105 protein-coding genes (2 of these 105 running past the window's edge) are annotated in these 115,000 nt (G+C 68.2%); 71 read left to right on the plus strand and 34 right to left on the minus strand.

Annotated features, from left to right (window positions below; translation table 11 throughout):
• Nucleotides 1-921, plus strand: the 3' portion of a protein-coding gene (gene metK / locus AC5Y3P_RS02555) for a methionine adenosyltransferase (RefSeq protein ID WP_500044332.1). The gene continues 291 nt to the left of window position 1, outside the view; only the last 921 of its 1,212 coding nucleotides appear in the window; its start codon lies beyond the left edge, outside the window; its stop codon occupies nt 919-921.
• Between the two features lies 1 nt (nt 922).
• On the opposite strand, the gene AC5Y3P_RS02560 is transcribed toward metK, so the two are convergent.
• The 3 genes from AC5Y3P_RS02560 to AC5Y3P_RS02570 form a co-directional block, all read right to left on the minus strand.
• Nucleotides 923-2,434, minus strand: coding sequence for a flavin-containing monooxygenase (locus AC5Y3P_RS02560; protein ID WP_500044333.1), 1,512 nt, complete (start codon nt 2,432-2,434; stop codon nt 923-925).
• A 147-nt stretch (nt 2,435-2,581) separates the two neighbouring features.
• Entirely contained in the window at nt 2,582-2,923 is a 342-nt protein-coding gene (locus tag AC5Y3P_RS02565) for a cupin domain-containing protein (protein WP_500044334.1), read from the minus strand.
• Nucleotides 2,920-3,900 carry an alpha/beta hydrolase gene (locus AC5Y3P_RS02570; protein ID WP_500044335.1) on the minus strand — a complete coding sequence of 327 codons (981 nt, stop codon included), beginning with the start codon at nt 3,898-3,900 and terminating at the stop codon, nt 2,920-2,922. The genes AC5Y3P_RS02565 and AC5Y3P_RS02570 overlap by 4 nt, the downstream gene beginning before the upstream one ends.
• A gap of 55 nt (nt 3,901-3,955) precedes the next feature.
• Here AC5Y3P_RS02570 and AC5Y3P_RS02575 point away from each other — a divergent pair, with 55 nt between their 5' ends.
• The 10 genes from AC5Y3P_RS02575 to AC5Y3P_RS02620 all read left to right on the plus strand — a co-directional run bounded on the left by AC5Y3P_RS02575 (nt 3,956) and on the right by AC5Y3P_RS02620 (nt 15,597).
• Nucleotides 3,956-4,687, plus strand: a complete 732-nt coding sequence (locus AC5Y3P_RS02575; protein ID WP_500044336.1) for a lysoplasmalogenase — start codon at nt 3,956-3,958, stop codon at nt 4,685-4,687.
• A 147-nt stretch (nt 4,688-4,834) separates the two neighbouring features.
• A complete protein-coding gene (locus AC5Y3P_RS02580) occupies nt 4,835-6,787 on the plus strand; it encodes a primosomal protein N' (RefSeq protein WP_500044548.1) in 1,953 nt (650 codons plus the stop codon).
• Nucleotides 6,788-6,833: 46 nt separating this feature from the next.
• Nucleotides 6,834-8,624 carry a DUF2207 domain-containing protein gene (locus AC5Y3P_RS02585; protein WP_500044337.1) on the plus strand — a complete coding sequence of 597 codons (1,791 nt, stop codon included), beginning with the start codon at nt 6,834-6,836 and terminating at the stop codon, nt 8,622-8,624.
• Entirely contained in the window at nt 8,618-9,154 is a 537-nt protein-coding gene (locus tag AC5Y3P_RS02590) for a LemA family protein (RefSeq protein WP_500044338.1), read from the plus strand. Before AC5Y3P_RS02585 ends, AC5Y3P_RS02590 begins: the two co-directional genes overlap by 7 nt.
• Before the next feature lie 42 nt (nt 9,155-9,196).
• Nucleotides 9,197-10,132: a methionyl-tRNA formyltransferase gene (fmt, locus tag AC5Y3P_RS02595; protein WP_500044339.1), complete on the plus strand. Its 936-nt coding sequence runs from the start codon at nt 9,197-9,199 to the stop codon at nt 10,130-10,132.
• Nucleotides 10,129-11,652 (plus strand): RsmB/NOP family class I SAM-dependent RNA methyltransferase, encoded by a 1,524-nt coding sequence (locus AC5Y3P_RS02600; RefSeq protein WP_500044340.1) that lies wholly within the window; start codon nt 10,129-10,131, stop codon nt 11,650-11,652. The genes fmt and AC5Y3P_RS02600 overlap by 4 nt, the downstream gene beginning before the upstream one ends.
• 29 nt (nt 11,653-11,681) lie before the next feature.
• Entirely contained in the window at nt 11,682-12,368 is a 687-nt protein-coding gene (gene rpe, locus AC5Y3P_RS02605; protein ID WP_500044341.1) for a ribulose-phosphate 3-epimerase, read from the plus strand.
• The gene (gene ribD, locus AC5Y3P_RS02610) at nt 12,365-13,369 is read left to right on the plus strand and encodes a bifunctional diaminohydroxyphosphoribosylaminopyrimidine deaminase/5-amino-6-(5-phosphoribosylamino)uracil reductase RibD (RefSeq protein ID WP_500044342.1); all 1,005 of its coding nucleotides are present in this window, start codon (nt 12,365-12,367) and stop codon (nt 13,367-13,369) included. The genes rpe and ribD overlap by 4 nt, the downstream gene beginning before the upstream one ends.
• Complete coding sequence (locus tag AC5Y3P_RS02615) at nt 13,366-14,340, plus strand: endonuclease/exonuclease/phosphatase family protein (RefSeq protein WP_500044343.1); 975 nt, start codon at nt 13,366-13,368, stop codon at nt 14,338-14,340. The genes ribD and AC5Y3P_RS02615 overlap by 4 nt, the downstream gene beginning before the upstream one ends.
• 114 nt (nt 14,341-14,454) lie before the next feature.
• Nucleotides 14,455-15,597: an alpha/beta hydrolase fold domain-containing protein gene (locus tag AC5Y3P_RS02620; protein ID WP_500044344.1), complete on the plus strand. Its 1,143-nt coding sequence runs from the start codon at nt 14,455-14,457 to the stop codon at nt 15,595-15,597.
• Between the two features lie 19 nt (nt 15,598-15,616).
• On the opposite strand, the gene AC5Y3P_RS02625 is transcribed toward AC5Y3P_RS02620, so the two are convergent.
• The 8 genes from AC5Y3P_RS02625 to AC5Y3P_RS02660 form a co-directional block, all read right to left on the minus strand.
• Complete coding sequence (locus tag AC5Y3P_RS02625; protein WP_500044345.1) at nt 15,617-19,498, minus strand: lipopolysaccharide biosynthesis protein; 3,882 nt, start codon at nt 19,496-19,498, stop codon at nt 15,617-15,619.
• Nucleotides 19,485-20,657 (minus strand): 3-dehydroquinate synthase II family protein, encoded by a 1,173-nt coding sequence (locus AC5Y3P_RS02630; RefSeq protein WP_500044346.1) that lies wholly within the window; start codon nt 20,655-20,657, stop codon nt 19,485-19,487. The genes AC5Y3P_RS02625 and AC5Y3P_RS02630 overlap by 14 nt, the downstream gene beginning before the upstream one ends.
• A gap of 56 nt (nt 20,658-20,713) precedes the next feature.
• Nucleotides 20,714-22,936: a hypothetical protein gene (locus AC5Y3P_RS02635; protein ID WP_500044347.1), complete on the minus strand. Its 2,223-nt coding sequence runs from the start codon at nt 22,934-22,936 to the stop codon at nt 20,714-20,716.
• 11 nt (nt 22,937-22,947) lie between these two features.
• Nucleotides 22,948-24,273 (minus strand): glycosyltransferase family 2 protein, encoded by a 1,326-nt coding sequence (locus tag AC5Y3P_RS02640; RefSeq protein WP_500044348.1) that lies wholly within the window; start codon nt 24,271-24,273, stop codon nt 22,948-22,950.
• Nucleotides 24,270-24,953, minus strand: coding sequence for a hypothetical protein (locus AC5Y3P_RS02645; RefSeq protein ID WP_500044349.1), 684 nt, complete (start codon nt 24,951-24,953; stop codon nt 24,270-24,272). Before AC5Y3P_RS02645 ends, AC5Y3P_RS02640 begins: the two co-directional genes overlap by 4 nt.
• Complete coding sequence (locus AC5Y3P_RS02650; RefSeq protein WP_500044350.1) at nt 24,950-25,957, minus strand: glycosyltransferase family 2 protein; 1,008 nt, start codon at nt 25,955-25,957, stop codon at nt 24,950-24,952. Before AC5Y3P_RS02650 ends, AC5Y3P_RS02645 begins: the two co-directional genes overlap by 4 nt.
• 33 nt (nt 25,958-25,990) lie before the next feature.
• The gene (locus AC5Y3P_RS02655) at nt 25,991-26,830 is read right to left on the minus strand and encodes a 2-amino-3,7-dideoxy-D-threo-hept-6-ulosonate synthase (RefSeq protein WP_500044351.1); all 840 of its coding nucleotides are present in this window, start codon (nt 26,828-26,830) and stop codon (nt 25,991-25,993) included.
• Between the two features lie 93 nt (nt 26,831-26,923).
• Nucleotides 26,924-28,111, minus strand: coding sequence for a 4-hydroxybenzoate 3-monooxygenase (locus AC5Y3P_RS02660; RefSeq protein ID WP_500044352.1), 1,188 nt, complete (start codon nt 28,109-28,111; stop codon nt 26,924-26,926).
• 346 nt (nt 28,112-28,457) lie between these two features.
• Between AC5Y3P_RS02660 and AC5Y3P_RS02665 the strand changes: the two genes are divergently transcribed.
• From AC5Y3P_RS02665 to AC5Y3P_RS02680, 4 genes are all read left to right on the plus strand, one after another.
• A complete protein-coding gene (locus AC5Y3P_RS02665) occupies nt 28,458-29,234 on the plus strand; it encodes a glycosyltransferase family 2 protein (RefSeq protein ID WP_500044549.1) in 777 nt (258 codons plus the stop codon).
• Between the two features lie 627 nt (nt 29,235-29,861).
• A complete protein-coding gene (locus AC5Y3P_RS02670) occupies nt 29,862-31,547 on the plus strand; it encodes a hypothetical protein (RefSeq protein WP_500044353.1) in 1,686 nt (561 codons plus the stop codon).
• A gap of 471 nt (nt 31,548-32,018) precedes the next feature.
• Nucleotides 32,019-32,981, plus strand: coding sequence for a hypothetical protein (locus AC5Y3P_RS02675; protein ID WP_500044354.1), 963 nt, complete (start codon nt 32,019-32,021; stop codon nt 32,979-32,981).
• A gap of 164 nt (nt 32,982-33,145) precedes the next feature.
• The gene (locus tag AC5Y3P_RS02680) at nt 33,146-33,976 is read left to right on the plus strand and encodes a glycoside hydrolase family 16 protein (RefSeq protein ID WP_500044355.1); all 831 of its coding nucleotides are present in this window, start codon (nt 33,146-33,148) and stop codon (nt 33,974-33,976) included.
• Nucleotides 33,977-33,990: 14 nt separating this feature from the next.
• Here the strand turns inward: AC5Y3P_RS02680 and AC5Y3P_RS02685 are convergent, their stop codons facing one another.
• From AC5Y3P_RS02685 to AC5Y3P_RS02705, 5 genes are all read right to left on the minus strand, one after another.
• Entirely contained in the window at nt 33,991-34,548 is a 558-nt protein-coding gene (locus AC5Y3P_RS02685) for a type 1 glutamine amidotransferase domain-containing protein (RefSeq protein ID WP_500044356.1), read from the minus strand.
• A 45-nt stretch (nt 34,549-34,593) separates the two neighbouring features.
• Nucleotides 34,594-35,556 carry an LppX_LprAFG lipoprotein gene (locus tag AC5Y3P_RS02690; protein WP_500044357.1) on the minus strand — a complete coding sequence of 321 codons (963 nt, stop codon included), beginning with the start codon at nt 35,554-35,556 and terminating at the stop codon, nt 34,594-34,596.
• 176 nt (nt 35,557-35,732) lie between these two features.
• Nucleotides 35,733-36,263: a serine/threonine-protein kinase gene (locus tag AC5Y3P_RS02695; protein ID WP_500044358.1), complete on the minus strand. Its 531-nt coding sequence runs from the start codon at nt 36,261-36,263 to the stop codon at nt 35,733-35,735.
• Between the two features lie 63 nt (nt 36,264-36,326).
• Nucleotides 36,327-37,889, minus strand: a complete 1,563-nt coding sequence (locus tag AC5Y3P_RS02700; protein WP_500044359.1) for an MFS transporter — start codon at nt 37,887-37,889, stop codon at nt 36,327-36,329.
• Complete coding sequence (locus AC5Y3P_RS02705) at nt 37,886-38,611, minus strand: LppX_LprAFG lipoprotein (protein WP_500044360.1); 726 nt, start codon at nt 38,609-38,611, stop codon at nt 37,886-37,888. The genes AC5Y3P_RS02700 and AC5Y3P_RS02705 overlap by 4 nt, the downstream gene beginning before the upstream one ends.
• 93 nt (nt 38,612-38,704) lie before the next feature.
• On the opposite strand from AC5Y3P_RS02705, the gene AC5Y3P_RS02710 reads away from it, so the two are divergent.
• From AC5Y3P_RS02710 to AC5Y3P_RS02805, 20 genes are all read left to right on the plus strand, one after another.
• Nucleotides 38,705-39,316 carry a riboflavin synthase gene (locus AC5Y3P_RS02710; RefSeq protein ID WP_500044361.1) on the plus strand — a complete coding sequence of 204 codons (612 nt, stop codon included), beginning with the start codon at nt 38,705-38,707 and terminating at the stop codon, nt 39,314-39,316.
• A 177-nt stretch (nt 39,317-39,493) separates the two neighbouring features.
• Nucleotides 39,494-40,306, plus strand: coding sequence for an FkbM family methyltransferase (locus AC5Y3P_RS02715; protein ID WP_500044362.1), 813 nt, complete (start codon nt 39,494-39,496; stop codon nt 40,304-40,306).
• 180 nt (nt 40,307-40,486) lie between these two features.
• Nucleotides 40,487-41,818, plus strand: a complete 1,332-nt coding sequence (locus tag AC5Y3P_RS02720; RefSeq protein WP_500044363.1) for a bifunctional 3,4-dihydroxy-2-butanone-4-phosphate synthase/GTP cyclohydrolase II — start codon at nt 40,487-40,489, stop codon at nt 41,816-41,818.
• A complete protein-coding gene (ribH, locus tag AC5Y3P_RS02725; protein ID WP_500044364.1) occupies nt 41,815-42,300 on the plus strand; it encodes a 6,7-dimethyl-8-ribityllumazine synthase in 486 nt (161 codons plus the stop codon). Before AC5Y3P_RS02720 ends, ribH begins: the two co-directional genes overlap by 4 nt.
• On the plus strand, nt 42,293-42,739 hold the full coding sequence (locus AC5Y3P_RS02730; RefSeq protein ID WP_500044365.1) for a PH domain-containing protein: 447 nt from the start codon (nt 42,293-42,295) through the stop codon (nt 42,737-42,739). The genes ribH and AC5Y3P_RS02730 overlap by 8 nt, the downstream gene beginning before the upstream one ends.
• A 48-nt stretch (nt 42,740-42,787) precedes the next feature.
• Nucleotides 42,788-44,827: an excinuclease ABC subunit UvrC gene (uvrC, locus tag AC5Y3P_RS02735; RefSeq protein ID WP_500044366.1), complete on the plus strand. Its 2,040-nt coding sequence runs from the start codon at nt 42,788-42,790 to the stop codon at nt 44,825-44,827.
• Complete coding sequence (rapZ, locus tag AC5Y3P_RS02740) at nt 44,824-45,747, plus strand: RNase adapter RapZ (RefSeq protein ID WP_500044367.1); 924 nt, start codon at nt 44,824-44,826, stop codon at nt 45,745-45,747. The genes uvrC and rapZ overlap by 4 nt, the downstream gene beginning before the upstream one ends.
• Nucleotides 45,744-46,772: a uridine diphosphate-N-acetylglucosamine-binding protein YvcK gene (gene yvcK / locus AC5Y3P_RS02745; protein ID WP_500044368.1), complete on the plus strand. Its 1,029-nt coding sequence runs from the start codon at nt 45,744-45,746 to the stop codon at nt 46,770-46,772. Before rapZ ends, yvcK begins: the two co-directional genes overlap by 4 nt.
• Nucleotides 46,769-47,746 (plus strand): DNA-binding protein WhiA, encoded by a 978-nt coding sequence (gene whiA / locus AC5Y3P_RS02750; RefSeq protein ID WP_500044369.1) that lies wholly within the window; start codon nt 46,769-46,771, stop codon nt 47,744-47,746. The genes yvcK and whiA overlap by 4 nt, the downstream gene beginning before the upstream one ends.
• 49 nt (nt 47,747-47,795) lie before the next feature.
• Nucleotides 47,796-49,235, plus strand: a complete 1,440-nt coding sequence (locus AC5Y3P_RS02755; RefSeq protein ID WP_500044370.1) for a glycosyltransferase family 2 protein — start codon at nt 47,796-47,798, stop codon at nt 49,233-49,235.
• 124 nt (nt 49,236-49,359) lie between these two features.
• Nucleotides 49,360-50,382 carry a type I glyceraldehyde-3-phosphate dehydrogenase gene (gene gap, locus AC5Y3P_RS02760; protein WP_500044371.1) on the plus strand — a complete coding sequence of 341 codons (1,023 nt, stop codon included), beginning with the start codon at nt 49,360-49,362 and terminating at the stop codon, nt 50,380-50,382.
• A gap of 13 nt (nt 50,383-50,395) precedes the next feature.
• Nucleotides 50,396-51,622 (plus strand): phosphoglycerate kinase, encoded by a 1,227-nt coding sequence (locus AC5Y3P_RS02765; protein WP_500044372.1) that lies wholly within the window; start codon nt 50,396-50,398, stop codon nt 51,620-51,622.
• An 8-nt stretch (nt 51,623-51,630) separates the two neighbouring features.
• Entirely contained in the window at nt 51,631-52,416 is a 786-nt protein-coding gene (tpiA, locus tag AC5Y3P_RS02770; protein ID WP_500044373.1) for a triose-phosphate isomerase, read from the plus strand.
• A 63-nt stretch (nt 52,417-52,479) separates the two neighbouring features.
• Nucleotides 52,480-53,859 carry an outer membrane protein assembly factor BamB family protein gene (locus AC5Y3P_RS02775; RefSeq protein ID WP_500044374.1) on the plus strand — a complete coding sequence of 460 codons (1,380 nt, stop codon included), beginning with the start codon at nt 52,480-52,482 and terminating at the stop codon, nt 53,857-53,859.
• A gap of 67 nt (nt 53,860-53,926) precedes the next feature.
• On the plus strand, nt 53,927-54,160 hold the full coding sequence (gene secG / locus AC5Y3P_RS02780; protein WP_500044375.1) for a preprotein translocase subunit SecG: 234 nt from the start codon (nt 53,927-53,929) through the stop codon (nt 54,158-54,160).
• Nucleotides 54,161-54,292: 132 nt separating this feature from the next.
• Nucleotides 54,293-55,282, plus strand: coding sequence for a DUF4129 domain-containing protein (locus tag AC5Y3P_RS02785; RefSeq protein WP_500044376.1), 990 nt, complete (start codon nt 54,293-54,295; stop codon nt 55,280-55,282).
• Nucleotides 55,282-55,767 carry a hypothetical protein gene (locus AC5Y3P_RS02790; protein WP_500044377.1) on the plus strand — a complete coding sequence of 162 codons (486 nt, stop codon included), beginning with the start codon at nt 55,282-55,284 and terminating at the stop codon, nt 55,765-55,767. The genes AC5Y3P_RS02785 and AC5Y3P_RS02790 overlap by 1 nt, the downstream gene beginning before the upstream one ends.
• The gene (locus AC5Y3P_RS02795; protein WP_500044378.1) at nt 55,764-56,729 is read left to right on the plus strand and encodes an AAA family ATPase; all 966 of its coding nucleotides are present in this window, start codon (nt 55,764-55,766) and stop codon (nt 56,727-56,729) included. The genes AC5Y3P_RS02790 and AC5Y3P_RS02795 overlap by 4 nt, the downstream gene beginning before the upstream one ends.
• A 4-nt stretch (nt 56,730-56,733) precedes the next feature.
• Complete coding sequence (locus AC5Y3P_RS02800) at nt 56,734-58,008, plus strand: DUF58 domain-containing protein (RefSeq protein WP_500044379.1); 1,275 nt, start codon at nt 56,734-56,736, stop codon at nt 58,006-58,008.
• On the plus strand, nt 58,005-58,445 hold the full coding sequence (locus AC5Y3P_RS02805; RefSeq protein ID WP_500044380.1) for a hypothetical protein: 441 nt from the start codon (nt 58,005-58,007) through the stop codon (nt 58,443-58,445). The genes AC5Y3P_RS02800 and AC5Y3P_RS02805 overlap by 4 nt, the downstream gene beginning before the upstream one ends.
• Nucleotides 58,446-58,453: 8 nt before the next feature.
• Here AC5Y3P_RS02805 and AC5Y3P_RS02810 read toward each other — a convergent pair whose 3' ends face one another.
• Nucleotides 58,454-59,602 carry a DUF1214 domain-containing protein gene (locus AC5Y3P_RS02810; RefSeq protein ID WP_500044381.1) on the minus strand — a complete coding sequence of 383 codons (1,149 nt, stop codon included), beginning with the start codon at nt 59,600-59,602 and terminating at the stop codon, nt 58,454-58,456.
• Nucleotides 59,603-59,682: 80 nt separating this feature from the next.
• On the opposite strand from AC5Y3P_RS02810, the gene AC5Y3P_RS02815 reads away from it, so the two are divergent.
• A complete protein-coding gene (locus tag AC5Y3P_RS02815; RefSeq protein ID WP_500044382.1) occupies nt 59,683-60,933 on the plus strand; it encodes a sulfotransferase family protein in 1,251 nt (416 codons plus the stop codon).
• On the opposite strand, the gene AC5Y3P_RS02820 is transcribed toward AC5Y3P_RS02815, so the two are convergent.
• Entirely contained in the window at nt 60,930-61,313 is a 384-nt protein-coding gene (locus AC5Y3P_RS02820; RefSeq protein WP_500044383.1) for an ATPase, read from the minus strand. The genes AC5Y3P_RS02815 and AC5Y3P_RS02820 overlap by 4 nt on opposite strands.
• A 164-nt stretch (nt 61,314-61,477) precedes the next feature.
• Here AC5Y3P_RS02820 and AC5Y3P_RS02825 point away from each other — a divergent pair, with 164 nt between their 5' ends.
• Genes AC5Y3P_RS02825 through AC5Y3P_RS02840 form a run of 4 tightly spaced genes read left to right on the plus strand, consistent with a single transcriptional unit; the run spans nt 61,478 to nt 66,064 of the window.
• On the plus strand, nt 61,478-63,172 hold the full coding sequence (locus tag AC5Y3P_RS02825; protein ID WP_500044384.1) for an L-lactate permease: 1,695 nt from the start codon (nt 61,478-61,480) through the stop codon (nt 63,170-63,172).
• Nucleotides 63,169-63,936, plus strand: coding sequence for a (Fe-S)-binding protein (locus AC5Y3P_RS02830; protein ID WP_500044385.1), 768 nt, complete (start codon nt 63,169-63,171; stop codon nt 63,934-63,936). Before AC5Y3P_RS02825 ends, AC5Y3P_RS02830 begins: the two co-directional genes overlap by 4 nt.
• A gap of 44 nt (nt 63,937-63,980) precedes the next feature.
• A complete protein-coding gene (locus AC5Y3P_RS02835; RefSeq protein WP_500044550.1) occupies nt 63,981-65,438 on the plus strand; it encodes a lactate utilization protein B in 1,458 nt (485 codons plus the stop codon).
• Entirely contained in the window at nt 65,435-66,064 is a 630-nt protein-coding gene (locus AC5Y3P_RS02840) for a LutC/YkgG family protein (RefSeq protein ID WP_500044386.1), read from the plus strand. The genes AC5Y3P_RS02835 and AC5Y3P_RS02840 overlap by 4 nt, the downstream gene beginning before the upstream one ends.
• Before the next feature lie 67 nt (nt 66,065-66,131).
• Here AC5Y3P_RS02840 and pgl read toward each other — a convergent pair whose 3' ends face one another.
• The 5 genes from pgl to tkt form a co-directional block, all read right to left on the minus strand.
• Entirely contained in the window at nt 66,132-66,881 is a 750-nt protein-coding gene (pgl, locus tag AC5Y3P_RS02845) for a 6-phosphogluconolactonase (protein ID WP_500044387.1), read from the minus strand.
• Nucleotides 66,878-67,789 (minus strand): glucose-6-phosphate dehydrogenase assembly protein OpcA, encoded by a 912-nt coding sequence (opcA, locus tag AC5Y3P_RS02850; RefSeq protein ID WP_500044388.1) that lies wholly within the window; start codon nt 67,787-67,789, stop codon nt 66,878-66,880. Before opcA ends, pgl begins: the two co-directional genes overlap by 4 nt.
• Entirely contained in the window at nt 67,786-69,327 is a 1,542-nt protein-coding gene (gene zwf / locus AC5Y3P_RS02855) for a glucose-6-phosphate dehydrogenase (RefSeq protein ID WP_500044389.1), read from the minus strand. The genes opcA and zwf overlap by 4 nt, the downstream gene beginning before the upstream one ends.
• Nucleotides 69,324-70,445, minus strand: a complete 1,122-nt coding sequence (tal, locus tag AC5Y3P_RS02860) for a transaldolase (protein ID WP_500044551.1) — start codon at nt 70,443-70,445, stop codon at nt 69,324-69,326. Before tal ends, zwf begins: the two co-directional genes overlap by 4 nt.
• A gap of 92 nt (nt 70,446-70,537) precedes the next feature.
• Complete coding sequence (tkt, locus tag AC5Y3P_RS02865; RefSeq protein WP_500044390.1) at nt 70,538-72,628, minus strand: transketolase; 2,091 nt, start codon at nt 72,626-72,628, stop codon at nt 70,538-70,540.
• A 270-nt stretch (nt 72,629-72,898) separates the two neighbouring features.
• On the opposite strand from tkt, the gene AC5Y3P_RS02870 reads away from it, so the two are divergent.
• Entirely contained in the window at nt 72,899-73,819 is a 921-nt protein-coding gene (locus tag AC5Y3P_RS02870; protein ID WP_500044552.1) for a heme o synthase, read from the plus strand.
• Between the two features lie 31 nt (nt 73,820-73,850).
• On the opposite strand, the gene AC5Y3P_RS02875 is transcribed toward AC5Y3P_RS02870, so the two are convergent.
• On the minus strand, nt 73,851-74,825 hold the full coding sequence (locus AC5Y3P_RS02875) for a quinone oxidoreductase family protein (protein WP_500044391.1): 975 nt from the start codon (nt 74,823-74,825) through the stop codon (nt 73,851-73,853).
• A 47-nt stretch (nt 74,826-74,872) separates the two neighbouring features.
• On the opposite strand from AC5Y3P_RS02875, the gene AC5Y3P_RS02880 reads away from it, so the two are divergent.
• A complete protein-coding gene (locus AC5Y3P_RS02880; RefSeq protein WP_500044553.1) occupies nt 74,873-75,811 on the plus strand; it encodes a DcsG N-terminal domain-containing protein in 939 nt (312 codons plus the stop codon).
• Here the strand turns inward: AC5Y3P_RS02880 and AC5Y3P_RS02885 are convergent.
• The 4 genes from AC5Y3P_RS02885 to mptB all read right to left on the minus strand — a co-directional run bounded on the left by AC5Y3P_RS02885 (nt 75,761) and on the right by mptB (nt 80,183).
• Nucleotides 75,761-76,690: a COX15/CtaA family protein gene (locus AC5Y3P_RS02885; protein WP_500044554.1), complete on the minus strand. Its 930-nt coding sequence runs from the start codon at nt 76,688-76,690 to the stop codon at nt 75,761-75,763. The two genes, AC5Y3P_RS02880 and AC5Y3P_RS02885, sit on opposite strands and share 51 nt — an antisense overlap.
• Nucleotides 76,691-76,760: 70 nt before the next feature.
• Nucleotides 76,761-77,534, minus strand: a complete 774-nt coding sequence (locus AC5Y3P_RS02890; protein ID WP_500044392.1) for an ABC transporter permease — start codon at nt 77,532-77,534, stop codon at nt 76,761-76,763.
• 28 nt (nt 77,535-77,562) lie between these two features.
• Nucleotides 77,563-78,492 carry an ABC transporter ATP-binding protein gene (locus tag AC5Y3P_RS02895; RefSeq protein ID WP_500044393.1) on the minus strand — a complete coding sequence of 310 codons (930 nt, stop codon included), beginning with the start codon at nt 78,490-78,492 and terminating at the stop codon, nt 77,563-77,565.
• Complete coding sequence (gene mptB / locus AC5Y3P_RS02900) at nt 78,489-80,183, minus strand: polyprenol phosphomannose-dependent alpha 1,6 mannosyltransferase MptB (RefSeq protein ID WP_500044394.1); 1,695 nt, start codon at nt 80,181-80,183, stop codon at nt 78,489-78,491. The genes AC5Y3P_RS02895 and mptB overlap by 4 nt, the downstream gene beginning before the upstream one ends.
• A gap of 36 nt (nt 80,184-80,219) precedes the next feature.
• Between mptB and AC5Y3P_RS02905 the strand changes: the two genes are divergently transcribed.
• The 7 genes from AC5Y3P_RS02905 (at nt 80,220) to AC5Y3P_RS02935 (ending at nt 86,543) form a co-directional block, all read left to right on the plus strand.
• Nucleotides 80,220-81,005 carry a helix-turn-helix transcriptional regulator gene (locus tag AC5Y3P_RS02905; RefSeq protein ID WP_500044395.1) on the plus strand — a complete coding sequence of 262 codons (786 nt, stop codon included), beginning with the start codon at nt 80,220-80,222 and terminating at the stop codon, nt 81,003-81,005.
• A gap of 73 nt (nt 81,006-81,078) precedes the next feature.
• Nucleotides 81,079-82,509, plus strand: coding sequence for a Fe-S cluster assembly protein SufB (sufB, locus tag AC5Y3P_RS02910; protein WP_500044396.1), 1,431 nt, complete (start codon nt 81,079-81,081; stop codon nt 82,507-82,509).
• Nucleotides 82,510-83,715: a Fe-S cluster assembly protein SufD gene (gene sufD / locus AC5Y3P_RS02915; protein ID WP_500044397.1), complete on the plus strand. Its 1,206-nt coding sequence runs from the start codon at nt 82,510-82,512 to the stop codon at nt 83,713-83,715.
• A gap of 1 nt (nt 83,716) precedes the next feature.
• Complete coding sequence (gene sufC / locus AC5Y3P_RS02920) at nt 83,717-84,484, plus strand: Fe-S cluster assembly ATPase SufC (protein WP_500044398.1); 768 nt, start codon at nt 83,717-83,719, stop codon at nt 84,482-84,484.
• A 24-nt stretch (nt 84,485-84,508) separates the two neighbouring features.
• The gene (locus AC5Y3P_RS02925) at nt 84,509-85,759 is read left to right on the plus strand and encodes a cysteine desulfurase (protein WP_500044399.1); all 1,251 of its coding nucleotides are present in this window, start codon (nt 84,509-84,511) and stop codon (nt 85,757-85,759) included.
• A gap of 2 nt (nt 85,760-85,761) precedes the next feature.
• Nucleotides 85,762-86,202, plus strand: a complete 441-nt coding sequence (sufU, locus tag AC5Y3P_RS02930; protein ID WP_500044555.1) for a Fe-S cluster assembly sulfur transfer protein SufU — start codon at nt 85,762-85,764, stop codon at nt 86,200-86,202.
• Complete coding sequence (locus AC5Y3P_RS02935) at nt 86,199-86,543, plus strand: metal-sulfur cluster assembly factor (protein ID WP_500044400.1); 345 nt, start codon at nt 86,199-86,201, stop codon at nt 86,541-86,543. The genes sufU and AC5Y3P_RS02935 overlap by 4 nt, the downstream gene beginning before the upstream one ends.
• On the opposite strand, the gene AC5Y3P_RS02940 is transcribed toward AC5Y3P_RS02935, so the two are convergent.
• Together AC5Y3P_RS02940 and AC5Y3P_RS02945 are read right to left on the minus strand one after the other, a co-directional pair.
• On the minus strand, nt 86,533-87,090 hold the full coding sequence (locus tag AC5Y3P_RS02940; protein WP_500044401.1) for a TetR/AcrR family transcriptional regulator: 558 nt from the start codon (nt 87,088-87,090) through the stop codon (nt 86,533-86,535). The genes AC5Y3P_RS02935 and AC5Y3P_RS02940 overlap by 11 nt on opposite strands.
• 94 nt (nt 87,091-87,184) lie before the next feature.
• Entirely contained in the window at nt 87,185-88,426 is a 1,242-nt protein-coding gene (locus AC5Y3P_RS02945) for a cytochrome P450 (protein WP_500044402.1), read from the minus strand.
• 169 nt (nt 88,427-88,595) lie between these two features.
• On the opposite strand from AC5Y3P_RS02945, the gene AC5Y3P_RS02950 reads away from it, so the two are divergent.
• The 9 genes from AC5Y3P_RS02950 to AC5Y3P_RS02990 all read left to right on the plus strand — a co-directional run bounded on the left by AC5Y3P_RS02950 (nt 88,596) and on the right by AC5Y3P_RS02990 (nt 98,145).
• The gene (locus AC5Y3P_RS02950) at nt 88,596-90,059 is read left to right on the plus strand and encodes an aldehyde dehydrogenase (protein WP_500044403.1); all 1,464 of its coding nucleotides are present in this window, start codon (nt 88,596-88,598) and stop codon (nt 90,057-90,059) included.
• Nucleotides 90,056-91,153 (plus strand): NAD(P)-dependent alcohol dehydrogenase, encoded by a 1,098-nt coding sequence (locus AC5Y3P_RS02955; RefSeq protein ID WP_500044404.1) that lies wholly within the window; start codon nt 90,056-90,058, stop codon nt 91,151-91,153. Before AC5Y3P_RS02950 ends, AC5Y3P_RS02955 begins: the two co-directional genes overlap by 4 nt.
• A gap of 10 nt (nt 91,154-91,163) precedes the next feature.
• A complete protein-coding gene (locus AC5Y3P_RS02960; protein WP_500044405.1) occupies nt 91,164-92,696 on the plus strand; it encodes an acyl-CoA synthetase in 1,533 nt (510 codons plus the stop codon).
• Nucleotides 92,697-92,761: 65 nt separating this feature from the next.
• Nucleotides 92,762-92,950: a hypothetical protein gene (locus tag AC5Y3P_RS02965; RefSeq protein ID WP_500044406.1), complete on the plus strand. Its 189-nt coding sequence runs from the start codon at nt 92,762-92,764 to the stop codon at nt 92,948-92,950.
• A gap of 117 nt (nt 92,951-93,067) precedes the next feature.
• Nucleotides 93,068-94,873 (plus strand): glycoside hydrolase family 16 protein, encoded by a 1,806-nt coding sequence (locus AC5Y3P_RS02970; RefSeq protein WP_500044407.1) that lies wholly within the window; start codon nt 93,068-93,070, stop codon nt 94,871-94,873.
• A gap of 45 nt (nt 94,874-94,918) precedes the next feature.
• Nucleotides 94,919-95,278, plus strand: a complete 360-nt coding sequence (gene trxA / locus AC5Y3P_RS02975; protein WP_500044408.1) for a thioredoxin — start codon at nt 94,919-94,921, stop codon at nt 95,276-95,278.
• 26 nt (nt 95,279-95,304) lie between these two features.
• Nucleotides 95,305-96,120 (plus strand): enoyl-CoA hydratase, encoded by an 816-nt coding sequence (locus AC5Y3P_RS02980; RefSeq protein WP_500044409.1) that lies wholly within the window; start codon nt 95,305-95,307, stop codon nt 96,118-96,120.
• A gap of 93 nt (nt 96,121-96,213) precedes the next feature.
• On the plus strand, nt 96,214-97,842 hold the full coding sequence (locus AC5Y3P_RS02985) for an ABC-F family ATP-binding cassette domain-containing protein (protein WP_500044410.1): 1,629 nt from the start codon (nt 96,214-96,216) through the stop codon (nt 97,840-97,842).
• A 105-nt stretch (nt 97,843-97,947) separates the two neighbouring features.
• A complete protein-coding gene (locus AC5Y3P_RS02990) occupies nt 97,948-98,145 on the plus strand; it encodes a helix-turn-helix domain-containing protein (protein ID WP_500044411.1) in 198 nt (65 codons plus the stop codon).
• Between the two features lie 16 nt (nt 98,146-98,161).
• Here the strand turns inward: AC5Y3P_RS02990 and AC5Y3P_RS02995 are convergent, their stop codons facing one another.
• On the minus strand, nt 98,162-98,728 hold the full coding sequence (locus tag AC5Y3P_RS02995) for a TetR/AcrR family transcriptional regulator (protein WP_500044412.1): 567 nt from the start codon (nt 98,726-98,728) through the stop codon (nt 98,162-98,164).
• A 36-nt stretch (nt 98,729-98,764) separates the two neighbouring features.
• On the minus strand, nt 98,765-101,563 hold the full coding sequence (locus tag AC5Y3P_RS03000) for an aconitate hydratase (protein WP_500044413.1): 2,799 nt from the start codon (nt 101,561-101,563) through the stop codon (nt 98,765-98,767).
• A 224-nt stretch (nt 101,564-101,787) separates the two neighbouring features.
• Between AC5Y3P_RS03000 and AC5Y3P_RS03005 the strand changes: the two genes are divergently transcribed.
• The 9 genes from AC5Y3P_RS03005 to AC5Y3P_RS03045 all read left to right on the plus strand — a co-directional run bounded on the left by AC5Y3P_RS03005 (nt 101,788) and on the right by AC5Y3P_RS03045 (nt 110,938).
• Entirely contained in the window at nt 101,788-102,441 is a 654-nt protein-coding gene (locus AC5Y3P_RS03005) for an Rv1476 family membrane protein (protein WP_500044414.1), read from the plus strand.
• A 240-nt stretch (nt 102,442-102,681) separates the two neighbouring features.
• Complete coding sequence (gene ripA / locus AC5Y3P_RS03010) at nt 102,682-104,121, plus strand: NlpC/P60 family peptidoglycan endopeptidase RipA (protein WP_500044556.1); 1,440 nt, start codon at nt 102,682-102,684, stop codon at nt 104,119-104,121.
• A gap of 19 nt (nt 104,122-104,140) precedes the next feature.
• On the plus strand, nt 104,141-104,839 hold the full coding sequence (gene ripB, locus AC5Y3P_RS03015) for an NlpC/P60 family peptidoglycan endopeptidase RipB (protein ID WP_500044415.1): 699 nt from the start codon (nt 104,141-104,143) through the stop codon (nt 104,837-104,839).
• A 191-nt stretch (nt 104,840-105,030) separates the two neighbouring features.
• A complete protein-coding gene (moxR1, locus tag AC5Y3P_RS03020) occupies nt 105,031-106,170 on the plus strand; it encodes a chaperone MoxR1 (RefSeq protein WP_500044416.1) in 1,140 nt (379 codons plus the stop codon).
• Entirely contained in the window at nt 106,167-107,111 is a 945-nt protein-coding gene (locus AC5Y3P_RS03025) for a DUF58 domain-containing protein (protein WP_500044417.1), read from the plus strand. Before moxR1 ends, AC5Y3P_RS03025 begins: the two co-directional genes overlap by 4 nt.
• Nucleotides 107,112-107,159: 48 nt before the next feature.
• Entirely contained in the window at nt 107,160-108,167 is a 1,008-nt protein-coding gene (locus tag AC5Y3P_RS03030) for a VWA domain-containing protein (protein ID WP_500044418.1), read from the plus strand.
• Between the two features lie 53 nt (nt 108,168-108,220).
• Nucleotides 108,221-108,982, plus strand: a complete 762-nt coding sequence (gene fabG1, locus AC5Y3P_RS03035) for a 3-oxoacyl-ACP reductase FabG1 (protein ID WP_500044419.1) — start codon at nt 108,221-108,223, stop codon at nt 108,980-108,982.
• A gap of 51 nt (nt 108,983-109,033) precedes the next feature.
• Complete coding sequence (gene inhA / locus AC5Y3P_RS03040; protein ID WP_500044420.1) at nt 109,034-109,843, plus strand: NADH-dependent enoyl-ACP reductase InhA; 810 nt, start codon at nt 109,034-109,036, stop codon at nt 109,841-109,843.
• Nucleotides 109,844-109,927: 84 nt separating this feature from the next.
• Nucleotides 109,928-110,938, plus strand: coding sequence for a ferrochelatase (locus AC5Y3P_RS03045; protein ID WP_500044421.1), 1,011 nt, complete (start codon nt 109,928-109,930; stop codon nt 110,936-110,938).
• Here the strand turns inward: AC5Y3P_RS03045 and AC5Y3P_RS03050 are convergent.
• Entirely contained in the window at nt 110,935-111,789 is an 855-nt protein-coding gene (locus AC5Y3P_RS03050; protein WP_500044422.1) for an Rv1486c family protein, read from the minus strand. The genes AC5Y3P_RS03045 and AC5Y3P_RS03050 overlap by 4 nt on opposite strands.
• Nucleotides 111,790-111,875: 86 nt before the next feature.
• Between AC5Y3P_RS03050 and AC5Y3P_RS03055 the strand changes: the two genes are divergently transcribed.
• From AC5Y3P_RS03055 to AC5Y3P_RS03065, 3 genes are read left to right on the plus strand one after another with little or no spacing between them, the layout of a single operon-like run.
• Nucleotides 111,876-112,310, plus strand: coding sequence for an NfeD family protein (locus AC5Y3P_RS03055; protein WP_500044423.1), 435 nt, complete (start codon nt 111,876-111,878; stop codon nt 112,308-112,310).
• Between the two features lie 57 nt (nt 112,311-112,367).
• On the plus strand, nt 112,368-113,579 hold the full coding sequence (locus AC5Y3P_RS03060) for an SPFH domain-containing protein (RefSeq protein WP_500044424.1): 1,212 nt from the start codon (nt 112,368-112,370) through the stop codon (nt 113,577-113,579).
• On the plus strand, nt 113,576-113,929 hold the full coding sequence (locus AC5Y3P_RS03065; protein ID WP_500044425.1) for a DoxX family protein: 354 nt from the start codon (nt 113,576-113,578) through the stop codon (nt 113,927-113,929). Before AC5Y3P_RS03060 ends, AC5Y3P_RS03065 begins: the two co-directional genes overlap by 4 nt.
• A gap of 8 nt (nt 113,930-113,937) precedes the next feature.
• Here AC5Y3P_RS03065 and AC5Y3P_RS03070 read toward each other — a convergent pair whose 3' ends face one another.
• Nucleotides 113,938-114,699, minus strand: a complete 762-nt coding sequence (locus AC5Y3P_RS03070) for a TVP38/TMEM64 family protein (protein ID WP_500044426.1) — start codon at nt 114,697-114,699, stop codon at nt 113,938-113,940.
• Between the two features lie 145 nt (nt 114,700-114,844).
• Between AC5Y3P_RS03070 and mutA the strand changes: the two genes are divergently transcribed.
• A protein-coding gene (mutA, locus tag AC5Y3P_RS03075) for a methylmalonyl-CoA mutase small subunit (RefSeq protein WP_500044427.1) crosses the window boundary here: on the plus strand, nt 114,845-115,000 show its 5' portion. Its footprint extends 1,737 nt past the window's final position; 156 of the gene's 1,893 nt are visible here — the first part of the coding sequence; it begins with the start codon at nt 114,845-114,847; its stop codon lies off the right edge, out of view.

Here is a 115,000-nt window from a genome sequence, read left to right on the forward strand (position 1 = left end):
AATATCGGCATCGGCGCGCAGTCACCCGACATCGCCCAGGGCGTGGATACCGCTCACGAGACCCGGGTCGGCGGTGCCGCCGATCCGCTGGATCTGCAGGGCGCCGGTGACCAGGGCCTGATGTTCGGCTACGCGATCAAGGACACCCCGGAGCTGATGCCGCTGCCGATCGCGCTGGCGCACCGGCTGGCCCGTCAGCTGACCCGGGTGCGCAAGGACGGCGTGCTCGACTACCTGCGTCCGGACGGCAAGACCCAGGTCACCATTCAGTACGACGGCACCACGCCGGTGCGGTTGGACACCGTGGTGCTGTCCACCCAGCACGCCGAGGGCATCGACCTGGACGCGACCCTGGCCCCCGACATCCGGGAGAAGGTGATCAACACCGTGCTGGCCGAGCTGGGCCACGAAACGCTGGACACCTCGGATTTCCGGCTGTTGATCAACCCGACCGGGAAGTTCGTGGTCGGCGGCCCGATGGGCGACGCCGGTCTGACCGGACGCAAGATCATCGTCGACACCTATGGCGGCTGGGCCCGGCACGGCGGCGGCGCATTCTCCGGCAAGGACCCGTCCAAGGTGGACCGCTCGGCGGCCTACGCGATGCGCTGGGTGGCCAAGAACGTGGTGGCGGCCGAGCTGGCCGAGCGGGTCGAGGTGCAGGTCGCCTATGCGATCGGCAAGGCCGCCCCGGTGGGTCTGTTCGTCGAGACGTTTGGCACCGAGACCGTCGACCCGGCCCGGATCGAGAAGGCCATCACCAGCGTGTTCGACCTGCGGCCCGGCGCCATCGTGTGGGATCTGGATCTGCTGCGCCCGATCTACGCGCAGACCGCGGCCTACGGGCACTTCGGGCGCACCGACGTCGATCTGCCGTGGGAGCGGCTGGACAAGGTCGAGGACCTCAAGGCCTCGGTCTGATTCAGGCGCTGAACTGGTAGTCGTCGAGATCGAACCGGCGGCTGCGCCAGTCGGCGGCCAGCGTGCTGGTCGGACGCAGCGGAACGTCACCGTTCTTGTCGAAGTAGTAGCTTCTGGCCTGATCGCAGCTGTCCTGCCAGAAGATCTGCCGATGCCGTTTGCGCATCATCTCGGCGAAGTAGCGGTCGTTGGCTTCTTGGCGCACCTCGACCCGGGTTGCACCCTCGCGGTGCGCCCGCGACAGGCAGCGCACGATGTGTCGGGTCTGGGTTTCGATCAGCGCGAAGAACGATGAGCCGACGTAGGCGTACGGACCGCACACGCAGAAGAAGTTCGGGAAGCCGGGCACGCTGACGCCCTCGTAGGCCTGCATCCGTCGGGTGCTCCAGAACTCGGCCAGCGACACCCCGCCGGAGCCGTGCAGGGCGAAGGTGCCGGAGTCGATGTCCATCACCTTGAACCCGGTGGCCAGGATCAGCACGTCGACGTCGTGGTCGATGCCGTCGGTGGTGGACAGGCCGGAGCCGGTGATCTTGTCGATCGGCTCGGTGACCAGCGTGACGTTGTCCCGGTTGTAGGTGGCCAGATAGGTGTTGTGGAAGCCGGGCCGCTTGCATCCGACGGCATAGCGCGGGGTGAGCTTGTCGCGCACCACGGGATCGCGAACCTGCTTGCGCAGGAATGCCTTTCCGGCTTCGGCGGCGCGCTCGGTGAGTCCGCTGAACGGAAACACGGTGTGATACTGGGCCGGCAGGGTGAAGGTGGACTCGACATAGGCCTGGGCAAGCAGTCGCTGCAGCGCCATCCCGCCGGGCAGCCGCATGGCCAACCGCGCGGCCCGCGGCAACGGCACGTCGGCCTTGGGGAAGCACCAGATCGGGGTGCGTTGGAAGACCGTGAGGTGTTCGACCAGCGGAGCGATCTCCGGGATCACCTGCACGGCCGAGGCGCCGGTGCCGATGATCGCCACCCGCTTGCCGGTCAGGTCCTGGTCGTGATCCCAGCGCGCGGTGTGCATCGTGGTCCCGGCGAAGTCCTCGACGCCGGGGATGTCGGGCAGCTTGGGTTCGTTGAGCACACCCGCGGCGTTGATCAAATACCGTGCGGTGATCTCGCCGGTGTCGGTGCCGATCCGCCACATCTGGGCGTCGTCATCGAAATCCGCGCGGGTCACCGTGGTGCGGAACCGGATGCGGTCCCGCACGCCGTATTTGTCCGCGCAGAGCTCGGCGTAGCGCGCCAACTCATGGCCGGGCGCGTAGCTGCGGGTCCAGTCCGGGTTCTGTTCGAAGGAGAACTGATAGGAGAACGACGGGATGTCCACGGCGATGCCGGGGTAGCGGTTCCAGTACCAGGTGCCGCCGACGTCATCGGCCGCATCGACGATCAGGTAGTCGCGCAATCCGGCGCGGTCCAACGCGATGGCCGCACCGATCCCGGAGAAGCCGGCGCCGACGATCACGGTGTGATGGTCTGGCCGTACACCTTGCCTCACGGGAACTGCTCCGCCCATGACTACCACAGTGGGGGCAGGTCGGCCGCGCCGTCAACTACCGCCTCGCCTCGAGCCGATAAACGATCTGCTGCATCGGTGCCGCACGCGGCCGACCTGCGCCCACGTTAACACAACCGATGAACATCTGAACAGGTAGACAGATGATCAATCTTTGGCGCGCCGGCTGTCCAACATGGTCAGCAGCAGTCGCGACGGCTCGACCGCCTGCACCGCGTGCGGCACCCGGGTGTCCAGATGCATCAACCCGCCGGGAACCAACTCCTCGGTGCGGCCGTCGGCGGTGATCTTCAGCCGCCCGTCGAGCACCTGCAGCAACACCGGCATCGCGGCCGTGTGCTCGGTCAGTTCCTGGCCGGCGTCGAACGCGAACAGCACCACCCGCACCCCGGGGCTGCGAAACACGGTCCGGGACACGGTGGCCTCGGTCTGTACGGTCACCAGTTCGGTCAGATCCGGGATCGTGGTGAAGGCCTCGACGTCGGTCATGATTGCGCCTTTCCGGGATGTAGGGCCGCCCGCAGTGCGGTCAGCCCGCGGTCGGTGGCCGCTGCGGCCACCGGCGATACCAGTGCCAGTGAGGCGTAGCCGTGCACCAGTGTGGGTTCATTCACCAGCTGCACCGAAACGCCGGAGGCGGAAAGCAATTCGGCGTACTTGGCGCCGTCGTCGCGCAGCGGATCGTGGTCGGCGATACCGATGTAGGCCGGCGGCAGACCGGCCAGCGATTCGGCGTTGGCCGGTGCCAGCGTGGTGGGCAGCGTCGTCGGATCGGAAAAGTCCAGCCCGGGCACGTACCAGGCCAGGAATGCGGCGATCACGTCGCTGTTGAGCAGCGGCGCATGGGCGTTCTCGGTGAACGACGGCAGCGAAATGTCGCCAACCGCGCTCGGGTACCACAGCAGTTGGAAGCTCAGCGCCGGGCCGCCGTGGTCGCGGGCCAGCAACGCCACCACCGCCGAGAGGTTGCCGCCGGCCGAATCACCGGCCACCGCAATGCGTTCCGGGTCACCGCCCAACTCGGCGGCGTTTTCGCCCACCCAGCGCAGCGCAGCCCAGGCATCCTCGACCCCTGCCGGGAAGGGATGCTCGGGAGCCAACCGGTAGTCCACCGAGACCACGATCGCCTCGGCACCGACCGCGTGTGCGCGCGCGACGTGGTCGTGGGTGTCCAGGTCACCGACCGACCAGCCGCCACCGTGGTAGAAGACCACCACCGGCAGGTGATCGTGCTGGGCGACCGGCGGCCAGTAGATCCGCACCGGGATGTCGGTGTCGCCGTCGTAGCTGATGGCGCGTTCCTCGATGCGCATCTGCGGCAGCATCTCGGGCGGCGGTTTGATCGAGCGCAGCTTGTCGCGGGCCACTTCGATGCCGTCGTCGAGGGTGAACTCCAGCGGGACCGCCTCGAGCAGCGCTTTGACTTCCGGGTCGATGGGTTGCCGGTCGGTGGCGTCGGTGGTCATGGCCTCACCTTAAGCGGGTGCTGCGGTGTGACCGGCCGCGGTACGTTCATCTGCGATGACGTCCATTCCGAAGAGTTTGCAGGCCCGGTGGTGGCTGGCCGCGGTCCTGGTCGGCGCCGGCTACGGCGTGTTTTTGCTGATCACCGCGCTCCGGCTGCCCGCCGGGACGCCGCTGACCGGGCAGTTCACCGGCCAGCCGGTGGTCAAGGCGCTGATGGCGGTGTTGTTGGCGGTGGCCGCGCTGCAGCATCCGATTGTCCGGGAGCGCTGGTGGCTGTTCGCCGCGTTGCTGTTCTCCGCGGGCGGTGACTTCCTGTTGGCGATGCCGTGGTGGCCGCCGTCGTTCGTCGGTGGCCTCGGTTCGTTCCTGATCGCGCACCTGTGTTTCTTGGCCGCCCTGCTGCCGCTGGTGGTGCTGCGGCGCGGCCGGTTGGCCGGCGCGGCCGTGCTGGTCGCCGCGTGTGTGGTGCTGCTGGTCTGGTTCTGGCCGCAGCTGCGCGACGACGGATTGACCGTTCCGGTGACCGCCTACATCGCGGTGCTGGGTGCCATGGCGTGCGCGGCGCTGCTGGCGGCGCTGCCGACGCCGTGGACCGCGCTGGGCGCGGTCTGCTTTGCGGTGTCGGATTCGATGATCGGGATCAGCGAGTTCATCCGGCACGATCAACTACTCGCGGTGCCGATCTGGTGGTTCTACGGCGCCTCGCTGGCGTTGATCACGGCCGGCTTCTTCTTCGGCCGCCACACCGAACCGCAGCTCGGGGCATCCGGACCCGGCCGAAGGTAGCGTCGGCTGCGCGGCTGACCGGCCGGGTCGAGGTGTCGGTCCGGTCGGCTATTTTCACTGGATGTCACCGACTCCGCGGTCCGGAGGCACCGGGTGAGCACCACCCGCACCGCCGCAGCACACGAGCCGATCGCCCGGGTGCTGCCGATGCTGACCGTGCCGCACCTGGATCGGGAGTTCGACTACCTGGTCAGCGAAGCGCTGTCCGACGACGCGCAGCCCGGCGTGCGGGTGCGGGTGCGGTTCCACGGCCGCCTTGTCGACGGGTTCATCCTGGAACGCCGCTCGGACACCGACCATGGCGGCAAGCTGGGTTGGCTGGACCGGGTGGTGTCGGCCGAAGCGGTGCTCACCCCCGAGGTGCGGCGATTGACCGACGCGGTGGCCGCCCGCTACGCCGGCACCCGCGCCGACGTGCTGCGCCTGGCGATCCCGCCCCGGCACGCGCGTTCGGAGCGCGAAACCGACACCACGGCAATTCCTTTGGTGGAACCGCCGGACCCGGCGGCATGGGCCGCCTACACCGGCGGGGAGCGGTTCGTGACCGCGCTCGGCGAGGGCCGCGCGGTGCGCGCGGTGTGGCAGGCGCTGCCCGGAGAGTCCTGGACCGAACGCTTTGCCGAGCTGGCTGCGGTGGCGATTCGCGCCGGTCGCGGCGTACTCGCGGTGGTGCCGGATCAACGCGACATCGACGCGTTGACCAGCAGCGCCGAAACCCGTCTCGGCAAGGACATCGTGGTGGCGCTGTCGGCCGGGCTGGGACCCGCCGCCCGATACCGGCGCTGGCTGGCCGCGCTGCGCGGGCACGCCCGGTTGGTCATCGGCACCCGCAGCGCGGTGTTCGCCCCGGTCGCCGATCTTTCGCTGGTGTTGGTCTGGGACGACGGCGACGACACCCTGGCCGAGCCGCGCGCCCCCTATCCGCACGCCCGCGAGGTCGCCATGCTGCGCACTCACCAGTTGCGCTGCGCTGCGGTGATCGGCGGCTACGCCCGCACGGCCGAGGCGCATGCGTTGGTGCGTACCGGTTGGGCGCACGACCTGGTGGCGCCGCGCGCCACCGTGCGCACCCGGTCAGCGCGGGTGGTGGCCCTCGACGACGACGGGTTCGACCAGGAACGTGACCCGGCCGCCCGCACCGCGCGACTGCCGTCGGTCGCGCTGCGGGCGGCCCGCACCGCACTGGGGCAGGACCGGCCGGTGCTGGTCCAGGTGCCGCGCCGGGGCTATATCCCGTCGTTGGCGTGCGGCCGGTGTCGCGCCGTGGCGCGTTGTCGGCACTGCACCGGCCCACTGTCGTTGACCGACCGCGGGGTCACCGCGGTGTGTCGCTGGTGCGGCCGCGGTGATCCCGGATTGCGGTGTGCACGTTGCGGTTCGGATGCCGTGCGGGCCGTGGTGGTGGGGGCCCGGCGGACCGCCGAGGAACTGGGCCGGGCCTTTGCCGGCACCCCCGTGATCACGTCCTCGGGTGAGTCCATGCTCGCCGAGATCAGGTCGGGCGCAGCGCTGGTGGTGGCCACGCCGGGCGCCGAACCGCAGGCACCCGGCGGTTATGGCGCCGCGTTGCTGCTGGACAGCTGGGCGCTGCTGGGCCGGCAGGACCTGCGCGCGGCCGAGGACACCCTGCGCCGCTGGCTCGGTGCCGCTGCCCTGGTACGCCCGCGCGGCGACGGCGGCGTGGTGGTGGCGGTGGCCGAGGCTGCGCTGCCCACCGTGCAGGCACTGATCCGCTGGGATCCGGTGGGCCACGCCGAAACCGAACTCGACGCCCGGACTGCGGTGGGTCTGCCACCCAGCGTGCACATGGCCGCCCTGGACGGCAGCGCGGTCGCGGTCGACGCGCTGCTGTCCGAAGCTCAGCTGCCCGACGCGGTGACCGGACCGGTCGAGGTGCTCGGGCCCGTCGAGCTACCTGCCGGGGCGCGTCGACCCGCCGGACTGGAGCCCGAGGTGGAAGTCACCCGGATGCTGGTCCGGGTGGGTCGTGATCAAGGGCTGGCACTGGCCGCCGCGTTGCGCCGCGCCACCGGCGTGCTCAGCACCCGGCGCAGTGCTGACCCGGTGCGGATACAAATCGACCCGCTGCACATAGGCTGAGAGCCGTCCGTCGGCGGCATAAGGCACACGCGGAAACGGGGTGGACATGAAGTGGCTCGGCCGCAGCCTGGCGCTGCTGATTCCGGTGGCCGTGTTGGGAATCGGCTTGCTGTGGCCGCTGATCAACACCGGCGGCGGTACCCCGCCATGGGATCCGGTGAAGTTCAGCTCCTATCGGGCCGACTACCGCGTGCACCAGGACGGCACCCTGGAGGCCACCGAGACCATTGCCGCCGAGTTCGGATCCGGCCGGCACGGCATCTTCCGGTTCTGGGACCTGGCCAACCCGAACGATCCAGGGGTGCGCCAAGAACCGACGATCACCTCGATCTCGATGGACGGGCAACCGGTGCCGCACGAGCTGCTCTGGGAGTCCCAGGGCCGGATCCGGGTGGCCAAGATCGGCGACCCGGATCGCGAAGTCAGCCCCGGTACCCACACCTACCGGATCCAATACCGCATCCACGGCGTGCTGGATCCGGGCCGCACCGGCGCCGACCGGCAGTTCGCCACCGAGACCGGTCAGCCCGACGCGGAGTCGACGTTCTTCTGGAACGTCCTCGCCCAGGGCTGGAACAACTTCATCCGGCGGGCCGACATCACCGTGATGATGCCCGCACCGGTGACCGGCGCGCAGTGCTCGATCGGAGATAGTGTCGGGGAGCCGTGCCGGCAGTTGGCGGTCGACGGGGCCACGGTCACCGTTTCGGCCACCGAACTGCCGGCCCGCACACCGGTGACCATGCGGGTCGGCGTCGACGTGCCCACCCCGCCGCGCGCCGAACTGCCCTGGTCTGCGCGCTGGGATCCGATCCTGGGCCGGTCGCCGGCCGCGCTGCTGTGGGTATTCGGGTTGTCGATCGCGGCCGGCGTCGCGGGCGTGGCAGCACACCGGCTCACCGTGGAGAAGCCGCCGCCGATGCCGCTGCAATACGCCCCGCCGGACCGGATCGGCCCGGTGCAAGCCGAATTCATCCGCACCGAGGACACCAGTTCAGCGGCCCTGACCGCGACGCTGTTCCATCTCGCCGAACACGGCGCGGTCGAACTGCGGCAGACCGGCGCCGACAAGTGGCGGGTGACCGGCAAGCTGCGCCGTCGGGACTGGGAGCAGTTGGACCCGGTGGCCCGGGCGGTCGGCGCAGCACTGGGCGTCGATCAGCTGGGCAACACCTTCTCGGCGGCCGGCACGGTGTCGGCGGGCCAGAAGCTGACCACCGCCAAGACCGAACTGAGCAAGATGGTCCGCACCTGGGCCCTGCACGAAGGTCTGCTGGTGCACCGCCGGTCGGAATGGTGGGTGCGGGTGGCAAACCTGGTCGCGTTGGCCGCGGCGGTGCTGGCCGCCTTCCGGCTGATCGCGCCGGCCACCGTGTGGATGTTGCCATTCGTGGTGCTGTTCTTTGCCACGCTGCCGGCCTGGCGGCCCGGCGTGGGTACCAGGCGCACCCCGGCTGGGCGTGAGCTGTGGTCGCGGGCCGGCGGATTTCACCGGATGTTGGTCACCGACTCCGCCGAGGCCCGATTCGACTTCGCGGCGCGCAAGGACCTCTACACCGCGTACCTGCCGTTCGCGGTGGCCGCCGGGGCTGCTGCACTGTGGGCCAAGAAGTACCGGGACACCGTCGGCGCGGCCGCGCCGCAACCGGGGTGGTACCACGCCTCATCGAGCTCGTCGAGCTCGGATACGGGCGCCGCCGACTTCGACAGCTTCGATGCCGCCCTGTCATCGTCGATCGGCGCATACAGTGCGTCGCAGTCCTCGTCGTCGTCCGGCGGTGGCGGCGGTGGTGGCGGCGGGGGCGGGGGCGGCGGAGGAGGAGGCGGATCATGGTGAGAGTCCTGCTGGTGCTGATCCTGCTGATCGCGGTCGCGGTGCTGATCGGTTTCGTGGTGGGCTACAACAAGATTCGCGCCGCCGATGTCCGGGTCGAGGAGGCCCTCGGCGGTATCGACGTGGAGTTGACCCGGCGCGCGGCCCTGATCCCGGCGCTGATCGCGGCGGTCAGTACGTTCGCCGCGCACGAGCAGGCGGTGCTGTCGCGGATCACTGCGGCCCAGACCGCGCTGAATTCGGCGACCGGCAGCACTTCGGTACAGGCGCGCAGCGCGGCCGAGCGCCAACTCGACACCGCGGTGGGGCAGGTGCTGGCGCTGGGCGCGGCCCACCCACAACTCAGTTCGTCGCAGAATTTCTTGCACCTGCAGCAGAACCTGTCGGACACCGAGGACAAGCTGGCCTTCGCGCGGCAGTACTACAACGACACGGTGGCCACTCTGAACCGGCTGGTGAGTTCGATTCCCTGGATGTACGTGGCGCCGATCGCCGGAATCGGTGAGCGCGAGTACTACCAGACGCCGCGCTGACCGGGCGGGCCTGCCGAGTTCGCCGCTCTCTAAACTGGTCAGATGCGTTTGGTGTTCGCTGGTACCCCTGCGCCGGCGTTGCCGTCGTTGCGCGCGTTGCTCGACTCTCCCCGGCACGACGTGGTCGCGGTGCTGACCCGACCCGATGCGGTGTCCGGTCGGCGCGGTCGACCGACGCCGTCGCCGGTGGCCGAACTTGCTGCCGCACACGATATCCCGGTACTCAAGCCGGCCCGGCCGAACACCGCGGAGTTCGTCGCCGAACTGGCGGCGTTCGAACCGGACTGCTGCCCGGTGGTGGCCTACGGCGCCCTGCTGGGTGCCGAACTGCTGGCCACCCCGAAGCACGGCTGGGTGAACCTGCACTTCTCGGTGCTGCCGGCCTGGCGGGGTGCCGCCCCGGTGCAGGCCGCGATCGCGGCCGGGGACACCGTGACCGGAGCCACCACCTTCTTGATCGAACCCGAGCTCGACAGCGGCCCGATCTACGGCGTGACCACCGAGGTGATCAAGCCCACCGACACTGCCGGTGATCTGCTCGAACGGCTGTCGATCTCCGGGGCCGGTTTGCTGACCGCGACGCTGGACGGAATCGAGTCCGGCCAATTGCGCCCGCAACCGCAGCCGGCCGAGGGCATCAGCCTGGCCCCGAAGATCACCGTCGAATCCGCGCAGGTGCGGTGGGACCTGCCCGCGCACGTGATCGACCGTCGGCTCCGCGCGGTGACCCCGAACCCGGGCGCCTGGACCATGATCGGCGATCAGCGCATCAAACTCGGTCCGGTGCAGGCCGTGCCGACCGAACCGGCCGACCGGCCGCCGGCCGGTGCCATCCGGGTCGAACGCAAACGCGTCCTGATCGGCACCGCCACCGATCCGGTGCAACTCGGCGACGTGCAGCCGCCCGGCAAGAAACCGATGAACGCCGCGGACTGGGCGCGCGGAGCCCGCCTGGACGACGGAGCCCGGGCATCATGAACGACCGCACACCCCGCCGACACGACGGCCCGCGACCCGAGCGCGGGGAGCGCCAGGGCCGGCCCCGCGGGCAGCGGCCGGCCGCACCCCGCGGCCAACGCCAGGGTGGCCAGCCACGGGACCGGCAGGGGAGCGGCCCGCAGCGCCCGGGCGCCCGGCGCCGGCCCGGCCGCAGCCCGCTGGACCCGGCCCGCCAAGCCGCCTTCGACGTGCTGCGCGCGGTGTCCGAACGCGACGCCTATGCCAACCTGGTGCTGCCGGCGCTGCTGCGCGACCGCGGGATCATCGGCCGTGACGCCGCGTTCGCGACCGAACTGGCCTACGGTGCCTGCCGCACCCGCGGTCTGCTCGACGCCGTCATCGCCGCCGCCGCAGGCCGCCCGGTCGACAAGATCGACTCGGTGCTGCTGGACCTGCTGCGGCTGGGCGCCTACCAGTTGCTGCGCACCCGGGTCGAGCAGCACGCCGCGGTGGCCACCACCGTCGAGCAGGCCGGCATCGAATTCGACTCGGCACGTGCAGGTTTCGTCAACGCGGTGCTGCGCACGATAGCCGGCCGCGATGAGCAGAGCTGGGTCGCCGAGTTGGCGCCGTCGGGCAGTACCGACCCGGTCGGCAACCTGGCCTTCACGCACGCCCATCCGCGTTGGATCGCCCAGGCGTTCGCCGACGCGCTCGGCGCCCGGGCCGGCGAGCTGGCGCAGCTGTTGGCCGCCGACGACGAACGCCCGGGTGTGCATCTGGCCGCCCGCCCCGGCGCGTTGACCGCCGCGGAGCTGGCCGACGCGGTCGGCGGCGAACCGGGACGTTACTCGCCGTACGCGGTGTACCTGCCCAGCGGGGACCCGGCTCGGTTGCTGCCGGTGCGCGACGGGCTGGCCCTGGTCCAGGACGAAGGCAGCCAGCTGGTGGCGCGCGCGCTCACCGAAGCCGAACTGGTCGGTCCCGACGGTGGACGCTGGTTGGACCTGTGCGCCGGTCCGGGCGGCAAGACCGCGCTGCTGGCCGGGATTGCGGCCCAGCGCGGTTTCGCGGTGACCGCGGTCGAACCGGCCGCCAAACGCGCAGATCTCGTGGAACAGAACACCGCCGGGTTGCCGGTGACCGTGCACCGGGTCGACGGCCGCGACAGTGGACTGCCCGGTGGGTTCGACCGGGTACTGGTCGACGCGCCGTGCACCGGACTGGGTGCGCTGCGGCGCCGGCCCGAGGCGCGCTGGCGCCGATCTCCGCAGGACGTCGCCGAACTGACCAAACTGCAACGCGAACTGCTGGCTGCGGCGATCGAGCTGACCCGTCCCGGCGGCGTGGTGCTGTACGCCACCTGCTCACCGCATCTGGCCGAGACCGCCGGTGTGGTGGCCGACGCGGTGCGCCGGCACCCGGTCACCACATTGGACACCCGGCCGCTGTTCGATCCCACCGGCGATCTCGGCGACGGCCCCCATGTGCAGCTGTGGCCGCATCGACACGGCACCGACGCGATGTTCGCGGCCGCGCTGCGCAAGGACGGTCCCTGAGCACCGCGGGCGACCCTTAAGGTAGGCGCATGTCGTCATCGCAGGGGCCGCTGATCGCGCCGTCCATCCTGTCCGCGGACTTTGCCCGACTGGCCGACGAAGTGGCCGCGGTGGCCGGCGCGGACTGGGTGCACGTCGACGTGATGGACAACCACTTCGTGCCCAACCTGACCCTCGGGTTGCCCGTGGTAGAAAGCCTGCTGAAGGTCACCGACATCCCGCTGGACTGCCATCTGATGATCGCGGACCCGGACCGGTGGGCGCCGCCGTATGCCGAAGCGGGTGCGCACAACGTGACCTTTCACGCCGAGGCCACCGAGAACCCGATCGCGGTTGCCCGCGACATCCGCGCCGCCGGCGCCAAGGCCGGTTTTGCGATCAAGCCCGGCACACCGCTCGAGCCCTATCTGGAGATCCTGCGCGACTTCGACACGCTGCTGGTGATGTCGGTCGAGCCCGGGTTCGGCGGCCAGAAGTTCATCCCCGATGTGCTGTCCAAGGTCCGCACTGCGCGCCGATTGGTCGATTCCGGTGAGTTGACGATCCTGGTCGAGATCGACGGCGGCATCAACGCCGACACCATCGAGGCCGCCGCCGAGGCCGGGGTGGACTGTTTCGTGGCCGGTTCGGCGGTCTACGGCGCCGAGGACCCGGCCAGGGCGGTCGCGGCGCTGCGCCGGCAGGCTGCCGACGCCTCGCCGCATCTGACTTCATGACCCGGTCTGCGGCCATGCGGCTGGCCGTCGAACAGGGAAACCTGGTCAAGGGCGCCACCTACCCGAACCCACCGGTCGGCGCGGTGATCCTGGACGCCGACGGCGCGGTGGTCGGGGTCGGCGGCACCGAACCGACCGGCGGTGCGCACGCCGAGGTGGTGGCGCTCCGCGCCGCCGGTGACAAGGCCGCCGGCGGCACCGCCGTCGTCACGCTGGAACCGTGCAACCATCACGGCCGCACGCCGCCGTGCACCGAGGCGCTGCTGGCCGCCGGGGTCGCCTCGGTGGTCTATGCGGTGGCCGACCCCAACCCGGTGGCCGCCGGCGGAGCGCACCGGCTGGCCGCCGCCGGTGTGGACGTGCTGGGCGGGGTTGAGGCCGATCTGGTCAGCGCGGGCCCGCTGCGCGAGTGGTTGCACAAACAACGCACCGGGCGACCGCACGTCACCTGGAAGTACGCCACCAGTATCGACGGCCGCAGCGCCGCGGCCGACGGTTCCAGCCAATGGATCACCAGTCCGGCGGCGCGGGCCGATCTGCATCGGCGACGTGCGGCCGCCGATGCCATCGTGGTCGGCACCGGAACGGTGATCGCCGACAATCCCACGCTGACCGCCCGGCTGCCGGACGGCACGCCCGCCGAGCGACAGCCGCTGCGGGTGGTGGTGGGCAACCGCGACGTGCCGCCGGAAGCCAATGTGCGCAACGGTGATTCACCCACCGTGCTGATCCGCAGCCACGATCCGGTCGAGGTGATCGCGGCGCTGGCCGACCGCACCGACGTGCTGATCGAAGGCGGCCCGACCTTGGCCGGCGCGTTCCTGCGGGCCGGGGTGATCGACCGGATCCTGGCCTACGTGGCGCCGATCCTGTTGGGTGGGCCGATCGTCGCGGTCGACGACGTCGGCGTCGCCAGCATCGCGCATGCGTTGCGCTGGCGCTTCGACGCGGTCGAGTCCGTCGGTCCGGACCTGTTGTGCAGTCTGGTTCCGGAGGCGTGACGCGGTTGCGTCGACTGTGCTGGGTTGCGGGTGCATTGGCTGCGGTGTTGGCTGCGGCCGGTATCGGTGCGCACTTCGTCGGTTTGGTCAGCACCACGGCCACCCTGATCGCTTCGTTCACACCGTTGTTCGTGCTGTTGGCGGGCGTGGCGGTGGTGCTGGCGCTGGTGGCCCGCGCCTGGGTGTTGACCGTGTTGACCGTGCTGATCGCCGCCGTCGGGGTGTGGTCGCAGCTACCGCTGTTCTCCGGGTCGGCCGGCGCGGAGCCTGCCGGTGGGGTGTCGGTCCGGTTGCTGCAGGCCAATATTCGACTCGGCGAGGCCGATGCCGCTGCGCTGACCCGGCTGGTGGTCGATGAGCAGGTCGACATCCTGACCGTCATCGAGCTGACTGACCAGGCGGTGCACCGATTGCAGGACGCCGGAATCGATGCGGCGCTTCCGTATTCGGTGCTGTATCCACGCCGTGGTGGTGGCGGAGCGGGGATCTTCTCGCGGTTCCCACTGCGCGACGGCGAGGTGCTCGAGGGCTTCACCCTCAACAATGTCAAAGCGGTGGCCGAGATTGGGGACCTCGATCCCACCGTGGTGTATGCGCTGCACCCGTTGCCGCCCTATCCGGAGCCGTCCTGGAAGTGGGCCTACGAACTACGCAGACTGCGTGGGGAATTCGCCGATGAGACGCGTCCCATTCTGATCGGTGCGGATTTCAACTCCACCTACGACCATCGTCAGTTCCGGGACTTGCTGCGCAATGTGGACGTGGACGGCTCGGACCCGCTGCTGGACGCGGCCGAGTATCTCGGGTCCGGGATCGTCGCGACCTACCCGGCCGACCGCCGGTACCCACCGGTGCTGGCCATCGACAAGATCCTCACCCGCGGCGGGGTCCCGGTCGCGTTCGGCCGGGTCGACCTGCCCGGTTCCGACCACCACGGAGTGATCGGCGACATCCGCTTCGATCCGGCCTGAGCTGTCCGGTTCGGATCCCCGGCCGGGCCGACCTGAACGCCCCTGTCCCGCACGTCTTTGTATAGGCTTGCCTAACATTAGGCGGGACGATGCCCGCATCGGGAAGGTGGTGCAGTGGCCGATCAGATGAGCCGGCGGTTCTTCCTGGGGACCGGCTTGGCGCTGGTGGCCGGGGCGGGTGCGGTGACGTCTGGTTGCGCCGCCCGGAAACCGGAGTTCAGCCCGGCCCCGTTACCCGAACCGGTGCTGGGCCCCGATTACGCGGTCTACCGGGATCTCGCGTACGCCGAACCCGTGGGCCGGGGGCACCTGCTGGATCTGTACCTGCCCCGCGACCAGAAATGGGTCGTTCCGGTCGTGATACATCACCTCGGTTCGGCGTTCCGCGGTGACGACTCCAAGGGGGAGGCGCTGCCCGCGGAGACGGATCCGTCGGCGGAACTACCGACCCAGCTGCCGGCGCCGGACCGTCCGGTGAATCCCGCCGCGCTGACCGGGATGGTCGGTGCCCGGGAACTGGCGCGCAGGTGGGTCCGGCATGGCTATGCGGTGGTCGGACTGAACGTGCGCAACAGCAGCCAGGCCAAGTTCCCCGGGCAGTTGCACGACGTCCACGCCGCGATCCGGTTCTTGCGGGCCAACGCCATTGACCTCGGACTGGATCCGACCCGATTCGCCATCATGGGCAGCAGCAGCGGTGGGTGGGTTGCGACGATGGCGGCCCTGACCGCCGGGATCCCGGAGTACGAAGGTGATCTGGGCAATCCGGGATGGTCGAGCGCGGTACGCGCTGTCATCGATCTCTACGGCCCCACCGACTTCCTGGCGATGGACGACCACGCCCTGCCCGGGCAGGCCACCCACGACGCGGCGGACTCCCCGGAATCCGAGCTGATGGGATTCCCGATCCAGTCCGACCCGGTAGCGGTGGCCGCTGCCAACCCGGCCCGCTATGTTCGCGCAGACAGTCCACCGGCCTACATCGTGCATGGCTCCGCGGACCCGTACGTGCCGTTGAATCAGTCCGAGATCCTGTTCGACGCATATCAGCGGGCCGGTGGCACGGCGACGCTGACGGTGCTGCCCGGTGTCGGACACACCGACGCCTACCTGGCGAGCCCGGAACTCTCGGCGGGACGCACGGTCCGCAACACGCGCAACGGTGTCACGACGACCGCCGACGAGCCGGCACCCACCTTCGACAGCCTCCTGGAGTTTCTCAACTCCCAGCTGCGGGTCGATCGTCTCGGAGGTTGACCCGGCTGCAGTGCTGCAGCTACCCGACGCCCTGGCTCTCGACCAGATCCTCACCTGCGGCGGCATCGTGGTCGGCCATGAACTCGGCCACCGCGGACACATACGGTTCCCGCAGGATCGAATTGTGGTCGCAGGACAGGGTTTCGGTGTGCAGCTCGCCGGTCAGGATCCGACGCCACAGTTCCGGCTTCGCGGGGTTCAGGTAGCTCAGGACCAGCAGGACACGGCCGGACCACGGCTGCGGGTGATGCATCTTGCCGACCCGGACGCCTACCTCCTCCAGAGCCTGCGACTGCCGCTGGCCGCGGTACTGAACCAGCCCGGCGGTGGGTAACAGGATCCGGCGTCGCCACAGGTCCCGGCGGGTCGTCGGCGTGGCGTTCACCGGCGCACCGGTGCGCGCACCGATCGTCGGATCCTCCCGGCGGGCGGCACGGATCACCGCGGGCGGCAGGAAGGGATCCAGCAGCGTCACCAATTCGACGGTCTCGCCGTCGCTTTCGAGTCGTCGGGCGACGTCGAGGGCGATGTAGCAGCCCAACGAGTGACCCAGCAGCCGATAGGGTCCGGTGGGCTGCAGTCGGCGCAGATCGGTCAGGTGCCTGCGGGCCGCGCGGGCCACGGTCCAATCCGGCACGCCGCGATTCTCCAGCCCGTGCGGAATGAACGCATGCACCGCGGTCGCGGAGCTCATCTGGTCGGCCAGCGGAACGAACGACAACGCCGAGGCGCCCGCGCCGGTGAAGCAGAACAGCACCGGACCGGCACGTCGATCGGGCTCGACCGCGCGGATCGGCACCGTGGTGGGTGCCAGCGTCTGCCGGTGCTCGGGAACCCGGGCCGAGGTTCGGGCGGTCACGGTACTGGCGAACTGGGCGACAGTGGGGGCACTGGCCAGATCCGCATGCGACAGCCGGACACCGTGGGCGCCTCCGACCCGGTTGAGCATGTCGGTGACCGCCAGCGAGTCGCCACCGAGGGCGTAGAAACTCTCGGTGCGTCCGACTTCGGCGAGCCGGAGCACCTCGCACCAGATCGCCGCGATCGTCGACTCCAGCTTGCCGCGCGGTGGCTCCGAGGCTGCCCGGGTCGGCACCGGCAACGCCTGACGGTCGACCTTCCCCCGTTCGGTACGGGGCAGCTCCGGCAGGATGACCAGATCCGTCGGCACCATCCAGGCCGGCAGGTCGCGGTGCAACCGGCTGCGGATCGCGGCGATGGAGGGGGTTCGGACGTCCGGCTGGGGCGCCAGGTAACCCGCCAGCCGCGGCTCGGTGTCGTCTCCGGCACCCAGCCGGGGGCCGACCACCACGATGGCTTCGCGCACCTCCGGGTAGCGCAACAGCGCCGCTTCGATCTCGGCCGGCTCCACCAGATATCCGCGCACCTTGACGGCGGTGTCCGCGCGGCCGAGCAGGATCAGATTGCCGCCGCCGTCTCGGCGGCCGAGGTCGCCTCCGAGGAACGATCGGGTGCCGTCGGCGTTGAACACGAAGCGGCTCGAGGCCGCGAACGGATCCAGGTAGCCCAGCGCCAGATAGCGGGAGCTCACCGTGATCACGCCGGCGTCGTCGATGTCGATCTGCTTGTGCGGCGAGGGGATTCCAGCTGGGATGGCACCGTCGGGGATGTCGGCACCGGGGGCGACGTCGTAGGTCGCGATGGAACTGGCTTCCGAGGAACCCACCCAGTTGGTGAACACCGCGCGGGGCGCCAGTGCGCGGGAGTACTCCACGTGTCGGGTGTAGGCGGCTTCGCCGGTGGTGACCACGCGTGCCAGATTGGGCAGTTGGTCTCCGCGCGCAGCGGAGGCCAGCGCGTCCAGAAACGCCGGCGTCGCCACCAGGACTTCGGCCCCGCTGTCACCGATGCGTTCGAAGGCGGCCCGGGTGTGTTCGGAACGGGGGTCGACCGCGATCACCTCGGCGCCGTTGAGCAGTGAACCGACCAGCACATTGAGGCCGGCGCCAAAGCTGATCGGCATGCACAGCGCCACCCGTCGGCCCGCACTGATACCGAACCGGCTGGCCATCACCTCGGCGTCGCACAACCACATCCCATTGCCGTGCAGTACCGCCTTCGGCGCGCCGGACGAGCCCGACGTGAACTGGATGCTGGTCAGATCGTCCCAGCCGGCCACCGGAGCCGGGGCGCCGGCAGCGTCGGGCGGCGTGATCGAGACGTTCTGGACATCACAGGCGGGGGTCAGCGCGGCGGCGAGTTCGCCGTGCGGATCGTCGGTCAGCAGGGTGTCGGCGCGCCGGCCGTTCGCGGTGAGGATGCCGATGATGTTCTGCACCCGCTGCACCGGCAGTCCGGGGTCGACGGCGACCAGGACGGCGGTCGAGTTGAACACTCCGAGCACCGCGCTCACGGTCGCCGGCGACAGGCCGGCCGACAGCAGGACCGCGTGCTCGTCGCCGGACTCCGATATCTTCGCGGCCCAGCGGCGGCTGGCGGTCTCGAGGGCGCCGTAGCTGATCGCTTCGTCGGCGGTGCGTACCGCGATGCGCTCTGGCTGCTCCCGGGCGATTGCGGCGAACTGCGTTGCCACCGAGTCGAATCGAAGTGGGCTTTCGGTGTACTGCGGTTGATCCGCCGCCGCCGGTGCGGCGGATGGCTGCGGTGCGGAACTGCGCAGCGCGCGACGGACGTGCCGGATGGTCGGCACCACAACGATGCCGGCGGCGACCAACTCGGCGCCCAGATAGGCGTATCCGACGGCGTCGATGCCCCAGATCGGGGTGGTGTAGCTGACCCCGACGACAATCAGGACGGCGGCCAGGAACTGCACGGCGACCGCGCCTCTGAGTCGGCGTCGAAGCCGGGCCATTGCGGTATAGATGTTCAGCACCCCCAACATCGGGAGGGTCAGCGCCATCACCCTGATCAGGCGGCCCCCCTCCTCGGCGTAATCCGGCCCCATTATGGACAGCACCGTAGGGCCGGCCAGTAACAGCCCCCCGGCGCCGAGTAACGCAGCAGCCGTACACATTACGGTGAATCGCAGGGTGCAGGCGCGCAGGTCGGCACCGGGTGCCGATGCGGTGGCGACGAACGGAGCGGCGGTGGCGCCGATCAGCACACCGATGGTGCTGACCAGCAACCAGCACATCGAGTAGTAGGCGTTCATCTCGGTGCCGAGCCGCGCCACGATGATCAGCGGCACCACCAGCGGGACCATCACCAAGACTGCGTTGATGGCACACGAACTGGCGAAGAACTGCACCAGCGACCGGGTGGGTGGCAGATCGGGAACGCCATCGTGACGGCGGCTGACCGGCGTGATCACGCGAAGAGCCACCACCGCCGCGATCACCGCTGCCGGCAGCATCCACGACCACACGATCGCCGAACCGGTGGCCAGCGGGATGAGTGCCGCGACGGCAATCAGTTTGATGATCGACTGGCTGACGTTCTTGGTGAGGATGACTCGGGTCCGGCCCAGCCCGATCAGGATCTGATCCTGGACCGCGAAGATGGCCAGGATCGCCACGAACCCGGGAAACAGCAGCATCTCGGTGAGATCAGGAAAGAGTTGGGAGCGTGGACCGACGACGATGAACACCGCGCCGAACAGCAGGGCGGCGCTCACCACCACGGCCAGCCCGGAGCGGACGTGCCGTCGCGAATCCCGGCCCGCCACCGGGAGGAAGCGTTCGTACAGGCTGCCCAGACTCAGGGTGGCCAGGGTGGCCGTCGTGGCCGCCGAGGAGATGATGGCCGATGCCCGGCCGACCTCGGCGGTGCTGTAGCCCCGCGCGGCCACCGTCCAGAAGATGAATCCGAGGACTCCGGTCGCGGCGCTGGAAGCGATGACCGCCAAGATGTCGACCTCCAGCGCCCGACCGCGCAGCCAGGATTGCCGCGCCGCTGCGGACCTGGGTTCAGCGTTCGTCACAGAACTCAGTGATGGGCAGGCCGACGTGCCGCGATTCGGAGGGAACGCAACCGAGCAGCCGGTCGCCGGCTTTCAGTTCGGTGACGTTGTTGACGGTGCCACCCGGGCCGAGCAGCCGAACATGCCAGTCGTCCTGGGTGATCACGTTGACCGTCGCGCCGTCAGGTGAGGTGGCGGTGATGGACAGCAGCGGGCGACGTTCGATCTTCACCCGACCGATCCGCACCTCGCGTGCGGTGCCGTCGCTGCGAATGGCCAGGATCGGTTGGCCGGCGCGCAGTTCGGAAACGTAACGGGTGCGGTTGTCGGGCACCAGCACGTAGGAGTGCACCGCCCCGGCGTTCCACCGGAAGGGCCGGGTGGGCATGTAGGGCAGCGGGTGGGTTTCGCTGCAGGACAGGAACATACCGCTGGCGAAGGAACCGATCAGGCAACCCTCGTCGGTCTCCAGCAGCGAGCAGGTGTCGATGCAGGCGCGATCACCCATGCCGATGTGTTCCACACCGGTGACCACGAGTTCGACCAGGGGAATGCTGTCGTGTCGAAGCGACACCACCCGGGCCAGGGTGGCCACGTCGTCGGGGCCGGTGGGGGTCAGCAGCAGTCCGTCGGATCCGTGTTCCAGGACGAGCTTGACGATCTCTGCGTCGGTGATGTCGTTGACGACCGTGACGGTGCGTCCGTCGGAGTTCTCGGCAGCGGCGATCACGATCTCCAGCGGGATCTTGGTCGGATCGGTGAACGTGAGGATGGTCCACGGCACCACACGTACTGCCTCGCATGCCTTTTGCAGGGTGCGGGCATCGGAGACGACGAGTTCGGATCCCCACTCGGCCTGGCCGATCTGGGCCGAGACGGCCTGGTCGGCGCGGTCGGACAGCACCACATCGACGGTGAACTCCGCCAACTCGTCGGGCTCGTTGCCTGCGGTGAGCGCCAGCACGCGACGGATGGTCGGTGGCAGGTCGCTGAGCAACACCAGGTCGTCGGACACGATCCCGTCGACCCGATGGTGAATGGCCGCCTGCACCACGGCATCTCGCAGCTGTTCCGGGACCCCGCGCAGATCGATCCAGGCGAAGTGCTCTTCGCGTCGGCCCTCGCCCTCGCCCACGGCGGGGGTGATGCTGTCGGTAACGATGTCGGATACGTCGCTCATATTCTGTGTCCTCGTAGATGATGAATGTGATTCGAAATGCTTGCCGTACACGCCTTTTACTGTTTCGGGGTCCAGCCCCCGATGTCCAGCGTGTCCTTGTTCTCCGGTGCAACCCACTGCGCGGCGTTCTTGCCGGATCCGGTATGCCGGAAGATGACGGTTTCACCGTTGCGGTATATGGCCTCCCACATGGGCGAGGCGTTGAGATACTGCTGGAATTCGACCGCCCCTTCGGGTCGGATCCGGCGGTAGTACTCGATGGCCCGGCGGGACTGCTCGCTGAAGATGATGTAGGTATCGAAGGGATGCTGTTCGACATTCCATTCCAGGTTGCCCAGCTGCTCTTTGGTTGGGAATATCGCTCGCTGTACACCCACGTCCATACTGATCGGTTTGTCGAAGTTCGAAAATCGCAAGGTCTGTTCGGCGTACGCGGCACCGACCCGGGTCGGCATACCGGTGGGATGCAACATCATGATGCGAGTGCCCGGTTGTATACCCGCGGTGAACTTCTGCATCAACTCAACCTGTGACTTGGTTTCGTACACGAATGGCCACAGCGCCACATACGAATTCAGACTGGCCAGCGAGATGACGGCCAGCCAGCAGGTCGCGGCGACTGCGGGCAGACCGAGGGCCCGGCCGGGTGGCCGGGTGAGTGCCCGAACCAAGGGCGGGGCGATGATGAATCCCAGGCCGAGCAGGCTGTACAGGTAGACGCGGAAGATGGCTTCGCCGCCGTAGTCCATACCCAAGAGCAGCGCCAGGGGGCAGAACGCCAGGATGGCCCCAACCAGCACCGCTCGGCGGTGTTTGCGCAGCCAGCACGCGGCCCCGAACGCGGATAGATACACCGTGGCCGAAAACCCGCGACACACCGCGGAGGTGAACCAGCTGGCTGGGGTGCCCACCGCGTCGGCCAGATTGTTCTCTGCGTTCTTCACCGGGCTGGAGGTGGAGAACAACCCGTAGGGGGCCACCGCATCCAGATTCCTCAGCAGGTATCCGCCGGCAATCAGGGCCATCGCCAGCACGATCCACCAGGGCCGGACCCGCTTGGTGACCACCAGCACGGTGATGATCATCAAGAGCCAGTACGGCGTCAACTGATGACTGGGCACGATCGCGAGAAAGGGGAGCAGCGCGAGGATGCCGGCCACTCGATGCTTGCGGGATTCGATCAGCAGCGTCAGCAGCCCGATGGCCATGACCAGAGCCCAGGACTGCGGTGAAAAGTAGTCCTGTCCAACCCAATTCACGATCTCGATGACGAAGGCCACGGTGATTGCGACTCTGGGGGTGAAACCGAATGCTCGTGCTGCGCTGTAGGCGGCAACCGCGATGAGGATGTGGATGACCGGGGCCCACACGTGGGCCAGGGCCACCGGCGTCAGGCCGGTGATCTCGCAGAACCACGCCATGGCGACGAAGAATGCCGGCCAGTTGCCGTAGATGTCGGTGTCCGGCGGCATGATCTGGCCGTGCTGCTGGATGTAGTCCACGACCGCGATGTGTTTGTAGGTCCAGTCGTAGAGCGGTACTTCGGTGGCAACGAACGTGGTGCCACGGGAGACCGCGATCGCGGCGCTGAGGGCCAGCAATGCGGCGGGCAACTGGCCGGCGCGGATCGCCAAGGCGAATGCAACCGTTGTCAGCATGATGGCCACGCCGAGGATCGGTCCGGTTCCGGAGAACAGCAGGCCGTAGAGGCTCGCGTCGGCCCCGGGAAGTCCGGGCACACTGGCCGCCCACATCACCAGCGCAGCGATGCTCAGTATGACCGAGGGATTGGGCCGGCCCACAGCGACTTTCGCCGGCCTCGGGATCAGCGCCACCGCGGCTTTGTCGGGCCAGCCGTTTCGGCGATACCACGCGGTGCTGCTACCGAGCACCGCGACGATACAGACCACCAGGATTCCCTCGGGATTCCACCGATAGGACCACATGGCACCGACGGTCACGATGGTCACCGTCGCCATTCCGAGCGCCAAGGTCACCCCGGCGCGCCCGCGGGTGGGAATGTCGATCCAACTCAGGATCGCAGCACCGGGTGCGACGGCAATGAACCCGGCCAGGAAGAGCGCACCGAGCCACGGCGGCAGCGGGATCAGCGCGATCAGTCCCAGTAGCGCGCCGCCGACAGCCAGGTCTGCCGGTCGGGCCGGGACCAGTCGGCGGCTCTGTTGGGAGCCAGTCGGGGTGCTCAGCAGATCGGTGTCAGGTTCGACCGGGGAGTCGAACGCCGGCACGGTCTCGGCTGGACTGATGACGGTGCTCAATCGTGCTCGTCTCACGCCCCGGTGCGGGGAAGATCAGGTGTGCCGGCGGTGATTCCGGCGAGCGGCCTGGCGCGTCGTCCTTCGCGTCGCCCGCGCCAGAGCGCCCACGGGCCGCCCAGTACGGACAGCACCTCGGTGCTGCCCACGCGGCGGGGCACCAGGCCGGTGAAATCGCGTTGCGGCGCGGCGATGGCTCCGTAGGCGAGGCTGCGGTCCACGGTGTCGCGGAAGCGGTTCCGGGCGACGCTGAAGACCAATCGGCGACCGCCACGGTCGAGCATGACCTTGGCGCCCCACGCGCCGAGTCCCACACCGTAGCCCTTGGCCTGCTGCAACAGCGTCGATGCCTCGGCACGATGCCGGTGCCAGACGATCGAGGCGGGATCATTGACCAACACGTCGCCGGCTTTGACCAGTTGGTAGAACATGTCGATGTCCTCGCCGCCCAGGGTCGGTGAACCGGCGCCCAACGCCTCGTCGAATCCACCCATCTCGATGGCCCGGGTCCGTTTGATGGCGAAGTTGGCGCCGGTGCCGTAGCGGCCCACCTGGAACGGGAACAGCGGAACGTCGACCGGCGGCTCGTCCATCGAGAAACGGCAGGGCTCGAGTGAGTCTGCCCAGGACACCCGCTGGTCGAAGTAGGCCTGTGCAGCGGTGCGCAGCTCACCGCTGGGCACCATGCCGCAGATGCACGAAGCATCCGGATGCCGGGTGAACGCCCTGGCCAGCGCACGCAACCAATGCGGGTCGACCACCACGTCGTCGTCGGTGAAGGCCACGATTTCGTGCCGGGCAGCGCGCAGGCCGGTATTGCGGGCATTGGACAAGCCGGGCACCGGTTCGACGACGCGGCGCACGCGCGGATCGGCAAGCGTGCTGATCACCTGCGCGGTGCCGTCGTCGGGTGGCGCATTGTCAACCACCACCACCTCGAACTCCGGGTAGTCCAGGGCTGTGATCGAGGCAAGCGCATCGGCCAGGTCGCGCGGTCGGTCCCGGGTGCAGACGACCACCGAAATGGGCAGCGGCGCTGTGTCATCGGCCGCCGGGGCGGCCGAGCGCTGCGGGATCGGCAGTGTGACGGTGCCGTCGACGATGTCCGCTTCGGCGAACTCGAGCGGATCCAGGTCGTCGCGCAGCAGGATCCGCGCCTTCCGGTACTGATCGGCACCGATCGGGCGCACCACCGCCTGGCCGCGAGCGCGGTCGTCGGCCGTGATCTGCAGCCAGCCCACCCAGCGTGAGTGTGGGCTGCCGTCGGGCACACCGTTGGTCGGCATCGCGGGGGAAAGGTCGCGGATCATCAGGGATTCCTCATTCGTGGTGCCAGTCATCGGGCCTCGGCGTCCTGCAGTTCGGGTACTGCGGCCCCGGGCGGGGGATCGGCAACGGTCTGCCTGCGTCGGCCCGAGACAGCCAGCACGATCACCGCCAGGATGATCGAGTACACCGTCACGCGCTCGGTCCCGCCGGGGCCGAGCATGGTCGTGAAGTGTCCGGAGTAGACGAAATCGGAGACGATGCCGGCAAGCCCGGCCAGCGCAGCGAATCGCTTGGCGGCGTGCGGAAGTCGAGTCGTGCGGGAGACACCGATCAGCAGTATTGCGATCGGGCCGAGCACCTTGAACACCGACAGCGCGGTGGCGTAGGTGGGGAAGCTGACCTGCTCGGTGAAGGCTCCCGAGAGGGCGAAGCCGACACCGGCGACAGCGAGCAGAAAGCCGTGCGCGGCCGCGACCGAACGACTCAGCATCCAGGACAGCGCCACCGTGGTGATCGCAAGCCCGGTGATCACTATCGCGACGTCGAGGGCCGGGTACAGCGCGCTGCACGGCCAGTTGCCCCCGATGCCGCAGAACGGCACGCCCAGCGGGCCGATCCGGTCGTCGCGGTAGCTGTAGTGGCCGCGCCAGGTGGCCGCGACCACCCATTCGGCGGCGAAGTAACAGAGCGTCAACAGCGCAGCCACCATGGCGGTTCGGGGCTGGGGAAGGACGGTCAAGAACCTGATCATCGAACGTGATCCTGTCGTGGCCCGTCGACGTCCACCACGCTGGTTCTGCCGAGCAGGGACGCCTGCACCAGACCCAGTGCGAAGCCCGCGCAGGTGAGTACGAATCCGCATACCAGCGCGGCGGCACGGGATGGCCGGTGCAGGGACAGCCACAGACCCGAGGTGAGGGTCTTGATGGTGTAGCTGCGTTCGCTGGACAGCGCATCGCGCTGGCCGGACATCCGGGTCAAGATGGCCTTGGAGCGGCCTTCCTGGAAACATCGCCGGAAGAAGTACCGGGTGGTGGCGCGGTTCGCGGGAACGTGGTGGCTGACCCGGAATCCGGTGTTCCGGATGATCCGGTGATCGGGAAACGCCCGTTGCAGACGCACCCCCATGTGGGTTTCCTCGCAGCCGGTGGGAAAGGCGCCGAACCGGCCCAGGTCGCTGGAGAAACCGTTGATCCGGTGCAGCGCCTCGCGGCGCACCGCCATGGCGGCCCCGATGGGATTCCGCAGCGGCCCACCATGATCGGGCAGACCGCGGTAGTCGCAGCCGATCACCCAACCGAACTCGGCGGGGAACCAGCGGGGCGGCGCACCGTTGGCCCAATCGGGATCGATGGCACCACCGATCGACACCACGGACTCATCGGTGAAGGCGGTCCGGACCGCCGCCAGCGCACCTTCCTGCAGGGCTGCGTCGTCATCGATGAACACGACGACGTCGTGGTCGGCGATTTCGGTGCCGGTGTTGCGGGCGCCGGAGACGCCCTGCTCGAAGACGTTGCTGCTCAAGGTGACGCGGTCGCCGATGACGGCGGCAAGATCAGCCTGCAGCTCGTCGTTGTGGTCGACCACGACGATCACCCGTTCACCGGGCAGGGTCTGGGCCAGCGCTGAATCCACGGCCGCGAGCACCTGTTCCCGGCGGGCGAAGGTGAAGCAGCAGAGTACGACGTCCACCCCGACGTGCCGTGCCGGCGGGCTGGTGCCGTCAGCGACGGGTTCGGTGAGTTCGGTCATTGGCGAGGTCCTCGGTGGTGCAGATGCGACGGATCAGGCGGATTCAAGGGTGGAACTCAGCGGTCGGGAGATCGCCGAGCGGCCGTCGTGCAGCCTGCGGGACAGTTCGGATGCCACCCGATCGGGTTGGTCGGCCTCGAAGATGAGCCGGCCGAAACTCAGTCCGGCAACCCCGGATTCGGCAACCTCACTGCCGTAGGCGACGGCAGCGTCGTCGTCGCTGCCGGCGGGGCCGCCGGCCACCAGGATCGGCAACGGGCAGGAGTCCACCACTTCGTTCATGGCGGCCGGGCTGCCGGCGTAGTCCAGCTTCACGATATCGGCGCCGAGATCGGTCGCGATCGCGCCGAGGTGGGCCAGCGTCTCGACCAGCGGGGTCCCCGACTCGATGTGCGGACCACGTGCGTACATCATCGCCAGCAGCGGGATACCCAACGCATCGCAGGCCGAGGCCACGGCGCCGAGGTCGTTCAATTGTGCGGCCTCGGTGGGGGATCCGACGTTCACATGCACGCTGACCGCGTCGGCACCGGCCCGCAGGCATTCCTCGACGGTGCCGACCAGCACCTTGCCGGTGCGGTCCAGCGCGAGTTCGGTACCGGCCGACAGGTGGATGATCAACCCCATCTCGGTGAAGTGCACCGGATCGATCGAGCGGGCGCGGCCCTTGTGCACCACCACGGCATCGGCGCCCGCCGCCGCGAGCATGGCCACGGTGCGGTTGGCGTGGTCGGCCTTGCCCAGCGGGCCGATCGTGACCGAATGGTCCATCGGCACCACCAGTGCGCGGGCACTGTGCGGATTGAAGATGCGCGACAGCCGAATTCGTTTACCGGTGTCGCCGCGTCGAAGCCAGGCGCGGTTTTCGAACATGGACTCTCCGATCAAAGGACACCAGTTAGGAATTAGGCCAGGCTAGCCTAATGATTACCTGAGAAGTAACGTACGTCGGCGGGTGTGGGGTTGTCACTCGAACCGCCAGGGTGTAGGGAACGGCAACCCGAAGTACACCTCGCCCAACGCATCCTGCTCCGCCTGCGAAGTGGCCCAGCGCTCCAGTCGCGCCCGGCGCAGACGGTAGTCCAACGGGTCGTCGCTCAACCGGTGCAGCACAGAGGTGAGCGTCGCCGAGAAGTTCTGCGCCTGCCAGACTCTCGGCAATGCCGTCACGCTGTAGTCATCAAGATAGGTGCGCTGCCCGCTGCGATAGAAAGCGCCCAACGCGTGCGACAGCACACAGGCATCCGAGAGCGCGAGATTGAGGCCCTTGGCGCCGGTGGGCGGCACGATGTGGGCGGCATCGCCGAGCAGGAACAGGTTCCGGTATTGCATCGGCTCGGTGACCTCGCTGCGCAGCTGGGCCAGGCTGCGGTCGAAGATCTCACCGGTCTGCAGCGGCGGGTGATCGTCGGATTCGCTGCGGCGCAGCAGTTCCTTCCAGATCCGTTCATCCGACCACTCCCGTAGGTCGGTATCGGCGGGTACCTGCAGGTATTGCCGGGTGATGTGCGGCCCGCGCATGCTGTGCACCGAAAGGCCGTCCGGGTGAGCGCAATACATGCCCTCCGCGGTGACTGGTGTGCTGTGCGCCAGGATGCCCAACCAGGCGAACGGGTAGCTGCGGGTGTAATGCCTCAGTGCTCCCGGGGGCGGCAAGGTGCGACAGATGCCCTGGCCGCCGTCACAGCCGGCGACGAAATCGGCTTCTATTCGGTGAGTTTGCCCGTCGGATGTGAAGTGCACGCTGGGTCGGTCGGAGTCGATGCCGGTGACCGTCACGTCCTGGGCGCCGAACACCAGCTGACGGCCGGTTGCCAGGCGCGCCTCGATGAGGTCATGTACCACTTCGGATTGGCCGTAGACATAGCTGTGCCGTCCGGATCGGGCGTGGAAGTCGAGGTGGTAGGTGGTGCGGTCGAAGCGGATGTAGAAGCCGTCGTGCACCAGCGCGTTGGCCTGCAGGCGGGCGCCCACCCCGATCTCGATTAGTAAGTCCACACTGACCTGTTCGAGTACCCCGGCACGCACCCGTTGCTGCACGTAATCGCGCGAGCGGTGCTCGACGACGACCGTGTCGATGCCCTGAAGATGCAGCATGTGCGCCAAACTCAGGCCGGCTGGGCCGGCACCGATAATGGCTACTTGGCAACGCAATTCGGAAACTCTTCTCGCGATCGGACGGGGGAGTGGCAGCCGCCTCAGCGACCCGGAACGGCGTTCTCAGCGCTGCCTCGCGCCAGCCTACTGTTAAGCAAAGGGTGACCTAAATGTGATGATGGTCACGGTGCCTAACGTAGAGGCAAGGCTAGCCTCAGGTTGTACTAGCGTACCGGTACGAGCGCAGGTTCAGACGAATCGCGCCGAGTCTGTCCGGGCCGAGACGACATCCGTTTTGGTCAAAGAGACGCGAGAAAGAGATCGATCCCCCGTGACTGAACTGGCTCCCGACCGCGCCCTTGACGCTACCGATGCTGACTTCGCTGAAGATGCTGGTGACGGCATGCCGCAGGTGCCCAACGGACAGCCAACCGGGCACGGGGGCGGTAATCGTCCGACGGTGACGGTGATCATCCCGGCGCTCAACGAGGCGCGCAACCTGCCGCACGTTGCCGAGCGGATGCCACCGGTGGATCAGATCGTGGTGGTCGACGGCGGTTCGGTGGATGACACCATGGAGGTGGCCCGCGCGCTGTGGCCAGAAGCCTTGGTGCTGCGACAAACTCGTTCCGGCAAGGGCAATGCGCTGGCCTGCGGGTTCGAGGCCGCCACCGGAGACATCCTGGTGATGATCGACGCCGACGGCTCCACCGATCCGGCCGAGATTCCGTTGTTCGTACGGGCCTTGACCGAGGGGGCCGATCTGGCCAAGGGCAGCCGGTTTTCGCATGGCGGTGGCAGCGACGACATCACCAGGTTCCGCCGGTTGGGCAACTGGGGGCTGAACTGGTTGGTCAACCGGATCTTCAAAACCTCGTTCACCGACCTGTGTTACGGCTACAACGCCTTCTGGCGGCATGCGTTGTCCACGCTGGACCTTCCGCCTACCGACCTCGCCGAACCGCAGTGGGGCGACGGCTTCGAGGTCGAGACGGTGATCAACGTTCGAATTGCCCGCAGTGGCTTGCTGATCCGCGAAGTCGGCAGCTATGAGCGCGAGCGCATCCATGGCCGCAGCAACCTCAATGCCTTCAGTGACGGCTGGCGCGTGTTGCGCACGATCGACCAGGAGCGGCGCGAGCACAAGGCCGTCAAGGCCCGCGTCATCGCCCGCGACTGACCATCCAGTCGGGGCCCGTGACCGAGAACAGGGGTTACCCGGAAGCCCACTGGAACAACCTCTGGGCATCGGCGACTCGATCACGCCGATGTCCTAACAGATCGCCTGGAGCCGTGCAATACCTACCCTCGACCGCCCAAAGTTGGTGCAGGGTACGGCTATTCACCTGGCGAGCACGACTCGCACACTTCGCCGCCGGTTCGCGTGGCGACATCCCACTGTTGTGTATCTCACATGGGGTAGCCCCCACTTGCTGAGCGGTTCACGCTAGTTTGTTGTGAACGCAAGTATCCTTACAGCAAACTCATACGAAGCCGACGGGACTCACTCGCTCGGAGTCGGGTGAAAGTCGCGACGGGCTGCACCGGGCTCCCGTCTGTGGCTTCGACGATTCTGTGCTGTCTGCAATAGCCCTGGAGCAAACGGATATTCGCTGAGTACGAGGCCGGCGACGCTGGCCGCTCGAACCAGCACGCGCACCGAACATTCGGGGTGCCAGCTCGGCCGCACGGCCCGCCGTCAGCGCTCTATAGCAAATAGATAAGCCTTGCTCTTTAAGGTTAGCCTCAGGTAATCTTCAGACGGCATTGCGCCATTGACCCCCCTCTACTACCAAGCAGGAGCATCATGGAGTTGGCCCTCCGCGCCCATCAACATCCGCAACCCCCTTCTGAGGCAACGCGTTCCGGACCGGCCCGCCAGAAGGTCCTGGTGGCCGGCGTCGCGCTGGCCGGCGCGTCCCTGATAGCCGTCACTCCGGCGACGTCCTCTGTTCCGGCGATGGCCGCTGCACAAGCTCGGGCGGTCCAGTTGGCCGCCTTCGCGAACCCGCTCGAGGTGTGGCAAGACACCCTCACCACCTCTGCCGGACACCTCGAGTACGGGTTCAACTACGCCGGCACCCTGTACCCGACGCTGTTCCAAGAATCGGTCGACAGCGCGCCGACCATGCTCCAAGAGTTGGCCGGCGTCTTCACGAATGCCGAGGGCTGGCAAGCGCTCGTCGCGAAACTGCCGGCATACGGCGAGACGATCCAGGCGGCGCTTGCGGCCGCCCAGGAAGGCGGCCAGACCGGCCCGGACAACACCGACACCCCGGCCGGCCTCGAAGGCTTCACCGAGATGGCCCAGAACGTCGTCAACTACGTGCAGAACGGGCAGTTCAACTACGCCTACGCCGAGTTCAACCAGTACTTCCTGTGGAGCCTCGGTGGCGGCGCCTGGCCGTTGTTGGAGATCCTCGCGATTCCCGGCGACATGCTCGCCACCCTGGGCGCCGATCGGCTGGCCAATGTGGTGGATGCACTGATCAACGGCAAGGGGCACAACGCCCTGGGGAGCCTCACCGAGGCCCTGATGACACCATTCATCACCGCGAACATGCGGTTCACCGAGGGCCTGGACGACATCTATGCGGCAGGCCAGAGTCGTGAATGGGACACCCTGGCCAGCGAGGTGCTGAACCTCCCCGCTTACACGGTCGATGCCTTCCTAAACGGCCATACTCCGCGGGTGGCCGCAGAAGAAGGCATGAACTGGGACTGGTCGGGTGTTCTCACGCAGAAGGGCACCGTGGAGCACCTCATCTTCACGCTGCCTCGGGAGATCACCTGGGCGCTCACCACGCCGCGCGATAAGTTCCTGGCGTCGCTGGGCTTCGCGCCAGCACCGACGCTCGAGACCGCTGAGGCCGTGGCCGGGACCGAGCCGTTGGTGCTGTCGGAGATCACCTCAACCGACACCGGCGCGAATCTGCTTCCCCTGTCCGTGGATCCGGCCGAGTTGGGGGCGGCGTCGGCTCTGTCCAAGGTCGCCACCGCGGTCGAGGCCAAGGGCACACCGCAGGGTGCGACCGAAGGCGACACGCCAGCAGCCGCCCCGCTGACCGATACCACCACCGAGGCCGAGGACAGCACCGTCGCGCACACCAAGACGGACATCGACAGCGACTCGGCCAAGCTCACGCCGGTTGCCGCGGAGGCTGAAACGGAGAGCGCGCCCGCAGCCGTCAGCACGCCTGCTGCCGACACCAAGGCCGAAACCAAGGCCGACGCCGGGGCCACCCCGGCAGCCGACAGGACGAAGGCGAAGCCGAAGTCGCTGAAGGACAAGATTGCCGCCAAGTTGGGCAAGACGAAGTCCGACGCAAGCAAGGTCGACGCTAGCAAGGCCGACACCGGCGGGTCCCGCACTGCGGACCAGAAGCCGTCTTCGGCGAAGCCGGCCAAGGCAACTCCGTCGAAGAGCAAGAAGGAAGCGTCGACGAGCACCAAGTCTGACTCCAGCGAGCCCGACTCCGGTAGCGACGACTAGCACCTCGGTGCTACGGATGGCCCCTGCGCGGCGCGTGGGGGCCATCCGGCTACGCTGAAACTGTTACGCTGCAATGATTCTCGTTAACGCCCCGCCGGGCCACGCGCAGCCGCACACCGTGCAGCTCCCGGTCGTGACAGTTGAGGCGGCATGCACCCGACGATGACCCGTGGGCACACACCTGAACGCTTTCGCGTCGCAACGCTCGACTTGGCACACAGCCAACGCCGATCCACCTTCGTGCTCGGCCCGCTCGAACTGCCGCCACGAGACGAACTCGTCGACCGCTACCGTGCACTGGCACAGCGCGGGCCGTTGACACGATTGTGCTTGGAACCCTCGACCCACACCTCCCGCTGGCGCACCTCCGCGATCGACGCAGAGGCGGTGATCGGGGTCGCCGATGCCTTGCCGGCCGGCGCCCCGCTGACCGACGTAGTGCCGCTGGTGCGCGCCATGCATGCCGACCCGGTGCGCGACGGCGTCCGGATCCTCTGCGCCGGCGACCAATTGGCCATCGATTTCTGCCACGGACTCGGCGAGGTCTCCTTCGTGTTCCTGGTGCTCGATGCGTTGCTGGGGGTCATCGACCCCCGGGACCCGAAGCTGCTCGATCCCTACCTGCGTGGCTCCCGGCCGCTGTTGCGGGCCGCAGTGCGCACCTTCGGCACCGATCCTCGTCGCCTGCCGGCCGTGCTGGCCGACTATCTGCACCGTCGCACGCCGCAGTCGGGTGCAGACACTCGCGGCGAGCGCACGGTTCCAGTTGTGCCTTCGCCGACAGCACATTTCATTCAGATCCCGGCCGATTCGGTCGGGGAGTTACGCAGGCTCCGCGATGAAGCCCGGCTGCAGGTCGGCCTGGTGTCACTGTGCACCTATGCGCTCTGGGAGGGCTTCGCCGCGGCCGGCCTCCCGATCTGCGAGACCGTCAAACTTCCGTTCGACGTTCGGCGCTACCTGCGCCCGGGATCGGACACGCTCGGCTCATTCACCGCCGGCCTGGACTTCACCCTGACGCCCGCAGGCGGCCCCGCCGCGCTCCAGGCCGATCTGGACCGCGCGTCGCGCTCCGGGCGGCCGGTGGCCAATCTGCTAGCCGGAACGGCCAAGACGGTCGCCGCGCGCCGTCGGGACCCAGCACGGATTCAGCACCGCCCCGAACATCCGCGAGTGCAACTCCTGCACTCCAACGTCAGTCCGCCCGAGCACGCCGAGCGATGGCCGTTCGTTGATCACGACCGCGCCTACTTGATCATCGCGAGCGATCCGGCCGGCCCCGAGGGCATCACGGTCACGTCGACCTCGATGTCGGGAAACCTCGGGCTCACCGCCGAGTTTCACAGCACGACGTTCGCCCCGGAACGAGTCGAGGCCGCGCTGTCCGAGGTCGACACCCGGATGCGACACCTCATCAGACAGAGGTTAGGCTAACCTTGATTTGTACCGAGTCAGCGACATCGACGCGCAACTTCGCGTCCCACCCCGCCTCCGGAGTCATGATCGTGTCCCTCAGCCCCGCGCCCGAACGACCAAGTCGGCATGAGTGTCGCCGGATCGAGCACCGTGGTCATTGCCGAACTCGAAGAGGCCAAGCCGTGAGGCGCGGACCGGGCCGCCGACGGCAGCTGTTCCGCCGGCTTAGCGTGGTCGCCGCCGGTCTGCTGGTCGCCGGATGTTCGCTGCCGACACTCCTCGGGCACGCCGATCCGGGTGAAACCTGGTTGTTCACTGATGATTTCGACGGGCCGGCAGGTGCCCTGCCGCCCGGCGCCTGGCACCCCGACACAGGTGGTGGCGGTTGGGGCAACAACGAGGTGCAGGTCTATTCCGCTGACCCGGCCAACCTCGCACTCGACGGTGATGGGCATCTGGCCATCACCGCACGCCGCGACGACGCCGGGGTGATCACCTCGGCACGGATCTCCACCAAGGGCGCCTTCGACTTCGTCACGGGCCGTGCCGAGGCGCGTATCGCGTTGCCGGCCGGGACTGGGTTGCACCCCGCGTTTTGGCTGCTCGGCGCCAACGTCGACACCGTCGGCTGGCCCGAGTCGGGTGAGATCGACGTCATCGAGACGCTCAACGACGCCGCCGAATACCACACGGCTGTGCACGCCCCGCAGCCCGGAACGGCGCGCGGGCAACAGATCATGGCCAGCGGTCCGGCACCGTTTCAGTTGGCGGGTGAATTCCGCACCTACTGGGTGGAGCGCACCCCGGAGCGGATCGTCACCGGCGTCGACGGCGTCACGCTGATGACCGTGACGCCGTTCAATCTCGAACCGGGCGCCCAGTGGGTCTTCGATGCGCCGTTCTTCCTGCTGCTGAACCTTGCGGTCGGCGGCGAGTGGCCGGGGCCGGCGGACGACACCACTGGGTTCCCGGTCACCATGCTGGTCGACTGGGTGCGGGTGAGCAAGCTATGAGTGATCGCGGATAGTCACTGTGCGGCAAAGGCTTTCAGCGCGGCATCGCAGAATGCCGGCAGGTCATCGGGGCGCCGGCTCGACACCAGCGTGTTCGGGCCTGCAGAGCAGACGCTGACTTCCTGATCCACCCAGTTTCCGCCGGCGTTGACGATGTCGGTGCGCACGCTCGGCCACGAGGTCAGGGTGCGACCGCGCAGCACATCGGCTTCGACCAGCGTCCACGGACCGTGGCAGATCACCGCAACCGGCTTTCCGCCGTCGAAGAAGGACTTGGCGAACGAAACCGCGGTGTCGTCGGTGCGCAGCAGATCGGGATTGGCCACCCCGCCGGGCAGCAGCAACCCGTCGTAATCGGCTATGTCGGCGTCGCCCACCGCGATGTCGGCATCGAAGGTGTCGGCCGGCGTCAGGTGGTTGAAGGCCTGCACCTTGCCGACCTCGGTGGACACCAACACCGGCCGCCCGCCGGCGTCTTGCACCGCTTGCCACGGTTCGGTCAACTCGACCTGTTCGACGCCCTCGGGCGCCACCAGGAAGGCGATGGTTCGGTTCTTCAGATCAATGCTCATGGCACAGCGGGTACCCGCTGTGCCGGCGGATAATCGACCTCCCCACTACGGCGATGGTCGCGCGATCGTCACCGCGGCGTCCCACGCCGACACGTCGAACTGGATGCCAGCAACGCCGGGTTGCTGCACCGCCATCCGGACCAGTTGATGTGGCGAGTCTTCGCGCAGCCACACCGTGGTCGGCACTGCCTCGCGCAGGTTCCACTGCGGTATCAGCCGCTGCACGTCGGCGGCGGCAGAGTGTCCGCCGATCCGGACGGTGCGCTCGGAGCCGATGCGTTCGGTGCGCTCCAGATCGGGGGCGTCGAGTTCGGCGAGTAGGTTGGCCAACCCGCTGTCCGGGTCCAGCAACACCGTGGCGTCGAAGATGTCGCCCACCGGTCCGAAATCGAAGAACCGATCCTCATCCAGTCGGGCGAACATCGTGCCGTCGATCTGTATCACCTCGGCGTCGAGGGACTGGCCAGTGATCTGCATGGTCCAGCCGCCCTGCGCGGCCCGGGTGGGCTGGTTGGTCACGGTCATGTCCAGCGCCCGCACCGGCAGGCCCTCGATCGTCCCGTCCACTGCCATCCGCAGCTGCGCGCTGGCCAGTGCCCTGGTGGCCGATGCCGCCGCGTCGAGAAGCGTCGTAGCACTCGGTGCCGCTGCTGCCGGGCTCGACGCTTCGGTGCTGGTGGTCGCCGACTCTGCCACGTTGTCGGTGCTGGGTCGGATCAGCAACAGTCCCGTGCCCAGTGCGGCCACCACGACTACGACGCCAGCGGTCAGTGCCCAGGCCTTTCCGCGACGGGCGCCGGACGGTGGCGGCCGGAACGGGTGCGCCGATGCGGGTACCGTGGGATCCGGTGGTGCAGCGAACTGTGTTGGGACAGAAGGGGTGTCGAGTGCGAGCTGGCCGCTGAGGGCAGCCCGGGCTGCGGCAGCCAATTCGGCCCCGGACTGGTAGCGGTGCTCGGGGTTCTTGGCCATTCCGCGCGCGACGACGTGGTCGAAGGCGGCGGGCACGGCTGGACCGGCGAGGGACGGACGCGGCGGTGCCGAGTGGAAGTGACCGCGAACTGTCGTTCCAGGCTGTCGCCCGGGAAGGGCCGTAGCCCGGTCAAGCATTCGTGCAACACACAGGTCAGCGCGTAGATGTCGGCGCGGGGATCGGCGGTACCGCTGAACCGCTCCGGTGCCATCTAGGCGAACGTGCCCATCGTCTGTCCGGTCTGGGTCAACGCGGCGGCGTCGGTGGCCCGGGCGATGCCGAAGTCGATCAGGTAGGCGAAATCCTGCGTGGTCACCAACACGTTGGCCGGTTTGACGTCGCGGTGCACCAGCCCGGCCCGGTGCGCGGAGTCCAGGGCCGAAGCCGCCTGTGCGACGATCGCCACTGCACGATCCGGGGGCAGCGCGCCCTCGGCGCCGATCACCGCGCTCAGGTCGCGGCCATCCACCAGCCGCATCTCCACATAGAGGCGGCCCTCGATCTCCCCGTAGTGATGGATCGGGACGATGTGCGGGTCGTTCAGCGCTGCCGCGATCTGCGCCTCGCGACGAAAACGCTCCCGGAATTCGGGATTCTCGGCCAGCTGCGCGGGCAGCAACTTGACCGCGACGATGCGCCCGGTGCTGCTGTCACGAGCGCGAAAGACATCACCCATGCCGCCTCGGCCCAGCAGGTCGAGCAACTCGTAGCGCCCGAAGTGACCCGGCGACTGAGCCCCCACGAATCCCTCCATCGTTGTCCGCCTGGCTGAGACCGCGGTGGTGGAATCAGCACTGCAGCAGGGTCAGCCGGCTGTCTGCCGCTCCGCTTCGTCGTCGGGCGCCGTCGCGGCACCGACCGGGATCGGCCCCTCGACGTGCAGATCGTGCCTGGCGATCAGCAAGCCGATCACCGCACCGATCACGCAGACCACCATGGTGATGAAGAACATCTCGCCGTACTGCTCGGCAAAAGCGTTGGTGTAGTTGCGTCTCAACGCCTCGGCGACCGCCAGCGGATTGCCGCCCGGCGGCTTGGGCTGTTCGGCCAGCAGCTGATTGAACCGGTACAGTCCCCAAGCCGACAGCGCCGCGACACCGACCAGCATGCCGGTCATCCGGGCCACCACCACCAACGAGGACGCGATGCCGTGCTGAGCCGGCGGCACCACCCGCAGCGCAGCGGAGGTCAGCGGTCCGATCACCAAACCCAGGCCGAGTCCGGCCAAAATCAAATCGGTTCCGAACACCGGCAGCGAGACGAACCCGAGATCGTGTCGGACGTCGAGCGCATCGGTGTGCCAATGCGACACCAACCAATAGGCGTAGCCGGCCAACGACATGCCGACGAAAACCACGATGCGGTCTCCGACGCGGGTTGCGATCAAACCGCCGATGACGGCGCCCACCGGCAGTGCGGCCAGGAACCAGGTCAGCTTCAGTGCTGCCTCGGTTTGGTTGAGCCCCAACACACCTTGGCCGAACAACTCGATGTTGACCAGCGTCACCATCAGCGCCGCGCCGGCGCAGATCGAGGTGCCCAGCGCAGCCAGGAACGGGGTGAAGTGCACCTGGGCGGGTTCGATCAACTTGGTCCTGGCGAACCGTTCCCAGACGAAGAACGCGATCGCCACCAGGACCGCGCCGCCCACCATGGGCAGACCCCACTCCGGCAGCACCTGTTTGCCGTCGGGTTGCGGGTTGTACAGACCGATGACCGCCAACCCCAACGCGATGGCCAGCAGCACACCGCCGATGATGTCGACGCGTTCGCGCGGACCGGTGCCGCGTTCGTGCGACGGCAGGCTGAAGTGGATCATCACCATCGCGAGCACGGTCAGCGGGATGTTGATCCAGAAGACGTCCCGCCAGTCCCGCAGCAGCCACACGATGAAGACGCCGTAGAGCGGACCGAGCACACTGCCGAGTTCCTGCGCGGCACCGATGCCGCCCAGGATGGCGGCGCGGTTGCGCGCGGCCCACAGATCGGCGGCCAACGCCAGGGTCACCGGCAGCAGCGCGCCGCTGGCGGTGCCCTGGATGACCCGGCCCACCACCAGGGTGGTCAGGTCCGGCGCCATCGCGGTCACCACTGATCCGATCGCGAAACCGGCCAGGCCCAGCTGCAGCACCAGTTTGCGGCCGAACCGGTCGGAAGCGCGGCCCAGCAGCGGCATCGCCGCGATGTAGCCGAGCAGATAGCCGGTGATGATCGGCGCAACCCGCTGCAGCTGGTTCACCGGGATGCCGACGTCGCGCATGATGTCGACCATGATCGTGACGACCACATAGGTGTCGACTGCGCCGAGCAGGACCGCCAGCCCGCCGGCGCTGATCGCGACGCTGCGGTTGGTGCCGCGCCGGGTCACGTTTGCGGCTTGGTCACGGTGACGGGCGCGTTCCAGTTCGAGAGCGTGATCTGAATCGAGGTGTCCTCACCCGGTTTGATCTCGGCCCGCACCAGATTGTGCTCGCCTTCCTTCTCGATCCAGGTGGTGCTGGGGATCGGTTCGGTGGCCTCGAGCTGGGGGAGCAGCTTGTTGGCGGCCTCCGGGCTGACCGCACCGGTCACCTTGACCGTCTCGACGCCGTCGATCTTCTCGGTGCCGGTCGACTTCGGGTCGGAGATGTTGGCCAGCATGTTGGCCAGACCGGTGTCCGGGTTCAGGATCGTGGAGGGGTCGTAGTCGATCGCTGCGCCGACCGGCCCGAAGTCCGACCACTGACCTGGGGTCAGCGCGCCGTACAAGCGGCCGTCGATCACGATGAGTCCGACATCGGCGGCCTGACCCATCAACGTGATGGTGGCCTGGCCCTGCACGGCGACGCTGGGCACGTTGGTCAGATCGCCGGACAGCGTCTGCACCGGCAACCCGTCGATGGTGCCGTCCACGGCGATGTCGAGGTGTGCGCTGGTCAGCTTCTTGGTGGTGGCACTGGACTGGGTCAGCAGTTCGGAGCCGGCCGGCAGAGACTCGTCGACGGCGGACTCCGATCCGGAGCATCCGGCAACCAACGCGGTCGCGGCCACGGCGGTGAGAAGACAGAATTTGGTGGACAGGGACTTGCGGGACAGAAGTCGGCGCTGCATGCCTTGCATCGTAGAGGGTGTGGCAGACCCCTCGGCCGCGCCACGACCGGTCGGTGCCGCCCCAACCCCCGTGACCTCGTAGCCTTGTCGATTGTGTTCACCGGAATCGTCGAAGAACTGGGTCAGGTGGTCGGCAAGGAGGATCTCGCCGACGCGGCGCGGTTCGTGATCCGCGGCCCGGTGGTGACTGCCGACGCCGGCCACGGTGATTCGATCGCGGTCAACGGAGTGTGTCTGACCGTGGTCGAGGTGCTGCCCGACGGGCAGTTCAGCGCCGACGTGATGGCCGAAACCCTGAACCGCTCCAGTCTGGGCGGACTCGAGGCCGGCTCCCCGGTGAACCTGGAACGCGCCGCGGCGGTGAACAGCCGACTCGGCGGACACATCGTGCAGGGCCACGTCGACGGCACCGCGCAGGTGCTCACCCGGACCCCCTCGGAGCACTGGGAAGTGGTGCGGTTGACGCTGCCGGACGCGTTGGCCCGGTATGTGGTGGAAAAAGGATCGATCACCGTCGACGGCACCTCGCTGACCGTTTCTGGCCTCGGCGTGGAGGATGGTCAGCACTGGTTCGAGGTGTCGCTGATCCCGACCACGCTGGGGCTGACCACATTGGGCCAGGCCGGGCCGGGCACCGTCGTCAACCTGGAAGTCGACGTGATCGCCAAGTATGTCGAGCGACTGCTCGAGCATCGGCAGTCCTGAACCGTCCGCGGGCGGTGCGCACGGATCTGCGAACCCGTCGTGAGCTGCGTGGATTCCAGGACGTAGGCATTGCGGGGAGCGCGCTGCTCTGTTAGAAATCGGGAGCTTCGGGCTAGCACATCTTCTCGGCCGAGGCCGTGTCCGAAGTGTCGTCCGAGGAGCTGAACGATCAAGACTGTGCGCGCAAAACTTGGCCATACCCTGGCGCTCGGCAAGAGCATCGGACTGCTGTCGGCGGCCAACGTGGTGGCCCGCCGGTTACTCGGTTCGACCAAACCGGTGACCGTGCGGTGCGGTGCACACCGGCTGGTCGTGCGACCCACCGACAGCGACTCGTTCGTGCTGACCCAGATCTTCAGCAGCAACGAGTACGGCTTGCAGCCGTTCTGGTTGGACCGGTTGAAACGCGCCGCCGAAGCAGCCGTGCAGGCCGGTCGGGTGCCGCTGATCATCGACGCCGGCGCCAACGTCGGCTATTCGGCCCTCTACTTCGCCGAGCACTTCCCGCAGGCCGTGGTGTTGGCCGTGGAACCGGACCCGGCCTGTGTCGACCTGATCGAACGCAACTGCGCCGGCAATCCGAACATCCAGGCCGTGCGCGCCGCGCTGTGGAGCCACTGCGACGGTGTCGTGCTCAACCACCGAGAGGTGGGCTCGTGGGCCAACTGGGTGACCGACGGCGGCACCACGCCCTCGCAGACGCTGGAGTCGCTGATCGCGCGGGTTCCCAACGCCGAACCGTTGATCGTCAAGCTCGACATCGAAGGCGCCGAGGATGAGGTGTTCCGGGCCTCGCCGGCTGCGGTGTCGTCGTTCCCCTGCCTGATGATCGAACCGCACGACTGGCTGCTGCCGGGCGCCGGCGGACTCTCGAAGCTCTACGCGGCAGTCGCGGACAAGAAGATGGACACCCTGATCCGGGGTGAGGTGCTGATGCTCTTCGACTGCGTGGCCCTCGACGACGGCCGTCCGGCGCCCAGCTTGCGCTGAATCCGCCCCTACGCCGCGTCCTGCGCCACACCGCCGCCGGGACAGTGACCGAGCCCACGCTCGGCCAGCGGGATGTGCCCGGGTAGGAGGATCATCGCGCTCCGGGGGTGGTTCATACTGATAGGGCAGCGCCCCGACGACCGGGGGGCATGCGGGCACGAACTGGCAAAGGTGGCAGAGATGACGAGGCTGGATACCGTCGAGAGGGCGGTCGCCGACATCGCGGCGGGTAAGGCCGTGGTCGTCATCGACGACGAAGACCGGGAGAACGAGGGCGACCTGATCTTCGCGGCCGAGAAGGCCACCCCCGAACTGGTGGCATTCATGGTCCGCTACACCTCGGGATACCTGTGCGTCCCGCTCGACGGTGACATCTGCGACCGGCTGGGTCTGCTGCCGATGTACGCGGTCAACCAGGACAAGCACGGCACCGCCTACACGGTCACCGTCGACGCCAGACTGGGTGTCGGAACCGGTATTTCGGCCTCGGACCGGGCCACCACCATGCGGCTGCTGGCCGATCCGAACGCCATCGCGCAGGACTTCACCAAACCCGGCCACGTGGTGCCGCTGCGCGCCAAGGACGGCGGAGTGCTGCGCCGGCCCGGGCACACCGAGGCCGCGGTCGACCTGGCCCGCCTGGCCGGCCTGCAGCCGGCCGGAGCGATCTGCGAGATCGTCAGCCAGAAGGACGAGGGCTCGATGGCCCGCACCGACGAACTGCGGGTGTTCGCCGACGAACACCAGTTGGCGATGATCACGATCGCCGATCTGATCGAGTGGCGCCGCAAGCACGAAAAGCACATCGAGCGGATCGCCGAGGCCCGCATCCCGACCCGGCACGGCGAGTTCCGTGCGGTCGGGTACAAGAGCGTCTACGACGACGTCGAGCACGTCGCGCTGGTCCGCGGCGAGATTGCCGGCCCGCACAGCGACGGCCAGGACGTCCTGGTCCGGGTGCACTCGGAATGTCTGACCGGGGATGTGTTCGGCTCGCGGCGCTGCGACTGTGGACCGCAGTTGGACGCCGCGATGGCGATGGTCGCCTCCGAAGGCCGCGGCGTGGTGCTCTACATGCGCGGACACGAGGGCCGCGGCATCGGCCTGATGCACAAACTGCAGGCCTATCAGCTGCAGGACGCCGGAGCTGACACCGTGGACGCGAACCTGGAGCTCGGGTTGCCCGCCGACGCCCGCGACTACGGCATCGGCGCCCAGATCCTGGTCGATCTGGGCATCCGATCCATGCGGCTGCTGACCAACAACCCCGCCAAGCGGGTCGGTCTGGACGGCTACGGCCTGCACATCACCGAGCGGGTGCCGCTGCCGGTGCGGGCCAACGCGCACAACATCCGCTACCTGATGACCAAGCGCGACCGGATGGGGCACGACCTGGTGGGTCTGGAGGACTTCCACGAAGCCACCAGCATGGAGGGCTACGACGAGGCGGTCTATCTGCTCGGCGAGCGGCACCGGCCGTCGGCGACCGACCTGCCCGGAGCCGAGTCGTGAGCGGTGGCGCCGGCATCCCGGACATGCCCGAGCTCGACGCGCAGGACGTCAGCCTGGCCATCGTGGCCAGCACCTGGCACACCAAGATCTGCGACGCGCTGCTCGACGGTGCGCTGCGCGCCGCCAAGGCGGCCGGTGTCCGCGAGCCGACGGTGGCCCGCGTCCTCGGTGCCATCGAAATCCCGGTGGTGGCGCAGGAATTGGCTCGCAGCCATGACGCCGTGGTTGCGCTCGGTGTGGTAATCCGCGGCCAGACACCGCATTTCGACTACGTCTGCGATGCCGTGACGCAGGGCTTGACCCGGGTGTCGTTGGACGAGGCCACCCCGGTGGCCAACGGTGTGCTGACCACCAACACCGAGGAGCAGGCGCTGGACCGCGCGGGTCTGCCCGGCTCGGCCGAGGACAAGGGTGAGCAGGCCGCCGCGGCAGCGCTGAGCACCGCACTGACCCTGCGCGGGTTGCGCGCCGGCAGTGGGTAGCTCGTCGGACTGGGACCTGGTGGTGCGTCCCCGGGCGACCCCGAGGTACGCCTACATCGCCGCCGCCGTCATCGCGGTGGCGCACATCGCGGTGGGTTTCCTGCTGACCGTCGGCTCCACCGGCGTGTACTTCACCGCCGCCGATCAGATCGCGATGGGATTACTCGGCGTGGTGATCGCCGGCGTGGTGTTGTTGTTGACCAGGCCGCGGCTGCGGATCGGGGCGGCCGGATTGACGGTGCGGAATCTGTTGGCCGACAGAGAGGTTCCGTGGTCGAACGTGGTCGGGGTGTCGTTCCCGGTCGGCGCCCGCTGGGCCCGGGTCGAGCTGCCCGACGACGAATACATCCCGGTGATGGCGATCCAGGCCGCCGACAAACAGCGTGCCGTGCTGGCGATGGACGAGGTGCGCGCGCTGGTGGCCCGCTACCTCGGCTGAGCCCCGCAGTCGCGGTGGGATGTCGCCGACGCCGACTAGGCTGGTGTGGTGCCAGACCCTGCCACGTACCGACCCGCTCCGGGCTCCATCCCGGTTGAGCCGGGCGTCTATCGGTTCTCCGACGTCCACGGCCGGGTCATCTACGTCGGCAAGGCCAAGAGCCTGCGCAGTCGCCTGACCTCCTACTTCGCCGATCTGGCCAGCCTGCATCCGCGCACCCGGCAGATGGTGACCACGGCCGCCAAGGTGGAGTGGACCGTGGTCGGCACCGAGGTCGAGGCGCTGCAACTCGAGTACAACTGGATCAAGGAGTTCGACCCGCGGTTCAACGTCCGTTACCGCGACGACAAGTCCTACCCGGTGCTGGCGGTCACGCTCAACGAAGAGTATCCGCGGTTGTTCGTCTACCGCGGGGCGCGGCGCAAGGGCGTACGCTACTTCGGGCCGTACTCGCATGCCTGGGCCATCCGGGAAACCCTCGACCTGTTGACCCGGGTGTTCCCGGCGCGCACCTGCTCGGCCGGGGTTTTCAAGCGGCACAACCAGATCGGTCGGCCCTGCTTGCTCGGCTACATCGACAAGTGCTCGGCACCATGTGTGGGCCGGGTCAGCGCCGAAGAGCACCGCAAGATCGTGACGGACTTCTGCGACTTCTTGTCCGGGCGCACCGACCGGTTCGCCCGTCAGCTCGAGGCCCAGATGAACGCGGCCGCAGCCGAGTTGGACTTCGAACGGGCCGCCCGGTTACGTGATGACCTGTCCGCCCTGCGGCGCGCACTGGAGAAGCAGGCCGTGGTGCTCGGCGACGGTACCGACGCCGACGTGATGGCATTCGCCGACGACGAACTCGAAGCTGCGGTACAGGTGTTCCACGTGCGTGGCGGGCGGGTCCGTGGTCAGCGCGGTTGGATTATCGAAAAGTCAAGTGAACCAGACCAAGCCGAGGGAACCGGTCGCGAACAGCTGGTGGAACAGTTCCTGATGCAGTTCTACGGCGATCAGGCCGAGTTGGACGGCGCCGCTGACACCGGTGGCGGTGACGATGTGACCAACCCGGTGCCACGCGAGGTGCTGGTGCCGTGCCTGCCGGCCGATGCGGCCCAGCTGACCGAGTGGCTGTCCGGTCTGCGCGGTTCCAAGGTGCGGTTGCGGGTGCCGCAGCGCGGCGACAAGAAGGCGTTGGCCGAGACCGTGCAGCGCAATGCGGTCGAGGCGCTGGCTCAGCACAAGCTGCGCCGGGCCGGCGACTTCAACGCGAGATCGGCTGCACTGCAGAGCATTCAAGACGCGCTGGGACTTTCCGAGGCCCCGCTGCGCATCGAATGCGTCGACATCAGCCATGTGCAGGGCACCGACGTGGTGGCCTCCCTGGTGGTGTTCGAGGACGGTCTGCCGCGTAAGTCGGACTACCGGCACTATGCGATCAAGGAGGCCGCCGGGGATGGCCGTTCCGATGACGTCGCCTCGATCGCCGAGGTCACCCGCCGGCGGTTCTGGCGGCATGTGGCCGACGCTTCGGCGCCGGTGGAACTCGCCCCGGAGGGCAAGTCCCGCAAATTCGCCTACCCGCCCAACCTCTACCTGGTCGACGGCGGCGCGCCCCAGGTGAACGCGGCGGCCGCGGTGCTCGAAGAACTCGGGGTCGACGACGTCGCGGTGATCGGGTTGGCCAAACGACTCGAGGAGGTGTGGGTGCCTGGCGAGCCTGATCCGGTGATCCTGCCCCGCAACGACGAAGGCCTGTATCTGCTGCAGCGGGTCCGCGACGAGGCGCACCGGTTCGCCATCGCGTTCCACCGCTCCAAGCGCTCCAAGCGGATGACGGCCTCGGCGCTGGATTCGATCCCCGGGCTCGGCGAGCACCGCCGCAAGGCCCTGGTGAGTCACTTCGGTTCGGTGGCCCGGCTCAAGCAGGCTTCGGTGGCCGAGATCACCTCGGTGCCCGGGATCGGCGTGGCCACCGCGACGGCGGTGCTGGCCGCGCTGCACCCGCAGGGTGCTGAATCGGACGGCGCCGATGCGTCCGGATCGAGTGCGGCAGTGGGTGAGCTGAGCGATGATGGCCACGGCGAACGGGCATCGGGATGACAGAGCAGCAGCAGCACGGCGAACACGGCGGCGAGCAACGCCGGGACGAACCGGGTTCGGGGATCGACGTCGTCGTGGTGACCGGCCTGTCCGGGGCCGGCCGGGACACCGCGGCCAAGGTGCTCGAAGACCTGGGCTGGTACGTGGCCGACAACCTGCCGCCTGAGTTGATCGCCAAAATGGTGGACCTGGGCCTGGCGGCCGGCTCGCGGATCACCCAGCTGGCCCTGGTGATGGACGCCCGGTCCAAGGGTTTCACCGGCGACCTGGATTGGGTGCGCACCGAATTGGCCACCCGCGACATCACGCCGCGGGTGCTGTTCATGGAGGCCAGCGACGACATCCTGGTCCGCCGCTACGAGAACAACCGGCGCAGCCACCCGTTGCAGGGTGACCTCACGCTGGCCGAAGGCATCGCGGCCGAACGCGCAATGCTGGCCCCGGTGCGCGCCTCGGCGGACCTGGTGCTCGACACGTCGCACACCAGCGTGCGTGAGTTGCGGGAGAGCATCGAGGGTGCCTTCGGCGGGGAGACCGTCCCCGACACCAACGTGACGGTGGAATCCTTCGGTTTCAAATACGGCCTGCCGATGGACGCCGACATGGTCGCCGATGTGCGTTTCCTGCCGAATCCGCATTGGGTCGACGAGTTGCGCCCCTTCACCGGTCAGCATCCCGCGGTGCGCGACTACGTCGTCGAACAGCCCGGGGCAGCACGATTTCTCGATGGTTACCACGAACTTCTCGGATTGGTGGTAGACGGTTATCGACGGGAGGGTAAGCGATACATGACGGTCGCCATCGGTTGCACAGGCGGTAAGCACCGCAGCGTCGCGATGGCCGAAGCGTTGGCCGCACGACTGGCTGAAGGCAACCGGTTGTCGGTGCGTGTGCTGCACCGGGATCTGGGCCGCGAATGAGTGCCCCGATCGAACGGATCGTCGCCTTCGGTGGTGGCCACGGCCTGTATGCGACGCTGTCGGCTGCGCGCCGACTCACGCCGCACGTCACCGCGGTGGTGACGGTTGCCGACGACGGCGGCTCCTCCGGGCGGCTGCGCAGCGAACTGGACATCGTGCCGCCTGGTGACCTGCGAATGGCGTTGGCGGCGTTGGCATCCGACAGTCCACACGGTCAACTGTGGGCGACCATCATCCAACACCGGTTCGGTGGCAGCGGCGCGTTGGCCGGGCACCCGATCGGCAATCTGATCCTGGCCGGGCTCAACGAGTTGCTGGCCGACCCGGTGGCCGCGCTCGACGAACTGGGCCGGATCCTCGGCGTCAAGGGCCGGGTGCTGCCGATGTGCCCGATCGCGCTGCAGATCGAGGCCGATGTCGCCGGACTGGAATCGGACCCCCGGATGAGTCGGGTGATCCGCGGTCAGGTGGCGATCGCGAGCACCCCCGGCAAGGTGCGCCGGGTGCGGTTGCTGCCGGGCAACCCGCCGGCCACCCGGCAGGCCGTCGACGCGGTGCTGGACGCCGATCTGGTGGTGCTGGGTCCGGGCTCGTGGTTCACCAGCGTGATCCCGCACATGCTGGTGCCCGGTCTGGCCGCCGCGTTGCGCGCCACCGCGGCGCGCCGCGCCCTGGTGCTCAACCTCGAGACCGAGCCCGGCGAGACCGCCGGATTCTCCGTCGAACGGCACATTCACGTACTGGCCCAGCATGCGCCGGACTTCACCGTGCACGACATCGTGGTGGACGCCGGACGGAGCACCAGCGAGCGGGAACGGGACCAGTTGCGGCGGGCCGCGGCCGCGTTGGGGGCCGAGGTAATGTTTGCTGACGTGTCCCGGCCTGGTACACCTGTACATGACCCGGCCAAGTTGGCGGCGGCGCTGCAGGCGGTATACGACCGGGGGGTGGTACCTGCCGCGCCGACGGTGCCCACTCCTGCCCCCAACCCGGACAGACCGAGAGGTGACGACTCGTGGCGATGACTGCCGAGGTGAAGGATGAGCTCAGCCGCCTGGTGGTCAACTCCGTCAGCGCGCGGCGCGCGGAGGTGGCTTCACTGCTGCGGTTTGCCGGGGGGCTGCACATCGTGTCCGGTCGGGTGGTGGTCGAAGCCGAGGTGGATCTCGGCGTCATCGCCCGACGGCTGCGCAAGGACATCTTCGACCTCTACGGCTACAACGCGATCGTGCACGCGCTCAGCGCCAGCGGCATCCGCAAACAGACCCGGTATGTGGTCCGGGTGGCCAAGGACGGCGAGGCGCTGGCCCGCCAGACCGGGTTGCTGGACCTGCGCGGGCGGCCGGTGCGCGGCCTGCCGGCGCAGGTGGTCGGCGGCAGCGTCGCCGATGCCGAAGCGGCCTGGCGCGGTGCCTTCCTGGCGCACGGTTCGCTGACCGAACCGGGCCGCTCGTCGGCGCTGGAAGTCAGCTGCCCGGGCCCGGAAGCTGCGCTGGCCCTGGTCGGTGCGGCACGCCGGCTCGGGATTTCGGCCAAGGCCCGCGAGGTACGCGGCATCGACCGGGTGGTGGTCCGTGACGGCGAGGCGATCGGGGCGTTGCTGACCCGGATGGGCGCCCAGGACACCCGACTGACCTGGGAGGAACGCCGGATGCGGCGCGAGGTCCGCGCCACCGCCAACCGGCTGGCCAACTTCGACGACGCCAACCTGCGCCGCTCGGCGCGGGCCGCGGTGGCCGCCGCGGCCCGGGTGGACCGTGCGCTGCACATCCTCGGTGACTCGGTACCCGACCATTTGGCCGCGGCCGGCCGGCTGCGGGTCGAGCACCGGCAGGCCTCGCTGGAGGAGCTGGGCCGGTTGGCCGACCCGCCGATGACCAAGGACGCCGTGGCTGGCCGGATCCGGCGGTTGCTGTCGATGGCCGACCGCAAGGCCAAGCAGGACGGCATCCCGGACACCGAGTCGGCAGTCACCCCCGAACTGCTCGACGAAGCCTGAACCGCAGCGCTCCCGCGCAGGTGACCCCATCGCAGCCGCCGACCCCGCCTTGGCCGCGGCGCTGCGCCGTGCGTCGTCTCGGCTCTCACCGCCGCCAACCCCGCTGCGCAGCACCGCGATCCACCTGGTGGTGGTGTCGGTGTGGGTGGCGCTGTTCGCGCTCGCGTTCGGTCACGGCGGGTTGCTGGCCTGGTCCATCGGGCTGGTCTACCTCGGTTATGACCTGGCGCTGCAGATCTTCACCGGGGTGCAGATCGCCCGGATCGGACGCCGCGCCGACCGTCCCGGTCCCGCGCACCACGACGACGGCGGCGGCGTCGTCGACGTCGCGGTGCTGATCGCCGCCCGCGATGAGGCCACCGCACTACCGGGCACCTTGACCGCGTTGCTGCGCCAGACCGAGCCGCCGCAGCAGATCGTGATCGCCGACGACGGATCCACCGACGACACCGCCGCCCTGCTGCGCCGCGACTACCGGTTGACACCGGAAGTGCCCACGCTGATCGGCTCGACCCAGCTGGTCTGGCTGCGGCTGCCGCACGGCGGCAAGGCCGCAGCGCTGAACACCGCGCTGGCTGCGACCCGGGCCGAGGTGGTGGTGACCGTCGACGCCGACACGGTCCTGGAACCCGGTGCGATCGCCGCGCTGCGCTCCGCGTTTCGCGACGATCGGCAGCTGGTCGGCCTCACCGGTGTGATCACCCCGGTGTGCGACCGCGGTCTGCCCGCCCGGCTGCTGGGCTGGTTCCAAACCTACGAGTACATCCGCAATTTCCTGGCTCGCTACGCCTGGATGCGGATCGACTGCCTGCAGCTGATCTCCGGTGCCTTCGCCGGTTTCCGGCGCAGTGCACTGGTCGCGGTCGGCGGCTTCGATGCGGCCTGCCTGGTGGAGGACTACGAACTGGTGGCCCGGCTGCAGCGCTACGCCGGTGAACACGGCCTGCACTGGCGCTTCGGCGCACTGGGCGCCGCGCAGGCGCGAACCGAGGCGCCCGGCACCGCGGCCGCCTTCCTGCGTCAGCGCCGCCGCTGGTTCGGCGGCTTTCTGCAAACCCACTGGTGGTACCGCGCGATGGTGGGGGATCGGCGCTTCGGCGCGCTGGGCACCGTGATGCTTCCGGTCAAGGCGCTGGACACCGTCGCCCCGCTCTACGGGCTGACTGCGCTGGCGCTGCTGGTCTGGTTCGTCGTCGAGCGCCGTTTCGACGTGCTGATCCCGGTGCTGACCGTGGTCGCGGCCAAACTCGTGATCGACGCGGTGTTCGCGGTCTGGTCACTGCAGCGGTACCGACGCTGGGTCGGTGACCCGGGCCGGGCCAGCTTGCTGGGCGCGGCGGCAAGCACGCTGGTGGCGCCGCTGACCTTCACGGTCTTGCTGCACTGCGGCGCCGCGCTGGGTTGGCTGACCGTGCTGGGTGGCGGACCGAAGTGGGGGCAACAACGGCGGTTCGGCATCGCGGTCGGCGAATCCGAACCCGGGCCGTGACCGCAGCACCGGCCCAGTCCGGCCGGGGCGGGCGGGGTTTGGGAACCAACCTGCACGTCGAAGATTGCTGACTACTAGGCTGACCGGTGAGCAGTGTCGAGAAGCAGATCAAAGGGAGAACCACGTGACCATCCGGGTAGGCGTCAATGGCTTCGGCCGCATCGGACGTAACTTCTTCCGCGCGCTGGATGCGCAGAAGGCCGCCGGCCAGAACACCGACATCGAAATCGTGGCGGTCAACGACCTCACTGACAACGCCAGCCTGGCCCACCTGCTGAAGTTCGACTCGATCCTGGGCCGGCTGCCCTACGACGTGTCCCTGGAGGGCGAGGACACCATCGTCGTCGGCGACACCAAGATCAAGGCGCTCGAGGTCAAGGAAGGCCCGGCCGCGCTGCCCTGGGGTGACCTGGGTGTGGACATCGTGGTCGAGTCCACCGGCATCTTCACCGCGCGCGCCAAGGCCCAGGGCCACCTGGACGCGGGCGCCAAGAAGGTCATCATCTCCGCACCGGCCAGCGACGAGGACATCACCATCGTGCTGGGCGTCAACGACGACAAGTACGACGGCAGCCAGAACATCATCTCCAACGCCTCGTGCACCACGAACTGCCTCGGGCCGCTGGCCAAGGTGCTCAACGACGAGTTCGGCATCGTCAAGGGCCTGATGACCACCATCCACGCCTACACCCAGGACCAGAACCTGCAGGACGGCCCGCACAAGGATCTGCGTCGGGCCCGCGCGGCCGCGCTGAACATCGTGCCGACATCGACCGGTGCGGCCAAGGCCATCGGCCTGGTGCTGCCCGAGCTCAAGGGCAAGCTGGACGGCTACGCGCTGCGGGTGCCGATCCCCACCGGCTCGGTCACCGACCTGACCGCCGAGTTGGCCAAGAAGGCCACCGCCGAGGAGATCAACGCCGCGCTCAAGGCCGCCGCCGAGGGCAAGCTCAAGGGCATCCTGAAGTACTACGACGCCCCGATCGTGTCCAGCGACATCGTCACCGACCCGCACAGCTCGATCTTCGATGCGGGTCTGACCAAGGTCATCGACGACCAGGCCAAGGTGGTCTCCTGGTACGACAACGAGTGGGGTTACTCCAACCGTCTGGTCGACCTGATCGCCCTGGTCGGCAAGTCTCTCTGACCGCGATCGACCGATGAGCGTCAAGACACTTTCGGAGCTGTTGGCGCAAGGCGTGGAAGGTCGGGGCGTGCTGGTGCGCTCCGACCTCAACGTCCCGCTCGACGACGACGGCACCATCACTGACCCGGGCCGGATCATCGCGTCGCTGCCGACGCTGCGTGCGCTGGCCGAGGCCGGCGCCAAGGTCGTCGTGACCGCGCACCTGGGTCGCCCCAAGGGCGAACCGGATCCCAAGTTCTCGCTGGCCCCGGTGGCCAAGGAACTGGGGGAGCGGCTGGGCCGGCATGTGCAACTGGCCGGTGACGTGGTCGGCACCGATGCGTTGGCCCGGGCCGAAGGCCTGACCGACGGTGATGTGTTGCTGCTGGAGAACATTCGCTTCGACCCGCGCGAAACCAGCAAGGACGAAGCCGAGCGCACCGCGTTGGCGCAGGCCCTGGTCGAGCTGGTGGACACCCCCGGCGGTCCGGAAGCGGCATTCGTCTCCGACGGTTTCGGGGTGGTGCACCGCAAGCAGGCCTCGGTCTACGACGTGGCCAAACTGCTGCCGCACTACGCCGGTGAGCTGGTGGGTACCGAGGTCAAGGTGCTCGAGCAGCTGACCAGTTCGACCGAGCGGCCCTACGCCGTGGTGCTGGGTGGGTCGAAGGTCTCCGACAAGCTCGCGGTGATCGAGAACCTGGCGACCAAGGCCGACAGTTTGATCATCGGTGGCGGTATGTGCTTCACCTTCCTTGCCGCACAAGGTCTTTCGGTGGGCACCTCGCTACTGCAGGAAGAGATGGTGGACACCTGCCGCCAACTGCTCGAGCAGTACGGCGACGTGATCCATCTGCCGGTGGACATCGTGGTGGCCGACAAGTTCGCCGCCGACGCGACACCCGAACAGGTTGCCGCCGACCAGATCCCGGCCGACAAGATGGGCCTGGACATCGGACCGGAGTCGGTCCGGCGATTCAGTGCGCTGCTGTCGAATGCCAAGACGGTGTTCTGGAACGGGCCGATGGGGGTGTTCGAGTTCGACGCATTCGCGGCCGGCACCAAGGGTGTGGCCGAGGCGATCATCGGGGCCACCGGCAAGGGCGCGTTCAGCGTGGTCGGCGGCGGTGACTCGGCCGCGGCCGTACGGGTGCTCGGCTTGGCCGAGGACGGGTTCAGCCACATCTCCACCGGTGGTGGAGCCTCGCTGGAATACCTGGAGGGCAAGGAACTGCCCGGGATCGCCGTTCTGGAAAGCTAGGAGATCAGGTGTCGCGTAAACCGCTGATTGCGGGCAACTGGAAGATGAACCTCAACCATTTCGAGGCCATCGCTCTGGTGCAGAAGATCGCATTTTCGTTGCCGGACAAGTACTTCGACAAGGTCGATGTCGCCGTCATCCCGCCGTTCACCGATCTGCGCAGCGTGCAGACCCTGGTCGACGGTGACAAGCTGCGGTTGACCTACGGCGCCCAGGATCTGTCCCAACACGACTCGGGTGCTTACACCGGGGAGATCAGCGGGGCGTTCCTGGCCAAACTGGGCTGCACCTTCGTCGTCGTCGGACACTCCGAGCGGCGCACCTACCATCACGAGACCGACGAGCTGGTGGCCGTCAAGGCCGCCGCCGCGTTCAAGCACGAGCTCACCCCGATCATCTGCATCGGTGAGCAGCTCGAGGTGCGCGAGGCCGGCAATCACGTTGAGTTCAACGTGAATTCGCTGCGCGGTTCACTGGCCGGACTGTCCAAGGAACAGATCGGTCAGGCTGTGATCGCCTACGAACCGGTGTGGGCGATCGGCACCGGTCGGGTGGCCAGCGCGGCCGATGCGCAAGAAGTGTGCAAGGCGATCCGCGACGAGTTGGCGAACCTGGCTTCGGCCGACGTCGCGGCCGGCGTGCGGATCCTCTACGGCGGTTCGGTGAACGCCAAGAACGTCGGCGAGATCGTCGCGCAGGACGACGTCGACGGTGCCCTGGTGGGCGGGGCGTCGCTGGACGGCGAACAGTTCGCCACCCTGTCCGCGATCGCCGCCGGCGGCCCGCTGCCCTAAGCGATTTCGGTGCGGCCGGGGCGCTGGGCGCCCCGGTGCGCACCGAAATCGTAGGATCCAGCCATGGGATACCCGGGGCCGCCGCAGTATCAGCAATACCCGGGCGGCCCGCCCTACGGGCCACCGCGGGTTCGCCGCAAACGGTGGCCGTGGATCAGCGCGGGCGTGGTCGCGGTGGTGGCGCTGGTCGCTGCCGGGACAGTGTGGGTGCTGCGCGGCGACGCGGCCCAGAACGCGACCCAGCGCCAGGACTGGACCAGCGTGACCGACCCGGCCACCGGCAGCTTCGGGGAGCGGCCGAGTCCGAGTTGGTCGGTTTCGATCGCGGATGTCGAGGCAGCATCCGGTCGCGACCTGGACGGCCTGGACCTGCAGTTCCCGATGGATTACGGCAATGCCGTCCTACTGTCTGCGTCGAGACACGACCAGAAGGACCGGGCGTTGTTGATCGCGCTGGACAGCACCTCGGGCGAGATCCTGTGGACCACGCCGTCAGAAGGCCACCATGCGTTCGGCTGCGCGGATGCCGCGATCGACGGTTTGCTGGCCTGTACTCGTCCGCTCCTCGACAGGTACGGCAGCTCGGAAGAACTGCGGTTCTACCGGGTCGAGGACGGCAGTTTGGCGCGCACCGCGACGCCGCGCGGTCTGACCCGGGTCGATGCGCGCGACGGCGCGCTCTACACCGGCGGCATGTTCGACGACACCGCATGGGTTTCGCGCGGTAACTCCGAAGACCTGGACGCCGACTGGCATGTGGAGTTCGAGGCGGATCACTGCGGGGTCGGTAACTGGCTGCACGTTCCGGCGGACAGCGCCTACCTGCAGTTCGGCGCCCGGGTGCTGGTCGACAAGGAGACCGGCAAAACCTTCAACGACCCGTTGACCTCGGCGATCGCCTTCCCCGGTGACGACAAGTTCGCGATCGCCTCGCCGTCCATGGCGTGCCACCGCGAGCACCAATGGAGGATCGTTGACGCGTCCGGCGCCACGCTGTGGACGCATCCGGGCACCGAGGATCATGTGGCCGTCGGCAACCAACCGGGCGACCCGTACTACCTCGGGCCGTCCGCCTATGACAGCGCGCCCGGTGCTGAACTGTGGACCGCGTCGGGAGACGTCACGGTGTACGGGCGGTACGGCCCGGTGCTGATCGGTTCGGAGCGCAAGTCCACCTCGGCTTACGACGACGACGTCACGGTCGGCCTCGACCCCGACACCGGGGAGGTGCTGTGGAGCCACGACGACTCGTTGCACTGCGTCATCAACGACGGGCAGCGCTGCATCACCGACTTCCTCGACCCCGACGAGGTCCAGGCAATCGATCTGACCACCGGAAAGATGGTGTGGCGACTCCGGAACGCCCAGACCGTCGCCTCGGTCGGGGACGGCATTGCCGCAGTGGTCGACGGCGCCCTGAACTACTACCCGCCCACCGGGTGAGTTCGGTGCGGCTGGGCGCACGGCGCCCCTGAACGCACCGAAATCGCTGTCCGGTACGCTGTCCGGCATGGAGTTTGCCCTGCAGATCGTGCTGATCGTCACCAGCCTGCTGGTGATTCTGCTGGTGCTGCTGCACCGCGCCAAGGGTGGCGGTTTGTCGACCCTGTTCGGCGGCGGTGTGCAGTCCAGCCTGTCCGGCTCGACCGTGGTGGAGAAGAACCTGGACCGGCTGACCCTGTTCGTGACCGGCATCTGGGTGGTCTCGATCGTCGGGATGGGCCTGCAGATCAAGTACGGCTGACGCCGGTCAGCGCAGAAACGCCCCGCTCACCATTCGGCGAGCGGGGTTTTCGTTTACCGGACCGGATCGTCGCCGGGCTGCGGCATTGCCAACACCGGCTGCGCGGTGGCTGCGACGTGCAACAATGCGGATGTGGCCGGCTCGTCTGGCACCCGATCGCGCAGCGGGAGCGACGCTGCGCGGCTGGCCGTCGTAGCCGTCCTGCTGGTCCTTGCGACCGTCGCGGTGCGGGGCACTCTGCCGGGAGCCACCCCACCAGCACCGCGCGACGACACCGAAACCGCCTCCCCGGCCGGGTTGGCGGCGCTGATCACTCTGCTGCTGGCATCAGCGGTGATCCTCGGCGGCGCTGCGATCGCCCGCTGGCGGGACCCGCGTGCCCGGCTACCGGCACCGGTGACCCGACTGGAGTGGACCACCGGCCGCGGCGCCCGGCCGCGGCTTTCGGCCGTGCTGGTCGCGGTGCTGGCGCTGGCAGCGTTCGTCAGCCTGGCACTGGTGCTGCTCCACATCCCCGGCTGGCTGCCGACCGATCCGCTGCCCGCGCCCACCGTCACCCCGGTCCCCGGGGGCGACCCCGCCGGCGTCGGGCAGCCGGCCCCGCCGGGACAACCGGCCCCGCCCGGCGCCGAACCAGCGCGTGGGCTCGGCGCACTCGCCGTCGTCCTGATCGCGGCGCTGGCCGCCATGCTGGTGTTCACGGTGCTGCTACGCCGGCGTCGGCGTCGCGAGCCGAGCCTGCCGGCCGGTCTGGTCGCGCCGGCCTCGTCGGACCCCGGGTCCGACGAGCCGCAGGACCCGTTGGCCCGCGCCGCCGAGCTGGCGCTCGCCGAGGTGATCGACCCGTCGCGGGATCCCCGCTCGGCCATCATCGGCTGCTACGCCACCATGGAACGCGAACTCGAACTGGTGCCCGCGGCCGCGCCGCGGGCCTTCGACACCGCCTCGGAAGTCCTGGAGCGGGCGGTTGCGCAGCGCGCGCTGCGCACCGGTGCGGCAACACATCTGGTGGAGTTGTTCGACGAAGCCCGGTTCAGTCAGCACATCATGGACGAAGGTCACCGCGATCAGGCGGTCGGCGCGCTGCGTGACGTGCTCACCGATCTGCGGGGTGGGCGCTGATGATCTATCGAGTTCTGGCCGTCGGGGCCTGCCTCATCGCGGTGACCCAGGTGCTGGCGCTGGCCGCCCCTGATCGGGCCTGGGTGCCGGTGCTGTCCGGGGTGGCGCTGGCCGCGGTGCTCTACCCGCTGCGCCGATCGCTGAGCGGCTCCGGTCCGGGTGCTGACGTCGAAGTCACCGACGATGCGGCGGAATCGTTGCAGCGCTGGAGGATTCGCACACAAACCTTGATCAGCCGGGCCGAGTCGTCGCGGCGGGACTGGGACCGGCATCTGCGTCCGATGCTGGCGCGGCAATTCGAATTGGCCACCCGCACCTCGAAACGCAAGGACGCCACCGCATTCGCCGACACCGGTAGGGCCCTGCTCGGCGAACAGCTGTGGCAGTGGGTCGATCCGGACCAGGTGGATCCGGGTCAGGCTTCCCGGCCCGGGCCGGGCCGGGCGGTGCTGGCCGAGATACTGCGACGAATCGAGCAGGCATGACCACCTCACTGCATCCCACCACGGCGCGCTGCCGCGCGATCATCGAGGAGATGCAGCGTGTCGTGGTGGGCAAGCAGGGCGCGCTGGAGCTGATGCTGATCGCGGTGCTGGCCCGCGGGCACATCCTGATCGAGGACCTGCCCGGACTGGGCAAGACGCTGATCGCCCGGTCCTTCGCCGCGACCCTGGGGCTGTCCTTCACCCGGGTGCAGTTCACCCCCGATCTGCTGCCCGCCGACCTGCTGGGGTCCACCATCTACGACATGTCCTCGGGCCGCTTCGAGTTTCGGCGCGGACCGATCTTCACCGACGTGTTGATGGCCGACGAGATCAACCGCACCCCACCCAAGACCCAGGCGGCGCTGCTCGAGGCGATGGCCGAACGTCAGGTCAGTGTCGACGGCACCACCTACCCGCTGCCCGAGCCGTTCTTCGTGGTCGCCACCGACAACCCGATCGAATACGAGGGCACCTACCCGCTGCCGGAAGCGCAGCTGGACCGGTTCACGATTCGGCTGGAATTGCGGTACCTGTCCGCCGAAGAAGAAGTGCTGATGCTCAACCGCCGGATCGCCCGGGGTTCGGCAGCCCCGACGATCGGGCAAGTGGTGGACGCCACCGAACTCGCGGAAATGCGGGAATCGGTGGAACAGGTCAGCGTGCACGACGACGTGTTGCGTTACGTGGTCGGGTTGGCCGGCGCCACCCGAACCCATTCCCAGGTGCTGGTCGGTGCCAGCCCACGCGCCGAACTGGATCTGGTGCAACTGGCCCGGGCCCGAGCCCTGCTGGTCGGCCGCGACTACGTCCTGCCCGAAGACGTCAAGGCGTTGGCCATCCCGGCGATGGCGCACCGGATCGCGTTGCGCCCCGAGATGTGGGTTCGGCAGGTGCGCGCGGTCGACGTCGTCGACGATGTGTTGCACCGGCTGCCGGTGCCGCGGGCCGGCGGGGTCGGATAGCCCGATGCCGACCACCGAGGAGACCTGGTTTGACGTCGAACCGCGGTGGCGCGCAGCACCTTTGGCCCGCGCCCTGGCCAGCTGCGCGGCCGTGGCGCTGTGTGTTGCGGTGCTGGGTTCGCGCTGGCAGCTGATCGCCTTCGGCGCGCCGCTGCTGGGCGCGTTGGCCGTGCTGGGATGGCAACCGCGCGCGCACGGTGTCCGGCTTCACGCTGAACCCGGGGTGTCACGCTGCTTCGAGGGCGAGACGGTGACGGTGCGGCTGTGGCTGCGCGGATCGGCATCCGGCAGCGCTGTGCTGCTGGGGTTGCCGACGGCGTCCGGAGCGCAGGTCGACGTCGTCGAGGCCGACTGCGGCCGGTGCACCGTCGAGGTCACCGCGCAGCGTTGGGGCCGCTACCGGTTGGCGGCGCCGGTGACCATGACGGCGCCCGGCGCGTTGCTGGAATCGACGGTCACGGTGGGGTTCGGCGACGTCTTCGTGTTCCCGGTGGCCCCGCCGCAGGCCACCGCGATGCCGCGGGCCGACCTGCTGGAGCGGTTGGGCACGCACCTGATGCGGCAGGCCGGCCACGGCGTGGAGTACGCCGATGTCCGCGGCTATGTCGCCGGTGATCAGTTGCGCTCGGTGAACTGGCCGGTCAGCATGCGGCGCGGCAGCCTGCACGTCACCGAGCGGCTCAGTGAACGTGCCGCCGACCTGGTGGTGCTGGTCGACGCCTATCGGCAACCTGCCGGGCCGGCCACCGCGGCGATGGATCGCACGGTGCGCGGTGCCGTGCAGATCGCGCAGAGCGCGTTGCGCAACGGTGATCGCGCCGGGGTGGTGGTGCTCGGCGGTGGCCGCCCGCGGTGGCTGGGTATCGACATCGGCCGACGACAGTTCTACCGGGTACTCGACGCCGTGCTGGGCGCCGGGGCCGGCTTCGTCACCACGACGGGCACCCTGAGCCCGCGCGCGGCGGTGCCGCCCGGTGCGATCGTGGTGGCGTTGTCGACCCTGCTGGACACCGACTTTGCGTTGGCGCTGATCGACCTGGCCAAGCGTGGCCACCCGGTGCTGGCCGTCGATGTGCTGGCCGGGGCGCCGTTTCCGGACGAGCCGGATCCGCTGCTCACCCGAATGTGGCTGCTGCAGCGCGCATTCATGTACCGGGACATGCGCTCGATCGGCGTCGACATCGTCTCCTGGCCGGAGTCCGCCGAACTCGGGGCCGTGATGCACTCGGCGGCCGGCGCGCGCGGCGGCCGGACCGCGAAGTCGGGCCGAGCGCTGTGATCCGCCGCTGGCTGGCCGTGACGCTGGGGCTGCTGATGGTTGCGGCGGCCGCGGTGCAGGCCGAAGGCCCGGCGGAGCTGCTGGCCGGGGCGGCTGCGGTCGCGGTGCTCGCGAGCCTGTGGCTCGCGGCCGCCGGCACCGTGGCGGTGTGTGCGGCGGTATCGATCATCGCGATCACCGACACCGCTGCGGGATTCGCGGTGTTGGCCGGCCTGGCCGCCGCCGGATTCCTGCTGGCGTGTCACGGGTCGCGGACCGCGGCGCCGATCGTCACCGCACCGACGTTGGCCGGCATGTTCGGCCTGGGTGTGGTTGCAGCGCTGGCGGTTTCCATTCCGGTGCAGCTGCGCTGGGTTCCGTTGGCCGCGCCGCTGCTGGTGTTGGCGATCTTCGCGGTGGTGTTGGTGCCGTATCTGCGGCCCGAACAACGCCGTTGACTGCGTAGTCAGCCGACGCTGCGCGGCGCCTCGGTCGCCGCGACCAACTCGATCGTGGGCGGCTCGGGTACCTCGTCGGTGTGGAACCAGCGAAACGACATCAGACCTTCTGGATGGTCCTTGGTGGACAGCGCATTGGGGTGATCGAGCAGCTCCCGGCTGATCACGATGGTGACCGTACCATCGGCGTTGGGCACCGCGGAACCGGAATTGATTCCGCTGCGGCCGTATTCGACGTCCAGGGCCGCCATGTACTGGTTCCACAGCGTGAAGTTCCAGAACCTGGCCGGGGGATGGGTTGCGGTGATCACCAGCGCTTCACCGGGTTCCAGCGAGAACCCACCCAGGCAATAGCAGGCATCCTGCATGGAATAGCCGAAGGTCGCGCCACCTGCCCGGTACGGCGGGGCCAAGGTGTTGGTGCTCAGCTGTTGGCCGTCGGCGAGTTCGACGGGCCGGCGTTCGGCCAGGATCAGCGGCGTCAAGGAGTACACGTCCTGGGCGAACCGCAGCGCTGCGCGCAGGCCACGGGCCACGTCGTCATCGGATTTGCCTGGGCTGACCTCCAATCCGGCGTGGTCGAGCACTTCGATCTGCCAGTCCACTCGCCGGCCGGTAGCCGGGAATTCGTGATAGTCGCGGGTCAGTACACCGCGGGCATCCGGACTCAGTTCCAGGAACGGCCCGTCGTAGGTGTCCGGGCGGACCGGTCCCAGCACAGCGCTGAACCGGCCGTCGTCGTCGAGTGGCATGTCGGTGTCGTACAACAATCCGACGGTGCGGTTGGGCCACGCGCCAGGCTCGGGTTCGTTGTAGACCGTGACCGAGTACAGCGCGCTGTCGGCGGGGGAGCCGCTGACCCGGTAGGTGCGGCGCGGATCGACGGCGGCATAGCTGTAGTAGCAGTCGGTGTTGTCCCCACCCCAGCGCCGATCCGGGCGAAACGGTGTGAGGTTGTCGATGAATCGCGGTGCCACCGGGTCGGCGAAGAAGTGCATGTCCAGGGCCAAGCCCAAGATGGTGGCCAGATTCTGGTACCCCTCGGCCACCGCGACCTGCCCGCGCACGGCCTTGGGTCCGTCCAGGAACTGGTTGTCGAATTCAGCGAAGGCCGACAGCAATTCGCGCCAGGCCGCGGCACTTTCGGGGGCGGACATGGCCGCGAGCATATCCAGCCGGCCACGAGCAGCACAACACTTCTTGTATGAAGTGTAAAGCTGTCGTAAGGTCGGCTGCTGTGACCCACGCCACTGAGGACGCCATCCGTCTCACCGATCTGGCACGTCCGACGTTCTCGCCGGACGCCCAGGCGATCATCGACGGCATGGCCGCGATGGCGCCGTACTGCCCGTTGACCGCCGAGGCCCTACACGAGCAGGCCACCGCCCAGACCGGGCTGACCGACTTCGGTGATCAGGACTACCGCGAGCGGATGGCGGTGCTGCTGATCGCCTTCGAGGAACTGCCCAACTTCACCGAGTTCGGTCGCACCTATGCGTTTTCGTTGATGCTGACCTTCCTCAAGGGCCGGCTGCGGGTGATCGACCACCTCAAGCATCATCCGGAGATCTTCGACGTCGAGATCACCGCGCCACTGATCATCGCCGGATTGCCGCGCACCGGCACCACGCATCTGCACAGCCTGCTGGCCGCCGACCCGGCGTTGCGTGCCCTGCCGTACTGGGAGGCTCAGGAGCCGTTGCCGGCGCCCGGCGAGGAGGGCACCATCGAGCCCCGCCGGCAACGCACCGGCGACGCGCTGAACATCTCCAACACCTTGATGCCGTACTTCGGGTTGATGCACGAGATGACCATCGACCATATCCACGAGGACATCGGGCTGATGGTGCAGGACTTCGCCAGTGGCTTCTTCACCACGCTGACCCACCTGCCGCGCTGGTCGGACTATCTGCGCGACCACGATCAGACCCCGGGCTACCAATTCCTGCGGATGATGCTGCAGGTGCTGAGTCATCAGGACGGGCAGCACCGCCGCTGGGTGCTCAAAAGCCCGCAGCACCTCGAACAGTTCGGTCCGATCATGCAGGTGTTCCCGGACGCCACCATGATCGTCACGCACCGCGACCCGGTCGACGTCGCGGTGTCGATGGCCACCATGATGACCTACACCATGCGGATGAGCGTCGACGTCGTCGACGTGCCCACAGTGGCCGAATACTGGATCACCCGGATCGACGAGATGCTGTCGGCCTGCCTGCGTGATCACGACTTGCTGCCGCCCGAGCGCACCATCGACGTCCGGTTCGACGAGTTCATGGCCGACGATCTGGCCATGGTGCAACGGGTCTGGGATGTTGCCGGATACCGGCCGAATCAGCGCTCCCGCGACGCAGTCGCCGACTACCTGCGCGGGCACACCCGGAACCGGTTGGGCCGCATCGAATACCGGCCCGAGGACCTCGGCTTGGACCGCGATGTGCTGCGCCGGCGGTTCGCGCCGTATGTGCAGCGGTTCGTCGAGGTCTAAATACCGGCGCGGCTGCGCACCGCGCTGATCGCGCCGCGCAGCACGTTCTCGGTGGCCGCGAGCGGACTGACCACCGCCTCGCCGACGTCGACGATGCGTTCCACCCGGTCGACGATGCCCTCCAGCCGCTCCACCACGGCGACCAGGCGCGGAGCCAACTCATCGATCGAGGTGATGGTGGCGTTGAACCGCTCCATCGTCGAATCCAGGCCCGCGGTGGAGTTGTTCAGGTCGTCCAGCGTCTCCGACAGACTCTCCAGGATGGTCTCGACCTGGCCGACGGTCACGTCGGCGTTGAGCGCGGCCTGCGCCAGCGTCTTCAGCCGCTGCTGGGCCGGTCTGGTCCTGGTGCTGCGAACGCCCCCGCCTCTGTCTGCCATGTGACCAGTATTACCCGAGCGCTCATCGGGCGTGCCGGCATGGCCGGTCCCGCGGGCAGCGGGGGCGATCCGAGATCGGGCGGGTCGAATGTCGCGCGCTGCCGGTCGGGATCATCCATAGTGGTCTGACACGGTTTCGAGACAGCCCCTCGAGGAGCCGCAACATGTACACGCCGGTCCTGGCGCCGCTCGGTGACAGCCTGCTGCTCTCGGCGTTGGTGGCGCTGCTACCGCTGCTGACCGTGTTCGTCACGCTCGGGGTGTTGCGCTGGAAGGCGCACTGGGCCGGACTGAGCGCACTCGCGGTGGCCCTGGTGGTGGCGGTCACGGTGTACGGCATGCCGGTGCGGTTGGCCGGGCTGTCGGCCACCGAAGGCTTCGTGTTCGGTCTCTACCCGATCATGTGGATCGTGCTCAACGCCATCTGGCTCTACGAGTTGACGGTGGCCAGTGGGCGGTTCGACGACCTGCGCCGGGTGATCGACGCGGTGTCCGACGATCCGCGTATCCAAGCGATCATCATCGCGTTCTGTTTCGGCGGCCTGCTCGAAGCGCTGGCCGGTTTCGGCGCGCCGGTGGCGATCACCGGCGTCATGCTGATCGCGATCGGGTTCACCGCGATGCGCGCGGCCGTGGTGGTGCTGGTGGCCAACACCGCACCGGTGGCGTTCGGTGCGATCGCGATCCCGATCATCACGGCCGGCAACCTGACCGGGATCCCCTACACCGAGATCGGCGCGGTGGTCGGAAGACAGACCCCGCTGCTGGCCATGTTCGTGCCGCTGATCCTGGTGCTGCTGGCCGACGGCCGCCGCGGGCTGCGGCAATGCTGGCCGATCGCCGCGATGGTCGGCGTGACGTTCGCGTTGGCCCAATTCGTCTCCGCCAACTATTTTTCGGTCGAGCTCACCGATGTGATCGCATCCCTGGTCGCGCTCGCGGTCGCAGTGCTGATGCTGCGGGTCTGGCAACCGACCGGCACCTCCGATGCGCGCGCCCGGATGCTCGTCGAGAGTCAGGCCGAGGCCGCCGAGCGGGCCGCGCGGCCCGGCGCCGCAGACGACGCCGGCCGCGCCGGTGTCGCGGTCGATGACCGGGTCCAGGACCCGCTCACCCCGACGCGTTCGTTCCTGGCGCTGTTCCCGTACCTGCTGGTGGTGGCGATCTTCGGGGTGGCCAAACTGGTTGGCCCGATCGATGATTGGTTGAGCTCCACCGATCTGCGGATCAACTGGCCGGGTCTGCACGGGCAGGTGGCAACGGTGTCCGGTCAGCTGGCCACCTCGACGGTCTACACCTGGACCTGGCTGTCCTCGCCGGGCACCCTGCTGTTGATCACCGGTGTGCTGGTCGCACTCGTCTACCGGATGTCGCCCGGACAGGCCGTCGCGGTCTACGGCCGCAACCTGGTCAAGATGCGGTTCGCCATCCTGACCGTGGCCGCGGTGCTGGCGCTGGCATACGTGATGAACCAAAGCGGCCAGACCATCACGATCGGTGCCTGGATCGCCGGCACCGGCGCGGCGTTCGCCTTCCTGTCGCCGATCCTGGGCTGGATCGGCACGGCCGTCACCGGATCGGACACCAGCGCCAACGCGCTGTTCGCCACCCTGCAACAGACCGCCGGCCAGCACGCCGGCATCAACCCGACGCTGCTGGTGTCGGCCAACACCTCCGGTGGGGTGGTGGGCAAGATGATCAGCCCGCAGAACCTGACCATCGCGGCGACTGCGGTGGGACTGGTGGGCCGGGAATCGGAGATCTTCCGCAAGGTGATCTGGTGGAGCCTGGGCATGTTGGTCGCACTGTGCATGTTGGTCGGCCTGCAGGCCGGCGTACTGTCGTGGATGTTGCCATGACCGCCGCCCCGATCCGCTCCGGCCTGGTGGTTGCGCTGTTCGCCACCTGCTTCAACGACTTGATGTTTCCGGAGACCCCCAAGGCCGTGGTGCGGCTGTTGCGCCGGCTCGGTTGTGAAGTCCACTTCCCGCCGACCCAGACCTGCTGCGGTCAGATGTTCACCAACACCGGCTACGCGGCCGAAGCCGAACCCGCGGTGCGCACCTTCCTGGACGCCTTCGCCGACTACGACGCCGTCGTCGCACCGTCGGGGTCGTGTGTGGGTTCGGTGCGCCATCAACACCGCGACATCGCCCTTCGCACAGGCGATTCCGGTCTGCTGGCCGCGGTGCAGGCGATGGCGCCCCGGGTGTACGAGCTGTCCGAGTTCTTGGTCGACGTGCTCGGCGTCACCGACGTCGGCGCCTACTTTCCGCACCGGGTCACCTACCACCCGACCTGTCACTCGCTGCGGATGCTGCGGGTGGGGGACCGGCCGCTGCAGTTGCTGCGCGCGGTGCGCGGCATCGACCTGGTGGAGCTGCCCGATGCCGACCAGTGCTGCGGCTTCGGCGGCACCTTCGCGCTGAAGAACGCCGACACCTCGGTGGCGATGGGTGCGGACAAGGCCCGCAATGTCCGCGCCGCCGGAGCCGAAGTGCTTGTCGCCGGGGACAACTCATGTCTGGTGCAGATCGGCGGCATGCTGTCCCGGCAGCGCAGCGGGATGCGGGTGTGTCACCTGGCCGAGATCCTGGCCGCGACCGAAGCCGAGCCGCTGTGAGCGCCGGCGCTCCGCACGTCGGCGTGACCCGTGACTTCCTGGGCATGCCGAAATTCCCCGAGGCCGCCCGGGTGGCGCTGGGCAACTCGGTGCAGCGCCGAAACCTGGCGCACGCCACCGGGATCATCCGGGCCAAGCGCGCCGCCGTCGTCGACGAACTGGACAACTGGGAGCAGCTGCGGCTGGCGGCCGAGGCGATCAAGAACGACGCGCTGCTGCGCCTCGACGAGCATCTGCAGAACTTCGAAGCCAACGCCGTCGCGGCCGGTTCGGTGGTGCACTGGGCCCGCGACGCCGAAGAGGCCAACCAGATCGTGGTGGAGCTGGTGAAGCGGAGTCTGGATCCGGGCGATCGCCGCGAGGTGGTCAAGGTCAAATCGATGGCCACCCAGGAGATCGAGCTCAACGAGGCGTTGGCTGAAGCCGGCATCGCGGCCTGGGAAACCGACCTGGCCGAGCTGATCGTGCAGCTCGGCGACGACTGGCCCAGCCACATCCTGGTGCCGGCCATCCACCGCAACCGCGCCCAGGTGCGGGAGATCTTCCTGCGCGAAATGGGCAAGGTCGGCCGGCCCGCGCCCGCTGACCTGACCGACGAGCCACGCCGGCTGGCCGAGGCGGCGCGGCTGCACCTGCGGGAGAAGTTCCTGCGCGCCAAGGTGGGGATCTCGGGCGCCAACTTCGCGATCGCCGAGACCGGCAGCCTGGTGGTGGTCGAGTCCGAGGGCAACGGACGGATGTGCCTGACGCTGCCGCAGACCCTGATCTCGGTGGTCGGGATCGAGAAGGTGCTGCCGAGCTGGCGCGACCTGGAAGTCCTGCTACAGGTGTTGCCGCGCAGCAGCACCGGTGAGCGGGAGAACCCGTACACCTCGATCTGGACCGGGCCGGCCGCCGGCGACGGTCCCGAGCAGATGCACATCGTGCTGGTCGACAACGGCCGGACCGCGGCACTGGCCGACACCGTCGGCCGGGCCGCACTGCGCTGCATCCGCTGCTCGGCGTGCCTGAACGTGTGCCCGGTCTACGAACGCGCCGGCGGACACTCCTACGGCTCGGTGTATCCCGGCCCGATCGGCGCGGTACTGACCCCGCAGCTGCGCGGCACCTCCAGCGACGTGGACAAGTCGCTGCCGTTCGCGTCGAGTCTGTGCGGTGCCTGTTTCGACGTCTGCCCGGTGCGCATCGACATCCCCACGCTGCTGGTGCATCTGCGCACCCGCGTGGTCGACGAGAGCCGGGGCGGGCTGCCGTCGGCCGAAGAACTCGCGATGAAGGCCGCGTCCTGGATGTTCGCCGACCACCGCCGGCTGCAAGGTGCCGAATCGGTGGCCGGTGCCGGCGGCAAGATGTTGCGCAGCAAGCTGTTCGGCGGCAAACAACTGCTGCGTTCGCTGCCCTGGCCGGCCAGTCTGTGGTCCGGGGCCCGCGATGTTCCGGTGCCGCCCACCGAGTCGTTCCGGGCCTGGTGGCAACGCACCGACGGCGGGCGGAACGAATGAGCAGCACCGCCCGAGAGGAGATCCTGGCGCGGATCCGCACCGCGCTGGCCGACCGGCCGACACCGGCCGAGGTGCCCTGGAACTACGGGCAACCGGTGCGTACCGGTGATCTCGACGTGGTGGCGCGGTTCATCGAGCGCACCGCCGACTACCGCGCGGTGGTGGCGCGGGTGGACCCGCAGGCGGCCGGCGCGGCTATCGAGGCCGCACTGCAGGATGCCCGCAGTGTGGTCGCCGACCAGACGGTGCGCGAACGTTGGGCACCGACGGTTCGACTGCCCTGGGTTGATGACCACGCGCTGAGCGCAACCGAACTCGATGCCGTCGACGCCGTTCTCACCACCGCTACCGTCGCGATCGCCAACACCGGAACGCTGGTGCTCGATCACGGCCCAGGACAGGGTCGGCGCGCGGTCAGTCTGGTTCCGGACAAGCACGTCTGCGTGGTGGGCGTCGATCAGATCGTCAGCGACGTCCCCGAAGCGGTGGCCCGGCTGATCGAAATGGGCTCTCACACCAAACCTTTGACCTGGATCAGCGGACCGAGCGCCACCAGCGACATCGAACTGGACCGGGTGGAGGGGGTGCACGGGCCGCGCACCCTGCACGTCATCGTGGTCGGCTGACGCCGAAATACGTTGACCTAGAAGCTAGGTACGTGATCTGCGCCAAATCTCGTACACTGACGCTAACTCAACGCAATGCGGAGGCCGCTTCGCGGTCGAGCAACCAGACCGTCCGCTCGGAGCCGACGGCGCCGGCCGCGGGCAGATCCACCGGCTCGGCCCCGGCCAGGGCAGCCGCGACCGCTTCGGCCTTGGCTGCACCGCCGGTTATCAGCCAGACTTCGCGGGAGCGCTGCACGGCCGGCAGGGTCAGGGTCAGCCGGGCCGGCGGCGGTTTGGGGGAGTCGGTGACCGCCACCACCATCCGGGTCGTTTCGCGCACCGCCGGGGTGTCGGGGAACAGTGAATTCACATGTCCCTCACCGCCCATGCCGAGCAGATGCACGTCGAACACCGGTGTTGGCGCACCATCCTCGGCGGCTTCGGCGAGTTCGCGTTCGTAGGCGCGGGCAGCGGCCTCGATGTCGGTGCCGAACTCGCCGTCGGCGGCCGGCATCCGGTGCACATTGGCGGCCGGGATACTGATCCGGTCCAGTAGGGCCTCGCACGCCTGCTTGTCGTTACGTTCGTCATCATCGTGCGCGACGTAGCGGTCATCACCCCAGTACAGGTGCACGGCCGACCAGTCGACGTCGCTGCCGTGTTCGGCGACATGGCGCAGCAATGCGATACCGGTGCCGCCACCGGTCAGCACGATGTCGGCGCGGCCGCGGGTAGCCAGCGCGGACCGGATCGCCTCGACTAACCGAGCTCCGGCAGCGGCAGCCAGTTTGGTGCTGTCGGAATAGGTTTCGACGATGGGTTCTGATGCGGTCATGCGTACCTCACCTTGGCCAGACCCTGCAGCGCCTCGTGGTAGATCTCGTCGGCGTCGAGCCGGCGTAGGTCCTCGGCCAGGCAGTCCCGGGTCTCGCGGCGCGCCAGCGGCAGCAACGCATCCGGCCGGCCGGTGCGACTCAGCGTGGCGGTCACCGCAGTCTGCGGGCGGGTCAGCGTGATGGTCTCCGCACCACGCACCAGATCCACCCGGGGCGGGCCGGTCACTCGGGTCACCGGACCGGCGATCCGGCTGGCCAGCCAGCCGGCCAGGATATCCAGCGCCGGTTCGGATTCCAGCCCGGACACGGTCGCCGAGTCGATCGCTGCGTGCGGCGGCTGGTCGACCGCCGAAGCCAACAGGGCACGCCAGGAGGTGACCCGGCTCCAGCACAGATCGGTGTCGCCGGGGGTGTAGCCGGCCAGCCGGTCGCGGATCGCGGCCAGCGGTTCGGCGCAGTTGGTGGCGTCGGTGATCCGGCGGATCGCCAACTTGCCCAACGGGTCTTGGGCCGGAACCGGCGGCGCCACATCCGGCCACCAGGCCACCACCGGGGTGTCCGGCAGCAGGAACGGAACCACCACGCTGGCGGCCTGCTCGGCCAGCGGACCGGACAGTCGCAGCACCACCACCTCACCGGCGCCGGCATCGCCGCCGACCCGGATCTCGGCGTCCAGCCGCGGCTCCGGCGCCGAGGCGTCCGCGGGCCCGACCACGATCACCCGGCACGGGTGTTCCCGGCTGGCGTAGTTCGCGGCTTCGATCGCATCCTCGGGGATCTGCGTGCCGGTCGAGGCGATCACCAGGGTCAGTACCCGGCCCATCGTGATGGCGCCGTACTCCTCGCGCAGCCCGACCAGTTTCTTGTTGACCTCGTTGGTGGTGGTATCGGCCAAGGGCAGGATCACGGCCTTCTCCATTCCCGGCCCGAGCGCCGCAGCATCTCGAACGCCGACTCCGGACCCCAGCCGCCGGACTCATACGGCTGCGGCCGGCCACCGGCTGCCCAGGTCTCCAGCGCCGGATCCAATATCCGCCAGGACAATTCGACCTCTTCGTTACCGGGGAACAGCGACGGCTCACCGAGCAGCACATCGAGGATCAACCGTTCGTAGGCCTCCGGCGAGGCCTCGGCGAACGACGAGCCATAGGAGAAGTCCATGTTGACGTCGCGCACCTCCATCAGATGCCCGGGCACCTTGGAACCGAACCGCAACGTGATGCCTTCATCCGGTTGCACCCGGATCACCAACGCGTTCTGGCCCAACTCCTCGGTCATGGTGGCGTCGAACGGTAGATGCGGGGCCCGCTTGAACATCAACGCGATCTCGGTGACGCGTCGCCCCAACCGTTTTCCGGTGCGCAGGTAGAACGGCACCCCGGCCCAGCGCCGGGTGTCCACCTCCAGTGCGATCGCCGCGAAGGTCTCGGTGGTCGAAGTGGCCGAAAAACCTTCCTCGTCGAGCAGTCCGACCACCGGTTGGCTGCCCTGCCAGCCCGCGGTGTACTGGCCGCGGGCGATGTTGTCCGCGATGGGTTCCAGCAGCCTGGTGGCCGAGAGCACCTTGAGCTTCTCGGCCCGCACCTGGTCGGGGGAGAAGCTGACCGGTTCTTCCATCGCGGTGAGCGCCAACAGCTGCAGCAGATGGTTCTGGATCACGTCCCGGGCTGCGCCGATCCCGTCGTAATAGCCTGCGCGCCCGCCCAGTCCGATGTCCTCGGCCATGGTGATCTGGACGTGGTCGACGTAGTGCGAGTTCCAGATCGGTTCGAACATCTCGTTGGCGAAGCGCAACGCCAAGATGTTCTGCACCGTTTCCTTGCCCAGGTAATGGTCGATCCGGAACACCGAGGGTTCCGGGAACACACTGTTGACCACGGCGTTGAGTTCCTCGGCGCTGTCCAGGTCGTGACCGAACGGCTTTTCGATCACCACCCGGCTCCAGGAGCCGTCGGTGGTCTGCGCCAGCCCGGACTCCGACAGCTGCCGGCACACCACCGGAAAGGCCGCCGGCGGGATGGACAGGTAGAACGCGTGATTGCCGCCGGTGCCGCGCTCGGTGTCGAGCCGGTGCAGGGTTTCGGTGAGCCGGGCAAAGGCAGCATCGTCGTCGAAACTGCCTTGTACGAACCGGATTCCCTCGGCCAACCGGTCCCACACCTCGGGCCGGAACGGGGTGCGGGCGTGCTCACGGACCGCGTCGTGCACGATCTGCCCGAAGTCCTCGTCGGCCCAGTCCCGGCGGGCGAACCCGACCAGCGCGAACTGCGGCGGCAGCAGCCCGCGGTTGGCCAGGTCATAGATCGCCGGCATCAACTTCTTGCGGGCCAGATCCCCGGTGACCCCGAAGATCACCGCCGCGCACGGCCCGGCGATCCGCGGCAGCCGCTGATCCCGCTCGTCGCGCAGCGGGTTGACCCAGTCGGTCCCGGCCGTGGTGCTCATGCGTTGTGCGCGTCGAGTTGTTCCTGAGTTGCGTCGATCAGTTCCTGCCAGGACTTCTCGAACTTCTCCACGCCCTCGTCCTCGAGCAGCTTGAACACATCGGGTAGATCCACGCCGATGCCGGCCAACTCGTCGAACACCTGCTGCGCGGCCGCAGCGGTCCCGGTGACGGTGTCACCGCTGATCTCGCCGTGGTCGGCGACCGCCTCCAAGGTCTTCTCCGGCAGCGTGTTGACGGTGTGCGCGGCCACCAACTCGGTGACGTAGAGGGTGTCCGGGTAGTCCGGGTTCTTCACGCCGGTCGACGCCCACAGCGGACGCTGCACCAGCGCGCCGTCTTTGGCCAGGGCGGCGAACCGCTCGCCCTTCTCGAACACCTCCTGATAGGCCGCGTAGGCCAGCCGCGCGTTGGCCACCCCGGCCTTGCCGCGCAGCGCCAGCGCCGCATCGGAGCCGATCTTGTCGAGCCGCTTGTCGATCTCGGTGTCCACCCGGGACACGAAGAACGAGGCCACCGAGTGGATCTTGCTCAGGTCATGGCCGGCCTCGCGAGCCTTCTCCAGACCGGCCAGATAGGCATCCATCACCTCGCGGTGCCGCTCGACCGAGAAGATCAGCGTCACGTTCACCGAGATGCCCTCGGCGATCACCGCGGTGATCGCCGGCAGACCCGCCAGCGTGGCCGGGATCTTGATCAGCAGGTTGGGCCGATCGACGATCTTCCACAGCTCGATGGCCTGCAGGATGGTCTTGTCGGTGTCGTGCGCCAGGCGGGGGTCGACCTCGATCGACACCCGGCCGTCGATCCCGCCGGACCGTTCGTGGACCTTGGCCAGCACATCGCAGGCGTTGCGCACGTCGTCGGTGGTGACGGTGCGGATGGTGGCGTCGACGTCGGCGTCCCGCGCGGCCAGTTCGCTGATCTGGGCGTCGTAGGCGGTGCCGGCCGACAGCGCGGCCTGGAAGATCGACGGGTTGGTGGTCACCCCGACCACGCTGCGGGTGTCGATGAGTTCCTGCAGGTTGCCGGTCTGCAACCGGTCGCGGGACAGGTCATCGAGCCAAACGGATACCCCGGCCGCGCTCAGTGCCGCCAGGTTCGGATTCTGCGTCATCAGTACTGCCTCTCCTCGGGGCCGGCCGACGTGATCGCCGGATGCGGGTCGACCGCCCGCTCGGAGGTTGGCCGCTCCGGGCGGGCGCCAAACGTTTACTTGTCCAAAGCGCGCTGCGCGGCCGCTGCGACCGCCTCCTCGGTGAAGCCGAACTTGCGGAACAGCGTCTTGTCGTCGGCGGACTCGCCGAAGTGCTCGATCGACACGATCTCGCCGCGATCGCCCACCCAGCGGTACCACGGCAGCGCGATGCCGGCCTCGACGGCGACCCGTGCGGTGACGTTCGGCGGCAGCACCGCGTCGCGGTACTCCTGCGGCTGCGCCTCGAACCATTCCACACACGGCATGGACACCACGCGAGCGTTGACGCCCTTGTCCGCCAACAGCTTTTGGGCGCCGAGCGCCAACTGGACCTCGGAGCCGGTGGCGATGATGACCACGTCGGGCTGCTGGTCGCCGGCACCGCCGACGACGTAGCCGCCCTTGGCCGCACCGGCCGCGTCGGTGCCGTCGAGCACCGGGACCGGCTGGCGGGTCAGGATGAAGCCGACCGGACCGCTGGTGTTGCCGCGCTCGATGATCGACCGCCAGGTGTAGGCGGTCTCGTTCGGATCGGCGGGACGCACCACGGCCAGTTGCGGGATGGCGCGCAGCGCGGCCAGGTGCTCGATCGGTTGGTGGGTCGGTCCGTCCTCACCGAGCCCGATCGAGTCGTGGGTCCAGATGTAGATCGGGTCGATGTCCATCAGCGCGGCCAGCCGCACCGCGGGACGCATGTAGTCGGCGAACTGCAGGAAGGTACCGGCGAACGCCCGGGTCGGCCCGTGCAGCACGATGCCGCTCAAGATGGCGCCCATGGCGTGTTCCCGCACACCGAAGTGCAGCACCCGGCCGTACCAGTCGGCGGTGAAGTCGGCGGTGGAGATCGACGGCGGCCCGAACGACCGCGCACTCTTGATCGTGGTGTTGTTGCTGCCGGCCAAATCGGCCGAGCCGCCCCACAATTCGGGCAGCTTGGGCGCGACGTCGTTGAGCACCTGGCCGAACGCGGCGCGGGTGGCCACGGCCTTGGAGCCGGGCTCCCAGTAGGTCAGGTCGGCATCCCACCCGTCGGGCAGTTCGTGGGCCAGCAGCCGATCCAGCAGCGCCTTGCGCTCAGGCTCGCGCGCGGCCCAGGCGTCGAAGGTCTCCTGCCACGCGGCGTGTGCGGCCCGGCCGCGGTCAACCAGTTTGCGGGTGTGGCTGATCACCTCGTCGCTGACCTCGAAGCTGCGCTCCGGGTCGAAGCCGAGGATCTTCTTGGTCGCGGCCACCTCGTCGGCGCCCAGCGCCGAACCGTGGATCCCGCCGGTGTTCATCTTGGTCGGCGCCGGGTAGCCGATGATGGTCCGCACGCTGATGAACGACGGCTTGTCGGTCACCTTCTTGGCGGCCTCGATCGCGGCTTCGATCGCGACGACGTTCTCGCCGCCCTCGACCTCCTGCACATGCCAGCCGTAGGCGCGGTAGCGCGCGGCGACGTCCTCGCTCAGCGCGATGTCGGTGTCGTGCTCGATCGAGATGTGGTTCTTGTCGTAGAACACGATCAGGTTGCCCAGCTGCTGGGTGCCGGCCAGCGACGAAGCCTCGCTGGTGACACCCTCTTGGATGTCGCCGTCGGACGCGATCACGTAGATGTAGTGGTCGAACGGGCTCTCGCCGGGCGCGGCGTCCGGGTCGAACAGGCCGCGCTCATAGCGCGCGGCCATCGCCATGCCGACCGCCGAGGCCAGACCCTGACCGAGCGGGCCGGTAGTGATCTCCACGCCCTGGGTGTGCCGGAACTCCGGGTGCCCGGGGGTCTTGGAGCCCCAGGTGCGCAGCGCCTCGATGTCGGACAGCTCGAGACCGAACCCGCCCAGGTAGAGCTGGATGTAGAGGGTCAGGCTGGAGTGCCCGCAGGACAGCACGAAGCGGTCCCGGCCCAACCAGTGGGTGTCGGACGGGTCGTGCCGCAGCTGCCGCTGGAACAGCGTGTAGGCCAGCGGCGCCAAGCTCATCGCGGTGCCCGGATGACCGTTGCCCACCTTCTGCACAGCGTCGGCAGCCAACACCCGCACGGTGTCGACCGCCCGCGAGTCCACCTCGGTCCAGTCCTCGGGATGGTTTGGCGTGGTGAGTGCGGTGATCTCTTCCACTGCGGTCATGAAGGCATACTCCTCGAGTACCGGAACGTGCATGGGCGCCCTGGCGCTGCGTGGCCAGGCGGTTGGCCCCAGCCTAGTGTCCGCACGTCGGACCCTGCAGGCCGCATCGGCGATTCCACCGGCGGTTAACGGTCCCGATCGGCATGGGTCTACCATCCTCTGTAGTAGACGCCGTGGGACACCGCGCCGTTGCGTCATCGAGGAGTCAGTCACGTGGACATTCGCGAGGAGCACTCGCCTGGCCGGATCGGCACCGCCGTCCAGGGTCGACTGGGTTCCTCGATCTTGGGTCGCGTGGGCGCGAAGGTGCTGGCCTACGTCGCGCTGACCAAGCCCCGCGTCATCGAACTGCTGCTGGTCACCACCATCCCGGCGATGTTGCTGGCCGACCGCGGCACCGTCGATCTGCTGCTGATCCTGAACACCTTGTTCGGCGGCATGCTGGCCGCGGCCGGGGCCAACTCGCTCAACTGCGTGGCCGACGCCGACATCGACAAGGTGATGAAGCGCACCGAGCGGCGGCCGCTGGCCCGCGCCAGTGTGCCCCGCAGCCACGCGCTGATCTTCGGTCTGGCGCTGTCGGTGGCCTCGTTCTTCTGGCTGTGGCAGACCACCAACATGCTTTCGGCGCACCTGGCCGGCGCCACCATCGCGTTCTACGTGCTGATCTACACGCTGCTGCTCAAACGCCGGACCTCGCAGAACGTGGTGTGGGGCGGCGCGGCCGGTTGTATGCCGGTGATGATCGGCTGGTCTGCGGTCACCGGCACGGTGGCTTGGCCGGCGCTGGTGATGTTCCTGATCATCTTCTTCTGGACCCCACCGCACACCTGGGCGCTGGCCATGCGCTACAAGGCCGACTACGAGGCCGCCGGTGTGCCGATGCTGCCGGTGGTGGCCACCGAGGCGCAGGTGACCCGCCAGATCGTGATCTACACCTGGCTGACCGTGCTGGCCACCGTGGCGCTGGCGTTCGCCACCGGCTGGCTGTATCTGGCCGTCGCATTGCTGGCCGGTACCTGGTTCCTGACCATGGCGCATCAACTGCAGGCCGGTGTGCGCCGCGGCGAACCGGTCAAGCCGCTGCGGCTGTTCCTGCAGTCCAACAACTATCTGGCCGTGGTGTTCTTGGCGTTGGCCGTCGACTCGGCACTGGATCTGCCCACCTTGGTGCAGATCTGGGCGCGCTGACCCGCACGCCGCATCCGGCCGGGTTGCGCCGCTACGGCGTCAGCACGATCGAACCGACCGTCTTGCGGCCCTCGAGGTCCTGGTGCGCACGCTGCGCCTCGGCCAGCGGGTAGCGCTGGCTGACCGTGATCGTGATCGCGCCCGAGCCGATGGCATCCATCACCTCGCCCGCGCGCCAGGCGAACTCGTCGGCGTCGCGGGTGAAGTCGGTCAGATTCGGGCGGGTCAGATAGACCGAGCCGGCCTTGTTCAGCCGTTGTGGATCGACCGGCGGCACCGGTCCGGAGGCCGCACCGAACAGCGCCAGCGTGCCGCGCCGGGCCAAGCTGGCCAGGCTCGCGTCGAAGGTGGTCCGCCCGACGCCGTCGTAGACGGCCTGCACGCCCTTGCCGTCGGTGAGATCGCGGATGCGCGCCCCGAACTGCTCGGGGTCCTCCGGATAGTCCAGCACCTCCCAGGCGCCGGCCTGCCGGGACAGCTGCGCCTTCTCCGGCGAGGACACCGTGGTGATCACCTTGGTACCGATGCTGGTGGCCCACTGGGTCAGGATCAGCCCGACGCCGCCGGCGCCGGCGTGCAGCAGCACGGTGTCCGACGGCTGCACGGCGTACACCGACTTGATCAGGTAGTGCGCGGTCATGCCCTTCAGCAGCGCTGACGCAATCGCATCCGACGGCACGGACTCGGGCACAAAGGCGACGAAATCAGCTGGCGCCGTGCAGTATTCGGCGTACGCGCCGACTGCGTTGGCGCTCACCACGCGGTCGCCGACGGACAGTGCGGCGACATCCGGGCCGACCGCGGCGATGGTGCCGCACACTTCGTTGCCGACCACGAACGGTAGGTCGCGGGGGTAGAGCCCGGAACGGAAGTAGGTGTCGATGAAGTTGACGCCGATCGCGTCGGCCTTGATCAGCACTTCGCCGGGACCCGGCGCTGGTTGCGGCCGGTCGACCAGGGACAGCGCTTCAGGACCACCGGTTTGGCTGACTTCGATCGCATGCATGTGTCCCATCATGCTTGATGAGTAGCATCTGCTGGCGTGAGGTCGCTATGAAGTTGGCGCGTCCCGATGTCTTCCACCCGAAGATCGTGCTGGCCGGCTGCCGCCGACTGCCTGCGGGCGACGGCGACGACGCAGGCCTGGTGCCCGCGCTGCAGACCCGCGGTCTGGCGGCGCGCTGGCTGGCGTGGGACGATCCGGCGGCGCTGGCCGCCGACCTGGTGATCCTGCGCGCCACCTGGGACTACACCCAACGCCTCGAGGAGTTCCTGGACTGGTCGCGGCGGGTGCCGAACCTGCTCAACGCACCCGACGTGGTGGCCTGGAACGTCGACAAGTCCTATCTGCGGGAACTGGGGGTGGCCGGGCTACCGGTGCTGGAAAGCGAGTTCTTCGCGCCCGATGAAACCGTGCACCTGAGTGCCGGGGAAGTGGTGGTCAAACCTGCGATCGGGGCCGGATCGGTTGGGGCGCAACGGTTCACCGACCACTGCGCGGCCCGTGACCATGCCGCCACGCTGCAGGAGGCCGGGCAGACGGTGTTGGTGCAGCCCTACGACCGGCGCATCGTGGACGGCGAGACCGCGCTGGTGTTCATCGCCGGCAAGCAGTCGCATGCATTCATCAAGGGGCCGATGCTGCCCGCTCCGGGTACCGGGCCGACCCTGGATTACTCGCGGACCTTCGCGACCGAATCACTGCGCCCGGCCGACCCGGACTTCGAACTGTGGGACCTGGGTTACCGCACCATCGATGTTGCCGCCGAGCATCTCGGGGTGGCGACGTCGGACTTCTTGTATGCGCGCGTCGACATCATCGGTGGTCGCGAGGAGCCGGTGCTGCTGGAACTCGAACTGGTCGAACCGTCGCTGGGTTGGCGGCAACTGGACAGCAAGGCCCGGGAACTGGCTCAGCGGCAGTTCGCGCTGGCGGTGGGTTCAGCTCTGGAGCAACTCGGGTTGGGTCCGCTGTCGCATCGACGCCCATAACGCCGCGGTGGCCGCGGTGCAGGCCGCAGCGCCGGCCACGTGCAAGGCCACCAGGGCCTCGGGCACCCCGGTGAAGTACTGCACCACGCCGACTGCGCCCTGGGCGACGGCCAGACCGATCACCACGTACAGCCGGGTGCGCACCGATGCCGGGGCGGCCACCGCCAGCAGCCCGAAGCCCAGACCCACCAGCAGCGCCAGATAGATCCACAGCAGCGACGAGTGCGCATGCACCAGCGTGGTGATCTCGATCTGCAGCCGGGCCACCGGTCGTTCGTAGCTCTTGTCGCCGGCGTGCGGGCCGGCCGCGGTCACCAGAGTGCCGGTCACCAGCACCAGCGCCAGGGTGATCGCGCTGAGCACGGTCAGACCGCGCAGCGGTTTGGCCACCACGTGCCGGACCACGCCGTCGTCGGGCTCGCCGACCTTGACGTAGAGCAGCACCGCCAGCCACACCATGGTCATCGAGGCCAGCAGGTGGATCGCCACGGTCCACCACAGCAGCCCGGTCAGCACCGTGATGCCCCCGATGACGGCCTGCACCACCGTGGAGGCCGGCATCAGCCAGGCGTAGATCAGCACCTCGCGGCGGCGCCGGGCGCGCAGCACGGCCAGCACCGCGGCGATTGCGGTGAAGACCACCAAGAACGTCACCAACCGGTTGCCGAACTCGACGGCCTGGTGGATGCCCGCCACCTCGGGATGTTCGATCGGGGTGAAGCTGCCCGGGAAGCACTGCGGCCAGGTGGGGCAGCCCAGTCCGGACGCCGTGACCCGGACGACGGCGCCGGTCACCGCGATCCCGCCCTGGGTCAAAATGACCAAGGCAGCGATCAGCCGCTGGGTACGCAAGCTGGGTTCGGGAAGCAGGTCGACCAGGCGCCGGAACACCCACTCAGGGTATGCCAGGCCCAACTACACCTCGTAGTAGGGGAGCGTCGAGCCGTACTTAGGTGAACCGGAACCAGCGCACCGCGCCCACGGTGGCCAGCACACCCCAGACTGCCAACACCGCGATGCCCAGCCAATCCACCGACACCGTCATGGCCTGGGTGATGGCTTCGGTCAGCGCACCCGACGGGGTCAACCGCGCGATCAGCTGCACCGAATCGGGCACCGCCTCGTTGTCCAGCGTCAGTGCGCCCAGGCCGGCGAACACGAACCACAGCAGGTTGGCCAGCGCCAGCACGATCTCGGCGCGTAGCGTGCCGCCGAGCCACAGGCCCATCGCGGTGAAGCTCGCGGTACCCACCGCGATGATCGCCGCACCCAACAGCAAGCCAGCCGGGTTGGGTCGCCAGCCCAACGCAAACCCGATGGCGCCCAACAGGATCGCCTGCAAGAACACCACCGCGACCACGGCCAGCACCTTGCCGACGATGATCCCCCAGACCGGCAGGGCGGTGGCGCCCAGCCGTTTGAGTGCGCCGTACCGCCGGTCGAACGCGACCGCGATGGCCTGCCCGGTGAACGCCGTCGAGATCAACGCCAACGCCATGATCGCCGGAACGAAGGTGGCGGCCCGGTTGGGGCCGAAGTCGCCGAACGGCAGCAGGGTCAAACCGATCAGCAGGGTGATCGGGATGAACATGGTCAGCAGCAGCTGCTCGCCGTTGCGCAGCAGCAGTTTGAGCTCCAGGCCGAACTGCGCCGAGAGCATCTTGGCCACCGGGGCCGGCCGCGGGTCCGGGGTGAAGGTCCCGGGCGGAAACAGCGCGCTCATCGGTGTCCTCCGCTCTTCGCGCAAGCGCTCATCGCAAATCCCGCCCGGTCAGGTCCAGGAACACGTCCTCGAGGCTGCGCTGCTCGACACGCATGTCGGTGGCCAGCACGTTCATCCGGGCGCACCACGCGGTCACGGTGGCCAGCACCTGCGGATCGATCCGGCCGTCGACGCGGTATTCGCCGGGCGCGATCTCGACGGCCCGGTAGTTCTCCGGCAGCGCCGCTTCCAGCAGTGCCAGGTCGAGCTTGCGGGGTGCGCTGAACCGCAACTGGTCCTCGGCTCCGCTGCGCATCAGCTCGGCCGGGGTGCCGGCCGCCACCTGCGCGCCGCGGTCGATGATCACGATCCGGTCGGCCAGTTCTTCGGCCTCCTTGAGCTGGTGCGTGGTCAGCACCACGGTCACGCCGTCGCGGCGCAGCGCGTCGATCAACTCCCACACCACCACCCGGGCGTGGGCATCCATCCCGGCCGTGGGTTCGTCGAGGAAGACCAGCTCGGGTCGTCCGACCAGAGCGCAGGCCAGGGCCAACCGCTGCTGCTGTCCGCCGGAAAGCCGCCGGTAGGTGGTCCGCACCGACTCGGTCAGGCCCAGGGTGTCCAGCAGCCAGGCCGGGTCGAGCGGGTTGGCGGCGTAGCTGGCCACCAGCTCGAGCATCTCGCCGGCCCGCGCGGCCGGGTAGCCGCCGCCACCCTGCAGCATCACGCCGATCCGGGCCCGCAACTCGGCGTTGTCGTCGAACGGATCCAGGCCGAGCACCTCGATGGTGCCGGCGTCGGGCCGCAGGAACCCCTCGCACATCTCGACCGTCGTGGTCTTCCCGGCGCCGTTGGGACCCAGTAGGGCCAGCACTTCGGCCGGGTTGACGTCGAGGTCCAGGGCGTCGACCGCGGTGGTTGCCCCGTACTGCTTGCTGACCCCGCGCAATCGCACGGGAACAGTGCTGCCCTGACTCACGGAGACTCAGCGTAGGCGTCGGAGGATCCGGGCCGCGCAGCCACCTGGTCGGATGGCCGGCCGGGCTCGGCATCCGAGCCGGGCAAGCGGCGCCACGGCAGCCGTCGGTAGGTGAGTCCGATCAAGATCAGCACGATCAGTGCGCTGGCCAGGGTGGCGTCGATGATCTGGAACAACGCGAAGCGGTCCCCGTTCGCGGTCGGCCCGAAGATGCCCACCACCAACGTGATCACGATGGCCGCGGTGCGGAACCGGGGTCGGGTGGCCCAGCAGGCCAGCGGGATGATCGCCCACAGCAGATACCAGGGCTGGACCACCGGGAACAGCAGCACGGTGGCGCCGAGTGCGACGCCCAGGCCGCCCACCGGATGTAACCGGCCGCGGAACACCGCGAGCAACAACCAGGTCACCACCACCATGATGATCAACACGCCGATGGCGCGCGTCAGCGACAGCACCGCGGTGGTGTGGTCGCCCAGACCGAGCAGGATCCCGACCTGGCCGGTCCCCAGCGCCAACAGCGTCGGCGGCGACATCCAGCTGCGCACCACGTTGGCGGTGCCCAGTGTGAACAGCCAGCCGAAGCCCAGCCCGCTGGCCCAGCCGATGATCGCCATCACGATCAACGCCGGCGCCACGAGCAGGCTGCTGGCCGCGAAGAACGCTTTGACGGTGCTGCCCCAGCGACACCCCAGGCCCATCGCGACGAAACCCAGTGCCAGCAGCGACGGCAACTTGATCTGCGAAGACATCGTGATCAGCACCGTGCCGAACAGCAGCAGGCCCAGTGGGGCCCAGCGCCGCCACTCGGCCGGCCCGCGCGGCCAGCCCAGTGGCCGGGGCAACAGTCGATCCTTGGCGTCGACGGCGCGCAGCGCGAACTCGGTGCCGGCCAGCATCAGGCCCAGCATCAGCGCTTCGTTGTGGATGCCGGCCACCAGATGCATGAACAGCAGCGGATTGGTGGCGCCCAGCCACAGCGCGCTGACCTCGGCGACACCGCAGCGCCGGGCCAGCCGCGGAGTGGCCCAGATGATCAGCGCCACCCCGATCAGCACCACCAAGCGGTGACACAGGACCGCGGCGACGATGTTCTCACCGGTCAGCGCCGAGATGCCGCGTCCGATCCACAAGAACAGCGGGCCATACGGCGCGGGGGTCTCCCGCCACAGACTCGGCACCGACAGCGTGAAGACGTGGTCGAGGCCCAGCCCGGGCGCCGGACCCACCTGGTAGGGGTCGAGCCCATTGGCCGCGATCTGACTCTGCGCCAGATAGGAGTAGACGTCCTTGCTGTACATCGGTGGTGCGACCAGCAGCGGCAGCATCCACAGCACCAGGGTCCGGTCCAGTTGGCTGCGGGTCATCCGGCGTTGGCCCAGCGAGAACCGGCCCAGCATCAGCCAGGCCAGGGCCATGATCACCGCGCCGGTGGTGGTCATGGTCAAGGACACCGTCTGGATGCGCGACGGCAGGTTGAGCAATCTCACACCGAAGGTCGGATCCTGCACCACCGGACGTGCGCCGGCACCGAGCGCGCCGATCGCCATCAGCACCGTGCCGGTGGCGCCGAACAGCCTGGTCCGACGCAAAGCGACCAGCTCAGCGTCGTTGAGTGGCGAGCCCACGGTTCGCTCGTCGCCGTGCCATCCGGCGATCGAGGTGCTCAGCGAACGGAGCCGGAGTGCCACCCGAGCAGCCTAACCGCAGTGCCGTGACGGGTCGGTGTGGCGAGTCGCATAGCTGCAGTTAGGGTGACCTTGCTAGACCCGTTCTTCGAATTGCGTCACACTGGTGTTGTGAAAATCCGTCCGGTGGTCAACCCTGCGCCTGAGCTGGCGTATGGCCAAGACGGTGACACCCGCGGCGCGATCGTCAAACTGCTGCTGCAGCTGGGTCCCACCACCGCAAGCCGGATCGGCGAGGAGTTGGGTATTTCGGCAGCAGGTGTGCGACGGCACCTCGATGCACTGATCGAGGCGGGCGATGCGCAGGCCAACGCCGCGGCGGCCTGGCAGCAGGTGGGTCGGGGACGGCCCGCCAAGCGCTTCCAGCTCACCGCGGCCGGCCGGGCCAAGCTCGAACACGCCTACGACGATCTGGCGTCGGCTGCCATGCGGCAACTGCGCGAGATCGGCGGGGATGAGGCGGTGCGTACCTTCGCGCGTCGTCGGATCGACTCGATCCTGGCCGAGGTGGCACCCGTGCCCGACGCCGGGGAGCCGGCCGCAGCCGAGGAGATCGAGGCCGCGGCCGGGCAGATTGCCGGTGCGCTGAGCAACGCCGGCTACGCCACCACCACCACCCGGGTGGCGGCGCCGTTGCACGGCGTGCAAATCTGCCAGCACCACTGTCCGGTGTCGCACGTCGCCGAGGAGTTCCCCGAGCTGTGCGAAGCCGAGCAGGAGGCCATGGCCGAACTGCTGGGTACCCACGTGCAGCGGTTGGCGACCATCGTCAACGGCGATTTCGCGTGCACCACCCACGTTCCGCTGAATCCGCCCGGCCGTTAGCGAACCACCAGCATGACCTCCGGCGCACAGCCCGCACCGGAGTACCGACAAGAGCAAAAAGGAGTGTGTCGCAATGACACTCACACCCGAGACGCCACTCACCCAGGAGGAGACGATTGCCTCACTGGGCAAGTACGGCTACGGCTGGGCTGACTCCGATGTCGCCGGCGCCAGCGCCCAACGGGGGCTGTCCGAGGCAGTGGTGCGCGACATCTCGGACAAGAAGAACGAGCCGGAATGGATGCTCGACATCCGTCTGAAGGCGCTGCGCACCTTCGACAAGAAGCCGATGCCGAACTGGGGCTCCAACCTCGAGGGCATCGACTTCGACAACATCAAGTACTTCGTGCGGTCCACCGAGAAGCAGGCCACTTCCTGGGAGGAACTGCCCGAGGACATCCGCAACACCTACGACCGGCTGGGCATCCCGGAAGCCGAGAAGCAGCGCCTGGTCGCCGGTGTGGCCGCGCAGTACGAATCCGAGGTGGTCTACCACCAGATCCGCGAGGACCTCGAGGCGCTCGGCGTGATCTTCGTGGACACCGACACCGGATTGCGCGAGTACCCGGAGATCTTCAAGCAGTACTTCGGCACCGTGATCCCGGCCGGCGACAACAAGTTCTCCGCGCTGAACACCGCGGTGTGGTCGGGCGGGTCGTTCATCTACGTGCCGCCGGGCGTGCATGTCGACATCCCGCTGCAGGCCTACTTCCGGATCAACACCGAGAACATGGGGCAGTTCGAGCGCACCCTCATCATCGCCGACGAGGGCTCCTATGTGCACTACGTCGAGGGTTGCACCGCGCCGATCTACAAGTCCGACTCGCTGCACAGCGCGGTGGTCGAGATCATCGTCAAGCCGGGCGCCCGGGTGCGCTACACCACGATCCAGAACTGGTCGAACAACGTCTACAACCTGGTCACCAAGCGGGCCCGGGCCGAAGCCGGCGCCACCATGGAGTGGATCGACGGCAACATCGGCTCCAAGGTCACGATGAAGTACCCCGCGGTGTGGATGACCGGTGAGCACGCCAAGGGCGAGGTGCTCTCGGTGGCGTTCGCCGGCGAGGGTCAGCACCAGGACACCGGTGCCAAGATGCTGCACCTGGCGCCCAACACCAGCTCCAACATCATCTCCAAGTCGGTGGCCCGCGGCGGCGGCCGCTCGTCCTACCGGGGCCTGGTGCAGGTCAACAAGGGTGCGCACGGGTCGCGGTCCAGCGTGAAATGCGATGCGCTGCTGGTCGACACGATCAGCCGCAGCGATACCTACCCGTACGTCGACATCCGCGAGGACGACGTCACCATGGGGCACGAGGCCACGGTCTCGCAGGTCAGCGAGGATCAGCTGTTCTACCTGATGAGTCGCGGGCTGTCCGAGGACGAGGCGATGGCGATGGTGGTGCGCGGCTTCGTCGAGCCGATCGCCAAGGAACTGCCGATGGAGTACGCGCTCGAGCTGAACCGCTTGATCGAGCTGCAGATGGAAGGTGCGGTCGGTTAAGTGAGCTCGAATCTGACTGGCGCCCTGGAGGGTGCCGCCCCCAACTCCGGCTCCACGCTGGCGAACGCCAACAAGGGCGAGCTGTTCGCGTCGTTCGACGTCAACGCCTTCGAGGTGCCCGGCGGCCGCGACGAGCTGTGGCGGTTCACCCCGCTGCGCCGGCTGCGCGGTTTGCACGACGGTTCGGCGGTCGCCACCGCGACGGCCGGTATCTCGGTCACCGAACGCCCCGGGGTCACGGTGGAAACCGTCGGCCGCGACGACGAACGCCTGGGTCAAGCCGGCGTGCCCACAGATCGCGTTGCCGCCCAGGCGTACTCGTCGTTCGAGACTGCAACCGTGGTGACCGTCGCGCGGGACACCGAGGTCGCCCAGCCCATCGAGATCGTGATCGACGGTCCGGGTGCGGGCGCTGTTGCCTACGGCCACCTGCAGATTCGGGTCGAAGAGCTGTCCCGCGCGATCGTCGTGGTCGACCTGCGCGGCAGCGGAACCTACGCCGACAACGTCGAGATCATCGTCGGCGATTCGGCCGGACTGGGCGTGATCTGGATCGCCGACTGGGCCGACGACATGGTGAACGTCAGCGCGCATCACGCCAAACTCGGCCGCGACGCGGTGCTCGGCCACGTCAACGTCACCCTCGGCGGCGACGTGGTCCGCACCACCGCCACCGCCCGGTTCACCGCGCCCGGTGGCGACGTCAAGCTGCTCGGCACCTACTTCGCCGACGACGGCCAGTTCTTCGAATCCCGGTTGCTGGTCGACCACGCGGTGCCCAACTGCCGCTCGGATGTGCTCTACAAGGGTGCCCTGCAGGGGGATCCGGACTCGAACAAGCCCGACGCGCACACCGTGTGGATCGGCGACGTGCTGATCCGCGCCGCCGCCACCGGCACCGACACCTTCGAGGTGAACCGCAACCTGGTGCTCACCGACGGTGCACGCGCCGACTCGGTGCCCAACCTCGAGATCGAGACCGGCGAGATCGCCGGCGCCGGCCACGCCAGCGCCACCGGCCGATTCGACGACGAGCAGTTGTTCTACCTGCAGGCCCGCGGCATCCCCGAGGAGCAGGCGCGCCGGTTGGTGGTCCGCGGTTTCTTCAACGAGATCATCGCCAAGATCGCCGTCCCCGAGGTGCGTGAGCGCCTGACCGAAGCCATCGAACGAGAACTAGCAATCACCGAAGCGAGAAATAGCTGACATGACCACTCTGGAAATCAAGGACCTGAACGTTTCGGTCACCACCCCGGAAAACGAGGAGGTGCCCATTCTCAAGGGCGTCAACCTCACCGTGCGCTCGGGGGAGACCCATGCGGTCATGGGCCCGAACGGATCCGGCAAGTCCACGCTGTCCTACGCGATCGCCGGGCACCCCAAGTACACCGTCACGTCAGGCTCGATCACGCTCGACGGCGCCGACGTGCTCGAGATGAGCATCGACGAGCGGGCGCGCGCCGGGCTGTTCCTGGCCATGCAGTACCCGATCGAGGTGCCCGGGGTGTCGATGTCGAACTTCCTGCGCACCGCAGCCACCGCGGTACGCGGTGAGGCGCCGAAGCTGCGGCACTGGGTCAAGGAAGTCAAGGCCGCGATGGCCGATCTGGACATCGACCCTGCGTTCGGCGAACGCAGCGTCAACGAGGGCTTCTCCGGCGGTGAGAAGAAGCGCCACGAGGTGCTGCAACTTTCGCTGCTCAAGCCCAAGATCGCGATCCTCGACGAGACCGACTCCGGGCTGGACGTCGACGCGCTGCGGGTGGTCAGCGAGGGGGTCAACAAGTACGCCGAGAGCGAGAACGGCGGCATCCTGCTGATCACCCACTACACCCGGATCCTGCGCTACATCCAGCCGCAGTTCGTGCACGTCTTCGTCGACGGCCGCATCGTCGAGTCCGGCGGGCCGGAGTTGGCCGACGAACTCGAGGCCAACGGCTACGAACGCTTCACCCAGGCCGCGACCGCGTCCTGACCGCTTGCTAAGGAGTTGGAGCCAATGACGATTTCCGTCGATCACCCGCTGGATCTGGAAGCGGTACGCGCTGACTTCCCGATCCTGTGTCGGGTGATGCGCAGCGGAAATCGCTTGGCCTACCTGGACTCCGGTGCCACCTCGCAAAAACCGGTACAGGTGCTCGACGCCGAGCGCAACTTCCTCCTCACCTCCAACGGCGCGGTGCACCGCGGCGCCCACCAGCTGATGGAGGAGGCGACCGACGCCTACGAGCAGGGCCGCGCCGACATCGCGAGCTTCGTCGGGGCCGACCCGGACGAGTTGGTGTTCACCAAGAACGCCACCGAGGCGCTCAACCTGGTCTCCTATGCCTTCGGCGACGACCGGTTCGCGCGGCAGGTCGGGCCCGGCGACGTCATTGTCACCACGGAGCTCGAACACCACGCGAACCTGATTCCGTGGCAGGAGCTCTGCCGGCGCACCGGCGCGGAGCTCAAGTGGTACAGCCTGACCGACGATGGCCGCATCGACCTCGATTCGCTCCAGCTCGACGAGCGGGTGAAGGTCGTTGCCTTCAGCCACCATTCGAATGTCACCGGCGCGATCACGCCGGTGGCCGAGCTGGTGTCCCGGGCTCGTGCGGTCGGGGCGCTCACGGTGCTCGACGCCTGCCAGTCGGTGCCGCATCAGCCGGTGGACTTCCACGCGCTCGAGGTGGATTTCGCGGCCTTCTCGGGCCACAAGATGCTCGGGCCCACCGGGATCGGGGTGCTCTACGGCCGCCGCGAACTGCTCGATGCGCTGCCGCCGTTCTTGACCGGCGGGTCGATGATCCAAACCGTCACGATGGAGGGCGCCAGCTACGCGCCCGCGCCGCAGCGCTTCGAGGCCGGCACCCCGATGACCTCGCAGGTGGTCGGATTGGCCGCTGCCGCACGGTATCTGGACGGCATCGGGATGGATGTGGTGGCCGCGCACGAAGCCGAGTTGGTGGCCGCCGCGCTGCGCGGACTGGCCGAGGTGCCGGGCGTGCGGATCATCGGGCCGCTGTCGATGGACGATCGCGGTTCGCCGGTCAGTTTCGTCGTCGACGGCGTGCACGCCCACGACGTCGGGCAGGTGCTGGACGACGAAGGCGTGGCCGTGCGGGTGGGACACCATTGCGCCTGGCCGCTGCACCGGCGCTTCGGCATCGCGGCTACCGCGCGCGCATCGTTTGCGGTGTACAACACCCTCGAAGAGGTCGACCGGCTGGTTGCCGGGGTGAGGCGTTCGGTGGAGTTCTTCGCGTGAGAATGGAACAGATGTACCAGGAGGTGATCCTGGATCATTACAAACATCCGCATCACCGGGGCCTGCGCGAGCCGTTCGACGGCGAGTCCTACCAGGTCAATCCCACCTGCGGGGACGAGGTCAGGCTGCGGGTGGCGCTGAGCGCGGACGGCGAGACCGTCACCGACGTGTCCTATGACGGACAGGGCTGTTCGATCTCGCAGGCCGCGACATCGGTACTCACCGATCAGGTGATCGGGCAGACTGTAGGTGATGCGCTCAAGACCGTGGCGGCATTCACCGAGATGATCTCCTCCCGCGGCACTATCGAGGGAGATGAGGACGTCATCGGCGACGGCATCGCGTTCGCCGGGGTGTCCCGGTACCCGGCCCGGGTCAAGTGCGCGTTGTTGGGATGGATGGCCTTCAAGGACGCAGTGGCCCAGGCTAAGGAGGACTCATGACCGGACTGAACGCCAGCGATGCGCTGCTCGCCGACGTCGAAGAAGCGATGCATGATGTGGTCGACCCCGAGTTGGGCATCAACGTCGTCGACCTCGGCTTGGTATACGGACTCAACCTGGAGGAGGGGGAGTCGGGGCCGGTGGCGCTGATCGACATGACGCTGACGTCGCCGGCCTGCCCGCTCACCGACGTGATCGAGGATCAGACCCGCACCGCACTCGTCGGCGCCGGATTGGTCAACGAGATCAAACTGAACTGGGTGTGGAGTCCGCCGTGGGGCCCGGACAAGATCACCGACGACGGCCGCGAGCAACTGCGCGCCCTGGGCTTCACCGTCTGAGTGCCGCGCGCGGCTCGAGCAGTTCGGTGAAGATCAGGTCCAACGCTCGGCGCAGCTGCTCGGGCTCGGGCAACGGCTGCGTCTGCTGGTAGCCGTTCAATGTGAAAAGAGCCAGCTGGGCCAGCATTTCGGCCTGCGCCGGCTCGTCGAGCAGCTGGGCCAAGGTTTCGTAGGTCACCTGGTAGCGCTGCTCGTCGACAGCCTCCTGGATCTGCCGCACCTCCGGGTCGCTGTGCGACCAGGCCCGGATGGCCGCCTCGGCACGGTGCGGGAACCCGCAGGCGAATTCGACCAACGCGTGCAGGGTCCGATGCGGCTCGCCTTCGGCGCGCGCGGCCTCGGCCAACGCGAGAGTCCGGTCCTCGAGCCAGAACTGCAACAGTTCGGTCTTGAACCGGGCCCAGCTGCCGAAGTAGTTGTAGAACGAACCGGTGGTGACCTCGAGCCGACGACACAGCGGGGTCAGCTTCAACCCGCCGTGGTCGGCCTCGGCCAAGAGCTCGATGGCCGCCGAGAAATAGTCGTCTCGGTCAACGATCTTGTGCATGCGCTTCCATTCCGTCCCGTCCGGCGGCTTCGTCCAGGATAGGGACCGTGCGGCGACTCGGCAGAGCTTCGTCCGGCGCGCCGCCTGCGTCCGGCTACTGGCGGGTGCCTGCAGTGAACGCGATCGGAAGCTGCGACAGACCGTAGGCCCAGTTCGACGGCACCACCTCGGGAGTGCCATCCAACCGCAGGTCCTTCATCCGCCCGAGCACCTCTTCGAAGATCACCCGCAGTTCCAACCGGGCCAGGCTGGCGCCCAGGCAGAAGTGCCGGCCGCCGCCGCCGAAGGCCAGGTGGTCCGGCTTGGGACGGTGGATGTCGAAGCTGTCGGGTTCATCGAAGACGGCTTCATCGCGGGATCCGCTGCCGTACCACATCACCACCTTGTCGCCGGCGGCGATGCGCTTGCCGCCCAACTCGACATCTCGGGTGGCGGTGCGGGCGAACCACTGCACCACCGAGGTGAAACGCAAGATCTCCTCGACGGCGTTGGGGATCAGCGTGGGATCGGCGTAGAGCTCACGCAGCTGGTCGGGGTGCTCGAGCAGCGTGCGCATCCCGGTCGCCGCGGTGTTGCGGGTGGTGTCGTTGCCGGCGAAGGTGAGCAGCCCGAAGAACATCACGATCTCCAGATCGTTGAGTTCTTCGCCGTCGACCTCGGCTTGCCGCAACCGGCTGACCAACGAATCCTGGTTCGGCGCTTGGGATTGCCGCATCACCTGTTCGGCCAGATAGCCACCCATCTCGCCGAACACTTGCTCGGCCGCGTTGGGTTCGGGTGCGCGGATCGCCACCTCGATCCGTTGGGTCCAGTCGTAGAACTGCGGCAGATGCTCCTCGGGGGCGTCCATCAATTCCATCAGGATGAGCAGCGGGATCGGGACGGCGATGTCCGCGACGAAATCTCCCCGGCCGGATTCGATGATCTCGTCGATGTACTGCGACACCCGGGCACGGATCCCGGCTTCGAGTTTGGCCACCGCGTTCGGGGTGAACACGCGCGCCAGGATCTTGCGGTAGCGGGTGTGCTTGGGCGGGTCCATGTAGAGCAGCTGGTTGCCGATCACGTCCAGGTTCAGCACCTGATCCGGGTTGACGAACACACCGCCCTGTCGGCTCGAGAAGGTCTCCGAGTCGTGGCTGACGGCCGTGATGTCGGCGTGCCGGAACAACGACCACACCCCGGTGCCGTCGGGGAGCGGGGTCCAATGCACCGGTGCCTCGGCGCGCATCCGTCGGAACAACTCGTACGGCGGGCCGTCGACCCACCAGTGCGGTTCGAAGATGTTGAGGCCGGCAACCGCGGACTGCGCGACCGCTTCGGGCTCGACCGGCATGGTCCGTCCGGGGCTTTCGGTGATGAACTTCGTCGACGTGTGGACCTCCCGGTCACGACGGCTTCCAAGTGAAACATAAATTATGTTACAGTTATCTACATCACAATGCAACCTAAGATGTGGTTTGCGCCATCTGACGGGGGCGCTACCCGGGACAGGAGAGCAGCTGATGGTCTTCGACGATCGCGACAGTTTCTGGATCGACGGCAACTGGGTCGCCCCAACCACCCAGAGGCGCATCGAAATCCGCAACGCCAGCACCGGCGAGCCGGTCAGCACGGTCCCGGCCGCCGCCCCCGGTGACGTGGATGCCGCGGTGGGTGCGGCCAGGCGCGCGTTCGATGAGACCGACTGGGCCACCCGCAGCGCAGCCGAGCGCGCGGCGGCCATCTCGACTCTGGCTGCCGCAGTGCTGGCCCGCTCCGAGCGCACGGCGCAGGCGGTCAGTACCCAGAACGGCATGCCGATCGCGATCTCTTCGGCCACCGAGGCCGTCGTCCCGGCCGCCCTGTTGAACTACTACGCGCAGTTGGCCATTGAGGCGCCCGCCGAAGAACGGCGGAGCGCGTTCGGCGGCGGGACCACACTGGTGCGGCGGGCGCCGATCGGCGTGGTTGCCGCGATCGTGCCGTGGAACTTCCCGCAGGCGCTGACGTTCTTCAAGTTGGCGCCGCTGCTGGCCGCCGGCTGCACGGCGGTGATCAAGCCGTCGCCGGAAACCGTGCTGGACTCCTACCTGCTGGCCGAAGCGCTTGCCGAGTCCGACATTCCGCCCGGCGTGGTCAACATCGTGCCCGGTGACCGTGAGGTCGGCGCCTACCTGGTCGAGCATCCCGGCATCGACAAGGTGGCGTTCACCGGCTCGACGGCCGCGGGCCGAGCCATCGGGGCGGCCTGTGGCCGGCTGATCCGTCCGGTGACCCTCGAGCTCGGCGGCAAGTCCGCGGCCATCGTGCTCGACGACGCCGACTTGCCGGCGCTGTTGCAGCAGTTCTTCTCAGCCACGCTGCTGAACAACGGGCAGACCTGCTATCTGGGTACCCGGGTGCTGGCGCCGCAGAGCCGCTATCGCGAAATCGTGGACCTGCTCACCGATTTCGCGCGGGCGCTGAACGTCGGTGATGCCTTGGACCCGGCCACCCAGATCGGTCCGCTGGCGACCGCCAATCAGCAGCGGCGGGTACAGAACTACATTGCGCAGGGGGTGGCCGACGGAGCCCGGATCACCACCGGGGGTAAGGTGCCCGAGGGCGCGGGTGGGGGCTGGTTCGTCGAACCCACCATCTTCGAGGGCGTCGACAATTCGCACACCATTGCCCGCGAGGAGATCTTCGGGCCGGTGTTGGCGGTCATCCCGTACCGCGATGTCGACGACGCAGTGGCGATCGCCAACGATTCCGACTTCGGTCTCGGCGGCAGCGTGTGGACCAGCGATCCGGACCGCGGCCTCGATGTCGCCCGCCGGGTCCAGACCGGCAGCATCGGGATCAACGACTACACGCTGGATTTCCACGCACCGTTCGGCGGCATCAAGGCCAGCGGGCTCGGACACGAACTCGGACCCGAAGGGCTGGCCACCTACCAGCAGATCCAGTCCATCTACCTGCCGGCGAACGGTAGCGCGCGGGAATGAAGATCCAAGCTGCAGTGCTGCGCGGCGAATCCTCGCCGTTCACCATCGAGGAAGTGGAGCTGGCGGCCCCGGGTCCCGGGCAGGTCCTGGTGCGGGTCGTCGGCGTCGGACACTGCCACACCGACGTCGTGCCGCGGGCCGGAATCGGGCTCGGCACCCCACCGATCGTGCTCGGCCACGAAGGAGCCGGCATCGTCGAAGCGGTCGGCGAGCAGGTGCGTTCCGTCGCGGTCGGGGATCACGTGGTGCTGAGCTTCGATTCGTGCGGCGGGTGCGCCAATTGCCGCGCTGGGCATCGGGCCTACTGCGACACCTTCGTAGCGCGCAACCTGGCCGGACCAGGCGTCGGCGACTGCGCGCCGCTGACCGATTCGGACGGAAAACCGTTGGCGGGACGCTGGTTTGGCCAGTCCTCATTCGCCACGCATGCGCTCGTCGATGCCGGCAACGCGGTCGTCGTCGATCAGGATCTGCCCTTGGAACTGCTCGGTCCGCTGGGCTGTGGTGTGCAGACCGGTGCCGGCGCGGTGTTCGAAGCGCTGCGGGTCCGGACGGGGGACAGCATCGTCATCACCGGCACCGGTGCCGTCGGGCTCTCGGCGGTGATGGCCGCCAAGGTCGCGGGTGCCACCACGATCATCGCCGTCGATCTCAACCCGGACCGGCTGGCGTTGGCCGGCGAACTCGGGGCCACCCACACCATCCGTCCCGGCGAGGGTGACCTGACCGAGCAGATCCGCGCGGTCACCCCGACCGGACCGGACTACGGCCTGGACACCACCGGCTTGCCGGCGGTCATCTCGGCCACGCTGGATGCGTTGGCGACCCGAGGCACGCTCGGCACCGTTGGGGTGCAGCAGGGCGATCTCGCCATCGGCCCGATGGCGCTGACCATCGGCCGCACCATCACCGGCATTCTCGAAGGTGACGCCGACCCGCAGCGGCTGATCCCGGTCATGATCGACCTGTGGCGCGCGGGACGGTTTCCGTTCGACCGGCTGATCGAGACGTTTCCGCTGTCCGAGATCAACACCGCCGAGCAGCGTGCGCTGGCCGGCCAGGTGATCAAGCCCGTGCTGATCCCCGGAACCTGAAGGCGGCCCGATGTATCCGGGAACCCATGCTCAGAGCACACCCGACAAACCGGCGATCATTGCGGCCGCGACCGGGCAGGTCACCACCTACCGCGAACTCGACACCCGCTCGTTGCGGCTGGCGCGGCACCTCTACGACGACGGTGTCCGCCGCGGTGACCATGTTGCGATCCTGTCCGACAACCAGCCGCGGGCGTTGGAAGTCTATTGGGCCGCACTGCGTTCCGGTCTGTACATCACGTTCATCAATTCGCAGCTGAGTGCCGACGAAGTTGCCTACATCGTCGATGACTGCGGCGCAGAGACTTTCGTCGTCGCCCAGCGTTACGCCGAGGTGGGAACCGCCGCGCTGGCCCGCACCGCACGGGTGACCCGCAAGATCGTCCTGGCCGACGGCGACGGAGTGCCGGGATTCGACGACTACGAGACGCTGCTGGCGCAGGCGTCGACCGAGCCGTTACCCGCGCAACCCTGCGGCGTCGACATGCTGTATTCGTCTGGCACCACCGGATTCCCGAAGGGCATCAAGGTTCCGCTGCCGGACCGCGCAGTCGATGAACCAGGAGACGCGGTGACCGCGCTGTTCGGCCCGGTGATCGGGTTGGACGCCGATTCGGTGTACCTGTCGCCGGCACCGGTGTACCACGCCGCGCCACTGCGGTTCATGGCGATGGCGCACCGGGTCGGTGCCACCGTGGTGATGATGGCGAAGTTCGACGCCGAGGAAGCGCTGCGCTGCATCGAGCACTACCGGGTCACGCACAGCCAATGGGTGCCGACGATGTTCATCCGGATGCTCAAGCTGGATCCGGCGGTGCGCGATGGCTACGACGTCACATCGCTGCGCTCAGCCGTGCACGCCGCAGCGCCGTGCCCGGTGGACGTCAAACGCGCGATGATCGACTGGTGGGGACCGGTGCTGCTGGAGTACTACTCGTCGACCGAGATGAACGGCGTCACCCTGATCGACAGTGCGCAGTGGCTGCAGCGGCCCGGGTCGGTCGGCCGGCCGGTGCTCGGAGTGGTGCGGATCTGCGACGACGACGGTAAGGAATTGGGGCCCAACCAGATCGGGACGGTCTACTTCGAACGTGATGAGGTGCCGTTCGAGTATCACAATGATCCCGATCGCACCGCCGAGACCCGCCATCCGGCGCACCCGACCTGGACCACCAGCGGTGACATCGGCTACCTGGACCCGGACGGCTATCTGTATCTGACCGACCGCAAGTCGTTCATGATCATCTCCGGTGGGGTCAACATCTACTCGCAGGAGATCGAGAATGCGTTGGCGTTGCACCCCGCCGTCCATGACGTCGCGGTGATCGGGATCCCACACCCGGAGATGGGCGAGTCCGTGGTCGCGGTCGTGCACCCGGATGATGCCGCCGGACCGGATCTGGCCGCGACGCTGGACCAGTTCTTGCGGGACCGGATCGCGCACTACAAGTTGCCGCGTCGCTACGAGTTCGACACCGACCTGCCCCGCACCCCGACCGGGAAGTTGATCAAGGGCCGGTTGCGCGAGCGGTACGGGAGCTGACACCGGAGGCGAGCGGCGCTGCTCGTGAGTTCGTAAATGTCCGGACAAAGCAAAGCCTTTTGATCGTGGCAGTGGGTTATCTGTCGAGCTTGCTCGGGGCGCTCCAATTGGCTGAATTTCGCGGATTCTCCTATTTTCTGATTTCACTGCGACCGATTAAGTACAGTTCCAGTCACCGGCGCGATCGAACGGCCGCGAATGGTGAATACCTTGTGGTGCAGCATCTTCGCGCGATCGGCCGCCCGGTGATTTGAATATAAATTCATATTCCACTCGAGAATCCATCGCTCATCGATTCCGTGATCTTGATTTACCTCAACAGCCCGAGGGAAATGGAGAACAGGTAGATGTCAGTTCGTACACAATTCTGGATGAATCCCGACTGGCAACCTCAACTCCCGCGCAACTATGTGCACTGGCTGGGCGCTGGACTGTTCGCCGCGGGATTCACGGTGCTGGTGTACACCGGGACACCAGTCGCGACGGCATCCCCCGACGGCACCGACGGCGGTGCCGAAACCCGCACCGCTACGACGCGTCAGGTCGACGGCGACCGGGCGGGCAACTCCGCGAAGGCCCGCCCGCAGCGGGCGGCCGATCACCCGCGCACATGGCAGAGCCGGCCCGCGACAGTGAGCACGTCGCAGCGAACAGCCGCAGCGACGCACGAAGCGGATCCCTCGGCGGTTGGGCCGGTGACGCGCCGCCAGCAGCGCAGCGCGCCGACGAATGCCGTGGATGAACCGACCGTAACCGCGCGGCGATCGGTGCAGCACCCCGATGGACTGCGTGCTGCGACGCTGCAGCCGCCACAACGCGAACCGAAAGCGCCGGCCGACCGCTCGCCAACCCTGCAGCCAGCAGCTATTTCGGTCGAGGAGAGCGCAGCTCGGCCGGACCGCCGGTCCCGGATCACGCTGCGGCTCGATCCCTTCGACAAACCGGTTACGGCGCACCGCAATCCGATGAGTCCTGGGGACCGGCCAGCCGAGACTCCAGGCGCGAACCGGCGCGCTGCTGCGGCTCCGGTGGAACCGGTTGTCGTGCAACCGGTTCGCACTTCGGTGCCCGATGTCGCCATCCCGCCGGTGGTGCGTACCGCCGCAGCGCCGGCGTCCACGGCGGGCGCTCCGCCGGCCAGCGCTGCGATCGCCCGGGCGTTCAGCACTCCGTTCGCTCGGGCACTCAGCGCTCCGACCGCCACGATCAGCGACGTGACTCGGATCTTCGCCCGCCCGGTTGACACCGTTGCCGTCGCGAACCGAGTTTCTACCCTGCACTCGTTCTGGCAGGCGGTGTGGGATCGGCTGTTTCCGCGTACCGTCCCTCCGGTGCCCGACGATCCGGAGCCCCCGGTGGTGACCGATCCCGAGCCGGAGCCCCCGGCCGCATCCGAGCCGGAACTGCTCTGGGAATCGAACTTCGACAGCATCGAGCAGGCCCAGCAGCACTGGCGGCTGCAGGAAGGACGCTGGGGCGAGCCGGCCGGCGAGAACCAGTACTACACCGGCGACTACTCCAACGTCTGGGTGACCGAAGACGGCGTCCTAGTGATCGAGGCACGCCGGGAAACTCCGCCGGACGGCCGGGCTGCGCCCGATGACTACACCTCGGCGCGGGTGGTGACCTATGAGCGGATCTCGGTGGAACCGAACACCCGGATCGTGGCCCGGATGAAGATGCCCTACACCGAAGGCACCCTGCCGGCGTTCTGGATGGTCGGGGAGGAGCCGGGACATGAATTCGACTGGCCGCGACAAGGTGAGATCGACATCGTCGAGCTGCCCGGTTTCGGCACCGAGGAAGGCTCGCGGACCTGGACCGGCAGCATCCACGGACCGGCCGTGACCGACAACACCGTCGACGTGAAACTCGAAGGCGCCCACCAGGATATCGGCGTCGATCTGTCCGCGGACTTCCACGAGTACGGCATCGACTGGTACGAGGATCAGATCATCTGGCACGTCGACGGCGTCGAGGTGGGTCGGATCACCCGCGAAGAGTACGAAGCGATGGGCGGAGACTGGACGCCGTTCTCCGGTGCCTGGCCGCACTACCTGATCATGAACGTGGCCGTGGGCAACCCGTGGACCGGCGACCCGGATCCGGCCGCACCGTTCGAGCCGCAGCAACTGCAGGTCGACTGGGTTCGGGTTTACGCACTCGAGCAGGCGTGAGAGGGTCGAGGGAACATTGCCCACCGTGCCGGCGTTAGGAATCACGTGGCCACCCAAGACATCACCGCAGCGCAGTTCAACGACACCATCAACGACAACGACATCGTGCTGGTGGATTTCTGGGCGTCGTGGTGTGGCCCGTGTCGGGCGTTCGCCCCGACCTTCAAAGCCGCCTCGGAGAACCACCCCGATGTGGTGTTCGCCAAGGTCGACACCGAGGCCGAGCAGGAGTTGGCCGCCGCGGCCGAGATCCGCTCGATCCCCACGCTGATGGCGTTCAAGAAGGGCAAACTGGTGTTCAACCAGGCTGGCGCGCTACCACCGCCGGCGCTCGAAGAATTGATCCAGCAGATCAAGGACTTCGACGTCGACGCCGCCATCGCCGAGCAGACCAAGGACGTCTGAACCGCAGCGCGCTAGCGTGACCAGTCGTGGGTGACGAATACGTACTGGTCGACCGGCCCCGGCCGGCGGTTGCTCTGGTCACATTGAACCGGCCCGAGCGGATGAACTCGATGGCCTTCGACCTGATGCTGCCGTTGCAGCGGGTACTCGACGAGATCAAGGTCGACAATTCGGTGCGCGCGGTGGTGCTGACTGGCGCCGGCCGCGGGTTCTCCTCGGGGGCCGATCACAAGTCCGCCGGTGCGGTCCCGCACGTGCAGGGGCTGACCAAACCGAGCTTCGGTTTGCGCAGCATGCAGATCCTCGACGACGTGATCCTGGCCTTGCGCAAGCTGCACCAGCCGGTGATCGCCGCCGTCAACGGAGCCGCCATCGGCGGTGGTCTGTGCCTGGCCTTGGCGTGTGACATCCGGATCGCCGGCGCCGGCGCCTACTTCCGGGCCGCCGGGATCAACAACGGATTGACGGCCAGCGAACTCGGGCTGAGCTTCCTGCTGCCGCGGGCCATCGGCACGTCGCGAGCCTTCGAAATGATGCTGACCGGCCGCGACGTCGACGCCGCCGAGGCCGAACGGATCGGGCTGGTGTCCCGGCAGGTACCCGACGACGATCTGCTGCAGACCTGTTATGACATGGCCGAGCAGATCGCGGTGTTCTCCCGGCCCGGTGTGGAGTTGACCAAACGCACGCTGTGGACCGGTCTCGACGCCGCCACCCTGGAAGGCCACATGCAGGCCGAAGGGCTCGGCCAGCTGTATGTGCGCCTGCTCACCGCAAACTTCGAAGAGGCCGTCGCGGCCCGGGCTGAAGGCCGCGCGCCGATCTTCACCGACGAGCGGTGAGACTGCTCTCACCGCTCGGAAACTGATTCGGTATGTGGAGCTCGCGCCGGTAGCCTGGACGACGGTCGAAAACACACAGGCAGGGAGCGCAACGTGATCACCGCAACGGACCTCGAGGTCCGCGCCGGCGCGCGCACGCTGCTTGCCACCGAGGGTGCGGCGCTACGCGTGCAGCCCGGCGACCGGATCGGTCTGGTGGGCCGCAACGGTGCCGGCAAGACCACCACCATGCGGATCCTGGCCGGTGAGGGCGAACCCTACGCCGGCACCGTGACCCGCACCAGCGACGTCGGCTACCTCCCGCAGGACCCCAAGGAAGGCGACCTCGAGGTGCTGGCCCGGGACCGGGTGCTCTCGGCGCGCGGCCTGGACACCCTGATCGCGGATCTGGAGAAGCAGCAGGCCCTGATGGCTGAAGTCGTCGACGAGGCGGCCCGGGACAAGGCGATCCGCCGCTACGGGCAGCTCGAGGAGCGCTTCGCCGCGCTCGGTGGCTACGCCGCCGAGAGTGAGGCCGGCCGGATCTGTGCCAGCCTGGGCCTGGCGGACCGGGTGCTGACCCAGCCGCTGCGCACGCTTTCGGGCGGCCAGCGCCGGCGGGTGGAGCTGGCCCGGATCCTGTTCGCGGCTTCTGATGCCGGTGCCGCGGCGTCCACCACGTTGCTGCTCGACGAGCCCACCAACCACCTCGACGCCGATTCGATCGGTTGGTTGCGGGACTTCCTGCGCAACCACACCGGCGGACTGATCGTGATCAGCCACGACGTCGACCTGCTCGCCGACGTGGTGAACCGGGTGTGGTTCCTCGACGCGGTGCGCGGTGAGGCCGACATCTACAACATGGGCTGGCAGAAGTACCTCGACGCCCGCGCCACCGACGAACAGCGTCGTCGTCGGGAACGCGCCAACGCCGAGCGCAAGGCCACCGCGCTGCGCACCCAGGCCGCCAAGATGGGTGCGAAGGCCACCAAAGCCGTTGCCGCGCAGAACATGTTGCGTCGCGCCGAGCGGATGATGGCGTCCCTGGACGCCGAACGGGTGGCCGACAAGGTGGCCCGGATCAAGTTCCCGACGCCGGCGCCGTGCGGCCGGGTGCCGCTGACCGCCGCCGGTCTGACCAAGAACTACGGTTCACTGGAAGTGTTCACCGGTCTGGACCTGGCGATCGACCGCGGCTCGCGGGTGGTGGTGCTCGGTCTCAACGGCGCCGGAAAGACCACGCTGCTGCGCTTGCTGGCCGGTGTCGAGACACCCGATTCCGGTCAGCTCGAACCCGGACATGGTTGCAAGATCGGTTATTTCGCGCAGGAACACGACACTTTGGACAACGCGGCCACGGTATGGGAGAACATCCGGCACGCCGCGCCCGACACCGGTGAGCAGGACCTGCGGGGTCTGCTCGGTGCGTTCATGTTCAGTGGTCCGCAACTGGAGCAGCCGGCCGGCACGCTGTCCGGCGGTGAGAAGACCCGGCTCGCGCTGGCCGGTCTGGTGGCCTCGACGGCCAATGTGCTGTTGCTCGACGAACCGACCAACAACCTCGATCCCGCCTCGCGTGAGCAGGTGCTCGACGCGCTGCGTAGCTACACCGGTTCGGTGGTGCTGGTGACCCACGATCCGGGTGCCGCCGAAGCCCTCGATCCGCAGCGGGTACTGCTGCTGCCGGATGGCACCGAGGACTTCTGGTCAGCGGAGTACCGCGATCTGATCGAACTTGCCTGATCGTTCGCAGGCTGGCGGACAAGCACTTTCGGCATTCCACTGACGACCTGCGGCGGGCCTTCCTACGCTTGACTCACCGGGTCCGTCGTCACTGGGAGGCATTCGATGAAGAAGCCGAACGAGGCACGTGAGCAATTGATCTTCGAGTTGCGGAATGCCTACGAGCGCGGCGCGAGCATCCGAACTCTGGTGGCCTCGACCGGGCGATCCTACGGAGCCATCCATTCGATGCTGCGCGAAGCGGGCGCGACGATGCGCAGCCGCGGCGGACCCAACCACACCCGGCGGGCCTCGCCCGCCTGATCGGCGGGCACAGCGGCTACTGCGGCTGGCGCACCGAATCTTCGACCAGATCCAGCACGGCCGACAACCGTTCGGGATCCTCGCCGGCGGCGACTCGCGCCACCAGCCCGTCGAGCACCATCTCCAGATAGGTCTGCAGGACGTCGTCGGGAACGTCCTCGCGCAACCGGCCGGCTTCTTTCTGCCGCAGCAACCGGTCATGGGTTGCGGCGGACAACTCGGCCGAACGTTCGGTCCAGCCCCGCCGGAACTCCGGGTCGTTGCGCAGCTTGCGGGCGATCTCCACCCGGGTGGCCAGCCAGTCGAACTGGTCGGGGGCCGCAAGCAGGTTGCGCATCACCTGGATCAGGCCTTCCCGCGAAGCCACGTCGGCCATGCGTTCGGCGTCTTCCCGGGCCAACTCGAAGAACAAGGAATCCTTGTCCCGAAAGTGGTGGAAGATCGCTCCGCGGGAAAGCCCGATTGCCTCCTCGAGGCGGCGCACCGTCGCCTGTTCGTAGCCGTATTCGGCGAAACAGCGACGGGCGCCGTCGAGGATCTGCCGGCGCCGGGCCGCCAGATGCTCCTCGCTGACTTTGGGCATCAGCTCAGGGCTCTAGTCCGTGCACCCGTACCCCGGTCAGGACCTCAGCATGTTGCGCAGCACGTACTGCAAGATGCCGCCGTTGCGGTAGTAATCGGCCTCACCGGGGGTGTCGATCCGGACCACCGCGTCGAACTCGACCTTCTCGCCGTTATCCCGGGTCGCGGTCACCTTGACCGTCTTCGGGGTCTTGCCGGCGTTGAGCTCCTCGATGCCGGTGATGTCGTAGGTCTCAGTGCCATCCAGCTTGAGGCTGGCTGCCGACTCGCCCTCGGGGAACTGCAGTGGGATGACACCCATACCGATCAGGTTGGAGCGGTGGATGCGCTCGAAGGACTCGGTGATCACCGCGCGCACACCCAGCAGCGTGGTGCCCTTGGCCGCCCAGTCCCGCGAGCTGCCCGAGCCGTACTCCTTGCCGCCGAGCACCACCAGCGGGATGCCGGCCTTCTGGTAGTTGACCGCGGCGTCGTAGATGAACGCCTGCGGCCCGCCATCCTGGGTGAAGTCGCGGGTGTACCCGCCGGAGACGTCGTCGAGCAGCTGGTTGCGCAGCCGGATGTTGGCGAACGTGCCGCGGATCATCACCTCGTGGTTGCCGCGCCGCGACCCCAGCGAGTTGAAGTCCTTGGGCTCCACCCCGTTGGCTTCCAGGTAATCCGCGGCGGGCGTGCCCTTCTTGATGCTGCCGGCCGGCGAGATGTGGTCGGTGGTCACCGAATCGCCCAGCAGCGCAAGCACTCTGGCGCCCTTGATGTCGGTGACCGGCTCCGGCTCGGCGGGCATGCCGTCGAAGTACGGGGCCTTGCGCACATAGGTGGACGCGTCATCCCACGCGAAGGTGTTGCCCTCCGGGGTGGGCAGCGAGCGCCAGCGCTCATCGCCCTTGAACACGTCGGCGTAGGAGTCGGTGAACATCTCCCGGTTGATCGAGGAGGTGATGGTCTCCTGGATCTCGGCGGCCGACGGCCAGATGTCCTTGAGGAAGACGTCGTTGCCGTCGTTGTCCTGACCCAGCGGTTCGGTCTCGAAGTCGAAGTCCATGGTGCCGGCGATGGCGTAGGCAATCACCAGCGGCGGTGAGGCCAGGTAGTTCATCTTGACGTCGGGGGAGATGCGGCCCTCGAAGTTGCGGTTGCCGGACAGCACCGCGGCCACCGACAGGTCGTTGTCGTTGACCGCCGCCGAGATCTCGTCGGGCAGCGGGCCGGTGTTGCCGATGCAGGTGGTGCAGCCGTAGCCACCCAGGTGGAAGCCGAGCTTCTCCAGGTAGGGCCACAGGCCGGCCTTGTTGTAGTAGTCGGTGACCACCTGTGAACCCGGCGCCATGTTGGTCTTGACCCACGGCTTGGAGGTCAGACCCTTCTCGACGGCCTTCTTGGCCAGCAGCGCCGCGCCCAACATGACCGAGGGGTTGGAGGTGTTGGTGCAGCTGGTGATGCCGGCGACCACGACTGCGCCGTGGTCGAGCACGAACGTGCCGCGTTCCTCGGAGACCACCTTGACCGGCTTGGACGGGCGGCCGTGCGAACCGCGGGCCGCCGAGCACACCACCGCCTCTTCCTCGGCAAAGGTCAATTTGGCCGGATCCGAGGCCGGGAAGCTGTCGTCCAGCGCATCGTCGAGGTCGGTGTAGGCGGGCGTGTTGCCCTCCTCGACGTAGTTGTGGATGTCCTTGCGGAACGCGTTCTTGGCGTCGGACAGCTCGATGCGGTCCTGCGGGCGCTTGGGCCCGGCGATCGAGGGCACCACGGTGGACAGGTCCAGCTCGATGTACTCGGAGAACACCGGTTCGCGATCCGGGTCGTGCCACATGCCCTGTTCCTTGGCGTAGGCCTCGACCAGGGCGAGTTGCTCCTCGGTGCGGCCGGTCAGCCGCAGGTAGTTGATGGTCTCCTCGTCGATCGGGAAGATCGCCGCGGTGGAACCGAATTCGGGGCTCATGTTGCCCAGCGTGGCGCGGTTGGCCAGCGGCACCTCGGCCACGCCCTTGCCGTAGAACTCGACGAACTTGCCGACCACGCCGTGCTTGCGCAGCATGTCGGTCGCGGTGAGCACCACATCGGTGGCCGTCACGCCGGGCTTGATCTCGCCGGTCAGCTTGAAGCCGACCACCCGGGGGATCAGCATCGAAACGGGCTGGCCCAGCATGGCGGCCTCGGCCTCGATGCCACCGACACCCCAGCCCAGCACGCCGAGACCGTTGACCATGGTGGTGTGGCTGTCGGTGCCCACGCAGGTGTCCGGGTAGGCGACACCGTCGCGTTCGAAGACCACGCGGGCCAGGTATTCGATATTGACCTGGTGCACGATGCCGGTGCCCGGCGGGACCACCTTGAAGTCGTCGAAGGCGCCCTGGCCCCAGCGCAGGAACTGATAGCGCTCGCCGTTGCGCTGGTACTCGAGTTCCACGTTGCGTTCGAAGGCGTCGGCCCGGCCGAACACGTCCAGGATCACCGAGTGGTCGATCACCAGCTCGGCCGGAGCCAGCGGGTTGACCTTCTCCGGGTCACCGCCCAAGGCTGCGACGGCCTCGCGCATGGTGGCCAGGTCGACGATGCAGGGCACGCCGGTGAAGTCCTGCATCACCACGCGCGCCGGGGTGAACTGGATTTCGATGCTGGGCTCGGCCTTCGGGTCCCAGTTGGCGATTGCCTCGATGTGTTCCTTGGTGATGTTGGCACCGTCCTCGGTGCGCAACAGGTTCTCGGCCAGAACCTTGAGACTGTAGGGAAGCTTTTCGGTGCCGGGTACCGCGTCGAGGCGGTAGATCTCGTAGCTGTTGTCTCCGACCTCGAGCGTGGCATGCGCTCCGAATGAATTCTTGCTGGTCACATCGACTCCCGGCGTTTAGTTGTCCTCGCAGACGGGCTGTGCCTGCGATCGACCCCAATCCTAACAGTACGCGCGTACTGCATTGCGGCGGGGCCAGCTACCGCTCGCGCGGCTCCCCTCCAGTCTCTCGCCCGAGGCCGGACGGTGCCAGTGTTGGGGCGGGCTGATTCGACGCGGGCGCGTGTTGTCCGACCGGCGTGGCGCCGTGCCGTACGGTGCTGAACATGTCCGGCATGCATGTCCCGCCCACGCTCGGTCCGATCCTCGGCCCGGCACTGCCCGCCCGCATCCCCGACGAACTGTGCGTGACGCTCGACATCGACCCGCGTGACCCGGCGGCTCCCGACGCGTGTGTGGCCGCGATGCGCGACGACGTCGGCCGCGACGGGTTCAGCGCGCGCGGCCTGGAGCCGGCCCAGCGCGATCAGTTGCAGCAAATCGTCACCGATGCGCGAGGCGACGGAGTGGATCTCAAGGTCGTGGTCCTGGACCAGAATCCGCCGATGGATTCCTGGTTGCGCGACGTCGCCGTCGAGGTGGGCAACGTGCATCCGGACGCCACCGTGCTGGTGCTCAGCCCGTCCTTTGCCGGTACCTACAGCACGCAGTTCGATCGGGTCACGCTGGAGGCCGGCGAAGACCTGGCCAAGACCGGTAATCCGGTGCAATCCACGCAGAATTTCGTCAGTCAGTTGAACACCCCGATATTTCCCTGGACCACACTGACCATTGCCTTGTTGATGCTCGTCGCGGGAATTGCGGTATTGGTTCGAGTGGGTCAGGTGCGGGGCCGCAAGCCGGCCGTGGCCGCCGCCGGTCCGGGGCCGTCATCGGCGGAAAAAGCCCAGGCAGACAGCACTTCCGTGGGTGAGGGCTGACGACCCGGCCGGCCCCCGGCCCGGGATTCGTACTTTCATTCGAATTACCGTTCGGTCTCCGTTCGGTCACATTCATTTAATTACAGTTTTGTAATTTGTGACTGAAGTTTCATTAGCGACAGCTGTGACGTACGGTGCAAAGGGTGCCTATTGATGTACATGTGTCCCTAGTGGCTGCTGGGCACTGGGCTATCGGGGTGATTCGAGCCATGAGGAGACGTCGTGAGTCCTGACAGGCGCATGCATCGCCTTTCTCCTGCGTTTGCGCTCGTCCTGCTGTTCAGCACGCCCGGCGTCCTGACGCCGACGCTGTCGCCGGCGGCGTCCGCCAGCCCGGATGAGCTGGCCACCCTGATCGGTGACGTCGCCGAGGCCAACCAGCGGCTCGATGAGCTCGGGGCCGCGATCCAGCTCGAGCAGGAAGCCGTCAACAAGGCACTGGTCGACGTGCAGACCGCGCGCGACGAGGCCGCGGCCGCCCAACGCGAGCTGGAGGCCAGCCAGCTGGCCATCGAGGATTCGAACGCCGCGATCGAAGAGGCTCAGCGCAAGTACAACCGGTACGCGATCGCCAGCTATATGAGTGGCCCGTCTCGCTCCTACCTGAGCGCGTCGAACCCGGACGACCTGATTGCCGCCGCAACCGCGGGACACACCCTGCGGATCTCCACCGAGCGGGTGCTGAACAACCTGCGCAAGGCCCGCACCGAACAGGTGAACCGGGAGTCGCTGGCCCGGGCGGCCAAGGAGAAGGCCGACCAGGCGGCCGCCGACGCGCAGGCCAGCCAGGACCAAGCGGTCGCCGCCCTCACCGATGCGCAGCACAAGTTCGCCGAACAGCGTACGCAGATCGACCGGCTGGCCGCCGAGCGCGACGCGGCCCGGGTCAAGCTCGCGGCCGCGCGCAGCCAACTGGCCCCAGCCGCCGCGCCGACGTCGGGTCCGGCCGGCGCGCCCAGCCCGCAAGCCGCACCCGGCCCGGCCGCCGGAACCCCGGCCCCGGCACCCGCGGCCGGCAACCCCGACTGGGACCGCGGCCCGACACCGGCCCAAGCGCCGCCGTTCGGTGACGTCTCGCAGTGGGACACCACGCTGCCGATGGTGCCCAGCGCCTTCGTCTCTGGTGACCCGGTCGCCATCGTCAACGCCGTGCTGCAGATCTCGGCGACCTCGGCGCAGGTCACCGCCGATCTCGGCCGCAAGTTCCTGGAGAAGGTCGGGATCCTCAAGCCCGCCGACACCGGGATCAACAACGGTCAGATTCCGCGGGTGTACGGCCGGCAGGCCTCCGAGTACGTGATCCAGCGCGGCATGTCGCAGATGGGCGTGCCGTACTCGTGGGGTGGTGGCAACGCGGCCGGTCCGAGCCGCGGCATCGACTCGGGTGCCAACACCGTCGGCTTCGACTGCTCGGGACTGGTGCTCTACGCGTTCGCCGGGGTAGGCATCAAGCTGCCGCACTATTCGGGGTCGCAGTACAAGATGGGCCGCCAGATTCCGTCGTCGCAGATGCGCCGCGGCGACGTGATCTTCTACGGACCGGGCGGCTCCCAGCACGTGACGATCTACCTCGGTAACGGCCAGATGCTCGAGGCGCCCTACACCGGGTCGCACGTCAAGGTCTCGCCGGTGCGCACCAGCGGGATGACACCGTTCGTGGTGCGTTACATCGAGTACTAATCCGATGGAGTCAAACTGCATGCCTTTCAAGCTGTTTCGTCGCCTCCGAATACTGGCGCTGGCCGTTGCGAGCTGCGCGCTGCTGTTCGGGGTGGCCGCACCGGCAGCAGCCGAGCCCGGCCAGTGGGATCCCACGCTGCCGGCCCGGCCCAGTTCCGGCGCACCGGGTGACCCGGTGGCGATCGCCAACGCGTCCTTCGAGGCGAGCCGGATCGCGCTGGAGACCACGCAGAGCCTGGGCAAGAAGTTCCTGTCCAGCATCGGTCTGGGTGGCAACGACGCCCCCGCGTCCTTCCCGGGCGGGCGAGTGCGGGGTCCGCAGGCCATCGAGTACGTGATCCGGCGCGGCGGCTCCCAGATGGGCGTGCCGTACTCCTGGGGCGGTGGGACGCTGACCGGGCCCGGCCCTGGCGTCGACGGTGACGAAGGCAAGATCGGCTACGACTGCTCGGGCTTCACCCGATATGCCTTCGCGGGCGTGGGTGTGCAGATCCCGAAGTACTCCGGAGACCAGTACGACACCGGTCGTAAGGTGCCGCTGTCCCAGGTCAAGCGCGGCGACCTGCTGTTCTGGGGCCCGGGCGGCTCCCAGCACGTCGCGTTGTTCCTCGGTGCCGGTCAGATGCTGGAGGCGTCCAGCAGCGCCGGCAAGGTCACCGTCAGCCAGGTTCGCACCGCGGGACTGCAGCCATACGCAGCGCGCATCATCGAGTCCTGACCGGTCCGGCCGGGTCTGAGCCCTGACTGAGCAAACCCTGATAACCGGTGGGGCACGTCGACGGATGTGCGCCTGCCTGGAATAGTTGAGCCCGGGCACGCGCGCGGCCACCGATTCGGGTGCGACCGACGCCCGCTGTCCAGCTGTAACCTAGAAGACCAGCCGCGCGCAGAATGTGGAGGAACGCGTCGATGACGTCACCTGGTGGGCCGCCCAATTACACGTCCGGGAACACTCCCGGTGCCCATGCGGCTCCGCCGTCGTCTGCGGCACCCAACGGAACCAACGGACTCGCATCCGAGGTGCACACCCTGGAACGCGCCATCTTCGAGGTCAAGCGCATCATCGTGGGCCAGGACCAGCTCGTCGAGCGCATCCTGGTCGGCCTGCTGGCCAAGGGGCACGTGCTGCTCGAGGGTGTGCCCGGGGTGGCCAAGACCCTGGCCGTGGAGACCTTCGCCAAGGTGGTCGGCGGATCGTTCGCGCGCATCCAGTTCACCCCCGACCTGGTGCCCACCGACATCATCGGCACCCGGATCTACCGCCAGGGCCGCGAGGAGTTCGACATCGAACTCGGCCCGGTGGTGTGTAACTTCCTGCTCGCCGACGAGATCAACCGCGCCCCGGCCAAGGTGCAGTCCGCGCTGCTCGAGGTGATGGCCGAACGCAAGATCTCGATCGGTGGCAAGACCTACCCGCTGCCCAAGCCGTTCCTGGTGATGGCCACCCAGAACCCGATCGAGAACGAGGGCGTCTACCCGCTGCCGGAAGCCCAGCGTGACCGCTTCCTGTTCAAGATCAACGTCGGCTACCCGACGCCCGAGGAAGAGCGCGAGATCATCTACCGGATGGGTGTCACCCCGCCGGAGCCCAAGCAGATCCTCAACCCCGGCGACCTGCTGCGGTTGCAGGAAACCGCGGCCAACAACTTTGTGCACCACGCCCTGGTGGACTACGTGGTGCGGGTCATCACCGCCACCCGGGTGCCCGAACAGTTCGGCCTGTCCGACGTCAAGTCCTGGATCTCGTTCGGCGCCTCGCCGCGTGCCTCGCTCGGCGTGATCGCCGCCGCGCGCGCGCTGGCGCTGGTGCGCGGCCGCGACTACGTCATCCCGCAGGACGTCATCGAGGTCATCCCGGATGTGCTGCGCCACCGCCTGGTGCTGACCTATGACGCGCTGGCCGACGACATCTCACCGGAGACCGTGATCAACCGGATCCTGCAGACGGTTGCCTTGCCGCAGGTCAATGCCGTTCCGCAGCAAGGTCATTCGGTACCGCCGGTGGTTCCGGCGGCGGCTTCGGCAGCTGCGGCGACTGGCGGTCTGTGAGCGAACGCGAGGTCGCACATCCGCCGTCGTTCCAGCGCGGTGAGATCGGCGACCCGAAGCTGTCGGCGGCGCTGCGCACCCTCGAACTCACGGTGCGGCGCAAGCTCGACGGGGTGCTGCACGGCAACCACCTCGGTCTGATCCCCGGACCGGGATCTGAACCGGGGGAGTCGCGCATCTACCAGCCCGGCGACGACGTGCGCCGGATGGACTGGTCGGTCACCGCCCGCACCACCCATCCGCACGTGCGGCAGATGATCGCCGACCGCGAACTCGAGACCTGGCTGGTGGTCGACATGTCGGCCAGCCTCGACTTCGGCACCGCCGGCTGTGAGAAACGTGACCTCGCGGTGGCGGCGGCAGCGGCCATCACCTACCTCAACAGTGGCGGCGGCAACCGGCTCGGTGCACTGGTCGCCAACGGCGACAACATCATTCGGGTGCCCGCCCGATCCGGTCGGCAACACGAGCAGTCGCTGCTGCGGGCCATCGCCACCTCACCGCGCGCCCCGGTGGGGGTGCGCGGCGACCTCGCGGTGGCGATCGACGCGCTGCGCCGGCCCGAGCGCCGGCGCGGCATGGCCGTGATCATCAGTGACTTCCTCGGCCCGATCAACTGGATGCGGCCGCTGCGCGCCATCGCGGCCCGCCACGAAGTGCTCGGCATCGAGGTGCTCGACCCGCGCGACGTGTCACTGCCGGCGGTCGGCGAGGTGGTGCTGCAAGACACCGAGAGCGGCCGCACCCGCGAGTTCACCATCGACGAAACGCTGCGCGAAGACTTCGCCAACGCCGCCGCCGCGCACCGCGCAGAGGTGGCCCGGACGCTGCGCCGCTGCGGTGCGCCGCTGCTGTCGCTGAGCACCGACCGGGACTGGATCGCCGATATCGTGCGGTTCGTGGCCTCGCGTCGACGCGGTGCGCTGGCCGGGCAACAGTGACCGAACGATCGCCATACCGACACCAACCGATGAAATGACACTGCACCAATGACCTTGCCGTTGCTCGGGCCGATGTCGCTGTCCGGCTTCAAGTACCCGTGGGCCCTGCTGTTCCTGCTCGTCGTCGCCGGACTGATCGCGCTGTACGTGATGGTTCAGCTGTCCCGGGAGCGGCGGGTGCTGCGCTTCGCGAACCTGGAGATGCTGGAAAGCGTCGCCCCGGAACGGCCCAGCCAGTGGCGGCACCTCCCGGCGATCCTGCTGGTCCTCTCGCTGGTGTTGCTGACCATCGCGATGGCCGGGCCCACCCATGACGTCCGGGTACCGCGCAACCGCGCCGTGGTGGTGCTGGTGATGGACACGTCGCAATCCATGCGGGCCACCGACGTCGAGCCCAACCGGCTGGAAGCCGCCCAGGAAGCAGCCAAGAAGTTCGCCGACGAACTGACCCCGGGCATCAACCTCGGCCTGATCTCCTACGCCGGCACCGCGACCGTGCTGGTGTCGCCGACCACCAGCCGCGAATCCACCAAGGCCGCGATCGACAAACTGCAACTGGCCGACCGCACCGCGACCGGCGAAGGCATCTTCACCGCGCTGCAGGCCATCGCCACGGTGGGCGCCGTGATCGGCGGCGGCGACGAGCCCCCGCCGGCGCGCATCGTGTTGTTCTCCGACGGCAAGGAGACCGTGCCGTCCAACCCGGACAACCCCAAGGGCGCCTTCACCGCCGCGCGCACCGCCAAGGACCAGGGCGTGCCGATCTCGACGATCTCGTTCGGCACCCCGTACGGCTATGTCGAGATCGAGGGTCAGCGCCAACCGGTGCCGGTCGACGACCAGACCCTGCGCAAGGTCGCCGAACTGTCCGGCGGCAACAGCTTCTCTGCCTCCAACCTGGCCGAGCTCAACCGGGTGTTCGAGGACCTGCAGCAGCAGATCGGCTACGAGACCATCAAGGGCGACGCCAGTGTGGGCTGGCTGCGGCTGGGGTCGCTGATCTTGGCGCTGGCTGCACTGGCCGCACTGCTGATCAACCGCAGGCTGCCCGGCTGAGCCGCACCGACGGGATTTCGGCGAACGGCCGACGAAACGATAAGTTGTCCGACATGACAGATACCGCGCCCTCCGACGCCGCCCCCGCAGCAGGCGGCAAGCCGCCGTTCGTTTCCCGGTCCGTGCTGGTGACCGGTGGAAACCGGGGGATCGGCTTGGCCATCGCGCAGCGGTTGGCCGCCGACGGCCACAAGGTGGCCGTCACGCACCGCGGTTCCGGTGCACCCGAGGGCCTGTTCGGCGTGGTCTGCGACGTCACCGACAACGCGGCCGTCGACCGCGCCTTCAGGGAGGTCGAGGAGCACCAGGGCCCGGTCGAGGTGCTGGTGGCCAACGCCGGCATCTCCAAGGATGCGTTCTTGATGCGGATGACCGAGGAACGCTTCGAAGAGGTCATCAACGCCAACCTGACCGGCGCGTTCCGGGTGACCCAGCGGGCGTCGCGCAGCATGCAGCGCAAGCGCTTCGGTCGGATCATCTACATCGGCTCGGTATCGGGCATGTGGGGGATCGGTAACCAGGCCAACTACGCGGCCGCCAAGGCCGGTCTGATCGGGATGGCCCGCTCGATCTCGCGGGAACTGTCCAAGGCCGGCGTGACCGCGAACGTGGTGGCCCCCGGCTACATCGACACCGAGATGACCCGAGCGCTCGACGAGCGCATCCAGGAAGGTGCCCTGGAGTTCATCCCGGCCAAGCGGGTCGGCACCGCCGAAGAAGTCGCCGGTGCGGTCAGCTTCCTGGCCTCCGAGGACGCCAGCTACATCGCCGGCGCGGTGATCCCGGTCGACGGCGGCATGGGCATGGGCCACTGATCCAACCTGGCACAACTGAACTTTCGCTGAACTCAAGAAGGAGTCCCACTCATGGCAGGTCTGCTCGAAGGCAAACGCATCCTGGTTTCCGGGATCATCACCGACTCATCGATCGCGTTCCACATCGCCAAGGTGGCCCAGGAGGCCGGCGCCGAGTTGGTGCTGACCGGGTTCGACCGGATGAAGCTGATCCAGCGCATCGCTGACCGGCTGCCGAACAAGGCGCCGCTGATCGAACTCGACGTGCAGAACTCCGAGCACCTCGATTCGCTCGCAGCCCGGGTCACCGAGGTGATCGGCGCGGACAACAAGCTCGACGGCGTGGTGCACTCGATCGGTTTCATGCCGCAGTCCGGGATGGGCGTCAACCCGTTCTTCGATGCGCCCTACGAGGACGTCGCCAAGGGCATCCACATCTCGGCCTACTCGTATGCGTCGCTGGCCAAGGCCCTGCTGCCGATCATGAACCCGGGCGGCGGGATCGTCGGCATGGACTTCGACCCGACCCGCGCGATGCCGGCCTACAACTGGATGACGGTGGCCAAGAGCGCGCTGGAATCGGTCAACCGCTTCGTCGCACGCGAGGCGGGTCCGTTCGGCGTGCGCTCCAATCTCGTTGCGGCAGGACCGATCCGGACGCTGGCGATGAGCGCCATCGTCGGCGGCGCGCTCGGCGACGAAGCCGGTGAGCAGATGCGCCTGCTCGAGGAGGGCTGGGATCAGCGCGCCCCGATCGGCTGGAACATGAAGGATCCGACGCCGGTGGCCAAGACGGTCTGCGCGCTGCTGTCGGACTGGCTGCCGGCCACCACCGGCACCATCATCTACGCCGACGGCGGCGCCTCCACCCAGCTGCTTTGATTTCTCGCCGAAATCGCATTCCGGCGGGGGTGCACTCGCATGAATTCTGCCGGACTGCCGTTTCGGCGGTGGACGGGAGATGACGTGAGCGACGTCGACGCGCTGCTACTGCTGTCATTCGGCGGGCCGGAAGCACCCGATGAGGTCATACCGTTTTTGGGCAACGTCACCCGTGGGCGCAACATCCCGGAGCAGCGGCTGGCCGAGGTGGCTGAGCACTACTACCACTTCGGCGGGGTCTCACCGATCAATGGCATCAACCGCGCGCTGATCGAGCAGATCCGGCCCCGGCTGGACCTGCCGGTGTACTTCGGCAACCGCAATTGGGCACCGTACGTCGAGGACACCGTCGCGGCCATGCGCGACGACGGCGTCCGCCGGGCCGCGGTGTTCGCCACCTCGGCCTGGGGCGGGTACTCGGGCTGCACGCAGTACACCGAGGACATCGCCCGGGCCCGGGCGGCCGTCGGCGCCGGCGCACCCGAACTGGTCAAGCTGCGCCAGTATTTCGACCACCCGCTGTTGGTGGCGCACTTCGCCGACGCGATCGCCGCGGCCCGCGACACCTTGCCGCACGACCTGCGCAGCCAGGCCCGGTTGGTGTTCACCGCGCACTCGGTGCCGATCGCCGCCGACGAGCGGCACGGCCCGGGGCTGTACCGGCGCCAGGTCGGTTACGCAGCCCGGCTGGTCGCGGCGGCCGCCGGCTACCACGACTACGACCAGGTGTGGCAATCGCGTTCGGGTCCGCCGCAGGTGCCGTGGCTCGAGCCGGACATCGCCGATCACCTCGCGGTGTGCAGCCAACGCGGTGAGCGCGCCGTGATCGTCTGCCCGCTCGGGTTCGTGGCCGACCACATCGAGGTGGTCTGGGACCTGGACACCGAACTGCGCGAACAAGCCGAAGCCGCCGGTATCGCGTTGGCCCGCGCATCGACACCCAACGCCAGTCCGCGGTTCGCCGAGCTGGTGGTGAGCCTGGTCGACGAGCTGCGCTACGGCCGGCCGGCCCAGCGGGTGCCCGACGGTGACCCGGTACCGGGATACGGCGCCAGCGTGAACGGGGCGCCGTGCTCGCCGTACTGCTGCGGTTAGCGCCAGGCCGACGCCACGATCGCCTCGATCGCGGCCAACCGCGCCGAGCGCACCACCGTGCTCAGCGGACGTAGCGCATCACCGGCGATCTGCATCTCCGACGAGGACTGCGTGGAGATCGGCATCAGCCCGGCACTGACGGTGATGATCGCCTCGACGTGCGCAGCGTTGTCCAACACCCGCACCGCGCGACACGGCGCGTGCTCGGGCAGCTGATGCCGGCGCGCGGACTCCAGCAGCTGTTCGACCATGCCGCGCGGATCGTCGACGTCGACGCCGGTGCCGCCGGCCCGCAGCGCGGTCAACGCTTCGGCCGCACTGCGCACGGCGGACCGCAGCGCGTACTCGGCGTCGCCGAGCTCGATGTGCTCACCGCAGGGCAGACCCGGAAGCGAATAAGCGGTCCAGGACACCGAACTCGGTTCGGCGTCCAAGTCGGGGAAGACCGGGTCATCCTCGTCGGTGCAGAATTCCGGCACCAGTCCGAGGTACGCGCCGTGCACCGTGCTGATCGACACCGCTTCACCGACGGCGAGTGCGTCGCGGGCGAACGTGGTGCCGGCCGGTAGGCCGCGTACGTCGCCGGGGACCGGCAGGGCGACCCCGAGCCGGGGACCGGCCGGTGCGGAACCGCCGGCGGCGGCCCGCATGGTCTGCAGCAGCGACACCGCCCCGGCGTCGTCCACATCCGGCCACGGCAGACCGGTGCAGCCGGCCGCGGTGGCATCGTAGGCCGTCACCGAATGTCTTGGTGCCCAGAGGGATAACGCGTCCAGGACGTCATCGGGCGCGGCCTGGCCGGCCAGCCAGGCGTTAGCCCAGATCGTCAACGAAGCACTCGGACACCACATGATGAACGCAGTGTAATGGCAGTTTCCGGGCCCGGCCGGGTACGCGAGCTCGGCGGCTGTGGCGCGGCGCACGATATCCTGGCGTCATGACCGTAGCCCTGATCTGGCTCGTCGTGGCGCTGGTGCTGATCGGTGCAGAAGCTCTCACCGGTGACCTGTTCCTGCTCATGCTGGGCGGTGGCGCGTTGGCCTCCGCCGGCAGCAGCGCGGTGTTCGACTTTCCGGTATGGGTCGACGGTGTGGTCTTCCTGGTGGTTTCGGTCCTGCTGCTGGTGCTGGTGCGTCCCGCGCTGAAACGTCGGATGCGCTCCCCGGAGGCGCTGGCCGGCAGCATCGAAGCGCTGGAGGGCAAGCACGCGTTGGTTCTGGACCAGGTCAGTGCGCACCAGGGCCGGGTCAAGCTCGACGGCGAGGAGTGGAGTGCCCGCCCATTCAACGAAACCGACGTGTACCAGGAAGGTGAGCACGTCACGGTGATGCGCATCGACGGTGCGACCGCCGTGGTGTGGAAGAACGACTAGCAGTACGACACGACCGAGAACGACGACCGAGAACGATCGACTGGCAAGGGGAATCTCGTGGACGGTGCGGCAGCCGGGTTGGTACTTCTGCTCATATTGGTGGTGCTGGCCATCATCGTGGTGGCCAAATCGGTGGCGCTGATCCCGCAGGCCGAGGCCGCGGTGATCGAACGGCTGGGGCGGTACAGCCGCACCGTCAGCGGTCAGCTGACTTTGTTGGTGCCGTTCATCGATCGCATCCGGGCCCGGGTCGACCTGCGCGAACGGGTGGTGTCCTTCCCGCCGCAGCCGGTGATCACCGAGGACAACCTGACCCTCGACATCGACACCGTGGTGTACTTCCGGGTCACCAACCCGCAGGCCGCGGTGTACGAGATCAGCAACTACATCGTGGGTGTCGAGCAGTTGACCACCACCACGCTGCGCAACGTGGTCGGCGGCATGACCCTGGAACAGACCCTGACCTCGCGCGATCAGATCAACCGCCAATTGCGCGGGGTGCTCGACGAAGCCACCGGCAAATGGGGTCTGCGGGTGGCGCGGGTCGAGTTGCGCAGCATCGACCCGCCACCGTCGATCCAGGACTCGATGGAAAAACAGATGCGCGCCGACCGCGAGAAGCGCGCCATGATCCTGACCGCCGAGGGCACCCGGGAGGCCGCGATCAAGCAGGCCGAGGGGCAGAAACAGGCCCAGATCCTGTCGGCCGAGGGTGCCAAGCAGGCCGCGATCCTGTCCGCCGAAGCCGAGCGGCAGTCCCGCATCCTGCGCGCCCAGGGTGAACGCGCCGCGCAGTACCTGCAGGCCCAGGGTCAGGCCAAGGCGATCGAGAAGACCTTCGCGGCGATCAAGGCCGGTCGGCCCACCCCGGAACTGCTGGCCTACCAGTATCTGCAGACGCTGCCGAAGATGGCCCAGGGCGAGGCCAACAAGGTCTGGGTGGTGCCCAGCGACTTCGGTTCCGCGCTGCAGGGCTTCACCAAGATGCTCGGCGCACCGGGCGAGGACGGCGTGTTCCGCTACACGCCGTCGCCGGTGGACGACGACCTGGCCCGGCCCGAGGACGACTCCGAAGAGGTGGCCGACTGGTTCGAAACCAAGACCGACCCGGCGATCGCGCAGGCCGTCGCCAAGGCCGAAGCCGAGGCCCGCACGCCTGCGCCGGCGCTGCATGAGACACCGGTACAGACGGGTCTGCCCGGCGGAGCGCACCGCGCTGAGTCCAGTCCGACCGATGTCTACCCGCAGCAACCGGGAGGCCAGCAGTGAGCGGGTTGACTTCGCCCAAGACCTATTACGGTCTGGCGGCCTTCCAGGCCGTCGACGCCGCGCTGTGTGTGCCGCCGGTGCCGCCGATCAAGCAAGCGCTGGACACCGTGGGCCTGCCCGAGCGGTACCGGCCGATCCTGCCGGCGGTCAAGGCGGCCTCGGCGGTGGGTCTGGCTTCGGTGACGCGGTTCCCGACGCTGGCCCGGCTGACCACGTTGCTGCTCACCATCTACTTCGCCTTGGCGGCCGGATCGCATGTCCGGGTCAAGGATTGGAGCCCGGGTTTGGTCGCGTCGTCGAGCTTCCTGGCGCTGTTCGCGACGTTGACGGTCAAAGGGCCGCAGCGCTAGCCCGGAACCTATTGGACCAGATCGTCGATCGGCTGCCCGGCGGGTAGCGCATCGGCATTCGCATTGTCGGCGTCGCGATGCCGGCGGTGCGCGCGGACCTCATAGACCAGACCGGCCAATCCCACACACGCGGTGACCGCCGACACCGCCACCAGCATCGGGCTCACCTGCCCGGTCAGGGCATCGCCGAGGATCACCACCGCGGCCGTGCCGGGCAGCAGACCCAGGACGGTCGCCGCGGTGTAGGGCCAGAGTCGCACCGCCGACGCGCCGACCGCGTAATTGATCACCGAGAACGGCACGGCCGGGATGAAGCGCAGCGACAGTACCGCCAGCCAACCGCGCCGGGCCAGGTGCGCGTCGACGCTGTCGATCGCTGGGTGCCGGACCAGTCTGGACAACTGCCAGCCCACGGCGCGCACCAGCACCACGGCCAGCACGGCGCTGATGGTGCTGGCCGCCACCGCGAGCACGATGCCCAATGCCGAACCGAACAGCAGGCCGGCCGCCACCGTGAACGCGGTGCGGGGGAGCGGCAACACCGTCACCAGGGCGTGCGCGGTCAAGAACGCCAGCGGAAACCAGGGGCCCAGCGAGCGGGCCCAGTCCCGCAGCTGCAAAGCGGTGGGTAGCGGTACCAGCAGCGCGACTGCGACGAGAATCACAATGCCGATCGAGGTGGCTACCACCCGGCGTGGCGGCAGCTGAGCAGCAATGGCCAGGGTCGTCGCGCGAACCTGGCGCAAAGTGCGATTTAGCGTGCTGGCCACGGGGATCAAGGGTACGGGGCGTGGTTGAACAATGCGTTTCCGGCGAGCTGGTGTCGGTCCGCCGGGCCGGTGTAGGCGGGTGCTGAGCCGGGATCGCCATCATTTAGCCTGAAGGTCACGCGGTCCGCCCCATCTTGGGGCCCGCATGCTGCGACAACAGGAGCTGCCGGTGTCCTCTGAGGCCTCAGTCGTATCCGCCGACCCCGCCGATTTGTCGGCGGCGCTCGAGCGCTGGCGCAAGGGGGTGGCCGGCGTCCTCGCCAAGAGCACCCGCAAAGACGTCTCCGAGCTGCCGGCCGAG

The sequence above is a fragment of the Mycobacterium sp. NGS45 genome (genome assembly GCF_059812645.1).

Excerpts from the sequence above, each read along its gene's own strand:
- AC5Y3P_RS02560 (WP_500044333.1), bottom strand. The coding sequence starts at position 2,434 with ATGGGCGGAGCAGTTCCCGTGAGGCAAGGTGTACGGCCAGACCATCAC.
- AC5Y3P_RS02565 (WP_500044334.1), bottom strand. The coding sequence starts at position 2,923 with ATGACCGACGTCGAGGCCTTCACCACGATCCCGGATCTGACCGAACTG.
- AC5Y3P_RS02570 (WP_500044335.1), bottom strand. The coding sequence starts at position 3,900 with ATGACCACCGACGCCACCGACCGGCAACCCATCGACCCGGAAGTCAAA.
- AC5Y3P_RS02575 (WP_500044336.1), top strand. The coding sequence starts at position 3,956 with ATGACGTCCATTCCGAAGAGTTTGCAGGCCCGGTGGTGGCTGGCCGCG.
- AC5Y3P_RS02580 (WP_500044548.1), top strand. The coding sequence starts at position 4,835 with ATGCTGACCGTGCCGCACCTGGATCGGGAGTTCGACTACCTGGTCAGC.
- AC5Y3P_RS02585 (WP_500044337.1), top strand. The coding sequence starts at position 6,834 with ATGAAGTGGCTCGGCCGCAGCCTGGCGCTGCTGATTCCGGTGGCCGTG.
- AC5Y3P_RS02590 (WP_500044338.1), top strand. The coding sequence starts at position 8,618 with ATGGTGAGAGTCCTGCTGGTGCTGATCCTGCTGATCGCGGTCGCGGTG.
- fmt (WP_500044339.1), top strand. The coding sequence starts at position 9,197 with ATGCGTTTGGTGTTCGCTGGTACCCCTGCGCCGGCGTTGCCGTCGTTG.
- AC5Y3P_RS02600 (WP_500044340.1), top strand. The coding sequence starts at position 10,129 with ATGAACGACCGCACACCCCGCCGACACGACGGCCCGCGACCCGAGCGC.
- rpe (WP_500044341.1), top strand. The coding sequence starts at position 11,682 with ATGTCGTCATCGCAGGGGCCGCTGATCGCGCCGTCCATCCTGTCCGCG.
- ribD (WP_500044342.1), top strand. The coding sequence starts at position 12,365 with ATGACCCGGTCTGCGGCCATGCGGCTGGCCGTCGAACAGGGAAACCTG.
- AC5Y3P_RS02630 (WP_500044346.1), bottom strand. The coding sequence starts at position 20,657 with ATGAGCGACGTATCCGACATCGTTACCGACAGCATCACCCCCGCCGTG.
- AC5Y3P_RS02640 (WP_500044348.1), bottom strand. The coding sequence starts at position 24,273 with ATGACTGGCACCACGAATGAGGAATCCCTGATGATCCGCGACCTTTCC.
- AC5Y3P_RS02645 (WP_500044349.1), bottom strand. The coding sequence starts at position 24,953 with ATGATCAGGTTCTTGACCGTCCTTCCCCAGCCCCGAACCGCCATGGTG.
- AC5Y3P_RS02650 (WP_500044350.1), bottom strand. The coding sequence starts at position 25,957 with ATGACCGAACTCACCGAACCCGTCGCTGACGGCACCAGCCCGCCGGCA.
- AC5Y3P_RS02655 (WP_500044351.1), bottom strand. The coding sequence starts at position 26,830 with ATGTTCGAAAACCGCGCCTGGCTTCGACGCGGCGACACCGGTAAACGA.
- AC5Y3P_RS02665 (WP_500044549.1), top strand. The coding sequence starts at position 28,458 with ATGCCGCAGGTGCCCAACGGACAGCCAACCGGGCACGGGGGCGGTAAT.
- AC5Y3P_RS02670 (WP_500044353.1), top strand. The coding sequence starts at position 29,862 with ATGGAGTTGGCCCTCCGCGCCCATCAACATCCGCAACCCCCTTCTGAG.
- AC5Y3P_RS02685 (WP_500044356.1), bottom strand. The coding sequence starts at position 34,548 with ATGAGCATTGATCTGAAGAACCGAACCATCGCCTTCCTGGTGGCGCCC.
- AC5Y3P_RS02705 (WP_500044360.1), bottom strand. The coding sequence starts at position 38,611 with ATGCAGCGCCGACTTCTGTCCCGCAAGTCCCTGTCCACCAAATTCTGT.
- AC5Y3P_RS02720 (WP_500044363.1), top strand. The coding sequence starts at position 40,487 with ATGACGAGGCTGGATACCGTCGAGAGGGCGGTCGCCGACATCGCGGCG.
- rapZ (WP_500044367.1), top strand. The coding sequence starts at position 44,824 with ATGACAGAGCAGCAGCAGCACGGCGAACACGGCGGCGAGCAACGCCGG.
- yvcK (WP_500044368.1), top strand. The coding sequence starts at position 45,744 with ATGAGTGCCCCGATCGAACGGATCGTCGCCTTCGGTGGTGGCCACGGC.
- whiA (WP_500044369.1), top strand. The coding sequence starts at position 46,769 with ATGACTGCCGAGGTGAAGGATGAGCTCAGCCGCCTGGTGGTCAACTCC.
- AC5Y3P_RS02765 (WP_500044372.1), top strand. The coding sequence starts at position 50,396 with ATGAGCGTCAAGACACTTTCGGAGCTGTTGGCGCAAGGCGTGGAAGGT.
- AC5Y3P_RS02775 (WP_500044374.1), top strand. The coding sequence starts at position 52,480 with ATGGGATACCCGGGGCCGCCGCAGTATCAGCAATACCCGGGCGGCCCG.
- secG (WP_500044375.1), top strand. The coding sequence starts at position 53,927 with ATGGAGTTTGCCCTGCAGATCGTGCTGATCGTCACCAGCCTGCTGGTG.
- AC5Y3P_RS02790 (WP_500044377.1), top strand. The coding sequence starts at position 55,282 with ATGATCTATCGAGTTCTGGCCGTCGGGGCCTGCCTCATCGCGGTGACC.
- AC5Y3P_RS02795 (WP_500044378.1), top strand. The coding sequence starts at position 55,764 with ATGACCACCTCACTGCATCCCACCACGGCGCGCTGCCGCGCGATCATC.
- AC5Y3P_RS02800 (WP_500044379.1), top strand. The coding sequence starts at position 56,734 with ATGCCGACCACCGAGGAGACCTGGTTTGACGTCGAACCGCGGTGGCGC.
- AC5Y3P_RS02810 (WP_500044381.1), bottom strand. The coding sequence starts at position 59,602 with ATGTCCGCCCCCGAAAGTGCCGCGGCCTGGCGCGAATTGCTGTCGGCC.
- AC5Y3P_RS02820 (WP_500044383.1), bottom strand. The coding sequence starts at position 61,313 with ATGGCAGACAGAGGCGGGGGCGTTCGCAGCACCAGGACCAGACCGGCC.
- AC5Y3P_RS02825 (WP_500044384.1), top strand. The coding sequence starts at position 61,478 with ATGTACACGCCGGTCCTGGCGCCGCTCGGTGACAGCCTGCTGCTCTCG.
- AC5Y3P_RS02830 (WP_500044385.1), top strand. The coding sequence starts at position 63,169 with ATGACCGCCGCCCCGATCCGCTCCGGCCTGGTGGTTGCGCTGTTCGCC.
- AC5Y3P_RS02835 (WP_500044550.1), top strand. The coding sequence starts at position 63,981 with ATGCCGAAATTCCCCGAGGCCGCCCGGGTGGCGCTGGGCAACTCGGTG.
- AC5Y3P_RS02840 (WP_500044386.1), top strand. The coding sequence starts at position 65,435 with ATGAGCAGCACCGCCCGAGAGGAGATCCTGGCGCGGATCCGCACCGCG.
- pgl (WP_500044387.1), bottom strand. The coding sequence starts at position 66,881 with ATGACCGCATCAGAACCCATCGTCGAAACCTATTCCGACAGCACCAAA.
- zwf (WP_500044389.1), bottom strand. The coding sequence starts at position 69,327 with ATGAGCACCACGGCCGGGACCGACTGGGTCAACCCGCTGCGCGACGAG.
- tkt (WP_500044390.1), bottom strand. The coding sequence starts at position 72,628 with ATGACCGCAGTGGAAGAGATCACCGCACTCACCACGCCAAACCATCCC.
- AC5Y3P_RS02875 (WP_500044391.1), bottom strand. The coding sequence starts at position 74,825 with ATGCATGCGATCGAAGTCAGCCAAACCGGTGGTCCTGAAGCGCTGTCC.
- AC5Y3P_RS02880 (WP_500044553.1), top strand. The coding sequence starts at position 74,873 with ATGAAGTTGGCGCGTCCCGATGTCTTCCACCCGAAGATCGTGCTGGCC.
- AC5Y3P_RS02890 (WP_500044392.1), bottom strand. The coding sequence starts at position 77,534 with ATGAGCGCGCTGTTTCCGCCCGGGACCTTCACCCCGGACCCGCGGCCG.
- sufB (WP_500044396.1), top strand. The coding sequence starts at position 81,079 with ATGACACTCACACCCGAGACGCCACTCACCCAGGAGGAGACGATTGCC.
- sufC (WP_500044398.1), top strand. The coding sequence starts at position 83,717 with ATGACCACTCTGGAAATCAAGGACCTGAACGTTTCGGTCACCACCCCG.
- AC5Y3P_RS02925 (WP_500044399.1), top strand. The coding sequence starts at position 84,509 with ATGACGATTTCCGTCGATCACCCGCTGGATCTGGAAGCGGTACGCGCT.
- sufU (WP_500044555.1), top strand. The coding sequence starts at position 85,762 with ATGGAACAGATGTACCAGGAGGTGATCCTGGATCATTACAAACATCCG.
- AC5Y3P_RS02935 (WP_500044400.1), top strand. The coding sequence starts at position 86,199 with ATGACCGGACTGAACGCCAGCGATGCGCTGCTCGCCGACGTCGAAGAA.
- AC5Y3P_RS02940 (WP_500044401.1), bottom strand. The coding sequence starts at position 87,090 with ATGCACAAGATCGTTGACCGAGACGACTATTTCTCGGCGGCCATCGAG.
- AC5Y3P_RS02945 (WP_500044402.1), bottom strand. The coding sequence starts at position 88,426 with ATGCCGGTCGAGCCCGAAGCGGTCGCGCAGTCCGCGGTTGCCGGCCTC.
- AC5Y3P_RS02950 (WP_500044403.1), top strand. The coding sequence starts at position 88,596 with ATGGTCTTCGACGATCGCGACAGTTTCTGGATCGACGGCAACTGGGTC.
- AC5Y3P_RS02955 (WP_500044404.1), top strand. The coding sequence starts at position 90,056 with ATGAAGATCCAAGCTGCAGTGCTGCGCGGCGAATCCTCGCCGTTCACC.
- AC5Y3P_RS02960 (WP_500044405.1), top strand. The coding sequence starts at position 91,164 with ATGTATCCGGGAACCCATGCTCAGAGCACACCCGACAAACCGGCGATC.
- AC5Y3P_RS02970 (WP_500044407.1), top strand. The coding sequence starts at position 93,068 with ATGAATCCCGACTGGCAACCTCAACTCCCGCGCAACTATGTGCACTGG.
- AC5Y3P_RS02990 (WP_500044411.1), top strand. The coding sequence starts at position 97,948 with ATGAAGAAGCCGAACGAGGCACGTGAGCAATTGATCTTCGAGTTGCGG.
- AC5Y3P_RS02995 (WP_500044412.1), bottom strand. The coding sequence starts at position 98,728 with ATGCCCAAAGTCAGCGAGGAGCATCTGGCGGCCCGGCGCCGGCAGATC.
- AC5Y3P_RS03005 (WP_500044414.1), top strand. The coding sequence starts at position 101,788 with ATGTCCGGCATGCATGTCCCGCCCACGCTCGGTCCGATCCTCGGCCCG.
- ripA (WP_500044556.1), top strand. The coding sequence starts at position 102,682 with ATGCATCGCCTTTCTCCTGCGTTTGCGCTCGTCCTGCTGTTCAGCACG.
- ripB (WP_500044415.1), top strand. The coding sequence starts at position 104,141 with ATGCCTTTCAAGCTGTTTCGTCGCCTCCGAATACTGGCGCTGGCCGTT.
- moxR1 (WP_500044416.1), top strand. The coding sequence starts at position 105,031 with ATGACGTCACCTGGTGGGCCGCCCAATTACACGTCCGGGAACACTCCC.
- AC5Y3P_RS03030 (WP_500044418.1), top strand. The coding sequence starts at position 107,160 with ATGACCTTGCCGTTGCTCGGGCCGATGTCGCTGTCCGGCTTCAAGTAC.
- fabG1 (WP_500044419.1), top strand. The coding sequence starts at position 108,221 with ATGACAGATACCGCGCCCTCCGACGCCGCCCCCGCAGCAGGCGGCAAG.
- inhA (WP_500044420.1), top strand. The coding sequence starts at position 109,034 with ATGGCAGGTCTGCTCGAAGGCAAACGCATCCTGGTTTCCGGGATCATC.
- AC5Y3P_RS03050 (WP_500044422.1), bottom strand. The coding sequence starts at position 111,789 with ATGTGGTGTCCGAGTGCTTCGTTGACGATCTGGGCTAACGCCTGGCTG.
- AC5Y3P_RS03055 (WP_500044423.1), top strand. The coding sequence starts at position 111,876 with ATGACCGTAGCCCTGATCTGGCTCGTCGTGGCGCTGGTGCTGATCGGT.